This window comes from Haladaptatus marinus (assembly GCF_051194195.1).
In genome coordinates, this window is record NZ_JBLZNK010000001.1 from 112,841 (window position 1) to 221,870 (window position 109,030).

The following is a 109,030-nucleotide window of genomic DNA, read 5'->3' on the forward strand; positions in this document are numbered from 1 at the left end:
GACGGATATTCGAGAGGAACAATACACGCGGTGGCTGTCCGGCAATTTGTCGGGACCCGACCTCATGCTCACCGACAGTGGGTGGACACTGAACTTCGTCGTTCGTGACCAACTGCTCAACCTCGACCGACATCTGTCTCAGTCCGTGCTCGACCGGGTGAAAAACGGCTACTTCGGAGCGAGCGTCTCGACCGCGCTCGGACCGAATGGAAACCTGTACGCGGTGCCGTTGTATCCGGATTTCGGGATGATGCTGTACCGCAAAGACTTGGTCGAAAAGGCTGGATACGACCCGGTAGGGGAGAACTGGGCGCGGAACCCGATTACGTGACAGAAGTTTTCGCGGGTGACGAACGATGCGATGGAACAGTCCGGCGTTCCGTACGGCTTTACGTTTCAGGCCAGCCTCTATGAGGGACTTCCCTGCTGTGATTTCAACGAATTCATCTCCACGTGGGGCGGTGCGTACTTCGGCGGACGCGAATATCTCTTCGGTCCGGTCGGCGAACGGCCGATAACCGTCGCCAACCCCGCCGTCGTGGACTCGGTACGAATGATTCGGACGTTCATCTGGGGACAGGATGACCCGTCCGCGCTCGACGGCTACGCTGGGGGTATCGCACCGACCGGCGTTCTCACGTGGATCGAGGACACATCGTACAGTCCGTTCGGCGCAGGTGATGCGGTGATGCATCGGAACTGGCCGTACGCAATCAACAGCGCGGGGGCCGAAAGCGCAGCGCGGGGGCCGAAAGCGCACTCGGGACGAATCTCGGAGTGATGCCGATTCCATACGCGGTCACGGAAAAACAGTCCCAGTACGAGGTTGTCGGCGGTTCCACATCCGCACTCGGCGGGTGGCACATGGCCGTCAACCCCCATTCGACGAAGCTGGACGCCACGATACAGGTGCTCGAAGCGATGACCGACAAGCGGATTCAGCTGATGCTGTTCGAGGAGCTCGGACTGATTCCTCCTGAAATCAGCGTACTCGAATCGCGTGCGGCACGTTCCGTGCCGATAATGGGTTCGCACGTCGAAACCCTCCGCACCGCGGGAGAGAGTGCGATGCCGCGCCCGGTCACTATCGCGTGGACGCAGGAATCGACGAGAACGGCGGAACTCGTTCACACGGCGTACTCCGGGGACATGGCACCGGAACCGGCGATGCAGGAGCTACAGTCGCAACTCGAAGCGATAGAGCAGTTCAACAGGTTGTGACGTGGAGAACGGAACGAATAAACCCGACGCCCCGAATTTCCGGATATGCAGGTGGCCGCGCCCCAGTCATTCCGTCGGGTGCTTTCTTCGATGTGTACCGAACCCCATCCGGCGGCCCGTGACGCTGCAGAACGATTTTTGGCGTCGAATCCGGGTGACCCGACGACGTACCCGACTGTTTCCGGATTGGAAGACGAAGCAGTCACAATGCTGGGTGAGATGACCAGAATCGAAAATCCACACGGCTACATCGCCAGCGGTGGCACCGAAGCCAACATCCAGGCGGTTCGGGCGGCGCGAAACCTCGCGGAGACTGATACGCCGAACATCGTCGCACCCGAGAGCGCCCACTTCAGTTTCCAGAAAGCGGCGGACGTGCTCGGCGTCGAACTGCGACTCGCCGATGTGGATGCCGACAGGCGCGCCGACCCGGACGCGGTGACCGAACTGGTCGATGACGATACTGTATTGGTCGTCGGCATCGCGGGAACGACCGAATACGGGCGAGTTGACCCGATTCCGTCGCTGTCGGAAATTGCCCACGACACGGGAGCACTGCTTCACGTGGACGCGGCGTGGGGTGGATTCGTGCTTCCGTTTACCGACTACGAGTGGAATTTCGACCACGCCGAGGTGGACACGATGGGTATCGACCCACACAAGATGGGGCAGGCGGCGGTTCCGGCGGGCGGATTTTTGGCCCGCGAAAAACGCGTGTTGGACGCGCTGGCGGTCGAAACGCCGTACCTCGAATCGACCTCGCAGGCGACGCTAACCGGTACTCGAAGCGGTGCGGGCGTCGCCAGTGCGTGGGCCGCGATGGACGAACTCTGGCCGAAGGGCTACCGCGAGCAGTACGAACGTTCGCAGGCCAACGCTGAATGGATCGCCGACGCGTTCGAGTCCTGTGGCTACGACGTGGTTGACCCCGTTCTGCCGCTGGTGGCGGCGGAAGTTCCTCGGGAAACGGTCGAGGCGCTCCAGTCCCGCGGATGGCGCGTCTCACCGACCGGGTCGGGCGAACTCAGAATCGTTTGCATGCCGCACGTCACTCGCTCGATGCTGGAATCGTTCGCCGCCGACCTCGACTCGGTTTGCGACCGCACCTCGAAATAATCGCTACTGTTCCTCTGTGGGTGCGCCGAGTGCGTTCCGTTTGACGCTCTCGATACCGTTGATTGCGGCCTGCTTCGAGGAATAGCCTTCGCCACAGTCGGCGATGATGTTCCCGTTCTGGTGGATGAGTCGCCAACGCCACTCATCGGCGTGGTCTTTGTACAGTTCGAAGATGGCCTGTGTCGGTGGTCGAAGCGCCTTTACGACGGAGCCGTCTTCCTGTGTCACTGCGATAGGCCACGATTCGGGTTCCGCCGTTTCGGTCGATGTCGGCTGCCGGTCAGTGAAACGACGGACGAACTTCGCGAGAGTCGTTCCGTAGCGTTCGAGGAGTTCGAATGAAATCTCCTGTTCCAGCAGCGGCGTGCCGTCGCGGGTTATCGTCACACGCTGTCCGCGCTGGTTGCGATCACTGTCCGCCCCCTCCCATTTGCCGTCACGTCGGTACTCCACGGTGACGGTTATCGCGGAGTGGTCGGGGGTGTACTCTAGCTGCACCTCCAAGTTCGGGTAGATGCCAACGCGAAACTCTCTTTCCGATTGCACACCCACCATATGCGTCGATTCGGTATGAGTCTATTTGCCAATAGTAGTTGCCGCAGACAGATTTGCCGATGTTAAAGTTTACATCGGTCGATTACCGAGAGTTTCGTGTGCTAGAGAGTCTGGTTCCGATCGCCGACCCGATCACGAACGGTTTTGTCCTCGGGTCGTTCGGTTGGCTAGCCGACGCCGTCGAACACGCTACCGGGTGGGCCGGACTGGCACTCATCGCCATCTACTCGTTTCTCATCTCGTTCATTCTTCCGCTTCCGAGCGAGGTTGTTCTCCTCGCACCGCTCAACCTCGGAACGGGGGAAGTCGGGCGATATGCGCTCATCATCCTCGTGAGCGGCCTCGGAAAGGCCGGCGGAAGCGTGTTCGCCTTCCACATCGGGCAGGAGGCAAAGCAGTCCGGTCCGGTCATCAAGGCGCTTCGGCGCTCGAAAATCAACATCGTGGAGTGGTCGGAACGGAAGACGGTCGCACTCGCTCGAAAGTGGGGTTATCTCGGTCTGGCGATGGCGCTCTGTGTCCCGTTTTTCCCGGACACGATTTCGATTTATGCCTTCTCGATTTTGGAGGAGGATTACGCGAAGTTCGCCGCCGCGACGTTCGCCGGGAGCGTCGGCCGATTGTTGGTGACCATCGTACTGGGTGCCGGTGTTATCGCCCTGGAACTACCGTTTTAGAATTGCACATGGAACCGTTTTCGGCGTTAGTATGTCGTTTGCAGGTGCTAGACGTGGCGTGCGCCTAGATGTCCCGACAAACATCTTCTATTCGTACATTTTCGGGGGAAGAGTTTATATACTGTCACGAACCAACCGTCTGGTATGCGACGGACGGCCCACACAGTCGCCCTGCCTATGCGTGACGAGCGATAGCGCTGGGTGAATCCTTCTGGGCCGGATGCAGTCGGTTTTTCCGTGGGTGAAACCCGGCAGTTCGAGTATCGAACGAGAGCTACTGCTGTATCCAATCAACAATCCACACGAACCACGATGACGAGATACCGAAACCGGCGGGTTTTACACCCGCAGAAAAGGAGATGAGAGTATGAGCCACGACGACTATCCAACCGAGGAACCCGCGGTGGTGACCTGTGGGCTCCCCTACGCAAATGGGGATTTGCACATCGGTCATCTGCGAACCTACGTCAGCGGTGACGTGCTGTCGCGCGCGCTGAGAAAGCTCGGCCAGCAGACGGCCTTCGTCTCCGGGTCGGATATGCACGGGACGCCGGTCGCCGTCAATGCCGAGAAGGAAGGCGTCTCGCCCAGCGAGTTCGCACTTCGGCACCACGAGCAGTACGAAGCGACGTTTCCCGAGTTCAACATCGAGTTCGACAACTACGGTCATACCGACGACGAGACGAACACCGAACTCACCCGTGAGTTCGTTCGGACACTGGACGACGAGGGGTACATCTACGAGAAGGAGATCAAGGTCGCGTGGGATCCGATAGAGGACGTTCCACTCCCCGACCGCTACGTCGAAGGAACCTGTCCGTACTGCGGCGAGCACGCCCGCGGCGATGAATGTGACGAAGGCTGTGGTCGGCACCTCGAGCCCGGCGAAATCGAAGACCCGACCAGCACCGTGACGGGCAACCCGGCGGAGTACCGCGAGCGGACACACAAGTTCTTCCGCGTCTCGGAGCTCCAGGAGTACCTTCAGGAGTTTATCGACCGCCTCGAAGGAACGAGCAACGCGCAAAATCAGCCACGCGAATGGATAGAGGGCGAACTCCAGGACTGGTGTATCTCCCGCGATATGGATTGGGGTATCGACTACCCGGGTGAGGGTGGCGACGAACTCGTGCTCTACGTCTGGGTGGATGCGCCGATAGAGTACGTCTCCTCGACCAAACAGTACACCGAGCGCGTCGGTGCGGACATTTACGACTGGGAGGAAGTCTGGAAGGACGACGGTGTCTCCGAACCCGGCTCGAATTCGGAGGCTCGCCGGACATCGTCCGGCGGTGAAATCATCCACATCATCGGACGCGACATCATCCAGCATCACACTATCTTCTGGCCCGCGATGCTCCACGCCGTCGGGTACAACGAACCTCGCGCCGTCATGGCGAGTGGCTTCGTCAACCTGAACGACAAGAGCTTTTCGACCAGTCGCAACCGAGCGGTCTGGGCCGACGACTATCTGGCCGAAGGCTTCGACCCTGACCTCCTACGCTACTACCTCAGCACGACCGGCGGATTCGAACGCGACGTGAACTTCTCGTGGGAGCAGTTCCAGGAGCGCGTCAACGGCGAACTCGTCGGGACGGTCGGCAACTTCGTCTACCGAAGCCTGCTCTTCGCCGCGCGGAACTACGACGGTGCGCCGGATGCCGAGACGAGCGACGAAGTCCGCGACCGCATCGAGGAAGCCATCGAGGAGTTCACCGCGGCCGTGAACGACTACTCGCTCAAGGAGCTGGGTGACGCGGCCACTTCCCTCGCCGCGTTCGGCAACGAGTACATCCAGCGCAACGAACCGTGGAAGCTGACCGACGACGACCCCGAAAAAGCCCAGCAGGTCATCTACGACTGCGTCCAGTTGTCGAAGGCACTCGCGGTGCTGTTCGCACCGCTCCTGCCCGGCAAGGCCGAATCCCTCTGGTCGCAGTTGGACGAGGACGGCTCGGTTCATGACGCGACCATCGATGATGCCCTCGCCGCACCCCGCGGCGACTTCGGTGAACCCGACGAACTGTTCGGGAAAATCGAGGATGAGCGCGTCGAGGAACTGAACGAGAAACTGCAAGCTAGCATCGACGCGGCAACTGACGACGACGAAGACATGACTGACGACGAATCCACTTCCGACGACGAATCGACCGACGACCGCATCAGCTTCGACGAATTCCAAAATCTCGACCTACGCGTCGGCCGCATCGAATCGGCGGAGCCGATCGAGGGCGCGGATGCCCTCCTCCGACTGGAAGTCGATATCGGCAGTGAGACGCGCCAAATCGTTGCGGGACTGAAACAGCTTCACGACGTGGACGACCTCGCAGGGAAGAAAATCGTCGTGGTCGCCAATCTCGAAAAGGCAGAACTGTTCGGCGTCGAGAGCAACGGCATGGTGCTCGCGGCGGGCGAACAGGCCGACCTGTTGACGACCTACGAGGACGCCGAACCGGGCACGAAAATCAAGTAATCGGTGCTGGCCCCCTTTTTATAGGTCGTCAACGAGACCTGCAAACTCTTCCATCGGAATGATTTCCATCGTCTGCATGTCGAGGCCGTAGCGTTCGATACAGAGCGATGCCTGATACGCTGAATCCCTGTTTTTCGCGTCGATGATGAGGAGGAAATCGTACTCCCCGAGGATTGCGTAGGTCTCCTCCAGCGTCGCCTCGTGGGCCTCCAGTTCGGTTCGCACGTCTCCCCAAATCGAGGCGAGCTCCTGCACGTTCTGATAGTTCTGCTCGATGTTGACGAGGGATGCGTATTTGGACATATTTTCCCGTTTTGGAGGCGACATAATTAGTGATTGTGGCCGGGTGCACGCTTCGATGACTCGTTTTCGAGTTAACTGCGGGGTTTTTTGGCAGGTACGCACCAACCTTGGCGTATGAGAAACGCGAAAATCGTCTGCACGCTCGGGCCTGCGTCGAACTCGCAGAGCACGGTACGAGAACTGGCAGACGCAGGAATGACGGTCGCTCGGGTCAACGCAAGCCACGGGTCGCGTGACGACCGGGCGAGCCTCATCGAAACGATTCGGCGGGTAGATGAGGCGACCGAAAACCCGCTTGCTGCGATGCTAGACCTCCAAGGACCGGAAATCCGCACCGCAGAAACCGAGGAACCGATCATGCTGGAGACCGGTTCGATGGTTCGCTTCGTCGAGGGGAACGATGCAACTCCCGAAGAAGTCGGCCTGTCCGTCGCCATCACGAACGCCGAACCCGGCGATTCCGTGCTCTTGGACGACGGTCGAATCGAAACCACGGTCGAACGAGTCAATGATGACGCCGTCATCGCCCGCGTCGAAAGCGGTGGCGAACTCAGCAGTCGGAAAGGCGTCAACGTCCCCGGCGTCGAACTCGACTTGGATGTCGTCACCGAGAAAGACCGTGGTGACCTTCAGCTGGCCGCCGAAGCGGGCGTCGATTTCGTCGCGGCGAGTTTCGTCCGCGATGCGAACGACGTATTCGAGGTCAACAAAGTGCTCGAAGAAAACGGGGCGGACATCCCTATCATCGCAAAAATCGAGCGGCGCGGTGCGGTCGAAAACCTCGAAGAAATCGTTGACGCCGCCTACGGCGTGATGGTCGCTCGCGGTGACCTCGGCGTCGAATGTCCGATGGAGGACGTGCCGATGATTCAAAAGCGCATCATCCGAACCTGTCAGCGGGCGGGCGTCCCAGTCATCACCGCGACGGAGATGCTGGATTCGATGGTTCACTCGCGCAGACCCACACGTGCGGAAGCCTCCGACGTGGCGAACGCAGTTCTCGACGGGACGGACGCCGTGATGCTTTCGGGCGAGACGGCTATCGGCGACCATCCGGTTCGCGTGGTGGAGACGATGGACAGAATCGTCCGCGAAGTCGAAGAGAGCGGCGAGTACGACGAAACGCTCGAACAGCGCGTTCCGACGGGGGACGACACCCGAACCGACGCCATCGCTCGCTCGGCGCGGTATCTCGCCCGCGACATCGGCGCGAGTGCGGTGATTGCGGCCAGCGAGTCCGGTTATACCGCGCTGAAAGTGGCGAAGTTCCGTCCCGGCGTCCCCGTCGTGGCGACGACGCCGAACGACCGCGTCCGGCGAAAACTCGCTCTTTCGTGGGGTGTCAACGCTCAGTACACCGACCTCGGCCACAACGTGGAAACCATCATCGAGGACGGCGTGCAGGCCGCCCTCGACGCAGGAGTTGCGGAGAGCGGCGACACCGTTGTCGTTCTCTCGGGCATGATGAGCGAAATCGATGGCTCCGACACGGCGAACATGCTCAAAGTCCACGTCGCTGCGGAGACCATCGCAACCGGTCGCGGCGTCGTCCGGGGACAGGTTGCGGGGCAGATACTCCGCAGTTCCACTGGCGACCTCTCCGACGTTCCGGAGGGGACGATACTCGTCCTCGAACCGGACTTCGATGGGGAGTTTACCGGCGACACGTCGGCTCTCGCCGGTATCGTGGATGCTCGTCCGGGAATGACGGGCTATCCGGCACTGATCGCCCGTGAACTCGATATTCCAATGGTTAGTGGCGCACCGCTCGGCCCGGAAACCGAAAGCGGCGACGAAGTGACGATAGACGCCGAACGGGGCGTCGTCTACCACGGCGACGTTCGATCAAACAACCGTTCGTAGCCAACCTTTTGTCCGCCCATCCCTAATCGTGGCGCATGTCTGACTGGAAATACGAGATTGAGGATGTTGGTGACGACGATGACGCTCCTCGGGAGGAACCGATGGATGAACCCCTCGAACCGGGGTCTCCCTCGGCGGAAAACATCCTGTTCGTCGTTCTTGGCGCCCTGACGATGTTGTTCGTTCTTCTGCGGTTGACCGGACTGGCCTAACCCACAAACCCTTAATCGCTCGACACCAACACCCAATCATGGCATCGCCCCTCGATTCGCTCCCGCTTTTACTCATCCTCGCGGGTGCGGGGCTCGCGCTCGCGGAAGCACTCATCCCCGGTGCACATTTCATCGTCCTTGGAGTTGCGCTCCTGCTTGCCGGGTTGGTGGCGCTCGCCTTTCCGCCACTGGCAGCTCCGTTCGTCCTCGCGTTTCTCGTCCTCGCATTCGGTGGGCTCTCGCTTTACGCCTACCGCGAACTCGACCTCTACGGTGGGAAAGGAACCGGACGCACCAAAGACTCGGACTCGCTCAAAGGCACGACCGGACGAGTTACCGAGCGTGTGACTCCGTCCGAAGGACAGGTGAAACTGTCCAGTGGTGGATTCAACCCCCACTACGCGGCCCGCTCGATGGACGGCGAAATCCCGGAAGGCACCGAGGTGATGGTTATCGACCCCGGTGGCGGCAACGTCGTCACCGTCGAACCGCTCGGACATGTCGAAGACAGTATCGACCGGGAACTCGCTCGTGAACGGGCAAAGCGCGAAAAAGAGACGGAAGAGCTCTGAAACCAGATATTTTCTTACCAAATTACTGCGTATGAAATAGCAGAATACTTAACAGGTAGCTATCCCAACATTCGGACGTATGCTGCCCCTAGTACCTCTACAAACCGCCGCGGCTGGTGGGATAATAACGATAGTTGCATTGCTATTTCTGGTCCTCGCCGTCGTCACCGTTTGGTCGGCGGTCGAAATCGTGCAAGCGACCGAGAAACGCGCGCTGACCGTCTTCGGTGAGTACCGCAAACTGCTCGAACCGGGTATCAACTTTGTGCCGCCGTTCGTCAGCAAAACGTACCGCTTCGATATGCGGACACAGACGCTTGACGTGCCCCGGCAGGAAGCCATCACGCGCGACAACTCGCCCGTGACCGCGGACGCCGTCGTCTACATCAAGGTGATGAACGCGAAGAAGGCGTTCCTCGAAGTCGAGGACTACAAACGCGCCGTCTCGAACCTCGCCCAGACGACGCTCCGTGCAGTGCTCGGTGACATGGAACTCGACGACACGCTCAACAAGCGCCAGGAAATCAACGCGAAAATCCGCCGCGAACTGGACGAACCCACGGACGAGTGGGGGATCCGCGTCGAGAGCGTCGAAGTCCGTGAGGTCAACCCATCCAAAGACGTGCAGCAGGCGATGGAACAGCAGACCTCCGCGGAGCGCAAACGCCGCGCCATGATTCTCGAAGCACAGGGTGAACGCCGCAGTGCAATCGAGACGGCGGAAGGTGACAAGCAGTCCAACATCATTCGCGCACAGGGTGAGAAGCAAAGCCAAATCCTCGAAGCGCAGGGTGACGCAGTTTCGACCGTCCTTCGCGCGAAATCCGCTGAATCGATGGGTGAGCGCGCCGTCATCGAGAAGGGGATGGAAACGCTCGAAAGCATCGGACAGGGCGAATCCACGACGTTCGTCCTGCCCCAGGAACTCTCGTCGCTGGTCGGCCGGTACGGCAAACACCTGACCGGAAGCGACGTGAAAGCGGACAACCAGCAGTTGGACAGCCTCGATTTCGACTCGGAGACCCGCGAACTGCTTGGACTTGACGACATCGACGAAATCCTCGGTCAAATCGACGAGGAAGCAGAGATGGACGTGGAAGCGATGGAAAAGGAAGCACAGGCCATCAAGGAGGGCGAGGACAAAGCCCAAATCAAGAGCGCCGACGAAGTCATCGAGGAGATGGACTCCGAGATGGAAGAGGACGTCGAAGCCGAGATGGAAACCGAAGTCGAATAACGCCATCCTCGTTTTCTCGTTTGTAACTGTCTACCAAGCGAAGCTATTTTACGTTCCCCTCGCTTAGAGATGTGTAGATGGTTCAGCCCGGTAACGTGGATGAAAATAAGCGTGCAACCCTCCGCAGGTTCGCGGTTTTGGGTGCGGCCACGCCGCTGACGAAACTCGCAGACGCCGACCGAACGGGCGAGCGAAGCGAGGCTCGAGATGCGATTGCTGGGTACGTCTCCACCACGCCGGGCGCTCATTTTTCGAAGATACGCGACGACCTTCAACTCGGCACTGGGGAGACACAACACCACCTTCGGCAACTCGTTGAGGTTGGTGTCGTGGAGAGTCACCGAGACGGCGACTATCGACGATTCTTCCCCACAGGGAAGTTCTCCGCGTTCGAGCAGGTCGCGCTGAGCTATCTCCGCCGGGAGACGCCGCGCGGGATGCTCATCGAACTGCTCCGAAACCCGGATGCGACTGGCAGCGACCTCGCTACCGCGCTCGACGTTTCCCGACCGACCGTGAGCAAGTACGCCGCGGATCTGGACGAGAAAGGGTTGCTTTCGCGCGAAGACGGCTACGCGGCCCGGCATCCGGAGACGCTCATCACCCTGCTCGTTCGGTACGCCGACTCGTTCGATACGAACGCGGAGCAGTTCGCGAGCGAGGCGGCGGGGCTGATTTCGTTCGACCCCTAAGGCTCACTACCACTTACTTTCCCGTTCTCTCGAAATTCGTTTGAGTCGGTCGATGCAATCGGTAGACGTGGATTCTGGTTCCAGTTTGTGATTAACCGACAAGAGAAATACCGCATTGTTCTTGACTACTTGTCAGTCTCGATCGTGTGGATTACGCGAAAACGACCGGAGCAGAAATTATCGAAAACACAGCGAAACGGCTGGAACGACGCGCTCGACAGCCCACCGCACCGAACTGCCCGGATTCAGGCGCTGACTTTCCACGTCGTCGACGAGGAGTAGCCCCACTTTTCGACGTCCACGTCGAAATCACCGTCCGCGATGGCGGTCATGTTCGTCCCGACCTCCTTCGCAGTGAGACCGAGTTCGCTTCCGATAAGTCGAGATTTGAAATACGTCTTCGTCTCGCCGTTCTCGCGGAGGTAGCGAAGGATACGCTGTTGTTTGTCGGTGAGGGTGGTCGTGCCAGCAGTGGTCGTGCTCATATCTACATAGAGGAAGGAGACGACCTTAGTGGGTTTGGTACGAGTAGTTAACGCCACGCTCTCGTGTGATTTCGACACAGTCATGAGTGAATATAACCGCCCCCGTGCGGTGGGTTGGTACGGTTGGTTAACGCCCCGTTTCGTGACAACCGTGGCCCAGAAGCTACTTACGGCGAGAGGATGAGATGACTGCATAATGAGCGGTGGTTCCGTAGAGGTGAGTGTCGTCCTTCCAGCGTACAACGAGGAGGCGACCATCGAGAACACCGTCGAGACGACCCTCGACACGCTAGAATCGTTTTTACCCTCCGATAGCTTTGAGGTCATCGTCGCGGAAGACGGCTGTGACGACCGAACGCCGGAAATCGCAGACAGAATGGCAGAACAGGACGACCGAGTTCGCCACTTCCACAGCGACGAGCGACTGGGGCGGGGAGGAGCATTGAATCACGCGTTTGACGCCGCCGACGGGGAGACGTTAGTCTACTTCGATACGGATTTGGCGACGGACATGGGGCATCTGGAGGAACTGGTCGAAAGCGTTCGCTCCGGCGAATACGACTTTGCGACCGGTTCCCGGTGGATGCCGGAAAACGTGGCCGAGCGACCGGCGAAACGTGACGTTGCGAGTCGCGGGTTCAACGGTCTGACACGTTTATTCCTCCGTTCCGACCTGCGCGACCATCAGTGCGGGTTCAAAGCGTTCGACCGACGGGCGCTGTTCGACGTGCTGTCCGACGTGGAGGACAAACACTGGTTCTGGGACACCGAGGTGCTCGTACGTGCCCAGCGGAAGGGCTACAGAATCAAGGAGTTCTCGGTGGACTGGACGCCGAAGGGCGACACGAAAGTCGATCTCGTGCGCGACGTGTTCGGCATGGGTAGCCAGATCGGCCGCTGTTGGTGGGAGTTCTCCGTCGAACCCCGAATCACCCGCCGGGTGTCGATGGCCGTGGGGGTTTTGCTTACCGTCATCGCCGTCGCGCTGATGGGCCAGTATCTGCCGATGGAGAGCGTTCTCAAACAGATGAGCGAGGCGAATCCCGCACTCGTTGGTGCCGCGGCGCTCATCTACGTGCTTTCGTGGCCGCTCCGTGGCGTGCGCTACAAGGACATCCTCGAAGAACTCGGCTTCACCGAGACGACGCAGTTCCTCACCGGGGCGATATTCATCAGCCAAACCGGGAACCTCGTGTTCCCCGCCCGTGCCGGTGACGCAGTCCGCGCCTACGTCGTGAAGGCCCGCAGAGGGATTCCGTACCCCTCCGGATTCGCGTCGTTGGCTATCGAACGTGTGTTCGACCTGCTCACGATTACCGTGATGGCCGGAACGGTTCTGCTCGGTCTGACCGTTACGGGACAAGCCGCGGACATCGTACAGGCGATTACGGGCGCGGAACAACGAGAGGCCGCCCGAACTGCGGTGTTCGTCGCGGCGGGCGTCGGCGGGGCCGCAATCGCTGCCGTCGCCGTTATCATCGCCAGCGCCCGCTCCGACCGAAATCTCGTCCGTGAAGTCGTCACGAAGGTCAGTTCCGACTCCTATGCTGACTACATCGCCGGTCTCATCGAGCGGTTTACCGGCGACGTGCAGACCGTCGCGAGCGACCGAGCGGCCTTCCTTCGCGTCGGTGCAAGCAGCCTCGCAATCTGGACGCTCGACGTGTTGACGGCCATCCTCGTGTTGGTCGCCTTCCCCAACGTCTCGCTCGACCCGGTGACGCTGGTCGCCGTCGGCTTCTTCGCGGTGAGCGTGGGTAACCTCGCCAAAGTGCTCCCGCTCTCGCCCGGCGGTGTCGGCCTATACGAGGCGGCGTTCACCGTCTTCGTCGCCGGTCTGACGCCCATCTCGTGGCCGGTCGCGCTCGGCGCGGCGATTCTCGACCACGCGGTGAAGAACATCGTCACCCTCGTCGGCGGCGTCGGGTCGATGTTCTCGCTCAACGTCTCGCTCACGCAGGCGGTCGAGGAGGGCAGCGAGATGTCGGTCGAGTCCGAACCCGCGTCGCTCGACGACTGAGGAAAAATCGCGCTCAAAATTTCGATTATTAGTAGAATTCGGTGACGAATGGGGCGAGTGCCCCGGCGACTGCGTGTTCCAGAGCTTCTTGTCGGTCGATGATTCCGCCCGTGAGCGCACCTGCTGCACCCTGTTTTTTCGCCACGTCGGATTCGCCGAGCAGGTCGTCCATGACCGGGCCGAGCTCCTCGCCGTCCCGAATCCGGCGGGCGACGGAATCCGGCAGTTGCAAGCGTGGTCCTGCCCCGCGTCCCACCATTTCGCCGTCGGTGACCGCGGCCCACATGATGAGATAGAGACCGTCAGAACCGGGCACTTCCGCGACGCCGCCTTCCAGTCCGATTCCGATATCGTACTCCGACACGGAACGTCGCGCGCGATTTTCCGCGCCTTTGATAGTCTCCGCTTCGCCGAACGGTTGCTCCGCAACTCCCGAGTCGATAGCCACCGACTCGATACTGATTCGTTCGGGCGTCGTTTCGAGGCCGTCGAACACTGCCTCGACCGCCGATATTTTCACTGGATTTCGACTGCCGACACCGACTCGCATAGTTTCCACCTGTCGCCGATTCGATTTGTGGTTTTCTACTCAAGCGCCGCTGGATGGAGCGTCGCGGCCATCGTCTCGATTCCCTCGATGAGTCGCGGACTCGGTTGGTATAGTAGCGAATCGTCGAGTACGTGAACCGCACCGCGGTCTATCGCCGGAATCGACCAGTCACGGTTCGATACGACTTCGGGGTCGCTTCGCTCGCCGTGGCCACAGATGTGGAGGAAGACGTGCTCAGGTTGGGTCTCCTCGACCAGCGAGCGTTCGACTTCGGACGAACGCTCACCCGGCGAGGAAAACGGGTAGCGACCACCCGCGGCGCGAACCACATCCGGAATCCAGTTTCCGGCGGCGGTCGGCGGGTTCGACCACTCCTCGCAGTAGACGACTGGTCGCGGACGATCCGCAACCAGTCGTTGGACGCGCTCGATTCGGTTCCGCGCACGCCACGCGAGGTCGTTTCCGTTTCGCGGCAGTCCGACTGCCTGCCCGAGCGTAGCGAACGATTCTATCACGTCCCCGAGCGTCCGCGGTTCGACGTGGACGACTCGATAGCCGAGTTCGCGGAGGTCGTCACGAACGTCGGCCTGTAGCGGGTCGGCTGTAAGCACGATATCGGGGTCACAGGCCTCTACAGCGTCGTAGTCCGGATTCAACCAGCCGCCGACTGCCGGAGCATCGACCGAGCAGTGGTGTGTCACGCCGACGAGTTGTTCCGTCGTGCCGAGCTCACGAAGCGTTTCAGTGGCGCTCGGCGCGAGCGAGACGATACGGTCTCCTGCCATCGGTGACTTCTTGTCTGATAGCGGAGTAAATGTTTGCTCCGAATCGGAGTAAATGATACATTACTGGACGGAAATGGAGGCTTAAATATTTCGCTCGCCTGACGCAGGACGTCTATTTCACGCTCCGTGTGACTGTTTCACGAACGCGAGATGGGCTAAAAACGAATCCTTTAAGTATGTTTCGTCCTAACGGCAGGTTAAGAGTAGCGGCGTCCGGGTTTTTCAGGATTTCCCTGCCCGGTAGCCGACGCGCCCTCTTTTCGAGGGGTGTTTCACATGCCAAAAACGTCAATCAGAACGAGAACCGACGAATCCGAAGTAGAAGAGCAACGAAACGAAGGCCAAAGCTGTCCCGAATGTGGCGGCAAACTCGTCGCCGACTCCGGCCACGGCGAGACCCTCTGTGAGGACTGTGGACTGGTCGTTGACGAGGACAACGTCGACCGCGGCCCGGAGTGGCGTGCCTTCGACGCCAAGGAGAAAAACGAAAAGTCCCGCGTCGGTGCGCCGACCACGAACACGATGCACGACAAGGGACTTTCGACCAACATCGACTGGCGAAACAAGGACGCCTACGGCAACTCGCTCGGGTCGCGCCAGCGCGAGAAGATGCAGCGCCTGCGCAAGTGGAACGAACGCTTCCGAACGCGCGACAGCAAGGAGCGCAACCTCAAACAGGCGCTCGGCGAAATCGACCGGATGGCGAGCGCCCTCGGTCTGCCGGATTCGGTTCGCGAGATGGCGAGCGTCATCTACCGACGCGCGCTGAACGAAGACCTCCTGCCGGGACGTTCCATCGAAGGCGTTTCGACGGCCTGTGTCTACGCCGCGGCGCGACAGGCAGGCGTCCCGCGCAGTCTGGACGAAATCACCGACGTGAGCCGAGTCGAGAAGAGCGAAGTCGCACGAACCTACCGCTACGTCGTGCGCGAACTGAAACTCGAGGTTCGACCCGCCGACCCCGAGAGCTACGTCCCGCGATTCGCCTCCGGCCTCGACCTTTCGGATGAAGCGGAACACCGTGCCCGCGAACTCCTGAAGAACGCGAAAGAACAGGGCGTCCACAGCGGTAAATCACCCGTCGGTCTCGCCGCCGCGGCAGTGTACGCCGCCGCCCTCCTGACCAACGAGAAGACGACGCAGGCGGAAGTCAGCGAAGTCGCCGACATCAGCGAAGTCACGATTCGTAACCGCTACCACGAACTGCTCGAAGCCGAAGAAGGCACCATCGCGCTGTAATTTCCCCCGAACTGTTTGAAAAGATGTTTTGCTGTGTACCGATATGTCTACACAGCAACCGCAATGGAAACAGAGCACGAGATTCACGTCGGGAACGCCAGCGAGAGTTCGCTTCCCGACGATTCGATAGACCTCGTCGTCACCTCACCGCCGTACCCGATGATCGAAATGTGGGACGACCTATTCTCGCGGCTGAACTCGAAAATCGGGGACGCACTGGAACGCGAGGACGGCAACACCGCCTTCGAGTTGATGCACGACGAACTCGACGCCGTCTGGGCCGAGGTCGCTCGCGTGCTGAAACCCGGCGGCATCGCCGTCATTAACGTCGGCGATGCCACCCGAAAAGTCGATGGAACCTTTCAACTCTTCCCGAATCACTCGCAAGTGCTTCAGGGACTGCGAAATCGAGGGTTTTGTCCGCTTCCGGACATCCTCTGGCGAAAACCATCGAACCGTCTAACGAAGTTCATGGGGTCGGGGATGCTCCCGCCGAACGCCTACACAGCCCTCGAACACGAATACCTCCTCGTCTTCCGAAACGGCGATTCGCGCCGATTCGAACCCGGTGCCGACCGACGGTACGAGGCGGCGTACTTCTGGGAGGAGCGAAACGAGTGGTTTTCCGACCTCTGGACTGCGGTTCGCGGCGAGATACAAGAGTTAGACCACGGCGACCTGCGCGAACGGTCGGCGGCGTTTCCGTTCGAACTCCCCTATCGACTCATCTCGATGTTTTCCGTCTACGGCGACACCGTCTTCGACCCGTTCTGGGGAACTGGTACGACCTCGCTCGCGGCGATGGTCGCCGGGCGAAATTCGGTGGGCTACGAACTCGAATCGGATTTCACAGGCGTGTTCGAGGAGCGAGTCGAGACGGCGGACGACCTCTCACGTGATATCATTCGAGCCCGACTCGACGACCATCGGGAGTTCGTCCGCGAACACGACGGTTCGCTCGCGTACGACTCCAACCAGTACGATTTCCCGGTCAAAACCTCCCAAGAGCAGGAGATTCAGTTCTACGAAGTGACCGACGTAACTCGCGACGGAACGCGATTTTTAGCCACACACGAACCGTATTCCGAGTGACTATCGCTATTCGACTGCGACTTGACTCCGGGTAGCCTTTTGTCCCGCCGGGACGACCATCCGCTATGGAGTTCGACTCGTTTTCCCTGGCGGCAAGCACGGCAGTCCTCGGGGACGAACCGCGTGCCAGCGACCACGCCGATATAGTAGAGTTCCGGATGGATTTGGCGACCGACCCACTCGACCAACTCGCGAGCTACAACGGTAAACTACCCATTCTCGCCACGAATCGTGCCTCGTGGGAGGGTGGCGAGGCGACGGGCGACGAGGCTCGGTTGGATGCCCTCGAAACCGCGGCCGAACACGACGCCGTCGCCGCAATCGACCTCGAACTGGAGAGCCTTCTTTCGGGTGACGGAAGGAGGGTCGCTGATCACGCTCGCGAGCATGACACGACAGTACTCGCTTCGATTCACGATTTCGAAGAGACGCCGTCCGAAAAACGAATGCGCGAACTGCTGGAACAAGCGACAGACCATGCCGACGTGGGGAAAATGGCGGTGACCGCCAACTCGCGGTTTGACGTGCTCGATTTGCTCTCAGCGACCAACCGACTCACCGAGGACGGACGGCGAGTGGCAACCATAGCGATGGGCGAAGTCGGTCGCCATTCGCGGGCAGTCGCACCGATTTACGGGTCGAAAATCGGCTACGCCCCGCTGGATTCGGCGGACGCGACTGCGCCGGGTCAGTACGAGTTGGCGACGCTTTCGCGTCTCGTTCGTGAACTGCGAGGATGAATCCACGATGATTGACACGGCCACCAGCCGTGGGGTGGATGAGTGCGGCGCACTCACCCGCCTGTTGGTTTGACTGAGAACGGGCGACGACCTAACGATAGCAAACGGTGCAGTTTCACGAGCATCTCTTTCAGAAAATATCAAACCGATGCTATATACTATCACAATTATATGAACTTCTAGATGGCTGTTACGTCCTGTTCCTCGAATAAGTATCAGCTACGTAAGCCGTATTGCAAGGATTTAACACCGCCCGTCAACAACCCACGCAAAATGACACGAAAGCGCCCGTGGCTGGCGGCCGGTCTGGCGTTTGTCTATCCCGGTCTGGGACACGCCTACCTTCGCCAGTGGCTTCGCGCGCTTCTCTGGTTCGGATTCGCCCTCGTCACCGTGATGGTGTTCATTCCGCAGACGACGTTCGAAGCGGTCGAAACCGGCGGCTTTGCAGCGTACTCGGCGGAAATTCAGGCACTTCCACTGAGCGTCGTCATCCCGATTCTGGTCGTCCAACTGTGTAACATCTTGGACGCCTACTGGTCGGCCTTGCGCGGTAACCGTACCCCGACGACGGATGGCGACGGCAGTAGCGGAACTCGCTGTCCAAACTGCCGCCGTAACGTAGACGAGGACTTGGACTTCTGTCACTGGTGTACGAATCCGATAGACCACGAGACGACCGCACAATAGGACGGATTTTCGACTACTGTTCGATGATGCTCTCTTCGACGCTCTCGCCGAAGTGGCGCGCGCCGCCCTCCAGATAGAGCTTCAGTTCGTCGCCGACTTCGAGGTCGGTGACCGCTTTTCGACCCTCGCGCGTCGGGACTTTGATGGTCTCCGCGTTCTGCAAGAGCGTCTCGACTCGGTCGCCATCCTCCGTCTCGACTTCGACGCGGAACATCGGACGCTTCTCTATTTTCACCCGCCCGACGACTGCCTCGCGGGTCTTGCCGTCCGTATTGACGAGTTGGACTTCATCACCGCTGGTGAGTTCGGAGAGATATTTGGTTCCGCCGTCGGGGACGCGAACGTACGCGTGAACCGCCCCTGCGTTCACCCGGAAGGGTCGTGAGGCGACGTAGGGGGATTCGGCGGTTTCCGCGTGGACGAAAAAGAGGCCCCGCGACATCGACCCCACGAGCATCCCCTCGTCGTCTTCCATCAGCGACCCGGTATCGACGCAGACCCGGTCGGCGCTTCCCGTCTGCTCGATGGTCAGCACTTCGCCCCACTCCAAATCGAGCGTTTCTCGCTCCGCGGCGTCCCGAACGTCCACCGTCGCGCGAATCTCGTCCGGACTGTCGCTGTCCAGCAGAACGGCGTCGGCACCGAGTTCCAGCGTCTCGAACGCGGTTCGGGCCTCGTCGGCGCTCGTGACGCCCGCGACGAGTTCCGTCTCCTCGCCGATTCGGGCGATGAGGTTTTCCAGCGGGATGATGGTCCAATCCTCGCCGACGACGATGGTGTAGTCCGCTTCCTCGGCCGCGGCCTCGGCGAAGGCTTCGTACTCCTCGCTCAGGATTCTGATGAAGGCACCTTCCGCTTCGTCCTCGCGCCGGAGCGTTGAAAGGTCGGCAGAGCCGGAGAAATCGGAGGGAAGATCGACTGTCCCGTCTCCCTCGCCGTCCTTACCGACGATTCTGGCGTCGGGTTCGGGTACTTCTTCGTTCGACTCCACGTCGAAGATGTGTACGTCACTGTCGGAGCGGAACGCCGCGATGTTGACTTCGCCGAGCTTTCGGACGCGCTCTACATCGCGTTCGTCCACCAGAACCCAGTCTACACCGGCTTCCAATCCGGCGGTAATTCGTTTACGGCGGTGGTCCCAGTCGCCGACATCGGAATCGGCTTTCAGCCACACGGAGCGTGTCATGCTGAATCGCTCGTACGCACATGGCTTGAACGTGGCGGAATCCGCAACTTCTCACCAGTTTACTCACGCTTCGTTACCACTCCACAGTTTTTTACCATCTCGATTACCACTACCAAAATGGCTGATTTCGACGCGATTCTCTTCGACCTCGACTCCACGCTGTGTGTCTCCGACCAAGACGAGGAGGCAGTTCTCGCCGAAGCATTCGACCGTGTTTCGGTCGACCAGTACTGCACGGTCGCGGATATCATCGCTGCGGTAGACGATATTTCGACCCCGAAAACACCACATGAGTTCTACGAGTTTTGCTTCGCCGTGACTGCTCGGAAGGCGGGTATCGAAACCCATCATGCATCGGATCTCGCTACCGCGTACGAGGCGTGTCTCGATCACTCCGCAGTCTCGTTCCGTCCCGGTGCCGAGGCCGCGCTGGCGGCCGCTAGCGACGCGAATCTCGGCCTCGTGACGAACTGGGACGAAGCGACCCAGACCGTCAAACTGGACGCACTCGGAATTTCTGACGTCTTTGATACACCCGTCTTCGCCAATCCCCGCGACGGCGTTCCACCGAAACCTGACCCGACCCCTTTCGAGCGCGCCCTGTCTGAACTCGATTCGGAACCGGGAAACACGATTCACGTCGGCGATTCGCTGGGTGCCGATGTGGCCGGCGCGAACGGCCTCGATATCGATTCCGTCTGGGTTCCTTACAAGGAGCAAGTGACTGACCCTACTCCCGAGCCGACGCACATACTCCCGTCGCTCGCGGAATTCCCGAGCCTCCTCTAGAATTAGATTTTGACCGATAGCCCTGCCTCATCGAGCGCGTCTTCGGCGGACAAATCGTCGTGAACAACGCCTGAAACAGCGCGTGCGATTGCTTCCGGGTTCTCGTGTTGGAAGACGGAGCGGCCGATCGAGACGCCCGCCGCGCCCGCATCCATCGCGCCGCTAACCGCGTCGAGGGTCGCTTCGTCACCTTCGGGAGCCCCCCCTGCGATAACCACCGGAAGGCGCGTCGATTCAACGACGTGTTCGAAGCTGTCCGCGTCGCCGCTGTAGGCGGTCTTCACCACATCCGCGCCGACTTCTTCCGCGAGTCGAACCGCGTGGCCGAGACTCTCCGCGTCGTGCTCGTCTACGCCCGGTCCGCGGGCGTAGGACATGGCGAGGACGGGCATGCCGAACTTATCTGCCCTGCTGCACACCTCCGCGAGGTCGGTAATCTGGTCGGGTTCGTGGTCGCTGCCGACGTTGATGTGGAACGAAACGGCGTCGGCACCGGCGCGAATCGCTTCCTCGACGGTGCCGGTCATTCGTTTGTCGTTCGCGTCCGGGCCGATGGTCGTGGAGGCATTCAGATGGACGATGTAGCCCGCGCCGTTTTTGTTCGGATGAACCCGCGAGGCGATTCCCTTCTGCGTGAGAACAGCGTCTGCTCCCCCTCGTGTCACCGCGTCGATCGTACCTTCGATGTCTTTCAGGCCGCGTACTGCGCCCAATGTAATGCCGTGGTCCATCGGAACGATGACGAAGCGGCCGTCACGTCCGATGCGGTCGAGTCGTGCTGCAATTCCCGTGTTCATTGTGTGAATGTGTAGCAAGCTAGTGTGAAATTCATTCCGGTTGCGGTACTTCCTGTCTACCTTCTCGTGCCCCGGATTTGAGTTCCGTGGCTTTCGATTCGAGGCGCTCCCCGACGTTTTCGCCGGATGCGATGATGTCCACGAGGGCGCTTCCGACGACGACACCGTCCGCGCCCGCCGCAACGATTTCTTTCGCGTGTTCGCCTTCGCTCACGCCGAACCCGACCGCCTTCGGCAGGTCGGTTTCGGCGAGCCGCCCGAGGCTGTCGTGGGTCGCACCGCTCACGTCCGTCTGCGCCCCTGTGGTTCCCAGTCGGGCCTGCACGTAGACGAATCCCGAGGCTTGCGACAGGATTTTCGCTTCGCGTTCGTCCGTGGTCGTTGGCGCGACGATGAACACCAGGTCGAGTCCGTACTCGTCGCAGGCCTCTCGGAGGGGGTCGCTTTCCTCGACCGGTAAGTCGGGAATGATGAGTCCCGAAATCCCGGCGTCCGCGGCGGCGGACACGAAGGGTTCGACGCCCGCAGCATCGCCGTACTGGTAGATGAGATTGTAGTAGGTCATGCAGACGATCGGCACGTCCACGCCCAGTTCGGCGGCGAGGTCGAGATAGCGGTCGGGCGTCATCCCGCCATCCAGCGCGCGCTGGATGGCGGTCTGAATCGTCGGGCCGTCCGCGATGGGTTCGGAGAACGGCAGGCCGAGTTCGATAACGTCCGCGCCTCCTCGTGCGAGTGCGCGGACGTACTCCTTCGTCGCCTCCGGGTTCGGGTCGCCAGCCACGACGTAGGGAATCAGTGCAGCTTCGTCCGAAAAGACGGATTCGAGATTCATTTGAACACCTCCATGCTCGGCGCAGTGTCGATGCCGCGCTTTTCGCTCTCCTCGATGACCGTATCGAGGTCTTTGTCCCCCCGGCCGGAGACGTTGACGACGACGAGGTCGCCCAAATCGTCGGAGTCGTCCGAATTTTCTGCCTCTTCCAGATACGCAATCGCGTGGCTCGATTCCAGCGCAGGAATGATTCCCTCCAGTTTCGACAGGCGATGGAAGGCTTCGAGCGCGGCGTCGTCGCCGACGCTCACGGGAGTTACGCGACCGATGTCGGCGAGATATGCGAGTTCCGGGCCGACGCCGGAGTAGTCGAGGCCCGCGCTCACGCTGTGTGATTCGAGAATTTGTCCGTCACGGTTCTGGAGCAGTTTCGTCCGCGCACCGTGGAGTACGCCGTCTTCACCCGTCGAAAGCGAAGCGGAGTGCGGCGCGAGACCTTCCTCTTCGTCAATCGTCAGGCCGGACCCACCCGCTTCGACTGCGAAGAGCGAGACATCTTCGTCGTCCACGAAGTGATGAAACGCGCCCATCGTGTTCGAACCGCCGCCTGCGCAGGCGACGACGCTGTCGGGCAATCTGCCCGCTTGCTCTTGAACCTGCTTTCTCGCCTCCTCGCTGATGACCGCCTGGAAATCGCGCACCATCTGCGGGAAGGGATGCGGGCCGACGACGCTTCCGATGACGTAGTGGGTGTCTTCCACATTGGTCGCCCAGTCGCGCATCGTCTCGTTGATGGCCTCTTTCAGCGTTCCGGAGCCGACATCGACGGGATTCACGTCCGCGTCGTGGGTTCGCATCCGGAAGACGTTCGGTCGCTGGCGGTTGATGTCGGTTCGGCCCATGTACACCTCGCAGTCGATGTCGAGGTAGGTGGCGGCCATCGCGGTTGCGGTGCCGTGCTGGCCCGCGCCGGTTTCCGCGACGATTCGGTCTTTGCCCATGTACTTCGCCAGCAAGACCTGTCCGAGCGCGTTGTTCAGTTTGTGTGCCCCGCCGTGGAGCAGGTCTTCGCGCTTCAGAAAGATGTCGCGGCCGTATCGCTCGCTCAAGGCGTCGGCTCGTTGGAGCGGCGTCGGTCGTCCACCGAAATCACGGAGATGGCGGCGGAACTCGTCCATGAAGCCGTCTTCGTTTTCGAGCACGTATCGTTCGTAGGCCGATTGAAGTTCCTCGATGGCGGGCATAAGCACTTCCGGCACGTACTGACCGCCGTATTCGCCGAACTTTGCGTTGGTTTTCGTCTCGCTCTCGTTCATGCGGATACCAACCTCCGGGTATTCTCGGTCACGTCTCCGTCCATAATCGCACTCCCGACAAGCAGGGCATTCGCGCCCGCCTCGCGCATTCGCCGGGCATCGTCGGGCGTCGTGATTCCACTCTCCGCGACGAGGGTCACGTCATCCGGCACTTCGGGTGCGACCGACTCGAAAGTGTCGAGGTTCACTTCCAGTTTTCCGAGGTCGCGGTTGTTCACGCCGATGATGTCCGCGCCTGCGTCTACTGCCGTCTTCAATTCATCGCGCGTGTGAACCTCCACGAGCACCTGAAAACCACGGTTACGGGCGGCGACAAGCAACTCCTCGAGGTCGTCCACGAACCGGACGATGAGTAGGACGAGGTCTGCTTCGACTGCATCTAATTGGTTCTCCTCCACGATGAAATCCTTGCGGAGGACGGGCACATCGACGGCATCCCGAACCCGGTGCAGGTTTTCGGGTGATCCACCGAAATGGTTCGGTTCGGTCAGCACGGAAAGCGCAGTTGCACCGCCCTCGACCATCTCTTCGGCCAGTTCGACGGGGTCGTCGGTTCGGTTTCCGTCGGTCGTCGGACTGGTCGGCTTGACCTCGGCGATGAGTGGAAATCTCCCGCCTGTTTCCGCCCGCGCAATCGCATCGGGGAACGAACGTGCGTCCACGGACACGCGCTCGTGCGGTGTATCTCTATTTCTCGCGTCCCGAAGTATGGACTGAACCGCGGGTGCGAGTTCGTCGTTAGCGTTCATTATCGTACATCAACGGACTAGTTTGTACATAAGGCTTGTGTCCCGATGACGCGAATCTTGAAGTTTCCGAGGTGCGTTTCCCCCAGCATGGACGAGAATGCCGGTATCTACGCACAGGAATCGCCGTATTTGGAGCGATTCGTGCAGATGGGGGTTGCGAGCGGTCGCGTCTTGCGCATCACGTTTCCCCGCGAGGCGGACGCTGACGCCGAGGAAGACCATGCGGTTCTTGACAGAGTTATCGCGTATTTGGAGGGCGTGGAGGACGATTTCGAGGACGTGCAGGTCGCACTAACACTCCCGACCGACCAGCGAAACGTCCTCGAAGCGGTGCGAAAAGTACCGTACGGCGAACAGGTAAACGTCGAAACCCTGGCCCGAATGACCACCGGAATCGACCACACAGAAGAAGCAGATTTAGACCTCGTGCGAACCGCGCTGGACAGCAACCCCGCGCCACTCCTGGTTCCCGACCACCGCGTTCGTGACGGCCCAAGTTCGGCACCGCCGGAGGTGGAACAGAAACTGCGGTCGCTGGAAGGGCTTTAGTCGGATTGCAAGCGGAACGCCCAGAGTAGTATTCCCACCATTCTCGGAATATCTGCAGCGTTCTCTCCGAGTTGTGGATTCGAGGCGACGGCGAGATACAGTTCGACGCCGCCACTCAACGCCAGCGACCCCGCGATAACCACGGTTAGCGCAGTCGTCTCCCGTTCGAGTATCAACGCCGCACCTAACGGAATCCAGAGGAAGGAAAACAGCAACTCTCCCGCGAATGTCGCAGTTCGATCGTCGGCTATCGCCCCGTACCCGATGGCGACGAACACCGCCGCGAACAAGCCAAAGATGAGTGCAACGATTGCCCGCGACGTCCCCTTCGGATGATTTATTAATCCGTCATTTCACGGGTTCGAATAAAACATTTCTGATTCTCCTTGCTATCGCGGTGGGTGACTTTTTGATGACTGCCAACGTATCTCCGCACATGTACGTCCGGGACGCGAAAAACAGAGAGGAGGTCTGGCTACTCGACAACATCGAGGCGATGGGGTTAGACGAAACCGCCTTCCGGTCCCGTGACTACGTCATCGCCATCGACGAAGAGTCGGGTGAAAAGGCCGGATTCGGCCGTATTCGCATTCACAAACCGGAAGACGCTCCCGAAATCTGCGAGTTGACCAGCATCGGCGTCGTGGCGTCGTGGCGCGAACAGGGTGTCGGCGCACACGTCATCGAGCGGCTCATCGATAAAGCCGGGGACAACGAATTCGAGGCGGTGTACGCCCTCGTCGGTGTTCCCGACTATCTCGCCCAGTTCGGATTCGCCGCCATCGACACGAACGAGTTGCCCCCGAAACTGCAGGATAGACTCGACGCGAAGCGCGACAGCATCGAACCGGACGCCATTCCGATGGTGCTTTCGGTCGGCGAGTTCGAGATGCCGGACCGTCTGCGCGAACGGTTCAAAAGTGCCCGGCCACGGGAGGACACGGGGGCAGGTGAGAGCGACGCCGACGAGATGGCCGAGGAGTTTGGTATCGACCCCGACGAGGCGACCTACAAATACGACACCGGAAGGCAGTAGATTCTGTGTTGGACGTTTGCCGTCGTTTTTGGGTCGGTGTTTGTAGAGGATTTGTTTATGAGGTCTGGAGGATTTGCTCCTGCGATGATGTCGTCCCAGAAAGCCCCTGCCCGCTGAACTCGGGCGCAACCTACTGCGCTCCTCACCTCGCTTCGCTCGGTTTGCGGTGCTTACGGGTTCGTCCTTCGTCCAACGGACGGCCCCTTTCAGTCCCACCCCGCCACCGCAACCGCCCACACGCCTCCCCAACCGACTCCTTGCAGTCGCTAGCGCTCGCTTCGGTCGTCCCTCGCGCGTCCATCGCACGCGCCGGTGGACTAGAACCGACCAGCAACAGCGCGCACACACCAGAAATTCACGAAAGAGCGTTAACTCGTCCGTTCAACTGTCCTGGTGACTGAGGGCTTTCTGGCTCATTACCGTTACCACTGCTCCACCTACTCCATCGCCATTGCAGTCCGTCAACTCTTAAGGCTCAGCCCCGCAACAATCCAAACAATGTTCGACGCGGACGACCTCGAAGAAATCCGCCGGGGGAAAGACGACTGGGAGGAAGAGACACTCGGCCCGACGCTCGACCGATTCGGAGAGCGACAGGAGGAGTTCACGACCGATACGGACGGGCAGTCGGTAGACCGACTCTACACGCCGAACGACGTGGCCGATATGGAGTACGAGGAGGATCTCGGCTTCCCAGGTGAAGACCCCTACACGCGCGGGGTCTACCCCACGATGTACCGCGGACGACTGTGGACCATGCGCCAGTACGCCGGGTTCGGGACGGCGGACGAGACGAACGAACGCTATCACTACCTGCTCGACAACGGCCAGAGCGGGCTGTCGATGGCATTCGACCTGCCGACCCAGATGGGGTACACCTCCGACGACGAGATGTCGGCAGGCGAAGTCGGAAAGTCGGGCGTCGCCATCGACACGCTGGCCGACATGGAGACCGTCTTCGACGGGATTCCGCTGGATGAGGTGAGCACGTCGATGACCATCAATGCGCCCGCCTCCGTCCTGCTGGCGATGTATATTGCGGTCGGCGACGGACAGGGCGTTCCCCGCGAGCAACTCCGGGGAACGATTCAGAACGACCTGCTGAAGGAGTACATCGCGCGAAACACTTACATCTACCCGCCGGAGCCGTCGATGCGGGTTATCACGGACATCTTCGAGTTCTGTGCCGAGGAAACGCCGAAGTTCAACACCATCTCGATTTCGGGGTATCACGTCCGCGAGGCTGGCGCGACGGCGGCGCAAGAATTGGCGTTCACGCTCGGCGACGGAATCGCATACGTCGAGGCCGCACTCGACGCTGGACTGGACGTGGACGAGTTCGCACCACAGCTCTCGTTCTTCTTCAACGCGCACAACAACATTCTGGAAGAGGTGGCGAAGTTCCGTGCGGCCCGGCGAATGTGGGCGACCATCATGGAGGAGCGATTCGGCGCGGAGAACCCGAAATCGAAACAGCTCAAGTTCCACACGCAGACGGCAGGTTCTACCCTGACCGCCCAGCAAATCGACAACAACGTGGTGCGGGTCGCGTATCAGGCGCTCGCTGCGGTACTCGGCGGAACCCAGAGCCTTCATACGAACGGGAAGGACGAAGCGCTCGCGCTCCCGACCGAAAAGAGCGTGCGAACCGCGCTCCGAACCCAGCAAATCCTCGCCCACGAAAGTGGGGCCGCGGACACCATCGACCCGCTTTCGGGAAGTTACTACGTCGAAGCACTGACCGACGATTTGGAGGAAGAGGCGTTCGACCTGCTCGACACCATCGACGAGAAGGGTGGGATGCCATCGGCCATCGAGAGTCAATGGGTACAGCGCCAGATTCAGGATGTGGCATACGACCGCCAGCAGGAAGTCGAGGCGGGCGAGCGAACCATCGTCGGCGTCAACGAGTTCGAGGTGGACGAGGAGCCCGAGATGGACATCCAGGAGGTCACCGAGAAAGACGAACGCCGCCAAATCGAGAGCCTGAACGAGGTTCGAGCGGAACGTGACGACGAACGCGTCGAGGAGGTACTTTCCGCACTCCGCACTGCTGCGGAAGGCGACGACAACCTGATGCCGTACATCATCGATGCCGTGAAGGCCTACGCCACGGTCGGCGAAATCTGCAACGTTCTCCGGGACGTGTTCGGCGAATACCGCCCCGGAACTGCGGTCTAAGGGTTCTGTTACCGCACCGACTTTGTTTTTCCTCGCGGCGAAAAGTCTCACCCGTCTCCAGTACAACGACTAAATAATGACCTCGTTTGCCTCCTCTCGCGGATTCGTTCCGTTCTATCGCCGCTACACGAAGACGTGGATACACGCGCTGGCGACGGCGGGATTGACCGCGTTCGGGATGCTCACGTTCGCGCATCGAGGCTTCGCCGTCGTTGCGGTTGCAGTGTACGTCCTTCCACCAATCGTGCTCTATTTTCGCGGTGCGGACGTTTCCGGTGTCGAATCGAGTACTGATAAAATCGGGAAATCGGATACCATTCCGGATTCAAAGTCGAATCCTGACACCACTGCAAGTGTGGATACGTCCGATGAGGCAGCCGCCGCGAAGGATTCCAACGAACCTACAGAAACGACTCCAGCGAAAAAACCACACTGGACGACGGCCGATACGCCGACCGACAAAACGCTGTTCGACGCCGTCACCACGGATGTGGGTGCCTATGCGGTCGGTGAAGACGGTGTCGTGCTCGCGGACGATGAAACGTCGGACTCCGAGTGGCGGGTCCTCCTTTCGGACGGGCCGGGTGCGGGTGGGAATACCCTCCGCGGCGCGGACACGACGGAAGGCGGAGGGAGCGTCTGGTTCGCTGGCGACAGCGGCTCCCTCGGTCGTCTCGATACGGAAACCGGCCGACACACCGACTACTCCGCACCCTCCGGAATCACCGACAACTGGACGGATATCGCTGTCTCGGGAACCGACGACGCGGCGATACTGCTCGTCAACGGTTCCGGCCAGGTGTTGCGAGGTCGCTATCGGGATAGCGACCTCGCATGGGACGGATCCACGAAACCCGGAAGCGGGTCGAGCCTGTGTGCCGTGACGTTCGTGGATCGCTCAGTCGGCTACTGCTGTGATACGAACGATTCCGTATTCGAAACGACCGACGGCGGCGAGACGTTCCGGAAAATCGGCGTCGGTGGTGTGAACGGAACCCTCACGGATATCGCGGCGATCGCTCGTAGTGATTGCGCCGTTACCGACGATGACGGTGTTCTCCACGGACACGCCGATGGAAACTGGACGCCGACCCGACTGGGAGACGACCCCCTCCGGGCGCTCGCACGGGATGATGAGCAGGCAGTCGTCTGTGGAGCAAACGGAGTCGTCTACGAACGCGGAAGGGCCGATTCGACGGCGGAGTGGGAGCGGATCGTAACGACAGCGAACGAGCTTCGAGGGGTCACCATCGATTCTAATCGCGGGATAGCTGTCGGAGCGGGAGGAACGATAGTCGAGCGGGTCATGCCTAAGTCGCAGGGAAAGCCCGACGACCAGTAGACCGTCGCCAGCTCCGCTCGTCACGATTCATCGAAATTATACCCCCTGCCGATGAGTTTTGACCATGCACATCGACCATCTCGGCATCGCGACCGACGACGCGAGCGAACTGGCAGCCCTCTACGCTGACCTCTTCGACGCGCCAATCGCCCATGAGGAGGAGTTCGACGGCCTGTGCGTCGTATTCCTCGAATTCGGCGAGAGCTACTTCGAACTGCTGGAGCCGATGGAGAAGGGAACCATCTCCCGATATTTGGACAATCGCGGTGCCGGAATCCACCACGTCGCGCTCGAAACCGACGATATCGAAGGCGCGCTCGAAACCGCCCGAAAACACGATGTCGAATTGATCGATGAAGAGCCACGACTCGGCGCGTGGGGTCACGACGTGGCCTTTTTGCATCCGAAATCGACGGGCAGCGTGCTCATCGAATTCGTCGAGCACTAAAACCAGTCTTCCGCACGCCGTTCGTTCGCTGGAAGCAATCGTTCCGGTGGTTCCGCGAACCAGGCCGCACCGTTCAGCTCGCCGCCCTGAATCGCAATCGTGCCGCTTCGATACTCGGCGTCGAAGAAGACGTACAGGAGGTGAATCCGCTCTTCGTGATTTCCTTCGGAGACGACCGTCGCCCTCCGAAGCAAGAACGGTTCCGTGAGCGAACAGCGAATGTTTGTCTCTTCTTCGACCTCTCGAACCGCCGTCCCTTCGAACGTCTCACCATCCTCTCATCCGCCACCGGGCAATCCCCACGAATTCGCCCCGCGATTGAGGATCATTAGAACCCGAGGATGGTCGTCGAGGGCGCTATCCGACATCGAGTCGGTCAGCGACGGCGCATCCGCCGGAGTCCGGACGACCCACGCATATGCCCCGCCGAGATAGCCATCGCGGGCGTAGCCGAGGAGTTTCTCGAACGCTTCGGGCGGACGCCCCCACGTTTGGTTTTCGACCGGTACGTCTCCGTACTCATCTCGGAGTCGCTCCATTCGGGTTTCGACTGTCGTGCGATTTTCCTCGGTGGACATGGATTCCATCCGAGTGGCACCGGAAATATAATTCGATCGAAACGAACTCACACTATCGAGCCGAAGAACGACGCGGCAGTTCTCTATCTCACATCGCCATGTGACGTATTCATCGGAATCGCTGGGCATTGGTTTCCCGACTCAATTAGGGTATGGAAACTCTACTCGTCACCGTTGGCCCATGCCTGTACCCTCGGTTCGAGGAAACCAAAGACCGACTCTGGTGGGTCGACAAACCACCTCGCCTCCAGAACCTCTTCGTCGTCGGTCGTCGATGTTTCTGCCGTCTCCATCGCCCGTGCGTCGAACTGAACGGTCAGCACCTGCAACCGCTGGTCGCGGTTCGTCTTCGATACAATCGTTTTTCGTCGGGCGCACCAGACGCCGGTTATCTCGCATTCGATGCCCGTCTCCTCTCGAACTTCCCGGAGTGCCGTTTCCGCGTGGCTCTCTCCTGGTTCGTGGCCCCCGCCCGGAACGCCCCACGTTTCGGGGGCGTTCGGATGGCGAATGAACAGTGCCCGTCCGTCGCCATCGGTTACGAACGCGCCTGCATCGCCGAGCCAACCATCTTCGGCGAGTTCGCGGCCGTGGGCGAAAAAATCGCGGTCGTTTTCGACGGTCGTCTCGCAAATCGGAAAGTCGCCGTATCGGTTTCGCAACCGTTCGACTCGGTCGTCTATTTCAACTCGCATCCGCTCGGCCAGCGACATGGCACCGAATCAAAAAGCCACATTCACATCAGGGTATCGTTCGAAACGGAGTGAATTCCGGTAGAGCGACGGCGATATTACTTAAAGCGGAACGTCTCCAAGTTCTTCGGCGCGAAGGTTCGGATATTGTACTCGTGGTAGAGTGACGAGGAGAGGTCTTGGGTCGAACTCTCGTCACCGTGGACACAGAGCACCTTCTCTGGGCGCGGGTTCATCGTCTTCACGAAGTTCATCAATCCGGCGCGGTCGGCGTGTCCGGAGAAGCCATCGACCGTCTCGACGTCCATTTCGAGGCTGAGCGTCTTGTTTCGTCCGCCGCGTCCGTTGAGCGGGATTTCGTCCCACCCGGTTTGGATGCGCCGACCGAGCGTCCCCTGTGCCTGGTAGCCAACGAAGACCATCGTGTTGTCCGGGTCGCCGCCGAGGTGTTCGAGCCACGACATGATGGGGCCGCCGGTGACCATCCCGGAGGTGGAGAGGATGATTGCCGGGTCGCCGTCGGCGACGTCCTGTCGCTCGTCCTCGCCGCCGTCGATGTGGTTGAACTGTGGTGCGAGGAACGGATTTTCGTCGTCGTGGAAGATCCGGTCGCGGAGGTCATCACGGAGGTATTCGGGATACGTCGTGTGGATGGCCGTCGCCTCCCAAATCATCCCGTCGAGATGCACCGGCATCGTCGGAATATCGCCGTTTCGCATCGCTTCCTCGATGACGAGCATCATCTCCTGTGAGCGACCCACCGCGAACGCGGGGATGACGACCTTGCCGCCCTTCTCGTACGTTTCGTTGATGACCTCTTTGAGTCTCTCCTCCGAGTCGGCCTGGTCGGTCTGATAGTCGTTCCGACCGCCGTAGGTGGATTCGAGGACGAGCGTTTCGACGCGTGGGAAGTCGTTGACCGCGCCGTTGAACAGGCGGGTGTCCTCGTAGTGGATGTCGCCCGAGAACGCGACGTTGTAGAGTCCATCGCCGATGTGGAAGTGTGAAACGGAAGAGCCGAGAATGTGGCCCGCGTTGTGGAACGTGAGTTTCACGTCCGGCGCGATGTCGGTCACATCGCCGTATTCAAGCGGAATGGTGTGTTTAATCGCTTCTCGAACCATCTCGCTCTCGTATGGTGGAACGCGGCCTTCCTTGGCGGCCACGTCGAGGTAGTCGAGTTGGAGCAGACCCATCAGGTCGCGACTCGGTTCGGTCGTGTAAATCGGCCCGTCGTAGCCGTATTTGAACAGGAGTGGGATGAGCGCGCTGTGGTCCAAGTGAGCGTGGGTGAGCACTACCGCGTCAATGGTACTCGCACCCGCGCCGAGTGCCTCTTCGACTTGGAGGTACGGCACATCGTCGGAACCGGGCTTGTCACCGCAGTCGATGAGGATTCGCGTCTCCGGCGTTGAAAGGATGAAACTCGCGCGACCGACTTCGCGACAGCAGCCGAGTGTGGTGATGCGAACCCACTCCTCGTTGCTCATCTCTTCACGGTGAATCTGCCGCCCGACCTTCTCCAAAATGTCACGTCGGTCTTCGCGTTCCTGTTTCAGGAAGTTGCGAACGTTCGACACCGTCGATGATTCGATCGGCGGCGTGCGAACGACTTCGGGTGTCCAGCCGACTTCCTGCGTGATTTGCCGGAGCGTACTGCCGTGTTTGCCGATAACCATGCCCGGCTTTTCGGCTTCGATGACGACTTCGCCGGTATCGACGTGGAAATCGAGGTCGGTAACGCCCGCTTCGTCCGGAATGACTTCGAGGATATCCTGTCGGGCAGTGTCGGGCCGTGACAGCACGTCCGGGTCGGGACGAACCGTAATTCGCTTTCGAAGTTGGCTCGCCAGTTTTCGAATCAGGTCACCGTTCTGCGCGAACTTCTTCGGGTCGCGCGTGTAGACGACCAGTTCGGGCCCTTCGTATTTAACGTCCGACACCGAAATGTCGCTCGGCAGTTCGCTCGTAATCGTTGCTTTGAGGTCTTCGAGTTGTTGCTCTACTTTACTCATGGTGAAAACAGTCCGCTTCGTCCGTTGAGAGCGCGAATGCTGCTTGTCCGATATCTCGGGTGGTGTCGTATACGGTGCGTTCGAACACCGTAATCACTACGACTCATACAGCACAGCATAGATTGTCTCGCTTATTTTTGCGGGATTGTGATGTCGCGCACTGATGCGCATAGTGTGGTCCCGGTCTCCGAAAGCCAACTGCTCATGGGGACACAGGAAAACCCGCTTATCACATAGTAATCCATAGGATTATAAAAGCCTTCTCAATACTCTTGACTCGTCGTCTCTCGGCCCGTATCGGGTCGCCCGGATGTGAGACTGAACGGCCGACGGTACAACTAAACTCGTTCTCCGCAAGGTTCTCCTATGCAGCTTTCCCCGTCCCGCGTTGCCAGCGAATACGAATGGATGCGGAACCGAACCGAGGTCGTGACGCTCATCAATCACGTCCGAGGGGAACTCGGCGATGCATTCGATACGACCGTCGCCGGGGTCACGGATTCCGACTACCGAGAGGAAGTGGATGCCGTCTTCGCGGACGGCGACCTCGCGGTGAACGTCGCCGGATTGGTCGCCGTTCTTCGCGAATTAGACGTGGAAGACGACTACCCCGGGTTCGTCGTGGACGAACTCCTCGGCCGGGAACTCGCCGGAATGATCGCGGGCAATCAACCCCTCCGACTGTTGGGCGAAGCCACCTTCCATTTCGCGGATGTGCTCCACCACGAGGACGGGGCGGTGGCCGGTATGGACGACCTGGACGCCGCCCTCGCCGCCGGCTTTCAGACGCGACTGCCGGGGTGGAAGTGGACGGAAACGGAGAGTCCGTTTTCGGTGGAGTAGTCAAGTTGCAGGAATCAAGTTAGCCATCCGCGCTGACATCGAAATGACGCCCGCCGCGTGCCATATCGAATCCCATGTATCCTAGGGAGAGAGCGCCGATTGTCGTTACGGCGACCCACCAGAGGTCGTCTTCGGCCAAGAGATTGGCGAACAGATAGGACGACGCGAGACAGATGACGCCGATTCCGGCCAGTTGGTACCATTCGACGTTCCATGGGAGGTCAATGCTCGAAAGGACGAGAAGCAAGCCACCGACCATGCCGAGGGCAATTTGGACGAATCGATTCGGCTCAGCGAGCACGTCGAATCCGAAGACGAAAAGTAGACCGAGGTTGAGGAGGAGGAGAAATATCTCTAGCCAGCGCGCCCAACGTCGCTTCATTCCTCCAGTAGTCGGCGCTTCCATACGATTTTGTTTGTGAATTGAACCTAAATACCTTGTCCCACTGATGTTCGCATCGTAGAATCGCCCCATCTAAAAAATCGGAACACTGATACGAAAACCGCGACAGCAAACCGATATGCAACCCGCAACGCTCTGTTATCCCATTTGTGACGAACGCGTCCTGCTCATTCGCAAGAAGCGTGGACTCGGGGAGGGAAAATTCGTCGGCCCTGGGGGAAAGGTCGAGGATGGGGAAACACCCCGTGAAACCACCGTTCGAGAAGTCGAGGAGGAAATCCAGGTGTCGGTGACCGACCCGACCAAGGTCGGCGAGTTCGAGTTCGTATTCGGCGACGAACCGAAGATGTTCGTCCACGTCTTTCGAGCCGAAGAGTTTGCTGGAAAGCCACGGGAGACGCCGGAGGCAGACCCGCAGTGGTTTGACTTCGAGAACGTTCCCTACGACGAGATGTGGGAGGACGACCGCCTCTGGATGCCGTATCTGTTTTCCGGTGAGACGTTTTCGGGTCGGTTCCGATTCGATTCGGACGGGGAGGAGATGATCGCGCACGAACTGGAGACGGGTGTGGATTTTTGAGACGGTGTTCGGGGAAAGAATGACTTTGGAATGTAGGTTGGCATCACCGTGATTGACTCTTCGGAGCCATCGCTCGACCGTCTTGCGAGAATCATTTTACGTTTCGGTGCGCACCGTTCTGTTCGTTGTCCCAGTCGCCGTCGTTCACTGTTTTTCACTTCGCCCTCGTTGGCAACTGCCGACTCCAATCGTACCGCACACACCCTCCCCAACCGACTCCCTTACTCGCTGGCGCTTGTTTCGGTCGTCCACCGTCAGAGACACGCTCCGACGAGCCATTCGATCGCTCCGCTCACGAAGACCTCGCGCGATACTCGCGTGCCAGTAGACTGGGTATTTGATCACCGCGAGCACTAATCGATTACAAAAACACGAACCTCCATCCGGGACGTTCTCTCGTTCCCGCCCGAACCGATATCGAACACCGCGGGTTTATTATTCTCGTGGCTGACCTCCGAGTATGAGCAACGACCAGGAACTCGGTATCACCGAGTCGAAATCACACAGTCCTGGCGACTGGTACGCCGAAGTGGTACAGAAGGCAGGGCTCGCGGATTACGCCCCCATGGGTGGATTCATCGTCACCCGCCCTCGTGGCTACGCACTCTGGGAAGGCCTGCAAAACCACCTCGACGCGTGGTTCAAGGACACGGGCGCACAGAACGCCTACTTCCCCGCACTCATCCCCGAGAGCTACCTCGAACGCGAAAGTGACATCGTGGAAGGGTTCGACCCCGAAGTGGCGTGGGTGACCCACGGCGGGCACGAGGAACTCGAAGAGCGACTCGCCTTCCGCCCCACCAGCGAGAGCATCATCACGCCGTTCATGAGCCAGTGGGTGCGAAGTCACCGCGACCTGCCCCTGCGACTCAACCAGTGGTGTAGCGTGATTCGCTGGGAAGCCACCGATACGAAGCCGTTCTTCCGCACCAAGGAGTTCCTCTGGCAGGAGGGCCACACCGCCCACGAAACCGAAGACGAAGCGTGGGACGAGACGATGACCCGCCTTTCGCAGTATGAACGCCTCTACGAAGACGTGCTGGGGATTCCGGTCATGCGCGGTCGGAAACCCGAACACGACAAGTTCCCCGGTGCGCACACCACGACGACGGTGGAAGCCCTGATGCCCGACGGAAAATCCGTGCAGGGCGGGACGAGCCACTACCTCGGACAGGGCTTCGCGGAGGCCTACGACCTCTATTTCACCGACGAGAACGAGGACGAGCGCGTGGCCCACACCACCTCGTGGGGACTCTCGTGGCGTGCACTCGGGGCGCTCATCATGACTCACAGCGACGAGCAGGGATTCGTCTGCCCGCCCGCGCTCGCACCCGAACAGGTCGTCATCGTCCCTATCTGGCAGGATGAAAACCGCGAGGAAGTGCTCTCCTACGCCGAGGGCATCGCGGACGACCTCGAAGCCGAGGGCATCCGTGTCGAACTGGACGACCGCGACGAACGCAACCCCGGGTTCAAGTTCAACGAGTGGGAGCTGAAAGGCGTTCCCGTCCGGTTCGAAATCGGCCCGCATGAGGTCGAAGACGACGAGATTACCGTCGTCCACCGACCCGACGGCGAGAATGTCGTGGAAGACCGCGCCGGAATCGCCGACGCGATGGCTGACCACTTCACGGTCGTCTACGACAAAATGTACGAAGCGGCCGAAGAGACCCTCGAAGCCAACATCCGCGAAGCTGACTCCCGAGCGGACATCCTCGGCACCATCGGCCAACACGGCGGCTACGTGAAGGCGCCGTGGTGTGGCGACGAGGAGTGTGAGGAAGCCATCAAAGAGCCGATTTCGGCGGAAATAGTGATGGTACCCCTCGACCGCGACGAGGAGCCAATCGGTGACGAGTGTGCGATTTGTGGCGACGAAAGCGAGGAAACGGCGTACTTCGCCAAATCGTACTGAGAAGGACTTTCCTTTTGGCATCTGCTGGAATAAGAGCGCGTCTTAGATTCGGTAGACCGCTATATACGCGAAAACAGATATCGCGGCAAGTCGAACTGGTAACGCATATTTGACAATACCTGGCGAGTCGAACAACAGGAGCGTGGCTGCACCGAATAGATACAGTCCGATTCCGAACGCGAGGCCCATTTTGAACACGGAGTCGGAGTCGATTGAGCCGGTACGAGTGAAGTGAAGCATGAGTGGGGTCGCGACGAATAGGGTTGACAAGCCAACGATTGCAGAAAGTCCAATCTGGTTGATTCCGAGAGTGATACTGACGCTGTATCCTGCCGCAAGAGTCCCCAAAACCGTTTTTGTATGGTTTGACACCATTGTGTCTGAAATCATTCAATCGGTATTGTTGTCCACTATTTGAAAATAGAGAATAGTTCCTTCGTAGACAATTCGAGTATGTTCCACTATGTATCCCTCACTTGCAATACTGACAGAAATTATAAATTGTTTATACTGCCCCACGAGTCTCCTGCACCGACGAGGCCGTTTTTCCGACCACACACGGCTTCAGAACCAACAATGGATTCGAACCCGACATTCGCCGACGAGGTGCCTCATCGACGAATCGACGCCGACGAGTGGGAAAATATCTACGTCGTTGGGGACGTTCATGGCTGTCTAACCGAACTCGAATCGCTTCTCGACATGCTCTCGGTGAGCGACTGCGACCTCGTCGTGTTCGTCGGCGACCTGATTCGAAAGGGGCCGGACAGCCTCGGCGTTCTCGAACTCGTGCAAGCGAACGACAACCTGCTCTCGGTTCGGGGGAACAACGAGGAAAAACTCCTTCGCTGCGACGCCGTCCTTCCCGAATTCGGCCCGGCCGAACGCGAGTTCGTGGCTTCGCTCCCTGTAGCGATTTCGTGGGACGACGCGCTCGTCGTTCACGGCGGCGTTCACCCCCGAAAACCGCTCTTCGAACATTCGGTCGATGAGCTGCAAACGACGCGCTCCCTCCAACCGGACGGTAGCTACGACCGCCCGTTCTGGTTCGAACGATACGACGACTCGCGTCGAGTGTTCTTCGGTCATACGGTGCTCGAACGTCCCATCGAACGTGAGTCCGCGGTCGGTCTCGACACCGGGTGTGTGTACGGTGGGTCGCTCACCGCCTACGATTATCGACGCGACGAGTTCGTCGCACAGCCCTCGGTTGGACGGGGAAAAGAACGAAGCAACGATTCCATCGTTACGCCCCAGTCCCCATGAATGTGTCCTCCACAACGCATTATGTCAGAGCACGAGCTACCACCGGACGACGAGCATAGCGATAGTCAACATGGGAACGAACCGGATACCGAAGATATCGACCTCTCCACTTCGGAATATTATCTAAACCGCGAACTGAGTCAGTTGGAGTTTCAAAAGCGTGTGCTCCACGAGGCGCTTGACGAGCGAAACCCACTGCTGGAGCGGGTGAAGTTTCTCGCCATTTTCACGACGAACATGGACGAGTTCTTCCGTAAACGCGTCGGCGGGCTGAAACAGCAGATGGCCGCGAACGTAACCGAGAAGACGCCCGACGGGCGGACGCCGTCCGAACAGTGGAAAGAAATCCTCGACACCGCTCGTGAAATGTTTGCCTACCAGTCGGCGTGTTACGACGACGTGATTCACGACGCGCTCGCCGCCGCCGGTATCGACATCGTTTCCCACGACAACTGTTCGCCATCGGAGCGACAGGAACTTCGGGAGTATTTCCAGAGTTCCGTCCTTCCAACGCTGACACCGCTCACGTTCGACCCGGCCCATCCGTTTCCGTTTATTTCCAACCTCAGCTTGTCACTCGCGGTGTTGACCCGCGAAAACGAGGCTGACGAGCCGACCTTCTCCCGCGTGAAAATCCCCGGCAACCGACCGCGACTGGTGCAGGTCGGCGACGGTTCGACCTTCGTTCTGCTAGAAGAGGTCGTCGCCGCAAATCTCGATTTGCTCTTCCCGAACACCGACGTCATCGACTGCTCGACGTTTCGGGTGACACGAAACGCGGAGGTACGAAAGAACGAAGAGGTCGCGGAAGACCTCATCGACATGATCGAGGAGGTGCTTCGCGAGCGTCGATTCGCGACAGTCGTCCGCCTCGAAATCGAGGGAGATATGCCCGACAGAGTCCGTGCCTTGCTGATAGAACAGCTCGATGTGAACAAATGTGAGGTGTTCGAGCGCCCGTCACCGCTCGGGTTCAACGACTTCATGGACTTGGTCGAGCTGGATCGACCTGATTTGAAACTCGACCCGTGGACACCACAGCCACACCCACGGCTGACGCCGACCGAGGACGAACTCGACATCTTCGAGGAAATTCGGTCGAGAGACGTGCTCGTCCACCATCCGTACCACTCGTTCGACGAGACGGTACAGAAGTTCCTCGAACAGGCTGCAACCGACCCCGACGTGTTGGCTATCAAACTTTCTCTTTACCGAACCGCCAGCGACTCGAAGGTCGTCCAGAGCCTCATCGAAGCGGCACGGAACGGAAAACAGGTCGCGGTGATGGTCGAACTCAAAGCGCGGTTCGACGAGCAGAACAATTTGGAGTGGGGAAAACGCCTCGAAGAGGAAGGGATTCACGTCGCCTACGGAACCATCGGCTACAAAACGCACAGCAAGACGGCACTTGTCGTCCGCGAAGAGGGAGATGGAGTACGATTGTACTCACACATCGCGACCGGAAACTACCACTCCGAAACCGCAAAAACGTACACCGACCTCGGATTGCTCACCGCCGACCGCGAAATCGGTCAGGATCTGACAGAACTGTTCAACTTCTTCACCGGCCACACCCACCACGAGGAGTATCGAAAGCTCCTGATTGCGCCCGGCAACATGCGCGAGCGATTCACGCGGATGGTTCGCAACGAGGCGGAACTGGTCTGCGAGGGAACGAATGCTAAAATCGTCGCCAAAATGAACGCGCTCGAAGACCCGAAAATGGTCGAAGAGCTGTATCGCGCCGCGATGGCTGGCGTCGATATCGACCTGATCGTTCGGGACATCTGCCGTCTCCGCCCGGGGTTGGAGGGCATCAGCGAGACAGTGAACGTCTACAGTGTCGTCGGACGGTTCCTCGAACATTCACGTATTTACTACTTCGAAAACGACGGCAACCCACGGTACTTCATCGGGTCTGCCGATTGGATGACCCGCAACTTGGACGACCGCGTTGAGACGATTACACCCGTCACCTGCTCGGAGCTTCGTTCGGAACTCCAGACGGTTCTCGACGTACTGCGCGCCGATAATCGCAAATGTTGGGAGATGAATTCGGATGGAAGTTATCGGCAGCGCCAACCTGGGGACGACCCGATTCGAAACACACATCGAGTTCTCATGGAACGCGCTCGACGCTCGGTCGACGAATAGCGAACATCCCGAACTGTTCCAGATGTCTTTTCGTCCTGGGTTTCAAAAAGAAAAGTATATGCACTACAGTTCATAAATTTCAAACATATTTATGAGGTGTGCTGGAACAATCACTTCTGTAGACACGTGTTGAAATCTATCGCATCTAAATTCATCCAAACCACGAATCCTTAGCAAAGTTTTAGAAACCCGACTACGATTGGTTAGATATGGCCGACGTCAATCTCGACGAAAAGGACTTCAAAATCCTTCGCTGGCTCGACCGGGAGGGTGACATCGATGTGGACGAGGTAAGCGAGGAACTGGGTATCAGTACCTCGACCGTCTACTACCGACTTGATAAGTATCGAAAACAAGGAATTCTCTCGGGAACCGTCTCGAAACTCGACGCCCGCGAACTAGGTCTCGAACTCACCGCAATCACGGAGATTCGGAGCGAATACGGGCCGGGATACGAGGAAATCGGTGACGCCCTCTGTGACATCTCCGCCGTCCAGACCGTCTACTTCATGCTCGGTGACAAATCGTTCACGATAATCGCGCACCTACGAGACCACGACCATTTGCAGGATTACATCGACAGCATCATTCACACTGAAGGGGTCGAACACTCCTCGACGCAGGTCGTTTTGCAGACGTTCAAGGACGAATCGAGACTGCTGGTGAACTACGACGACGACGATTTACAGAAGCTGATCGATAGCGAATAACGGACGATATCGGCGGCGAATAACGAACGATATCGAGTGGCCGTTCGTTATTATTTCTTGGTCGATTCGAGATGCTCCTCGGACAGGTAGCAATACAACTGTGATAATCGAAATTTCTGGCTGTGAAATCAAATACATGTCCAATATATAAGGAACACATATTGACAATGATGTTCCCTTATTCCTTCAGGAGAAACCTCTTATGCATCTTTGCCATGCGGTCGCATATGACGACGCACCTCGCCGACCCAACCGACCAACGGTCGAACTGCGGTGTCGGCGTCGTAATGAACCTCGACGCCGATGCCACCGCCGACCACAAAACCGTCACCGACGGGCTTTCGCTCCTCACAAATCTCGAACACCGCGGGACGACGGGTGCGGAACCGAACACCGGAGACGGTGCCGGAATTCTCGTTCAACGACCGGACGACTTTTTCGCGGCGGAACTCGACTGCGAACTCCCCGAAACCTACGCAGTCGGACAGCTGTTTCTCCCCCGCGACGATAACGCACGACGCGCTCTCCAGCGACGAGTCGAAACCGGTCTCGAATCCGAAGGACTGTCCGTGTTTCACTGGCGCGCCGTTCCGACCGACAACGCCGACCTCGGAAAAACTGCGCTCGATTCCGAGCCCGCCGTCGTCCAGTGCTTTGTTGAACCGAGCGCCAACCAATCCGTCGAAACGTTCGACACGACGTTGTACGTCGCCCGGCGCGTCCTCGAACGTGAAATTGGAAGTCCGGAAACCGAGGACGGGAACCGGTTCTACGTCTGCTCGCTCGACCGCAAAACGCTGGTCTACAAGGGTCTGCTGACGGGTGAACAACTCTCGGACTACTACCTCGACCTCGCCGCCGACCGATTTAAATCGTCCGTCGCCATGGTTCACGCCCGCTTTTCCACCAACACGCTCGGCGCGTGGCACCTCGCACACCCCTACCGCCGAACCATCCACAACGGCGAAATCAACACCATCCAGGGGAACGTCAACTGGATGACCGCCCGTGAAACCGATCTCGAAAGCGAGCGACTCGGCGATGATATCTCCCGAATCATGCCCGTGACGCGAAGCGACCAAAGTGACACGGCCTCCTTGGACAACGTTCTCGAACTGCTCCTGCAGGACGGACGAAGCCTGCCACACGCCCTCCGGATGCTCGTTCCGGAGGCGTGGCGGTCGAGAACCGACGACGACCGACAGGCGTGGTACGATTTTCACGCCTCGTTGGTCGAACCGTGGGACGGTCCCGCGCTCGTTGCCGCAACCGACGGGGAGCGCGTCGGCGCGGTGCTCGACCGTAACGGACTGCGTCCCTGTCGCTACGACGTGACCGAAGACGACCGCCTCGTTATGGCGAGCGAAGTCGGCGCGCTCGACATCCCTGACGACGAAATCGTCGAGCGCGGCCGTCTCCAACCCGGACAACTATTTCTCGCCGACGCCGAGGCCGGTGGCGTCGTCTCCGACGAGGACGTGTTCGAGGAACTGACCGACCGAAAATATGCCGAGTGGGTCGAACGGGAACAACTGCGTCTTCCCGGCCCCGACACGTCGGAACCGGGCAGTTCCGTTCGCGCGTCCAATACGACCCCGCCGCTTCGCGCGCGACAGGCGGTGTGGGGTTACACGGACGACGAACTGACCGAACTCATCGAACCGATGGCTCGGCAGGGGAAAGACCCGGTCGGGTCGATGGGCGACGACACGCCCCTTTCGGTGCTCTCGGACTTCGACCGCCCGCTGTTCTCGTATTTCAAACAGCTGTTTGCGCAGGTGACGAACCCGCCGATAGATTACATTCGCGAGGAACTGGTAACGAGCCTCGAAACCCGACTGGGTCGTCAGCGAAATCTCCTCGGAGAGTCGCCGGCCCACGCCCGGCAACTCGTCCTCGACTCGCCGGTATTGACCGATTCGGAACTGTCGGCGGTGACGGAAACCGACCTCACGACCGAAGTGGTGGATATCACCTTCGACCCGGACATCGGCCTCGAGGTGGCCATCGAGCGTGTGCGTGCCGAAGCCCGCGATGCGGTCGAGGCGGATGTGGAAATCGTCATCCTCTCCGACCGCCAAACCGGCGACGACCGAGTTCCGATTCCCTCCCTGTTGGCGACGGGTGCGGTTCACCACCATCTCGTCCGTGAGGGTATGCGAACCCGAACCGAACTCGTGGTCGAGTCCGGTGACCCGCGAACGGTTCATCACCTCGCGACGCTCGTCGGTTACGGTGCAGGTGCGGTCAATCCGTACCTCGCCTACGAGACCATCGCGGATTTGGTGGCCGGGCCCGAGGGAGCGGAGAAATCCGAGGCCATCGACGCCTACGTCTCGGCGTTGGAGACGGGATTGTTGAAGACGATGGCGAAGATGGGAATCTCGACCGTCGAGAGCTACCGCGGTGCTCAGATTTTCGAAGCAGTAGGCCTGAACGGCGATGTCGTTGACGAATACTTCACGGGAACCGAAAACCGCACCGAGGGAATCGGTCTGGATGAAATCGAGGCCGATGTGCTCGCCCGTCACGAGACGGCGTTCGATGGCGGCGATGACCCGAAACTCGCCCGACAGGGCGAGTACGAACACCGCTCGAATGGGATTCACCACCAGTGGAACCCGAAGACCGTCGGCGCGCTCCAGCGCGCCGTCAGGCAAGGAGACGAGGGGGAATACCAAACGTTCGCCAGCGAGATAAACGATCAGAACGAGCGACTGCAAACGCTCCGCGGCCTGCTTGAGTTCGACATCGACGGGCGGGAGCCGATTCCAATCGAGGAAGTTGAACCCGTCGAGGATATCGTCCAACGCTTCTCTACGGCGGCGATGAGTCTCGGGTCGCTGTCGCCCGAAGCGCATGAAAACAACGCGATTGCGATGAGTCGAATCGGCGGCAAGTCGAACACGGGCGAGGGTGGCGAACCGCCGGAGCGATTCGACACGGAGCGCGAATGCTCCATTAAGCAGGTCGCCAGCGGTCGATTCGGCGTTACGAGTAGGTACCTCCAGTCCGCCGACGAACTGCAAATCAAGATGGCACAAGGGTCGAAACCCGGCGAAGGCGGTCACCTTCCCGGCGGGAAGGTGAACGAAGCGATAGCGCACGTCCGTCACGCCACGCCCGGTGTCGGCCTCATCTCGCCGCCGCCACAGCACGACATCTACAGTATCGAGGATTTGAAACAGCTCATCCACGACCTGAAGACGGCCAGTGACGGGTCGGACATCAACGTGAAACTCGTCTCGGAGGCCGGTATCGGGACGATTGCCGCTGGCGTCGCCAAGGCGAACGCAGACGTGGTTCACATCTCGGGTCACTCCGGCGGAACCGGCGCGAGTCCGCGAACGTCCATCAAAAACGCCGGGTTGCCGTGGGAACTCGGCCTCGCCGAGGCGAACCAGATGCTCCGTCAAACGGGGCTTCGTTCCCGCATCAAAGTCACCGTCGATGGCGGGATGAAGACGGGCCGCGACGTTGCAGTCGCGGCCCTCTTGGGTGCTGAGGAGTTCTCGTTCGGCACCGCCAGTTTGGTCACCAGTGGATGCGTGATGGCCCGTCAGTGTCACAATAACACCTGCCCGGTCGGCATCGCCACGCAGGATGAAGACCTCAGGAAGCGATTCCCCGGTGAACCCGACCACGTCATCAATTACATGACGTTCATCGCCACGGAACTGCGCGAAATCATGGCCGAACTCGGCATCCGAACCGTCGAGGAGATGGTCGGCCGTGTGGAACTGCTCCAACAACGCGAGACGACCCACTCGAAAGCCTGCCGTCTCGACCTCTCTGCTGTGCTGGCCGACCCCGTTGATGGTGGAAAAGGCGACGACAATCGAACGAAAACGCGGGAACAAGACCATGACACAGACGACCATCTCGACCATGTCCTGCTGACTGCTGCACAATCGGCCATCGAGGACGGCGAGTCGGTCGAAATCGAAGGAACGATTTCGAATCAAGACAGAACGGTCGGCGCGATGCTCTCCAGTCGAATTTCGGCAGTGTACGGCGAATCCGGACTCCCCGATGGAACCATCTCCTGTCGGTTCGAGGGCACCGCCGGGCAGAGTTTCGGCGCGTTCTGCCAGTCGGGCGTCGATCTGTTCCTGTCCGGAACCGCAAACGATTACGTCGGAAAGGGACTTTCCGGCGGTCGAATTGCCGTGCAAATCCCGAACGATTCGGGATACGATGCCGAAAACGTCGTCGTCGGCAACGTCGCCCTATACGGCGCGACCGAGGGCGAAGCGTACATCAACGGCGTCGCTGGCGAGCGGTTCGGCGTCCGCAACAGCGGCGCGAAGGCGGTCGTCGAAGGCGTCGGCGACCATGGCTGTGAGTACATGACCGGGGGCGTCGTGGCCGTTTTGGGCGACGTTGGCGAAAACTTCGCCGCCGGAATGAGCGGCGGCGTCGCCTACGTGTTAAACGACGATGGAGCGTTCGCGGAAAAGACCAACACCGACATGGTCAGCCTCGAAACCGACCTCTCGCCCCGCGATGAGCGCGTCCTCCGCCGTCTCGTGGAGAATCACGCGACATACACCGGAAGCGAACGCGCCGAGAAATTGCTGGCAGAGTGGGAGGAAGCGTTAGTCCAGTTCGTGAAAGTGATGCCCGAGGCCTACGAGCGTGCGGTGGCTGAGGAGGGTCGCGAGGATGTCCGCAACTCCCCGCCACCGAAGGCACGAGTGGACGAAAACGCGAGCGCCGTCAGAAGCGGTGCGGACTGACCGCACCGCTTCATTTCGAGCGTCGATGTATTTGACCGAGAATGCTCTCGGAGAAGATTTTTCATTCCGTACCGAGACAGTCTATTACCCTCCATGAATCAGCAAACGAATCGCATCGTCCGTGAAGAGTTCGGACGTACGGCAGCTTGGCTCTTTTTCAGTCTCCTCGGATGGAGCCTCATCCTGAACTCGACGCCCGAACTCGATATGGCGCTCCCGACGTTTCTCGGCGCGACGTTTGCAACTGCCGCCGGAATGTCGCTCGTCGTCATCACGGTTCGATTGAGAACTGGCCGGGAACTCAAAGGCGGTCGTGAATTGAAAGACCTTGTCCTCCTGACGACGCTATATCTCGTCAGTATCTATCTGCTATGGGCGCATCTGTCCGCGAACTGGACGACCGTCACATCGGTTCTCGTCATGGCTTCCGTGGCGACGGTCGTCATTCGCATCGTTCGCCCGTCCGTCTTCGGTATCCTGCCGACGAAGCACTGAGACGACTCGCTGCGGACTCAGAGGTACGCCGCGTCCCACCGGGCGGCCTTCCGCTTGTTGTCGCAGTCGTTGCACTGGATTCGCTCCATGCTGTCCATCGAGTTGTCGAACGATTCGCAGTTCGAACAGAAGTAGCCGTAGCGATTTTCGGCGTCCTCGTCGGTGAAGACGGCGAAGAAGGGTGCTTTCGACCCGCGACTGCTCTCCGCACGGTTGATGTACAGCGTTCTGTCCTCGTACTCACGGAGTTCCAACACTGCCTCTTCGGTCTCCGCGTAGACGTTCTCGGTGTACGTCTGGTCGCCGATTTCGGCGGTGCGTTCGCTGACTTTCGTGAAGCCGTGTTCCTCGTAAAACTGATTGCCTTCCTCGTTGTCGGCGAGGACGAGACCCATCAACTTCTCGACCTCCTTCTCTTTGAGTTCCTCCTGCGTGCGGCCGAGGAGTGCCGTACCGACACCCTCTCCACGATGGTCGGGGTCGACGTGTAACCAGAGGATGTTGCCCTCCGGAACGTCGGGGAGCATATCGCTCTGGGAGAACCCGACCACGTCCCCACCTTCGAGCGCGACGAGGAACAGCATCCCCCGGCTCTGGAACTCCGATTCCAAGTTCTCGTTGGAGTACCATTCCTCGACGGCGTGTTCGATGACCTCTTCGTCCACAAAATGTGAGTAGGAAGCCGAAAGCGACCGCTCGGCTACGTCTTGCATTCCGGCGATGTCCTCCGTTCTCGCTTCGCGTACCTGCATACTTGGACTACTGTGGCATGAGAGATAAACATTCTACCGGCCAGCGAAATTGCGTGCCCGCCAAACCACGGCACCGACCCCAGTTCTCCGCCTTCGGTAGCGTTTTGCGCCACCACCCGAAATCACCCCGCCATGGACAGCGCACTCGTTATCGGTGGTACCCGATTCATCGGCCGCCACCTCGTCACTGACCTACTCGACAACGGATACGACGTGACCATCTTCAACCGCGGCAATCACGACAACCCGTTCGCCGATAGCGATGGCGTCAGCCACTTCGAGGGCGACCGGACGAACGATTCCGCGCTCGAACGAGCAAAGGAGAACGTTGCCCCGGACATCGTTATCGACTGTGTGGCGTACAAACCCCGCGAGGTTCGTGCCGCAACCGAAATCTTCGCCGACGTGGACGGCTACGTCTACATCTCCAGTGGAAGTGCTTACGGGGCCGAAGTAATTCCCAAGCGCGAAAACGAGACGGAACTCTGTGATTGTACGCCCGAACAGACCACCGACGACTCCCACGACTCCTACGGCCCGCGGAAGGCGGAAGGCGACCGCGCAATCTTCGAGGCCGCGGAACGTGGCGTGAACGCGATGAGCGTCCGACCGTGTATCGTCTACGGCCCGCACGACTACACCGAGCGCCTCGACTTCTGGCTCGACCGGGTAAACCAATACGATCGACTCCTCATCCCCGGCGACGGGCAGAACCTCTGGCACCGCGCCTACGTCGAGGACGTGGCCAGTGCCCTCCGAATCGTGGCCGAGGAGGGCGAACCGGGAGAATCGTACAACGTCGGCGACCAGCAGCTCGTCACGATGGACGAGATGGTGACCCTCATCGCGGACGCGTTCGAGACCGACGTGGAACTCGTTCACGCCAGCGACCGCGAACTCTCGACCGGCGGTCTCTCGGTGGACGACTACATCCTCTATCGGGATTACCCGCACGTCCTCGATACGACCAAACTGGCGTCGCTCGGGTGGGAATCGACGCCCGTGGAGGAAGCGATGGTACGGGCGGTCGAGGAGCATCTGGAGAGCGACCGCGACGGGAGCGACCACGACCCCGGTCGTGAAAAGGAGGAGAAGGTTCTGGGCGTTCTCGATACGATATAGCCTGCGAGATTCGGTTTCCGTCCGACTTGCAGGGTATGGCTTTCTGATGTTCTTACTTTTCAGGCTCTGTGTGTCTATTGCTGACGACGACTCACGACAATACACGACCGCCACGACGAAACTAGCAGTGTGTCATTCGAATTGGTGTCGAATCGGTCGATTTGAATTCGTCGTGATTTCCCGACGACACTCTCAAAGATAGCGTGGATGTTTCTCGATGACACTCAAAATAGAGTGGACGTTATCCTGATTCCATTGACACGACTGACGTGCTCTTCGAAACGTCCTTTTCTGCATCCGCGTCCACTTCCCGCGGGAGGGTAAACTGTTTCACAGTCCCATCACGAATGAGTAGTATGTTCGATAAATCGACCTGGATTCGCCTGCCCCGAAACGTGGTGGTGGGCCACGGCGTCCTCTCGGAGACAGTGGACGCTATCTCCGAATTACACCTCCACGGGACACCGTTGATCGTCACGAGTCCGACGCCGAACGACGTGGCGGGCAAGCGGGTCGTCGCGCAGTTCGACGACGCCGGAATGGATGTCCAAACGGTCGTCATCGAGGAAGCGAGTTTCGAATCCGTCCAACGAGTTATCGAGGTGGCCCGCGAAGTGAACGCGGGCTACCTCGTCGGCGTGGGCGGCGGCAAGGCAATCGACATCGCCAAAATGGCGAGCGACGAGATCAAACGCGGTTTCGTCTCGATTCCGACGGCGGCGAGTCACGACGGCATCGTCAGCGGTCGGGGGTCGATTCCCGAAAAGGACACCCGCCACAGCGTTGCCGCGGAACCGCCGCTCGCCGTCATCGCGGACACGGAAATCCTCGCGGATGCACCGTGGCGACTCACTACGGCGGGCTGTGCCGACATCATCAGCAACTACACTGCGGTCAAGGATTGGCGACTCGCGAAACGCCTACAAAACGTCGAATATTCGGGCTACTCCGCCGCGCTCGCGGAGATGACCGCCGAGATGTTGGTGGACAACGCGGATTCCATCAAACCCGGATTGGAAGAGTCGGCGTGGGTCGTCACCAAGGCGCTCGTCTCCTCCGGCGTGGCGATGAGCATCGCCGACTCGTCACGCCCGGCAAGTGGCGCGGAGCACCTCTTTTCACACCAACTCGACCGCATCGCTCCGGGTGCGGCCCTCCACGGGCATCAGGTCGGCGTCGGTTCCATCATCACCGAATATCTCCACGGCGGAAACTGGCAGGGAATCCGAGATGCGCTGGCGACTATCGGCGCGCCGACAACTGCGGATGGGCTCGGTATCGACGACGAAACAGTCGTCGAAGCGCTTACCACGGCCCACGAAATCCGTGATAGATACACGATACTGGGCGGTGGGATGAACGAGGCTGCGGCCATCGAAGCTGTGACAGCGACCGAAGTTGTCTAATTGTTCGCACATTCTCCGCGGCAATAACTTTGAAGATAGTTCCGTGAAAGAGTCCGGGTGTGGCACTGATTATATGAGCACCATCGTGGAGATTTCGATCCCGGCCGACGAGTTCGCGCTTGGCCGTGCACTGCAAGCGGAGTCGCAGTTACAGGTCGAACTTGAGCGGATTATACCCACGGGAACCGCCGTGTTTCCCTTCTTCTGGGCATGGGGCGACAACGTTCGCCAGTTCGAGGCTGCTGTGCGTGCCGAACCCGTGATACAAGACCTCACGAGACTCGATTCCGTCTCGGATGGAACGCTGTTTCGCGCGGTTTGGAACGACGAGATTACCGGCTTCGTGCAAGGAATCGAGGAGTCCAACGCGACGGTGATGGAAGCAAACGGGACAGTGGACGGTTGGACCTTCCATCTTCGATTCCCCGGACAGGACCAGATGTCCTCGTTCCAGTCATTCTGTTGCCAGGAGGGTATTCCCGTAGAAGTCCATCGCGTTTACTCCCTCCAGGATATGGCGATTCAGCAGCTAGGAAACCTCACGCCCGCACAGCAGGAAACGCTCATCACCGCCTACGAGGAAGGATATTTCGAACGGCCACGGGATATCACGCTCGAGGAGTTGGCTGACGAACTGATGATCTCTCCGCAAGCAGTTGGCGGTCGGCTACGTCGTGGCTACGCGAACCTCATCTCCGGGTCGTTCCGGTCGTTGGATGGGTAAGTGAACAAATAGAAATCGGTGACGGTACTTAAGCGTGTTTCGTGGGAAACATGTGACCTCAACTATTTTCAGCCACTACGTTTTGTCGTGAACAGCCAGACGGGAATATATTCGTTTCAATTCCCGTTAATGGTGAAAAACGCCGATTTCGGCGCGTCTGAAACATCCGTCTCTCCCCTCGGAAGACACCGGCGAACTGCTGGCCTACGCATTCCCCTATACCGATGTATACACCAACGACCAAGCGAGGCACCCCCTCAAACGGATTCGAACCGATGACTGACGGACAGCAGTCCGTCAGCCGGAGTGTGATTTCGTGACCAACCACACGATACTCGTTGCTGACGACGAACGACCGATAGCGGACCTGTACACCCGTTGGCTCGGTGACGAGTACGACGTCTACACCGCATACGACGGCGTCGAAGCGATGGACTATGTCGATGATAACATCGATATCGCACTCCTCGACAGGGACATGCCACGTGCGAGCGGTGACAAGGTTCTCGAATCCATTCGCGACCGACAACTCGACTGTCGGGTCGGTATGATTACGGCTGTCGAACCCGATTTCGACGTTCTCGAACTGGGGTACGACGATTACGTCGTCAAGCCGATAACGTCCCCGGAACAGTTACACGACATCGTTACGACGCTGGGACGGCGAGCGACCTATTCGACCGATGTGCAGCAGTTGCTTACGCTCTCCTCGAAGCGAGCGACACTCGAAACTCGGATGAGTCAGGAGGAACTCGAACGCCGCGACGAGTACCAAGAACTCGTTTCCGAAATACAGTCGCTGGAAGCCTCGCTTTCGGACACGCTGAACGAGTTGGGTGACGATGACTTGGGAATTGAACTGGCGAACAATTACGCCGTGTCGGAATGAAATCGCAGTCGTCGCTTAGTAGAGGTCGATACTCCGGAATCGAAGGTAGCCCAGCGTGACTGGAATACAGAGCCAGACGACGAGGACGACCAGTGCGAACCACCCCTCCAGATAGAACGGGATTTTACCTGCGACAAGGGATGCGAAGATAGTCGGCTCGTTCTGATTCAGAAGGTATCTCGACCCGATTTCGTACGCTTCCACCGGGTTGAGAACCCACGTCAAAAAGTACCACTTGGGAAATGGTTTCGTCGGCATCCTTCTTTCCATCAGGTAATAGACCGCCAACGGGACGAGTTTCCACCCGAGCTGGAAGAAGAAAAACAGGCCGAATGCGCCGCCCACTGCACGTGGACGACTGGCCGTCATTGACGAGAATCCGAGAGCGATGCTCACGAACACCAGTGCAAAGAGGAGCGCTAACGCTGACTGTGCGAGGAATTCGCCTGCGGAAAAAGCCCTGTATTTGACGACCAATACGAGCCCGGAGGCACCGAACGCGGCGATGGTTGCAACCGCGACGACGCCTGCACGCCCGACGAACTTGCCGACAATCACGTCCCGGCGGGTATGTGGCAAGCCGAGCAGTAGCTTGATGCTTCCCGATTCGCGCTCGCCGACGATGGCCAGGTACGCCACGACCAGTGCCGTGAGCGGGACGACGCTGGTTGACGACCAGCTGATGAGGCTCAGCGCCTCTTCGACCGGGTAGCTCTCGTGGATCCATTTGTGCAGAAAGATGAAGCCAGCAGTGACGAACACGAACAGTGCCGTAATCGCCCAAAGCGTCTTCGAGCGAACGGCGTCCGCGAAGTCCTTGCGGGCGACGACGACCCAACTCACGGCACTGTCCTCCGACTGGTCGCTCTCGTACCGTCGGTTTTCGGGGTGATTTCACCCTGTTCGTGGAACTGCCTCGGGGTGGAGGATATCCGAGATTCGTTCATGAAAAACATTTGAACAATGTTGTAATTAGAATCTACTACTCACGGTTCAAGCATACTGTATTCGGAACGAAAAACAGCTACGCGATTATCCGAGGTCTGCGCGCTCGAATGACAGGTACCCGACAGCCAGCGGGATGACGAGCCACGCGCCGAGGATGACGAGCATGAACCATTCCTCCAAGTAGAACGGGATGCTCGCCTCGGGAGAGATGTATCGTGAGAAGTAAATCGGCCGATCGGGGAAGACGAGCCCGGCCGCACGTTGAAACGCGTACGGTGGACTGACGAGAAACACGAATTCGTAGATCTCAGGCCCGAGCGTCATCCCCAGTTTATCCTCGGCGACGTACCGAAGCATTCTGGACGGCGAAATCTGCGGCACAGTCCAGAGGACGTTGAACACGAAGAACACGCCGACCGAACTCGCCATCGCCCGCGACCGCGATCCACAGGTCGCCGACAGGCCGACTGCGATGCCGATGTACGTGATGGTAAAGAACAGCATTAGGAGAACGAATTCGCCGAACACGACAACGTCGATACTGTCCAGAAACACGACTCCGAGTGCGGCGGCGACACCGAACGCGAGCAGGAGGCCCACAGTGACGACGACCGACCGGCCGACGAATTTCCCGACGACGAGGTCGAGGCGGGTGTTCGGCAGTCCGAGCAGATATTTGATACTCCCCGATTCGCGTTCACCCGCGATGGCGAGATACGCGACGATGAGCGCGCTGAGGGGGATGATGAAGATGCCGATAAGCGAAACCAGTCGAAGCACGTCAGTCATTGCGCTTTGTGGACTTTCGCCCGCGAAGTAGACGATGATAACCAGAAGGAGGACATACAGTGAGATGAGGCTCAACAACCCTTTCGAGCGTCGAGAGTCGGTGAAGTCCTTTTTCGCAACCGAGAGCCAACTCATGCCGATACCTCCGTGGGTTTGTCGGCCGCTTCGCCATCCGACTTATCTCCCGTCGTGTAGGAGTTGAACAGTTCTTCGAGGGAGGCCTCTTCGGACTCGATATCGGTGATGTTCGTCGCGGCGTCTACACGCTTGACGACCTGTGCCTTCTTCCCGGGATTGGAAAACGACACTCGGAGCGTCGAACCTTCGACGGAAACGCCGGAAACGCCGTCGATGCTGGTCACATTCAGTTCGGATGGGACACGCTCCACAGTGAGAAGCAACTGTGAACTCGCACCGGACAGTTCGCGGAGTCCGTCGACCGTGTTCTCGGCGACGAGTTCACCGCTGTTCATGATGCCGACGCGGTCACAGACCGCCTCGATCTCGGAGAGAATGTGGCTCGAAAAGAAGACGGCAGTGCCTTGCTCGGCTTCGTTCCGGATGAGTTCGCGCATTTCGGCGATTCCATGCGGGTCGAGCCCTGAAGAGGGTTCGTCCAAGATGAGCAAGTCGGGGTCGCCGACCAGCGCGGACGCCAGCGCGAGGCGCTGAGCCATCCCCTTCGAATAGCCGCCGACCTTTCGGTCGGCGTCTTCCTGCGTGAGACCGACGCGGGAGATTAGATCCATCGGCCGTGCGTCCGCGTTTTTCGCGTCGATTGCGAATTCGAGGTGCTCACGCGCGGTGAGGCGGTCGTAGAGGTCGTATCCCTCCGGGAGGATTCCGATACGATTTCGGATGGTTCGCGGTTCTTTTTGTGCGTCGTGTCCGAGTACGCTTGCAGTTCCCGCAGTCGGGCGCATGAAATCCAACAGCATGTTGATGGTCGTGGATTTGCCTGCGCCGTTGGGGCCGAGGAAGCCGAAGATTTCGCCTTCCTCGACGGTGAGGCTGACATCGCGGACGGCAACCACGTCGCCGAATCGCTTGGTGAGGGACTTCGTTTGAATGGCGGCCATAGCGGCGATTCGTAGGCCTACTACATGTGTTTTCTCCTCATTGACAAGTTGTGACAATGGGAAGTTCTGTGTCGATGCGACGATTCGAGAAACATTTTTGAAAGTTCGTACGGGTGTGTCCGTATGCCAACCCCTTCGATTCGAACCGCAAAACCGGACGATTCGGCGACCATCCAGCGTGTCGCCCGCGAGTCGTGGCACACCGGGTACGACGACATTATCGGGCCGGAGAAGATGGACGAAACTATCGACCAGTGGTACTCGTCGGTCTTCGCGAGACCACGACCCGCTCCGACCACGAATTTTTCGTCGCGGAAGGGGACGATATCCTCGGATTCGTTCACGTCGCTCCTCGGGACGAGGATGCCGTCTTTCAGTTGCTTCGAATCTACGTTGTCTCCGACGAATGGGGGTCGGGCCTCGGTAGCCGTCTGCTTGCCCGTGTGGAAGAACGATTGCGCACCCGCGGAGCCCAGCGACTTCGACTGAGCGTCTTCGCCGACAACGAGGTTGGTGTGGGATTCTACGAATCGCGGGGGTTCGAACGCGTCGATGAGCGTGAGGCCGACGGATTCGATGTCGGCGAATACGTGTACGAAAAGGAGTTGTAAGTCCTCGTGCGCTCGTTCAGCAACCGGAACTGATTACGATGTCGTGCGGCTGTGACCTCGATTGATTCCGGGATCGTACTGAGCAAACAACCAACGGTAGCGCACGACGATATTGATATGCTATAGCATGGCGTACATTAGCATGGGGTGAATAGTAATGGCCGAAGCAGAGCGCCGCCCACAGGCAAACGAAGAAATCGTCCGACGATTCGTCGAAGAGAGTTTTGACGAGGGGGGATTCGACCTGATCGACGACCTTCTTGCCGACGACTTCGTCGCACACGAATCGGGACAACCCGAGCCGATTCGCGGCCGCGAAGAGTTCAAACGGACGGTAGAGTTGTACCGTTCCGCGTTCCCGGATCTCGAGTTCACCATCCACGACATGGTCGCCGAGGGGGATCGGGTTGCGGTTCATTGGACTGCGAGCGGAGCTCACGACGGCGAACTGATGGGCATCGAACCGACCGGAAAGCGGGTCGAAAACGAGGGGATGGAGTTCGACCGCGTCAAAGACGGCAAAATCGTCGAAGCGCACGTCGTCTGGGACGCACTTGGCATGCTTCGACAGCTTGACGCCATGCCCGACGAACGGTCGGCGTAGCCCGACCGATTTTTCCTGAAAAGCCACTCCGTGAGACGACGATAGTTCAGACGTACTTGTCCAAGAACTCCGCCGTCTTGGTGTAGGCCTCGATTCGGTTCTCCAGTTTCGAGAAGCCGTGGCCCTCGTCGGGGAAAATAAGTTTCTCGACGGGGACGGACTGTGCTCTCGCCTCCTCTACGATTTGTTCGGCCTCGCCGACCGGCACGCGCGGGTCGTTTGCACCGTGAAGGACGAGCAGCGGGGCTTCGATGTTCTGGATGTTGTTGATGGGGCTGACCGATTCCAAAAATTCACGGTCGGTTTCGAGCGAACCGTACTCGGCCTCCCGAAGTTTTCGCCGCCAGTCCCCCGTGTTTTCGAGGAACGTGACGAAGTTGGCGATGCCGACGATGTCCACCCCGGCGGCCCAGAGATCGGGGTACTCCGTCAGCGCCGCGAGCACCATGAACCCGCCGTAGGAACCGCCCATTGCGACGATTCGGTCGGCATCGACGACTCCTTGGTCGTGTAACCATTCGACGCCCGCTTTGATGTCGGCGACCGAGTCCATCCGCTTTTCCACGTCGTCCAGATGGGTGTACTTCTTGCCATAGCCCGACGACCCGCGGACGTTTGGTTCGAAGTAGGCATAGCCCCGATTCAGGAAATACTGCTTGGTCGGGCTAAACGAAGGCCGTCGCTGGGATTCCGGCCCGCCGTGGATGTCCACGATGACTGGCGTCTCGTCCGCTTTGGCATCCTCCGGCACTGAGAAGAATGCCGGAACCTTTCGTCCGTCGAAGCTCTCGAAGTGAACGAGTTTTGGCCAGACGAACGTTTCCGGTGGGATTCCGGCGGTTGATGCATCAGTCCAGCGTTCGGCCTCACCCGTCTCGGTTTCCACCACGTAGATGTTCGTGTTGTTCGTACTTCCCGTGACGGTGAGGGCGAAACGCTCCGCGTGGGGGTCAAAACTGACGCCCCCTGCAACTCCTCGGGGAAGGTTCGGCGTCGGGAACTCGCGGATGGTCGTGTCGCCGGTCAACTCACCGACCGCGAGTTCGGTGTAGCCATCCTCGTTGCGTGAGTGGATGATACGACCCGACTCCTCGTCCAGTGCGACGCCATCGACGTTCCAGTCGCCGCCCTCTTCCACGACTTCGATTTCGAGCGTATCGAGGTCGAGACGCCCGAGATACAGCGTGTCGCTCCCCTCGTCCGTAACGAGATAGAGCGCGTCCCCGTCCGGCCCCCAGTTGATACTTCCATAGCGGACGTGTCCCTCGTGTGGCGTCACATATTCGAGTTCGCCGGATTCGATGTCGAGAACGTGGAGGTCTTGGTTGAACGAGGAGTGAGCCTCGACGACCACGAGTCGGTCGTCGTCGGGACTCCAGCCAGCCAGTGACAGCCACCCGTCGCCTTCGTACACCATTTCGGCGTCGTCCCCGACCGCATCGCGATCTTGGATGTACACGTCGAAAACGGCGTTTTCACGGCGGTTCGAGGTGAACGCGAACTGCGACCCGTCTGAATTCCACCCGCCCCAGCGATGTTTCGCATCTGGCATGTTCGTGAGCGGAGTGATCGTTTCGCCGTTTCCGTCGAGTCGGAAGAACTGCTTACGTTCGTTTCCTCCCTTGTCCATCCCGAAGATGAGTTCATCGCGCTCCGGTGACCACGAGGCAAACGAGATTTGTTCGTCGTCGAACGTGAGTTGTTGGGGCCATGCTTCCGGTTCGTCCAGCTGCCACACTTGCGGTACGCCCGTCGTGTTCAGCAAAAAGCTCAGCCGTTCACCGTCCGGCCCGAAGGAAGCACTGTGTGCACTTCGGACGTTCAGATATCGCTCGAAATCGTACGTAGTCATTGACGTTTCCTTCCGATGCAGGTGTGAAAGTACTTTGGTAAGCGGTAGCTATCGGCGAGACATATCAAAAATAAAATTGATATTTCAAATTACCTTTCGTAGTACTTAAAGAACGGAGATGCAAAGCCACGGACTTTGTAGAATCGATATCTTGATCTGATATCTGATGTATGATATAATATGGATGATACATATCGGTACAATAATACTAGTTCTAAATTGATAAATCAGTTCTCATTCGACGGGGATGAGACGGATAGTATCGTCGTCACCGTGAGCGAGGCCGTTTCTAGCGTGACTGACACACCGATAGAAGAGATGCCACCGCTTCAAGAGACGGTTGATTGTGACGCACTCGAAACGCTCGTCGGTTCGTTCAACGTCAACGACGAACCTGGTCTCGGGCAGGTGCAGTTTCCGTTCCACGACTGCACGATACGCGTCGATACGACGGGGACGGTACAGGTGTACGACAACAAACGACGGTTCACTCCCGATACCTCCGGATGTTAGCGTCGTGACTGGTGAAATGGAACTGCTCTCGTTGGACGAGTTCGAAAAACAACTCAGTGAACTGATCGAGATAAGTGCTCGCAACGGAATTCGGTTCGACCGTTCATGGACGTTCCGCAGACCGGACGACGAAACTCCGGACGTGATGGTCGAAATCACCCATTTGCAAGACCACCCCGAGGATGTCTGAGGTCGGTAACGCAAGCATTCGCCTTCTGTAGCCGCCGTTACCGTCCGGTATTCGGCATATAACAAAAACCCCTGCGTGTGACCGGCAGTCGCTATGCACGTTGCACACGCACGGCAAGCAGTTGCAGTCGTTGTCGTCTGCTTGCTCGTCACCGGAAGTGGAGTCGTTGTCGACGTGAAAGGCGCTCACGCGTCGGACAAGAACCGCGAAACAGTCGGTCATGCGACGGCCAGTAGCGGCGTGACGAGTGATGACCTTCAGGTCGCGTTCGTCAACTGCTCCGCCGTTTCCGTCCGAGGGTCAGCGGAACGTGTCGCCGTCGGAACGACATGGTACGCTCCGGACGGCGTCGCCACGTCCCATTTCGAGTACGGCCCGGTGAGCGGAACCACACCCGTACTGCCACCGAATCAAGGTGAAACGGGAACCGTGGTTACCTCCGTCAAAGTGTACGACGATGGACAGGAGACACCGATTCTCAGTCGCCAGCACCCGAACGCGACAGCCTGCCAGCAGGGTATCGACCCGGAAGGTAAGAGCAACCACTAGTCTCGCATTAGCAGGGCTCGAACGGTCGTAAATGGAGATGTAACGCTGACGTTTTTCGTTTCGAATCGGGCGGTAACAGTCGGTTGAATCGCCTGCGCAATGCGTTGTATCGCGTAATCCTCGTGTCCTCATGGCGTTGGCATAATTCTCGGTTTGTCCGTCGAGGAATCGTTCACACGGAACGGACATCACTGGATACGGACTGAACGGAGTTGCTGATTTATGCGGGTAGTTGGCGTGTGGAGAGTATCAGGGGGGAGGTATGAACACGACACGAACTAGAGAACGCCCCGACCAGACACGGTCGCGCGCGTTTTCAAAGCAGGAGGTGTACGATGCGGTAAAAAATCTTCGTCGCAGATACGTTCTGTACTATCTCAATCAGGAGGGTCGTCCCGTCGAACTGGGAGAACTTGCCGAACAGATCGCAGCGTGGGAGAACAACATCGATGTAGAGACGGTATCACCCGAACAACGAAAATCGGTGTACAGTGCGCTGTACCAAACACATCTCCCGAAACTGGAAAACATAGGTATCGTCACGTACAACCGCGACTCGAAACGGGTCTCGTTCACCGACAGCGCACAGAACTTCGAACTGTACCTTGCGACCGATTCGCAGACGACGATTCCGTGGCACAAGCTGTACGTCTCCCTCTCGGGGGTCGCTGCGCTGCTCGTCGTCCTCGGTTGGGTTGGGGTAGTTCCGTTTTCCGGCTTCCAACTCGCTGTGTTCGTGCTCGCACTGTTCGGGATAACGGCGCTCGCACACTTTTACGACCGGCACTGCTGGCGAAGGCGATTCCAGGGCGCAACACCGGATCTCGCGCTGGAGTTCGACGATAGCCGCTGGTTCCAGTGAGCGGGTTTCAATGAAAGAAGACTTTTACTTTCTCGTTTCGTGACGGCAGGTATGCGCGTCGCGTTCGTCGCTGAGGTGACGGTTCAACACGAGGAAACGGGGGCGGCCCGTCGGCTTCGTCGAACCGCGGAACTCCTTGCCAACCGCGGTCACGAAGTCACGATCCTCTGTGCACAGTGGTGGGACGGTGAGCACGAAACCTTCGAACAGGCGGACGTGGCCTACCACGCAGTGACCACTGACTCCCCCGGAAAGACTCCCTCGCGACGCTTTGCTCTCACTTCCTGGTGCGCTCCGGCGCGTGAAACCGGACGTGATTCACGCCGCTGCGGTTCCGAAACACGTCGTGGCGGCGAAAACGGCGAGCAAACTCGCCCGTGCACCGCTCGTCGTGGACTGGTACGAGGCACCGCCCGCCGGGATGGGTATCGCCTCGAAATCCCTTCAGATGGCGGCGCGTGCGCCGGACGAGGTCATTACACCCTCGGAAACGGTCAAAACGCGCGTTCGGGAACTCGGCGCGAGCGGCGACGATGTGCGTGTGATTCCGAACAGCATCGATATGGATGCCATCCGCGAGGCACAGGTGGTCGATGGCGCGGATATCGTCTACTCGCGCCGACTCGACGAAGATGCAAATTTGGAGAGTCTCCTGCTCGCGCTGGCCGAACTACGGGATAAAGGCTGGCACGCGGTCGTCATCGGCGACGGCCCCGCCCGCGACCAGTACGAACGACAGGCCGCAGACCTTCGAATCGATGACCGCGTCGAATTCACCGGGTTGCAACCTCCCGAAAAGCGAATTCCCCTGTTTCGCGGCGCAAACGTCTACGTCCAGACGGCCAGAAGGGAAGCGTTCCCGACCTCCTCCGTGCGCTTGCATGCGGTTGTGCTGGCGTCGTGGAGTATCACGTCGAATCGAGCGCGCACGGACTGGTCGAACGCGAAGAACGCACGTTCCGGACGACGAGCGAACGGGAGCTTACCGACGCGCTTCGGTCAGCGGCCAACCTGCCGGAGATGACGGAAAACGATGCGTTCGAGAAGTACCACCATCGACCCGTGTTGGAGCAGTATCTCGATTGTTACCGCGACGTACAGAATTCGTTCGGATTTTTCTAACGCTTTTTCCCCGATATTGAACGTCTCAGTGTCTGAGAGTAGCAGTCAGTCTATCTTTATATAGGTGTCGTGCGTATAAATTGTATGGCCGCTATTGAGTTAAACAGTGTAACCAAACAGTTCGGAGATGTAACCGCACTCCGCGATGTCAGCCTCACCGTCGAGGAAGGCGAAATCTTCGGCTTCCTCGGCCCCAACGGCGCAGGCAAATCCACGACCATCGACATCCTGCTCGATTTCGTGCGCCCGACTGCGGGAACTGCAAGCGTACTCGGACACGACGCCCAGAGCGAAAGCTTCGAAGTCCACAAGCGAGTCGGCGTCCTGCCGGACGGCTATCACCTCTACGACCGACTGACGGGCCGACAGCACGTCGAGTTCGCCATTCGCTCGAAGGGTGCGGATGACGACCCCGATGCGATTCTCGAACGCGTCGGTATCGCGGACGCCGCCGACCGAAAGACGGGCGGGTACTCGAAGGGGATGAAACAGCGCCTCGTCCTCGGGATGGCACTCGTGGGTGAACCGGATCTGCTCATCTTGGACGAGCCGTCGACGGGGTTAGACCCGAAGGGTGCCCGCGAAATGCGCGAAATCATCACGGAAGAACGCGCCCGCGGTGCGACCGTGTTCTTCTCCAGTCACATCTTAGAACAGGTCGAAGCGGTCTGTGACCGCGTCGGCATCCTGATGGGCGGGGAACTCGTCGCCGTCGATACCATCGACGGACTGCGAAGCGCGGTCAGCACCGAGCAGACGCTGTCGATTACCACCGACAGTCCGGTTGACGAACTGACGCTCGACGCCGTCCGCGCGGTTGAGGGCGTTTCGCAAGCGACGGCAACCGATACGGCAGTCGCGGTGACGCTGGAATCTCGCTCCAAAGCGGCGGTACTGAACGCACTCGAAGCGCGAGGCGTGGGTGTCGAGGACTTCAGCACGGAAGAAGCCTCGCTGGAAGAGCTGTTCATGACCTACACGGCCGATGACTCGACCGTCGGGACGACGGAGGTGTCGGCATGAGCTGGGCCGTCGTCGCACGGAAAGATTTCCAAGATGCCCGCCTCTCGAAGACGCTTTGGGCGTTGTCGGCGCTGTTCGTCCTCTTCGCGGCCGGGATGGCGTACCTTTACGCCGAACTTCCCGGTCTCGGCGGTGAGGCAGGAGAGCTCTCGGCGCTCGGGCTGATGTTCTTCCTCGCCGCCCCAGCCACGCTCTTCGTCTCCATCACGGCAGTCGTCGTCGCGGCGAAGTCCGTCGCCGGTGAACGTGAAAGCGGGAGCATGAAACTCATGCTCTCGTACCCCCACTCGCGTAGGGACGTGGTTCTCGGGAAGGTCGTCGGTCGTGCCGTCGTCCTGGCGCTCCCCATCGTCATCGGCTTCGCAGTGGCGGCAATCGTGGTGCTTGCGAAGTACGCTACCTTCACGCCGGTCGATTACGTGGTATTCGTCCTGCTGACGGTGCTGTACGCGTTCGCCTACATCAGCCTCGTCGTCGGCTTTTCGGCGACGACCGGGTCGGGAACTCGCGCCACGGCGATGGCTATCGGGCTGTTCGTCGTCCTCGAACTACTCTGGGATGTCGTGCCCCTCGGTGCGCTCTACCTGTTGGAAGGTCGTCTCGTCCCGATTCAGGAGTACCCGAACTGGGCGTTGTTCCTGTCGGGGATGACCCCGAGTGCCGCTTACACCACAGCCATGGGTGCGGTTCTGCCGGAGTCGCCAAACGCGGTTCTCGGTATCGGGCCTGTCGGTGAGGTTCCGTTTTACCTTTCCGACTGGTTCGGACTCGTGATGCTGGTCGCCTGGGCGGTCGTCCCGGTCAGTCTGGGATATCTCAGATTCCGGGCGGCGGATCTCTGATCTAATTGTCTCATTCGATGAATATCTTTCTATTCTATCATATCGGTCATTTTCCGCATTGGATGAGTTATTTAATAATCAAATTTTTTATAAATTTTATCAACAAATAAAGAGAAAAATACGCGGCGAAACTTCCTCCGTACCGTTGGAGCGACTGCTCTTACCATTCCAGCACTGTCTGCCACCGCCACCGCGGCATCTGACAATTTCTACTGGCCGACCACGGGCCAAGTCACGTCCGGCTACTACGATAGCCGTGATTGCGGAACACGCACCCACCGTGCAGTCGACATCGACTGGGAAACCGGACAGCCGATTTACGCGGCGCAATCCGGAACGGTGGTCTACGCGGACTACGCCAGCGGCTACGGGTATCGCGTGAAAATCAATCACGACGGTGGCTACCAGACGCGGTACGCGCACTGTCAGTCCGACCTCCGGGTGAACGACGGCGATTACGTCAGCCGCGGCCAGCACATCGCAGACCTCGGCGGTAGCGGTGGCTACGAACCACATCTTCACTTGGACATCAAACGAAACGGAAGCTACGTCTACGTCCCCGGTAGCCCCGGCGACTGGGTTGACAAGGACAACCCGATTCCGGAAGACTAGCCCGGACTCGGCGACGGCGGCAGTGGTGGTACCTGTGGCCGGTGTACACGCGCGGCGACACGGGTGAAGCAGTGTATTCGATTCAGTATCTGCTGGAACACCACGGCTACAACCTCGCCCACCACGGCAGTTTCGGCCCGGAAACCGAGAGCACGGTCAAGAGCTTCCAGTCCGCACAGGGACTCACGGTCGATGGCTACGTCGGCCCGAACACATGGAGTAACCTCGTCGTTTACGTCACGAGTTCGAGCGACGACCCGTACTGGACGACCTATGCCGCCCAGCACCACCTGCGCTACGACGAAGGTTACAGTATCGCCGTGGACGGGCTACTATGGTTCGGAGACCGAAGGGGCCATCGAGAGTTTCCAGTCGAGTGCTGGCATTGCGGTTGACGGTATCGTCGGGCCGAACACGTGGCAGGCGCTCGTCGACATCGGCAACTAATCGAAAACCAGCAGTCCCGCGTCTCGCAGCTTCGTTTTTTACTGTGCAGGGTCGTGACGCTCGAACCAGTTCGTGAGCGTCCGCAATCGATGAGAGGCACGCTCGGGCGTGCCGATGTCGTGATGTTCGTCCTGATACACGACGAGTTTCGCGGGAACGTTTTCCTTTTTCAGACTCACGTAGAGTTGTTCCGCCTGCGTCGGCGGACAGCGCCAGTCGTTCTCCCCGGCGGTGACGAGCGTCGGCGTGTCGATGTTGCCAACATCGGTGAGACTCGACATGGCACGATAGGCGTCCGGTTCCTCCCACGGAAGGCCAACGTCGTTTTCGTACCACTGATGGAGGTCACCGGTTCCGAAAAGGGAGTAGAAGTCGTAGATGCCGTGTTCCGGCGTGGCGGCCGCGAACATATCCGTCCGTGTGATGACGTGAACCGTGTTGATACCGCCCTGCGAGAAACCGGTGACGAACAGTCGGTCGTCGTCCGCCCATCCTTGTTTTACACACCACTCGACGCCCGAAATGATATCGTCGCTCTCGCGCGGCCCCCACTCGCCGCGAATGACTTCGCTGAATTCCCGCCCGTAGGAGGTGCTCCCTCGGTAATTGACCCGAAGGACGATGTACCCTCTTCCCGTCCAGTAGCAGTCATCGAAGCCGAATCGTGGCGCGTCGTACGTCGCCGGGCCACCGTGAATCGCGGTGATGAGCGGCCGGGGTTCGGGATTTGCGTTGTCGAAATCGGCTGGCAGATATGCAATCGCTTCCACGGTGTCGCCATCGCTGTTTTCGAACGTAATGCGCTCACACTGGGGCGTTGCCACCGTTTCGACGAACTCCTCGTTCATCGCCGTGAGTCGAGTCAGCTCGGGGCCACCATCGCCGTGCGCAGTCGGCACCGGCATCGTGTACGCATCCGCCGGTTCGTCCGCCCCCGTGAGACAGAGCGCGACGGTCGATTCGGTCGCATCGAACGCCGTTATCGTCCGGTATTCGCTCTGCCCGTCGAACACGCGCTCCGGGTCGTCCCGATTCGCATCGAGTCGAACCAACCGAGTTCGTGCGCCGTCCCCGATGGGACAGAGGAGCGTCTCGTCACCCGTCCAATGGGGTGTGCCAACCACCGTTCGGTCGAGGGAGGCGGAAACAGACCGGTACGTCTCGCCCTCGGCGACGTACGCCTGACTTGGAACGTACCAGTTCGTCGGGTCACTGCCGACGAACGATAGCCGGCGACCGTCAGGCCCCCAGCTTGGATTCGAAGCGGAGAGTTCGCCGTCGGTGATTCGTCGCAGGTCGCTCCCATCGGGAGCAATGGTGTACACGTCCATCGCCATCGAATCGTCGGGGCGGTCGGTGCGATTGGAGACGAAGGCAATCCGTTCCGGACCCCATGCGGGCTGCAGTCCCGACAACGGTTCGTGTGCCCCGCTGCCGAAGGCGTCGTCGAGTCGGCGTTCCTCGCGAGTCGCTACATCCACGACGAACAGGTAGGTCGTGACGCTATCGAGCCATCCCTGTCCGTTGAACTTGTGTTGCAGTCGCTCGATTTCAACGGGTGCGTCGTCGGTTCGTCGGGCATCGATGTACTCCCGTTCGTCCTCGGTGGGGTCGCGGGCCGAGACGACGAGTCGGTCACCGTCCGGCCCCCAATCGAACTCACGGACGCCTTCCTCACGCTCCGTCAGCTGGCGGGCGTCGCCGCCGCGTTCGAAGTCGAACGCCCACACCTGGGATTTCGGCTCATCGGGAGCGTCATCCTCGTATCCTACTTGGAGAGACACGTCTCGCTCTCGGGCGGCAGTGAACGCGAGTTTCGTTCCGTCCGGAGACCATTTCGGCGACCCGACGCCGGGCGTGCGCGTCAGTCGGTATGGGTCATCGCTTCCGTCGGTGGGTGTGACGAACAGCGACTGCTGTGATTCGTCGGCTTCTTCGTTGAATTCGGTGACGACGAATGCGACGCGTTTTTCGTCCGGGGAAAGCGAACACGTGGAAACGCTCCGGTAGTCATACCGGTCGTCCAATTCGAGGGCGCGAACGTCCATATCGAAGGTGTCATTCCACGTCCATGTCACTCTATGGTTCGCCGAAAGTATCGGGGGATTCGACGGCTTCGACGGCACGAATCGCGGCGACGTTCGCTTCTACGTCGTGAACGCGGACGATGTCTGCACCGCGCTCCGCGGCGATCGTGGTTCCGGCGACCGTCGCGGAACCGCGTTCGCCCGCCTCCTGTCCGATGAGCTCGAACATCGATTTGTGCGAGTGGCCGATGAGGACGGGACAATCGAGTCCGTGGAACTCGCCCGTCCGACCGAGCAGTTCGAAACTCTCGGCGGCGTGCTTGCCGAATCCGAGTCCGGGGTCGACGATGATTTGGCTCCTGTCGAGTCCGGCTTTTTCCGCGAGGAGAACGCGCTCTTCCAGTTCCGCGATAACGTCCTCCACCACGTCGTCGAATTCGACGACGTGTTCGGGAACCACGGGCGCGTCGAGGCTATGCATCACCACGAGAGGCGCGTCATACTCGGCGGCGACGAACCGCATTTCAGGGTCGGCGAGGCCCGATACGTCGTTGATGATGTCTCCACCCGCTTCGAGTGCCGCGCGGGCGACCGCCGCTTTTCTCGTGTCCACCGAAATCATCGCATCCAAATCGCTGATTTCCTCGATAACCGGAACGATCCGTTCGATTTCCTCCTCGTTCGAGATTTCGTCCGCTCCGGGTCGGGTGCTTTCGCCGCCAACATCGATGATGTCCGCCCCCGATTCGACCATCTCTTTCGCGCGTTCGACGGCGTCCTCGTGGACTTCGTACTGACCCCCGTCGTGGAAACTGTCCGGCGTGACGTTGAGGATGCCCATCACCGCCGTCCGACCTTCCCACGGGTAGCCGTGCTCGCACTCTCCCTTTTGAATGCCGAGGGTGTCCCGGAGTTCATCCGCGAACACCGACAAGCCGTAATGTTCTCCGTCCAACGTTTCGGCGAGTCGTTTGTACTGAGCTAGCGTCCCCATGAGCAACACGTCGATGTTCTCGTCATCGCGGTCGCTCAGGCCCGACTGGGCACATTCGCCGCCGAGGCGCAACATTTCCTCTTTGATGTACTGGGCTTGTCGAACCTGTACGCGCGTTTTCAGCACGCGGTGAACTGCTTTTCCTCGCATTCTCCAGACCCCGTGTTCCGCGACGTCCGTTCCTTCCAGCGCCTCTTGTGCTTCCTCCAGATTGCCGATTCGTTTCGGAATTTCGCCCCGCGTCCATCGCGTTCGTGCCTCCGCCACCGCGAACAGCGACCCCGTGACGAGAACTAAATCGTCCGTTTCGGCCTCCGCGAGGGCGTTTTCCAGCGCGCTCTCGACCGAACTCACTCGTGCAACCTCGCCCGCACCGTGCGTTTCGAACGCGCGTGCGAGGACTTCTTCGTCCTCCGCGCGGTCGAGATTCGGGTGGCAAGCGACGGCACGGTTCGGTACCGGAAGCGCGTCCACCATCGCCTGCACATCCTTGTCGTGCATCGCGCCGAACACGAGGTGGAACTCGTCGTAGTCGAACTCCGAGATGGTTTCGGCGAGTGCTTCACACGCTCCCGGATTGTGCGCCCCGTCGAGAACGACGAGTGGGTCAGTTCCCATCACTTCGAACCGGCCAGGCCAGAATCCCTTTCGCAACCCTCGGGCGAGTTCGTTCTCGCTCACGTCGGCGACCTGCTGGGCTAGTACCGCTGCGATGCCGGCGTTTTGGGCCTGATACTCGCCGAGCAGTGGAATCGCGGTTTCGACCTCCCAGTCCGCCCCCGACAGGGAAATCGCGGCCTCGGTGTGGTTCGTTCGGCCCTCGTAGGTGGCTTGCACGTCGCTTTCGGCGTCCCTTCCGTCCCCGACCAAAATAACGTCGCCCGCTTGCTCCCGAATCGCGTCGAGGGCGTCCCCTGTCGCACCGGTGACCAACGGCGCGTCGGCTGGCGCAACGTGTGCCTTATCACGGGCGATTTCCTCGACCGTCTCGCCGATGATTCCCGTGTGTTCGAGCGTCACGCTCGTCACCGCAGCGGCAATCGGGTCGACGACGCTCGTCGCGTCGTAGCGCCCGCCGATGCCGACTTCGAGGATGGCGACATCGACTTCCTCGCGGCCGAAATACCACAGCGCCATCGCGGTCATCGTTTCGAAGAACGTCGGAGAGTTGCCGTCTACCGCCCGGTCGGTGACGTAATCGTGGGCGTCCTCCACGAATTCGATCATCGTGGATTTCGTGATTTTTCGGCCATCGACCGTGATGCGCTCGCGAACGTCGTCGAAATGCGGCGACGTGTAGAGGCCGACCGTCAATCCTGCCTCTCTGAGCGCTTGCTCTGCCATTCTGGCGGTACTCCCTTTTCCGTTCGACCCCGCTACCTGTACGAACTGCACGCCGTCGTGGGGGTCGCCGAGGTGTGCGAGGAGGTCTGCGGTGGAGTCCGTCCCCGGTTTCGGGCGGAATCGCCGCAAGTCGAAAAGAAAGTTCGCCGCCTCGTGGTAGTCCATATCAGTGACGACAGAAGCAGTCCGCTTTAGGTTGTCGAAGTCGAGAAACTGCCCTTCGTCAACAGTCTGGGTTCCGTCAATCGGTCAGTACTCGTATTCGCGTTCGGTTCGTCTGCGCTCTCGCCGAACTTCTTCGTCGCTCACGTCCTCGTCCACGAGGCGTTTCATCCGGCGTTCGAACTCGGCCTCGCCGATTTCGCCCGTCACGTACCGTTCTTTCAACTCGTCCATCCGGTCTTCGGTCGTCGGTTCGACGCGTTCCGACAGACCGAGCGAACTGGCATGCGGGTGGAGTCGCTCCGCCCGCCGGACGAGTCCGGCGAGGCGGTCGTTCCGCGGCATTGAAACGTTTCGCGCGGCGGCCACGACCAATCCGATGAACAGCAGTCCCGCAACGAGTGCGTCCAACAGAAACGCCACGATGTACACAGCGGCGGCGTCGAGGAAGACCAGAAGTAGGGGGGTGTTGGCGTACTCCGGGTTGCCGAGCGCGGAGAGCGCGGCCAGCAGTCCGAGCGCGGCGATACCGACGAGCAAAACCAGCGAAAGCACGAACCCAGCGAGCAGGGCCTTGACTTTGGAATCACCGAGCAGTCCCATCGTCGGGACGTTTGTCGGGAGCGCACTTTAACCCGTTCTCCGCGGCGTGAGTGGCCACGACGACTTTGCCCGTACGCGTCGAGACGGGTAGGTGATGCCCTATCAACAGTGCAACGGAGCGGACTGCTATTTCGAGGAGAAGGGGGAAGGAACGCCACTCGTCTTTCTTCCGGGGGTAACGACCGGCATCCGATTTTTCACGCCGCAGTTGTCCGGCCTCTCGGATGACTTCCGAACGATTGCGCTCGACTACCGGGGTCACGGTCGGTCGGAAAAGACGGAAACGGGACACACCGTCCCGCAGTACGCCCGCGACCTGCGGGCGTTTCTCGACGGACAGAACCTCGACGACGTGGTTCTCGTCGGCTGGTCGATGGGCGCGCTCGTCGCGTGGGAGTATTTCGATCAGTTCGGGACGGACGGGATTCGCGGACTCGTCGTCGTGGATATGTCGGCCTCGCCGTTCCAGTGGGACGATTTCGAACACGGAAACACCAACCTCGACCGACTTACCGAGACGCTTGAACTGGTGCAAACCGACCACCTCGGTCTCGTCGAAGCTCTCATCCAGCAGACGTTTAAAACGCCCCCTTCGGCGGAGATGAGACGATTGGTCTTCGATGAAGTCTCGCGCACGCCGCCGCCGATCAAGAGCGCGATTCTGTTCGATTACTCGGTACGAGACTACCGCGACGTGCTCCCCGACATCGACGTTCCGACGCTCGCCTGCGCTGGCGCCGACGAGAAATGGCGAACCGTCGCCGCCGTGGAGGACGTGACAGACCGGATTCCGGATACCGAGTTCGAACTGTTCGAGGACAGCGGCCACGTTCCCACGTTGGAAGAACCGGACGAGTTCAACCGTGCGATTGCTGATTTCGTGGCTGGATTGTAGAAGACGAGCGATAGCGGCGGGCGACGCGAACGATGAGGGTGTCGTTACGGTTCCTCAGTTAGGGAGGTGTCACAGTAGTGGCAGTCGGTTCGGGCAGCAGGGTTCCGAGCGCCGCAGGCGGGACAGCTGCGCTTCGGCTCCGACGGCGTCCCCTGAAAGAAGCCACTCAAGTCGGCCAGTTTGAGAACTGCGAGAAAGACGAGTATCCCGATGATCCAGCCGAACGGCCCCATATAAAAGAACATCACGAGAAAGGCGATGACGACGAGCCAGACCGCCAGATAGACGCCATGTTCCGCTCGGAGATTCATAGAAGATCGTTAACAGCTTCGGTAATAAGCTTTCTTCCGAGCGTTCGACGCTCCTTCGCTAGCGCTCAATCGTGTCTAAAGCACCGTCGTTCCGCTACGCTCCACGACGTGCTTCCGACATTCTTCGTTAACACTCAGTCATGCCGGAAGCACCGACTCCCCGTGAACACCATCGCCATGTCGTGCTCGTTCGCGGCCTCGATTACGTCGTCGTCGTTGACCGACCCGCCGGGTTGGATGACGGCCTCGATTCCGGCTTCCGCGGCCTCTTCGATGGCGTCCGGGAACGGGAAGAAGGCGTCACTCGCCATCACTGCACCCTCGGCGTCCTTGCCCTCCGCATCGCGTTCGGCCTTCATCTTTGCAATCTCGACTGCATCCACGCGGCTGACCTGTCCCGCGCCGACGCCGACCGTCTCGGTGCCCTTGGCGAACAGGATGGCGTTGGACTTGACGTGCTTGATGGTCTGCCACGCAAAGAGCATGGAATCGAGTTGGTCGTCCGTTGGAACCCGGTCGGTGACGATTTTGAGGTCGTGCCGAGTCGGGGCCTGCATGTCGCGTTCCTGCACGAGACGCCCGCCGACGAGGTCTTTTTCGGTGTGCGTTTCGGTGATGTCGCCGAGTTCGACGACATCGAGTACGCGCAAGTTCTTTTTCTCGCGGAGGGTCGCTAGTGCGTCGCCGGTGTAGCTCGGCGCGACGACGACTTCCTTGAACGAATCCACGATTTGCTCCGCCGTTGCGTCGTCACATTCGCGGTTCAGTGCGACGATGCCGCCGAACGCGCTTTTCGCGTCGGTTCGGAGCGCGCGGTCGTAGGCCTCGGCGAGCGAATCGGCCGTGGCACAGCCAGCGGGGTTGGTGTGTTTGATGACCGCGCAGGCGGGGCGGTCGAACTCCTTGATGAGGTTCAGCGCGCCGTCGGCGTCGTTGTAGTTGTTGTACGACAGCGCTTTCGCGCCCTCGTTCAACTGCTCCGCGTGGACGACGCTCGCTTCCTCGCAGGTCGCGTCGGCGTACAGTGCGGCGTCCTGATGCGGGTTTTCGCCATATCGTAAATCCGCAGCTCTATCCATGGTTTCGACTTTGCGGGCCGGAAGCGCGTCGTCCTCGTCGTTCTCCACGTGAACCATGTTCGACTCGAAATCGATTTCGACCTCTCCCTCCGCAAACCAGCGCACTGCGCGCGGATAGGCTTTGAACTCGCCCTGATAGAGGACGCGCTCTTTGAGGCTCTCCTTCGTGTCTCCCTCGTAGACCGGAATCGGTTCCTGTGTGACGATTGGACCGCTATCGACCCGCTTGGGGTCGACCTTACCTTCCTCGTCTGCCGCCTCCGTAACGACATGAACGGTGCATCCGGTGAGGCTCACACCCGTGTCGAGCGCGTCGCCCCACGCGTCCATACCGGGGAACGAGGGGAGCAAGGAGGGATGGACGTTGAGCGTCGTCGGCGTCTCGTCCAAAAACTCCTCGGTCAGGATTCGCATGTACCCGTCGAGACAGACAAGGTCGAACTCGTAGTCGGCCAATGCGTCGAGCACTCTTTTCTCGTGCGCTTCGCGGGCTTCGTCGTCGCCCAGTTCGACGACTTCGGTCGGAATGCCACGCTTCTCGGCTTCGTCCAAAACCGGCGCGCCCGCGCTGTTCGTCAGGACGACCGCCAGTTCCGCCCCGCCCGGCGCGAGATCGGCGATGTGCATGAGGTTTCGACCACGGTTCCCGGCCATACCCGCAATCTGTGTCATGGTCAGAAGACCAACCGGCGTCGGCAAAGTAGTTGCGGTCTATCCCCGAAAAATATGCGTGTTTGTGAATATTTCTTCGAGACTATCGCTTATTTGCATCCGTAATATGCACATCTGTGCGTCACCGTACCGATACGCTTTTGCCGAACGCCCCGGCAGGCACAGGTATGGATTCCCTTTCCGCCGTTTCGCCGCTCGATGGGCGATACGCCGGTCGAACCGCACCGCTCCGCGAGTACGCGAGCGAGGCCGCACTCATGCGCGCCCGCGTGCAAGTCGAAGTCGAATATCTCATCGCGCTGGCTGACCTCGACGCGACGCCGTTCGAAATCGCGGCCGACGACCGCGACACCCTCCGCGCCCTGCACGAGGAGTTCGATGAGGACGATGCGAGCATCGTCAAGGCGCTCGAAACCGAGGGTTACGCCGGATATTCCGCGACGAAGCACGACGTGAAGGCGGTCGAGTATTTCATCCGCCACTCGCTTCCCGACGAGTTGGAGGGTCTTTCCTCGTGGATTCACTTCGCGCTGACCAGTGAGGACGTGAACAACCTCGCCCATCGTCTACTGGTCAAACCCGCCGTCGAGAACGTCCTGCTTCCAGAACTCGCCACCGTCCGCGACGAACTCACGGAGATGGCACAGGAATACCGTGACGTTCCCATGCTCGCCCGAACCCACGGGCAACCGGCGACCCCGACCACGTTCGGCAAGGAAATGGCCGTCTACGCCGCCCGACTCGGTCGCGCGATAGGACGAATCGACGGTGCCGTCGAATCTATTTCGGGCAAACTCGCAGGTGCGAGTGGCACGTACGCCGCCCACGTCGCCGCGTATCCCGACGTGGACTGGCGCGCGTTCTCGCGGGAGTTCGTGGAGACTCTCGGACTCGAACACACCGCGCTCGCCACGCAGGTCAATCCCTGTGACGACCTCGCCGAACTGTTCGACGCGCTTCGTGGGGCGAACAACGTCCTGCTCGATGTAGACCACGATGCGTGGCTCTACGTCAGCGACCGCTATCTGGGACAGGTGGCGACGGAAAGCGAAACCGGCAGTTCGACCATGCCGCACAAGGTGAACCCCATCGACTTCGAGAACAGCGAGGGCAACCTTTCGAAGGCCAACTCCGACCTTACGTTTTTGGGCGACTATATCACCACGTCGCGCCTCCAGCGCGACCTCTCAGATTCAACCGTCAAGCGAAACATCGGTGCCGCCTTCTCCTACTGCCTCCTCGGCTACACGAAAGCGCAAGACGGCCTCGGGAAGGTCGTTCCAAACGAGGAAGTCATGCGCGAGGAACTCGAATCCACGCCGGAAATCATCGGCGAGGCGGTGCAGACGATTCTCCGTCGAGAAGGTCACGAGGACGCCTACGAGCGTGTGAAGGACTTGACTCGCGGAAAACACGTCACGCTGGCCGACTTCCGTGACCTCTTCGACGAGTTGGACGTTGACGAGGACGTTCGTGACGAACTTCACGCACTCACGCCAGCAGGCTACACGGGACTCGCGAGCGACCTCGTGGACGACTGCAATTGAACATCCGTACTTATCGTTAAGCCGCTCGATGGCGTTTCGGGTTCTATGCCGAAACGGACGCATCGCCGAGTGCTATCGGCCACCGCAGCGGCCGTCGCACTCGCGTATTGGTTCTTCGCTCGACCGTGGCACCTCCGCTGGGGAGCGACCGATGAGGAGGTCGATAGGCCGCTTCCGGGTGACGGCATCATTCACTCTCCCCGTGTGCAGGCTACTCACGCCATCAGCATCGACGCGCCGGTCGAAGACGTGTGGCCGTGGTTGGTGCAACTCGGACAGGAACGTGGTGGATTCTACAGTTACGACTGGTTGGAAAACCTCGTGGGTGCGGACATCCACAATGCCGACCGGATTCTGCCCAAACACCAGACCCTCGAAGTCGGTGACACCGTCCGTCTCGCGCCGGAGGACTATCCGGCACAGTCGCCCGACTCCGCTCCCGTCGTCGCCATTCTCGACCCCGGTCGGGCAATCGTACTTCGTCCACCGGGCGACACACCACGGTGGACATGGACGTTCGTTCTTCGCCCGGTCGATGAGAACACGACTCGGTTCATCGTCCGGATGCGGTCGGGTGACCGAACCCTTGGCGGTGCGTTGATAGACCACCTCTTCTGGGAGCCGGCCCACTTCGTGATGGAGCGTAAGATGCTCTTGGGAATTAAAGAACGGTCCGAGCAATCGCCTCCGCGAAAATAAAGGCGTCCGTCGTTGGTTTCAGCGGTAGTAGTCACGCTTGCTGTAGACGTAAACCAGCAGTCGGGTCTGGGCACGTCTTCGTCGCCATGTCCGGCGAGTGGCATCCGTCGCTGACTCCGAAACGACCGCGCCTCTTCGCGTTGACGCCCGGCGGCGAAGTCGTTTGGTCGCTTTCTGCCGGAACTATCTCTGCAACGCCCGTCGTGGGTGACGGTGTCGTCTTTTCGAAGACTGGCCTCTTTGTCGAGAAAAGTCACAAGGGAGGGTACGTCAAGGGCAAATTCGACGCGAGAATAACCCCTCACGACGCGAGGGAGGGTGGCCTCTCGTGGCTCAGACGCCTCGACGGTTTCGGGAACTGGTACATCCAACCGGTGCTCGCTGACGGCGTGCTCTACGTGCCGCTTCACGACGAGATTCGCGTCGAAAGCCGACTTCTCGCCCTCGATGCGAAGACGGGCGAGACGCTGTGGAATCTCGCTCTTGATGCCCCAACGACCCATCTGGCAGTCGCCGGGAACACGCTGTACGTAACCTCCTACGATGGAATTTTGCACGCCTTCGAGTAGCTTAGTCGGCTTTCCGATTGTCGTGCGAAACGTCCGATTTCGCCTCTCTGCCACGTGCCACGATTTGACTTGAAACTATCACTTCCATCGATATTTATCTTCACTGCTGTCCAATAGATGCAGTATGGGAAATGATAATATACTCACGAACGCGATCATCGGGGCTGTCGTAACTCTCGTTACGTCCTTCGTTCCGTTTTCGCCCGTTCTCGGCGGGGCCGTCGCGGCCTACCTCAGCGATGCCGACTCCGGCGATGGCGTCCGAATCGGTGCCATCTCCGGCGCGATAGCGACGATTCCGATGATTTTCGTCGGATTCCTGTTCGCGAGCATCTTCCTCTTCGGGAACGCGCCGGGTGGATTCACCGTCTTCCTCATCGTACTCGGTGTGATTGGCATACTCTACACCGCCGGACTGAGTGCGCTCGGCGGCTACATCGGCGCGTACATGACGGATACTAAACGAGGAATCGACGTAACGTCTCAGTGACGGCGTCTCCCGCCGCTGTCACCTCGTTTTCGTTCACGTACTCCCGCGGTCCGTGTGCAACTGCACCGTCTTCATCGGAGAGTACGCCCGGACCGAACACGACCGTTGGCGCGATTTGCGCAAAATAGGATGCCTCTGTCGCCGCGCCGAACGGTCGTACCTCGCCGCCGGAGGCGTCTTGGAGCGTTCGCACGAGTTCCGAATCCGCGGCTGTCTCGAACGCTTCCAGAAACGGCGTGTCCCGTTCGGCGAGCGAAACGTCCACTCCAACTCCTTCGGGCGCGGACTCCCGAAGATGCGTTTCGAGCGATCCTCGAAACTCCGCCGCACCTTCCGGCGGAACGCTCCGTCGGTCGATGACGAACGAACATTCCGCGGGAATCTGGTTCGTCGCGGTTCCACCGTCGATGGTCGTCGGGGTCAGCGTCGGCGACCCGAGTTCCGGATGTGGGGCGCGGGTGTCGAACGTTTCCAGCGCGGCCAGCACAGGTGCGAGGCCAGCGATGGCGTTGACACCTGCCTCGGGTTGTGCGGCGTGGGCGTTCTCTCCCCGAAGCGTCACTGTTCCCTGGAATCGCCCTCTTCCCGCGTTACAGACGTCGAGCCCAGTCGGCTCGCCGACGATGACGGCATCCGCATCGATGGAAAGTGCCGCCGCTCCCGTCGAATCGGTTTCTTCGTCCGGCGTGATTGCGAGCGTCACCTGTCCTCGCTCGGGTTCGACGGCGAGGAAAGCAGCAAGAAATGCGGCGAGCGGCCCCTTCGCGTCACAGGACCCACGGCCTCGGATTCGGTCGCCATCACGCGAAAACGGAACGTGTGGTGGAACCGTGTCGATGTGCGTGTTCAACACGACGTGGGGGCCGTCTTCCGGCCCGTCCCGCTCCGCGATGACGTTTCCGGCGTCGTCTACCGTAGCGGCCACATCCGCCGATTCGAGCGTTTCCGCGAGCAAATCGCGCATCTCAGTGACCGACTCGTGTGATGGGATCTGTACCGCCCGCTCCAGAAATTCGATCGTGTCGAATCCGGTCATGCTTCCAAGTCGAGTCGGCCCGCCGTGGAGATTCGCACTCTTCCCTCGAACTCGGTTTCGACCGGGCCGGAGAGCGTGGCGTACCGCTCGCCGAGCGCGACTTCGAGGTCGCCGCCCGGTGGTGACACGGATATCTCCCGTTCCTCGGTTATCCCGAGTCGTCGGGCAACCGCCGCGATTGCGACCGCCCCGGTTCCACAGGATTGGGTTTCGCCTTCGACGCCGCGCTCGAACGTCCGCTGGTCGAACCCACCGTCGCGCTGTGACGCGAAGGTGACGTTTGCGCCCTCGGGGAACATTTCTGCATGGCGAATCGGCGGCGCGTCCCGTTCGATATCGACTGACTCCACGTCGTCCACGAAGATGACGGCGTGGGGGACGCCAGTGTTCACTGCCGTCACTTCGTAGCCGCCGATTTCCTTCTGTACGAGCGGTTCGTCCTGCGCGAGCGGAACCCCGTCCGGCGAGAAGTCGGGCGCTCCCATCTCGATGGTCGCGCCCTCGTCGTCGATGCTCGCGTAGCGCGTTCCGGCGAGAGTATCAATCATGACCTCGTCGGCGTCCGCTTGTTCTGCGGCCCACACTGCGGCACAGCGCGCGCCGTTACCACACATCTCCGCCGTGCTTCCGTCGGGTTGCACGAGCGTCATAACGACCCGCGGTGGCCGGTAGTTCGGTTCGAGCGCGAGGAAGAGGACGCCGTCCGCGCCGATTCCGTCGGCGCGGTCGCAGGCTTCGCGCGCGAAGCCTGCGCGATTCGGGACGCAGACGCTCGCGTCCACGATGACGAAATCGTTGCCGGTGCCGTGGAACTTCTCGAAGGAGACGTTCATTCCCAGGTCACCTCCTGCTCGGTCGCAGTCACGTCGGCAATCGTTTCGCGTCGGTTGACGACTGCGCTGCGGTCGCCGTCCACGACGACAGCCGCCGGTCGCGGACGGGAGTTGTACTGGCTTGCCATCTCGTAGCCGTAGGCACCTGCGTTGCCGATTGCCAGCAAATCGTCGCGCTCCGGGTCGGCAATCGTGTGTTCGCCGAAGGTGTCCGAACTCTCGCAGATGGGTCCTGCGATGGTCGTCTCGATTTCGGGGCCGTCCCTGGCGAGATTCCGGACGTGGTGGTAGGCGTCGTAGAGTGCGGGTCGGGCGAGCGTCGTCATCCCGGCATCGACCCCGAGAACGGTTATGTCCGGGGTTTCCTTGACCGTGTTTACTCGCGTCAGGAGGACGCCAGCATCCGCGACGAGATAGCGACCCGGCTCGACCACGAGCGTTGCATCGAGGTCACCGAGCGCTTCCCGAGTCGCCTCCGCGACCGAATCGAGGTCGAGCGGTGATTCGTCGGGATGGTACGGAACGCCGAAACCGCCGCCGACATCGACGAATTCGAGCGACAGGTCGATGTCGCGTGCCAGCTCGCCCATCCGTGAGACGAGTTCGCGGTGATTGCTCAAATCGTCGCCGGAAATCCCGCTCCCTGCGTGGGCGTGAATCCCCACGACATCGAATCCGTCCGCAGCGGATTCGAGCAGTTCCGCGGCGCGGTCGTACGGGATGCCGAACTTCGCGTCCGCGCCGGTTCGAACCTTCTCGTGGTGTCCGGCACCGACGCCAGGGTTGACCCGAAGGCAGAGTCGCCCGTCGTAGCCGCGTTCCGCGAGTCGGTCGACGGTGTTCTCCGCACCGACCGTAATCGTCAAGCCGGGATGTTCGTCCGCGAGTTCAACCGCTCTGTCGAGGTCTTCCGCAGGCGGGTTGACCGCGGTGTAGTGGACTCGTTCGCCCTCGAATCCAGCGGCGAACGCGCGCTCGGTTTCGCCTGCCGATGCACATTCGACGCTCGACCCTTCGGATTCCAGCGTTCGGAGAACTGCCTGCGAGGTGTTTGCCTTCGCCGCGTAGTGAACGTCGGCGTTTCCGAACGCCGACGCAAATCGCTGGTAGTTCTCACGCACGCGACCGAGGTCGGTGACGTACAGGGGCGTTCCGTGCTCCTCGGCGAGCGATTCGAGTCGCCCGGACGGCCAATCCGCCAGTCGCCGTACGTCGCGGTTGTCGGTTTCGTTTCCCTCGTCACTCGATTCGCTCGTCACGCTCATCGCAGGGCCTCCTCACGCTCGACCTGTTCCAGCGTGTCGTCTTCCACATCGAGGGCGACGACGGCGGGCTTGTACGCCCCGCCGTCGAACAGGTCGTGGTCGCCGAGTCTGGACTCCACGAATCGGGTGAAGGCACGGCGGTTCGCGGGGAGATGGCCGTACAAAATTTCCTCGTCAACGAGGTCGTAGACCGGAATTCGCGGCGTGAGAAGCGTGTTTTCGCCGACGATGCTTCCCTCGCCGACGACGAACCCAGAGGTGACGCGACAGCCAGCGCCGAGGGTTACATCGTCCTCCACGATGACGGGAGTGTTTTCGACAGGTTCGAGGACACCGCCGATGAGAGTGTTCGCGCCCAACTTCACGTTCGCGCCGATTTGGGCGCAGGAACCGACCGTGTTGCAGGAATCAACCAGCGTTCCGTCGCCGACAGACGCGCCGACGTTGACGAAACTCGGACTCATCATGATGCAGTTCGACCCGATGTGTGCCCCTCGCCGGAGGACGGTTCCGTCGGGGGTATTTCGGGTTCCGCGTTCCGGAAGGTCGTCGGTTTCCCGGAGCGGAAGCACGTCGTAGTAAGTCACGTCGCCGTACTCTCGGCCTTCGGTGTTCCGGAGGCCGAAGTTCAGCAGGATGCCCTGCTTCACCCATTCGTTCGCTTCCCACGCGCCGCCGTGCTTCTCGGCGGCGCGAATCTCGCCCGCTTCCAGCGCGTCGAGGAACGCGTCGAGGGTTTCGTACGCGTCCCCGGCGTTTTCTGCATTCAATTCATCCGATTCGTATCGCTGCCACAACTGTCGTATATCGTTTCTCATTCTGCTACTACCTCGCTAAAATCGTACCAACCCGGCGTTCGCCCGGCCAGCCACACCGCCGCATCGAGTGCGCCGTCAGCGAACACCGCCCTGCTTCCCGCGCGATGGGTCAGTCGCAGTTCCTCGTGGTCGTTCGCCAGTAGGATTTCGTGTTCACCTCGGATTCCACCCGCCCGTCGCGCGTGGACGCCGATTTCGCTGGATTCGCGCAGCGCATCTCCCTCGCGACCATGCACACGCCCGCCGAATTCTCCGGCGGACTCGATTCGGTCGAGAATCGCGTTCGCCGTGCCGCTCGGGGCGTCGCGCTTGTGTCGGTGGTGGGATTCGGTGACTTCCACGTCGTAGCCCGGCAAATCGCTTACCGCACTCTCGACTGCTCGGAGTAACGCCTGAATCCCCCGCGAAAAGTTGCTCGCGAGGAGGACGGAAACCCGCTCGCTCGCTTCGCGGAGGACGGCCTCGCCGTCCTCCGCGAACCCGGTCGTCCCGACGACGCAGGCGACGTTCGCCTCCGCACAGTCGGCGACGAATTCCTGACTCGCTTCGGGGACGGAAAAGTCAACGAGCACTTCGGGGTCGTACTCGCGGAGTACGACCTCGAACTCGTTCGCGGGTTCGACGGGGAGTCCGTCGATTTCTCCCGACAGTTCACGGCTCACGCCCGCAACGACGCGGACGTCGTCGCGGGCGGCCGCCTGCTCGATGACCCGTCGTCCCATTCGACCGGTCGCGCCGGAGACGAGGACACGCGTCGCGGAGGAGGATTCCCGCGTCATACGGGTTCCTCCAAGCTATCGAGAACTCCGGCCAGTTCCTCGCGGTTTTCCTCGGAGAGGGGGGAGAGGGGCGAGCGGAGTCCGCTCGGCCCGTAGCCCCGGAGTTCCATCGCCGTCTTCACCGGAATCGGGTTCGTCTCCGAGAACAGCGCGCGGAACAGCGGTCCGAGTTCGTACTGGAGTGCCTGTGCCCGGTCGTACTCTCCGTCGAGCGCCGATTCGACCAACTCGCAGGTTCGCTCGGGTTCGACGTTCGCCGACACGCTGATGGTGCCGGTCGCGCCGAGCGAGAGCATCGGAAGCGTCAGCGCGTCGTCGCCTGACAGCACCGAAAACGCCTCGTCTCGGGTTCGCTCGATGATTTCGCTTATCTGCCCGAGGTCGCCGCTCGCGGCCTTGTAGCCCGCGATGTTTTCGTGCTCCGCCAGCGAAACCGTCGTCTCCACGTCGATGTTTCGGCCCGTCCGGGACGGGACGTTGTAGACGATTTGCGGGAGGTCAACCTCGTCCGCGATGGTTCGGTAGTGTCGTTCCATCCCGGTCGGTTCGGGCTTGTTGTAGTACGGGGAGATGAGCAGGAGTGCGTCGGCACCGGCGTCTTCGGCGCGCCGGGAGAGTTCGAGTGCTTCGTGCGTGGAGTTGCTTCCGGTTCCGGCGATGATCGGAATATCGACGCCTTCGACCACTGCCTCCACGACTTCGGCGTGTTCGTCGTGGGTCAGGGTCGCGCTCTCACCGGTCGACCCGACGGGAACGAGGCCGTGGACGCCGGCGCGTTCGAGGCGCTGGGCGTCGCTACGGAGTTGGTCGTAATCGATGCTGTCGCCCGCAAAGGGCGTGGTCATCGCGGGGTAGACCCCACGGAACGGTTGGTTTGTCATTGGTTTTGAGTCGGAAATCGGTGGTCGCGCGGTGCAAAACGAAGATGGCAAACGACGGGTGTGCCAATCCCGCCGAGAACCGGTTACGCCGCGCGTTTTTTGCGTTTTCCGACTGTGCCGTCGCTTGTCCCATACGCAAACAGGGGATGAGCGACAGCACATGGCATATACAACAGGGCTGTTTCCGTGGGAACTTATGCCTTACGCCGTAGGCAGAGTCTGCGGCGGTCGTCGATTTCTGCTGTTTCATCGGGAAAGTACCAAAAGAGGAATTCGAAACTATCGGTTGGCCGGTCGTCCCCTTCGCCACCCTCTGCTACCGATTTCGATTGAACGAATCCGTCTATATTCGTTCCGCTTCGGAGATATATTTATTAATCATGTGCACATTTGTCAGATAATGAATTGGAACCTGATTGGACGGTGCGGTGTACGATACACGCTCGTCTACGCCGGTTTGACCGTCGCCCTTGTTTACGCCGCAACTGGGTCAGGTATGGCGATTCTCTCCATGTTCGGCCTCGGGTTAGTCGTCTTGTTGTTCGCGCTCGGCGGAACCGGCACCGTGCGGATGGGAACGGCGATGACCAACGCGGATTCGATGGGTATCGGGAGCACCGTCGTTGATCCGAACGATTTACACGCAACGCAGCTGGACAGCGATATCAAGTTTCTCTTCTACGGCGTCGGATTGCTGCTGTTCGCGGCGCTCGCACTCGTTCTTCACGGGTGAATGAAATCCGGCGGTCTTATCACGTCTCCGGAAATATCCACGGTCGATGCTCGTCCTCGGAGACGCACACGCCGCCGACCCCGAAAACCGGCGCGCGCTCTTTGCGGCCTACCGCGAAGCAGACCAAGACGTGACTCTGCAACTCGGTGACTTGATGTACTACGATTTGCCGAAACCGACGTGGTTCATCGCGGGCAACAACGAGGATTTCGATACGATTTCGGCGCTGCGAAACGGTCTCGTGTCGAACTCCGAGGTTCGGAACGCCAACCTGTTGGCGAGCACCGCCGTCGAACTCGAAGGACTCAGAATCGCCGGGTTGTCGGGGAACTACGCCCCGACGCAGTATGACCGCCCCCGCGCGAACCTCGTCGGCGAGCGACGCCGTCATTTCACGTACGAGGACATCGAGCGCGCGACAGCGTTGGAATCAGTCGATGTGTTGATGACTCACGAAGCACCACACGGGTTGCCCGTTTCCGAGGATTATGAGGTGGGGTGTCAGTACATCGACGACCTCCTCACCGTGCTCGACCCCGACCTCTGTCTCATCGGCCACCATCACCAACACTCGGAGACGACCATCGGTACCACTCGTGTCGTCAGTTTGGCACCAACGTGGGAACGGTATTACATACTTGATCCCGACTCCCTCTCGCTCACGTGGGTGGATATGAAAGAACACTGAAAACGGGAAAGCAGGAACCTCTTTATGCGAGTAGTTATCACACCAAGGTATGACCGAGATTCACCCCGCCCAGCGCGTCACGGTCTTGGCCGACGCGCAAAACCTCTATCATACGGCTCAAAGCGTTTATACCCGTAATATCGACTACTCATCTCTTCTCTCGAAAGCCACACAAAACCGTGAGTTGACACGCGCTATCGCGTACGTCATTCAAGCCGACAGTCCCGACGAGGATCGCTTTTTCGATGCGCTCACCGAAATCGGATTTGAGACGAAAATAAAGGCGATAAAAACGTTCGGCGACGGGTCGAAAAAGGCGGATTGGGACGTTGGCATCTGTCTCGACGCGATTACGCTCGCACCGAAAGTCGATACCGTCGTCCTCTGTACGGGAGACGGGGACTTCGCGCAACTCGCCACACACCTGCGTCACGAAGGTGTGCGCGTGGAAGTAATGGGATTTCAAGAATCGTCCGCCGAAGAACTCATCGATGCTGCCGACGCGTTCGTCGATATGAGCGAACGGACCGATACGTTTCTGCTTTAGACCGGACGGCCGTCTTCTGCCGTTCCGTACATCAGCGCGCCTGCTGCGAGCGCGACCGTGGCTAGACCTGCGAGTGCGTTCCCGACGAGCGACCCTGCCATCGACGTGATGGCGAAAATCAGGATGCTCCCGGCCAGCAGAAGCGCGACTCCAAGTAGTTCTTTGGTGTTCATACGCGCCCTTCGGTCTCATTCCTAATAAATCACTCTCAAATCGATAGACTGCGCCATGGTGACGAATGACATTGTTATGTAATGGCATGACAATCTAGGATGTCGAAGGGCTTTCACCCCACCGCTACAAAACCGGGGCAATGACCGAAGCCGAAACCGAAACTGTGGAGGCCGACGACCTGCCCGCGCTCCGCATCACCGCGGATTATCAGTTCGGAGCGGGCGCTGGCAGCGCGCTGTTTCCGACCAACGAGGAGTTGGAGATTCGCCGCTCGTCGTCCGGACGCCCACAGCAGGTTCACGCGGATGGCACCCGACTCGTCACCTACGCGACCGACGGACGATTTACGCTCGGACTCGCCGGTGGTCTTCGACTCGCCGACGCCCTCGACTCCCCGGCAGGTCGCGTTGTCGTCGGCGACGAGAGTGAACCGTTCGTCCGCGACGGTAAGAACGTCTTCGCCAAGTTCGTTGACGAAGTCGATAGCGACGTTCGTGCTGGCGACGAAGTGCTCGTTACACACGGAAACGGCGACCTGCTCGCGGTGGGCCGTGCCGAACTCGACGCCGATGCCATGCTGGATTTCGAGACCGGAATGGCGGTAAAAGTGCGCGACGGTGCGAGCGACTAGGACACTGTCTCGCCCGAATTCATGAATCGACTTGAACCCATCGGCGTTCTAGCTATTGGGCTCGAAACGATGATCGGCTCGATTGCCACGACACAGGGGATTTCTATCGCCGTCCTTCCCGCTGTTTTCGTTATGTTGGCAGGGATGATCGTGGTTGCAGTTGGTCTGTACCACCCATAACATCGCCTACGCCGAAATCGCGGTACGAGCTCGGATTCGCAGTCCGATCTCAATCCAGCGAACAATATCATTCATCATATATTCCAAAAATATTTACAGTATGGATGTGGACTGCTCTCAATGCGCATCCTTCGAGTTTTCTTACTCTCCCTTCTCGTCGTCTCCGCCGGTTGCGCCGGATATCTCTCGGAAACCGATTCGACCGCCGAGACGGAAACGGTAGCAGCGTCCGACCTTCCGCCGGGAGTCAGCAGCCAATGGGTTCACGACCCGGGTCGGCTGGTCGAGGCACACGAATCATCCCTCGATGACGCGAACTATAGAGCTCGAACGAGCGTGACGGCGAACGCCTCCGAAATTGGTGGCTTCTGGTCGCGAACGAACCGTTCGGCACACGTCGGTACCGGCATCGCGGTGATACGCGGACGCGAGAACGGTACGTCGATGCGCGCCTATCGAACTGACCACCATCCCACGCGTCAGAGAGCGGTTAACCGCGATTTTCACCCGTGCGGACTTCATCGTGACCGGAACGGTGGTTCGAAACGGGACACAGTACGTCCGCCTCGAAGCGACTGAGGCGACCATTCCGAACACGAAACAGTTCTCGGCGACTGCGCTGGTCACGAGCGACGGACACGTCCGCGAACTCTCCGGGTCGTCCGTCGTGAACGCGAACGATGTGAGCGACACGGCCACGAGAATCGGCTTCGCCTACGAGTTTCGGCGCGTTGCGTCGTCACCGGTGCGCCCGACATGGGTTCGGAACGTCCCACGACTCTCGCTCCACCGAGTTGCCGACGGCGAAGGAATCGCGATACATAACGCCGGTGAGAGACCGGTCCCGGCCGGAACCGGATTTTCCATCAGAGCGACGAACTGGAACGTGACGGACGGAGAACCCGTGTTCCGTGGAACCGCTCGCCTCGGCCAATCGCTACAACCGGGCAAGACGCAGTATCTCCACGCTGCACGGGTCAGCGGGGAAGTCGGATTCTTCGCCGCCCAGCAAGAAACAACGCGGGTGAACTCGGCCGTTTTCCTTTCGAACCGGACGATAACGGTCGACGGAAGGACGGAGAACACTCGCTTCCTGCTCGTCATCGAGCTCGACGGGAACCGTCGGTAACGCGCCGCGGTTGCGTCACGTTTTTGCCTCTCCGTTCCGACGATTCGGGTATGTTTGGAGGAGGCGGCGGCGGACTCAACCCCCGAAAGATGCAACAGATGATGAAACAAATGGGCATCGACGTGGACGATGTCGATGCGGAAGAGGTCGTCATCCGGACGGCTGACGGCGAGGAACTCGTCTTCAGCGACCCCGAAGTGACCCGGATGGACGCCCGCGGTCAGCAGACCTATCAAATCGTCGGCGACGCCGAGACGCGCGAAGCATCCGGCGCGAGTGGTGCGGTCGAAGCTGGCGGTTCGGACTCGTCCCCGAGCGAGATTCCAGACGCCGACGTGGAAATCGTCGCCCAGCGAACGGGTGCGAGCGAGGACAAAGTCCGCGAGGCACTCGAAGCGGTTGATGGCGACCTCGCGGCGGCGGTCGAGCGACTGGAGTGACGATACTGCTCGTTCACGGCGACCGAGAGTATCTCCGTGACCCCGGCGAGGAACTTCAGACCGACCTCGGCGTCCTCACCGTTCCCGAGGACGTACAACCGGGCGACACGCTGACGACTCACCTCGACGAAGATTTTACGGTTCGCAGACTTCGCGGACCCGACCTCTTTCACCATTTCGAGCGAACCGGCGCGCCGATGCTCCCGCGAGACATCGGACTCATCGTCGGCGAGACGGGTGTTTCGGCAGGCGACCGAGTGTTGGACGCCGGAACTGGAACCGGCGTTCTGGCGGGCTATCTCGGCCGAATCGGCGCGGACGTTGTCACGTTCGAACGCAAATCGGAGTTCGCGGACGTCGCCCGCGAGAACATCGAGATGGCTGGCGTGGCCGACCGAGTCGATGTTCGAACCGGCGACATTACCGACGAGGTGGACGATCTCGGCGAATTCGACGTGCTCACGCTTGACACGCCCGATGCGGCGAAAGTCGTCACGCACACACCCGACCTGCTCACGGACGGCGGGTCGCTCGGTGTGTACGCCCCGTTCGTGGAGAGCGCCCGCAATATCGAGATGGCCGCGCACGAGGCCACCCTCGACAACATCAGAACGATGGAAACCCTCCAGCGCGAGATGGATTTCGACGACCGCGGCACGCGCCCCACGACAACCGGCGTCGGTCACACCGGCTATCTGACGTTCGCGCGGAAGACGTAACCTCGGTTTCGATTTTTCTGTCCTCTTTCAGCCAGCGAGTGCAGTGAGCGATAGGCAGACGACACAACCGCTAGAGACCAGCATTGGACACACCCGCCAGAAATCAGCCAGTCACACAACCGCCTGTTTCGTGCATTTTCATAGCCACTAGAAATCGTCACTTTCCACAACCGCTTTCAGCCAGCACACTCTCCGCGAGCGAGGAGCGATAGCGACGAGTGAGCGGGCCGACGACTGAGCGGAGTGGAACGAAGCGAAGAAGGAGTGCTTTTGGTCGAGCTTTTACAGGGAGACGGACAGAGCCAGCGCGATTCACGCTGGCTCTGTCTCTCGACTGTGGTAAAAGGTCGTGGTTAGTGGTCGTCTTCGCGCCACTTGTGCTCGCACTCGGTGCAGACGAAGAATCGGGTTTCGCTCTCGTCGGCGGAGCGAATCTGTTGCATGTACCAGTAGGCCTCGTCGTTGTCACAGTTCGGACACTGCGCGCTCGTCGTCGGCAGGCCGTTGGTTCCGCCGCCGCTCTCGATTATCTCGCTGACTTCTTGGTCTTCGGTGACGGTGTACTCGCTGGCGTCACCTTTCGGTTTCTCGTAGCCGCAACTTCCGCATACCCAAAGACCGTTGTCGGCTTTCATCATGGAACCGCACTCGTCACAGAACTCCATTGTTGTCCCGGGATAGCCGACGCGCCCATTTAAACGGCGTGCTTCTCAGCCCTCGCCTTCCGACTGGTACGGTTCGCCCACGGCCTCCCGCGGCAGGACGTTGTTGATTTCCGCATCGATGTCTTCGACGGATTCGTACATCTCCTGTTCGGTCTGAGCAACGAGTTCGCCGAGGTTTTCCTCCCCTTCCGCGAACTGAACCGTTACGTCGTCCAGTATCTCCGTGGCCTCGTCACGCGACACCGGATAGGGCAGCCGTTGGAGTTCGGACTCCAGATGACTGAAGTTGACCGTACGTGCCATGAGAACATGGAACAACGCGAACCGCCTTAGGTGTTATTACGGCCGCCAACACAATGGTCTTCAGCATCGGGTGAGTATTTCGAAGCGAATGTTCGGTACCGACAGACGAGTGTTAGCGCTGGCGCTGGCGCGGATGGCAGACGCCGTCGGCAACTCGTTCCTCATCGTCGTACTTCCAGTGTATATCGCGAGCGGTTCGGTCTCCGGTTCCACGTTCGGTCTGGAGGAGGCGATGGTCACCGGAATTGTCCTCTCCCTGTTCGGATTTCTCAACAGCTTCACGCAGCCGTTCGCCGGGAGAATTTCCGACCGAACCGGAAAGCGGAAACTGTTCATTCTGCTCGGGTTGGCGATTCTGGCGCTGACGAACGTCACCTACGCCTTCGCCGGCAGTTATGTTTCCCTCATGTTGATTCGCGGGCTACAAGGCGTCGGTGTCGCCTTCACGATTCCCTGCACCATCGCACTGGTCAACGAACTCGCCACGGCCGACAATCGCGGTGGGAACATGGGTATCTTCAACACCTTCCGCCTGTTGGGATTCGGCCTCGGTCCGATTGCGGCCGGCTCGGTCGTAGACGGTGGTTCATACACGTTCGCTGGCGTCCAGTTGACCGGCTTCGATGCCGCCTTTTACTTCGCGGCGAGCGGCGCGTTCGTCAGTTATCTGCTCGTCACCCTGCTGGTGAGCGACCCGGAACGAACCGAAGCCAGCGCTGGCGAGGAGTTCGACCTTTCGCTCCGTGATTCGACGAGTGGACTCGACCCGGTCTTCACCCTTGGCCTCACGACGCTGTTTTTGGCCATCAGCATCGCCCTATTGGCGACTATCGAACCGACCATCAACGAGCGACTGAATCAAGGAAAAACGTGGTTTGGCCTCCAGTTCGCGGCGTTCGTCCTCGCGCAGGTTGCGCTTCAGGCACCCGTCGGCCGCGCGAGCGATCGATTCGGACGACGCCCGTTCATAATCGTTGGAATGGTGATTTTGGTTCCGGCGACGCTGATTCAGGGATTCGTCGACACCTCGATGCAGATGCTCGTTGCCCGCCTCCTACAGGGTGTTGCGGGTGCGCTGGTGTTCGCTCCCGCGCTGGCACTTGCGGGTGACCTTGCGCGTGAGGGGCAGTCCGGAACTCAACTGTCCATCCTGACAATGGCGTTCGGACTGGGAACCGCAATCGGCCCGCTTGCGTCCGGATTCTTGGTTCGATATGGGTTCGAAATGCCGTTCGAATTCGGAGCGACCTTGGCCGCGCTCGGCGCGGTTCTCGTCTACACGCAAGTCGAAGAAACGGTGCCGGTGGGTTCAGACGCGGAGTCGCGTCCCACGCCACAGGATTAACGGGGGTTAGTTGAACTCCGGTTCCCGCTCATCCAGGAACGCGGCCATCCCCTCGCGTTGGTCGTGCGTCCCGAACAGCGAACTCCAGAGGCGGCGTTCGTATCGCAGCCCCGCCGACTGCATTCCTTCGTGTGCCTGATTCAGCGCCTCCTTCGCGGCTTGGAGGGCGAACGCCGGGCGTTCCGCGAGGTCGCTCGCCATCTCCGCGACGTGGTCGTCGATTTGGTCGTGTGCGACGACCTCGCCGACCAATCCCATTGCACGGGCATCCTGTGCGTCGATTCGCTCGCCGAAGAAGATGAGCCGACGAGCCAGTTCGTCGCCAACCAAGCGCGAGAGCCGCTGGGTGCCGCCCCATCCCGGAATGATGCCGAGGTCGATTTCGGTCTGGCCGATGATGGCGTTCTCGCTGGCGACGCGGAAATCACAGGCGAGAGATAGTTCGCACCCGCCGCCGAAGGCGTAGCCGTTCATCGCCGCGATGACGGGCGCTGGGAACTGTTCTAGCATGTCGGTCACTTCGTGGCCCAGTTCCGCGTACTCCTGTGCCTCCGCCACTGAGAGGTCTTGCATGTGGCTGATGTCGGCCCCCGCGATGAAGGCTTTCTCGCCAGCGCCGGTCAGAACGAGTGCGCGGGCACCCTCGGATTCGGCCGCGGAAATGGCGTCACGGAGCACGTGGAGCGTTTCGACGTTCAGCGCGTTGAGTCGGTCGGGGCGGTCAACCGTCAGCGTGGCTACGTCGTCGTTGAAATCGAGTCGTACCGTGTCCCATTCGGGCATGGGTTGGGTATCTCGTGGAACTCGGTTAATCGTTCCGAAGATGTGGGTCGTGAAGGGCAGGCAGTCGGATTGCCGTCGTACCGATTCCGATGAATCGTCCGATTGACTGTGGAGTAACGACTGATTGGGTCATTTCTGCGACTGCTGATGCAAGGCGCAAACACGCCCGAACGCGCTCGATCGCTCGTGGCTTCGCCACTCGATCCCTCTGCGTTCGCCCGTATCCAGCCAATACCGCAGGGCGGGCAGGCCGTGGCCTGCCCGCCCAACCCAAATTCGACCAGCCGTTTTTTCGGGATTGGCTTTCGAAATCCGATAGCAAAATCGACCAGTCACTTGGCGGAACCTGGTGGGAACGGGCGAACGACTGCAAGGAGTGAGTGACGAGTGAGGGGTCATCTCTGCCAAGCAACTGCAAACGTCACGTCACAACCACTGTATTTGTCACATGAGTGATGTCCTTCAAATTCGTTCCAAAACTGGCCACCTACACCATGCGAAACTCATCCGAACTGAAACTACTGCCAAAACTGCTCCGGAACTGGGAAATAACACGCCCTCATATCCACCCCACAATGACGCTGTCCGAGGAGGCCCGCGAGCGACTCGCCGACCTGGTCGAACTGCAACCGACGAAAAACAGTGAGTTACAAGACCGCTGGGGGTTGGAAAGCGGGAGCGAAGTGCATCAGTATCTGGAGAGCGAACTGAAGGAGTACTACTACCGCGACGAAAACAGCTATATCTGCGCGACGACTGAAGCCAACGACCTGGTGGACGTGGAACCCGGAATGGTCGCCGACGAGGATGGGGACGGCCCCAGCATCGTCCGCGTGCCCGAACTCCAGCAACAGGTGTTCGCCGTTCTTGCAGACCCGGACGATCGCTCCGAGAGCGTCGTCTCGGTGCTCCACAAACTCCGCGACGAGTTCGACATCGACCCTGACGTGGACGACGTGCGCTCCGCACTTCAGAGTTTGAAGCGAAAGGGCGTCGTCGAAGTCGTCTATCGAACCGTCCCGACGTTCAAACTCGCCGTCTCGCGCGACGACATCACCGTCGAAGCGTCCGGCTAAATACCGACGGAACGTCCGGCTACCCCGGCCTATATCGCTCCCGACGCGAATCGAGCAGTCGCCGAATCGACTTTCCGGGGCCACCCTCGATTGGCCACCCTTTCTGACGCCAGGCAGGTGGTTCGGGTTCGAACTCGGAACAGCGCCCGGAGCACTCCCCGGCCGTCTGCGAACACGATTTCGCCGAACAGTGCGGAAGCATCATCTCGTTTTCGTGTCGAAGCTCGAAGTATCGACAGTCGGGTCGCATGGTTCGGGTGTACGACCGCCAGCCGCGTTCGTAGGCCCGTTCGGCTATTTCGAGCCGTTTCCGGTGCTTCGTCGCTCTATCGACGTACTCGAAGCGAGCCGCCGACTGGTCGTACTTCCCTCCGTTCGGTCGCTCCAAAATTCGGGTTCCTGGCGCGTCAACGTTGAGACTTCGGGGGAACCACGCCACGTCGGTGTCCTCCGCATCGTACCCACCGAAATCGTCGTCCTCGCTCCCTCCGAACGTCAGAATCCCCGCTTCAACGGGGAGCGATTCCAGCAGTGCGGGCTCGACTCGGTCACCCGTCGTGCGCGTGGCGACCCACACCTCGTCGGCCAGTGCGAGGGCAACGTCGCGTTCCATCTGCGGGCGTAAACTGCGAGCCGCACTGGCGTCCAAATCAGGTTTGTTCTCGATGGCGACGATGCGCCGAATCCAGTCGGGATACTCCCAGCGTCGCCTGATTTCGAGTCTTCGCCCTCGTTTTCGAACGTCCAAAATTCCTCGGTCGTCAGCCTCGTGAATCGTCTCCCGCACGTACCGCCACGGATATCCGGGGTCAGGAAGGGCGTCCTGATACCACTCCCACTCCTCGGGCGCGTGTCGAATCACGTGCAGTTGGTCGCTATCGAGTCGCTCCTGCCCGAACTGCGAACGCCGAGCGAACTCGTCGGCGTCTACCTCCACGACGACCGTATCCCAGCGCCTACGTTTCGTGCCGAGTTGTCGGGAGACGAGTACCGGGCGTTCACGGCCCTCCGGTGGCCAACATCGTTCTGCCCACCGACAGGTTCGCAGTTCGAACTTGAACTCCGGTTCGGCCATACCGACTCCTCGTCCCCCGTGTTGGTAAGCGATTCGACCGATTCATAACAGAAAATATTTGTTTCTCTGCGTGAAGATTCACGCTACGCTCGTCACGCGACGGGTGAACGCGGTTTTACCGCCACACTACTCTGATAGTTATGGATATCTGACATATACTCACCGCTCTGGTGGTCGTCTCGCTTTTCGCAGGTACTGCCGTCGCAGGCACTGCCGGAAGCGCGACGAGCGCCGACCAGAACCCTGCTGTACTGCCCCCGTTGCTCTTCCAGCAAGAAGGCGATAGCAACGCAACAGTCACATTCAATCGCTCCATCTACGAGATTCAACGGGGCGAGACGGCCACGATGAACGTCAGCCTCAGTGGTCTCGACGCCATGACCGTCCAAATCGGTGGCGGACAGGCTTCGTACAAACTGGACGCGACCGTCACCGACGGTAACGGCGACGGTCAGGTCGTCTTGCAGTTCGACACGTCGAAAGCCGGAAGCGGCGACGGGTCGGCATTGACCACGCAAGGCGACGCCGACTCCCTCTCGGTCAAAAACGAGACGAAAGTAGGTGCGCTGGAGCCGTTCATGTACGGTCTCACCGTCTACTCGGGAACCGGCGAGAACGTTCCGACAATCGCCTACGGCGGTATCAACGTCCAAGGCGACGGCACGGCGAGTCAGACTACCACAACGACTACGACGACCGAACAGGACAGTTCGTCCGAAGGGACGACGACCACGGCTACGGAAACAACTGAATCCGACGGCTAACCCGGTTTCGGCATCGGTCTCGCGGTGACTGCCCTCGCGGGAGTCGCACTGCTGGCGCGTCGTCGATAACGTCCGAAAAATCGTTTTTTCAGCGGTCGTCATTCCCGTCGAGGAACTCGTGTGCATCCCGAAGGATGTCCCGTGGACCGTCCTGCGTGATGGTGTTTATCGCTTGGTCGTAATCACGCCACTGCAAGTCGCGGTGTTCGTTCGAGAGTTCCGCGCTGGCTTCGTACGATTTGGCGATGAACAGATGCACCGTCTTGTGAATTGTCGTGCCGTTGGCTTCGAAGACGTAGCTGTAATCGTCTCGAAAGCCGTCGAGGAGGCGAAAATCGTCGATTCCCGCCTCCTCTTTCACTTCTCTAATTGCCGTTTGCTGTAGCTCTTCATCGCCCTCCACGCCGCCTTTGGGGAACTCCCAATCGCCCGGACGGCTTTTGAGGAGGAGGTATTCCCTTCGACCACGGGTATCCCGAAAGAGGATCGCACCCGCGCTCGTAGCTTTGACTGCCATTGCGCTCATCTATGCGGTTCGCCATTAAAGGAATGTCGAACCAGTACAGTTCTTCTCGCGTGTCTTCTGCACACCATCTCGAACATCACGACATGTTGGGGAAAATCGGACAGCGAACCGAAACATCCGCTCGAACGAGAAGCAGGAATTTTACGTACTGTGATTCTCTATACTCTACAGAGCCAGCCATGACCTTCATCACAAAAATACTGCTCCAGAGCGGGAACCGGCCCGTACTGGACAAAGTCGTGTCGGAGATTCGCTCGACAGCGGAACGAAAAGGTGCGGATTTGCGAGGGCCGCATTCGGAACCGCCGGAGCGAATCCGCGTTCCACAGTACAAAACGCTCTCCGGTGACGAGGGACGACAGTTCAAAAGTTGGGACTACACTGTGTACACACGAAAGGTGGAAATTGTCGGGCACAACGCCGTCTCCCGGCAGGTCGCCGAGATGGATTTTCCGCCGGGAATCCGTGTCGAAGTCGAACTCGAACAGGTTCAGGGCATGGGGAAAGCATAACGCCGATTCTTTTCACTCCGTCTAATTCCCAGTAAAAACGAGAGAGCGTCTCATACCTAGTTGTTGTTCACAAGTTGTCCACCGTACTCACGAGGTTGAACCGCTCGTTGAAGATGCTGGCATCGGATTACCGAGTTCCCACGTCCTTCGCTTCTCGGTCATCGTCCAACGGTGCGCAAAAAGAGTGTCTCGTGTTTGACCCGCTCAGGCTATCCCACTGCCGCCATCTATCGGTTCGAGGAACGTAGCGTGCCCTTCGTGGTCGCTCGCGTCGAACTCATCCACGCGGAGTCGGACACGATTGTCCAGCGCGTCCTGCGGTGCTCCTTCGACGTGGAGTACAGTGTCACCGACGCGAGCGCGGGCAGTGCCATTTCTGTAGTCCGTGAGGAACACCTCGATCTCTTCCCCGGTTTCGAACTCGGGTTGATTCGTGCGGAACGTCCAGCCTGCGAGATATTTTTCCAAGATGCTCATACTCGTGCCACCTCCTCGGAACGGCGGTCGGAAACGTATTCCAGTCCAAATCCGGACAGTGCGGCGAGGAAGAACACGCCGAACAGGAACCAGCCGTGGAAGACGAACGGCCAGACTTCGGCGGGGTTGACGACCATCGATTGCGTGAACCAGTCGTACTCACCCGGTAGCTTCTGGATTTCGGTGAACCCGACGAGGACACCGCCCCCCCACGGGAAGATGTAACCCATCGCGGAGGAGTTTGCGTCGAGGATGTTCGCACGGCGGTAGCCATTGATGTTGAACTTCTGACCGATACGGGCGATGTACGGTGCGATGGCGATTTCCGCGGCGGTATTGATGGTAATCATCGCGTTGACGCCCGCCGTTCCCAGCACCATGGTCGTCTCCGCGCGTCGAACCGAGGTTGCGACCCGATTCAACAGGAAGTCCTGTATCGCCTCGAACCCGCCGCCGCGAATCATGATTTGTGCACCTGACACGATGAGCAGGGTAAGGACGATAAGCGGGAAGAACCCGGCGGCACCGTCGTAGATGCTTCCAGTGACGCCGACATCCCCCGCACTCTGGACGATTTCGACGAACGGGAGAACGCTCGCAAGTCCAGCCAATGGCGCGTCCGGCGGCGCATTGAACAACAGCATGGCGCTCACCGGGGCGAGTCCGAAGAGGAGGTTGAACGTCACTGCGACGATGAGTCCCCACGAGATTGCTTCCACGATGTGTCGCCCGCTAATGGCGGTGACGATAACGACGAGCATCGAGATGAGGTGAACGAGACCGAGAGCCTGCACTTCCCCGGCAAAGACGTTCTGTCCCCCGGAAACGTCGATTCCGCTTATCATGTTTCCAGCAACGACGTACCCGATAAATGCCAACACTGCGGCGACGATGGCGTACTTAAACCGCGAAGCGACGACGCCGCCGATGTCGGAATCCTGCGTGACGGCGCTGACGATGGTCGTGTCGCTGACCGGTGCGAGGTTGTCGCCGAACACCGCCCCGGAGAGGATTGCGCCGAACATCAGCACTGGACTCGCACCGAAGGCGACCCCAGCGGGGAAAAACAGGGCAGAGAACGCAACGGTCGTTCCGTACCCAGTTCCAATTCCCGTCGCCAGCAGTGCGGCGAGAATGAACGTAATGGCGGGGAAAAGGGTGGCACCGATGCTCAGGAAGTCAGCGGCCCAAACCAGACCGTCAACGAACCCACCGACTTGGAGGGTGTTGGCGAACATTCCTGCCCAGAGCCACGCGACAATGGCCGTCGCGGCGACTCGCTGGGTCATCCCTTCGAAAATCGTGTTTGCGTAGCTCTTCCAGTTTCCTCTGACGAAGAACATGCCGACGATGAGCGACAGCAACATCCCGGCAACGAGACCGGTCGTGTCGCCGATGCGGAACAGCGCGCTTTGGAACACCGCCCACACGATGAACAATACGATGGGCACCGTGCTCATCCACTTTCCACCGTAGAACTCGATTTGCGGTCCGCTTCGAGCCTGTTCTGCTTGCATTAGTTCTTCTTCTACTTCGTCACCCGGTTCATCCTGCCTATCATCTGACGAACCCATCTAACTCACCTCTATCACTGTGAGCCAAGAGTGTCCGGTATTATAAATCATAGTTAATATATAATGATACGTCCGTGGAATATGTGGAAATTCCAACAATATGTATGGATTTTTCACACCTATTTCAATGATACTGACACCCCGTTGGCCTGGGTCGTATTCAGCGGACGACAGGTGCGAAGGTCGCCACCGGAAGGTGCAACGCCTGCCCACTCGTGAGGGTTTAAGCCAGCACCGGTCGTCACCCTTGGCATGAGTCAGCAGACCCACCGCGACCGACTGGTCGAACTCCGACGGGACTTACACCGCCATCCGGAGCCTGCGTGGCGCGAGTTTTACACCACCTGCCGAATCGTGGACGAACTCGAAACGATCGGGGTAGACGAACTCTACGTCGGCCCCGAAGTCCTCGCCGAGGAGGAACGAATGTCCGTTCCCGACGAGGACGAACTCGGCCGTTGGTACGAGCAGGCCCGACAGGATGGTGCCCGCGAGGACATTCTCGAACGATTGGGGGGCGGTCGAACCGGCGCGATTGCCGTGCTCGACCGCGGCGAGGGGCCGACCGTCGCCCTGCGCGTGGACATCGACGGTCTCCTCCGCGAGGAATCCACCGACGACGACCACGCTCCGGCGAGCGAAGGCTTTCGCTCCGAGCACACGGGCGCGATGCACGCGTGCGGGCACGACGCCCACGCAACCATTGGAATCGGTGTGCTGGAAGCCATCAAGGACAGCGGCTTCGAAGGCACGCTCAAGGTACTTTTCCAACCCGGCGAGGAGATGGTTGCCGGCGGCAAACCGATGGCCAAGAGCGGTCACTTGGACGACGTGGACTACCTGCTCGCGGTTCACATCGGTCTCGACCACCCGACCGGCGAGGTCGTCGCGGGTGTCGATGGCTTCCTCGCGGTAAACCACTTCCACGCCGAGTTCACGGGCGAACCGGCCCACGCGGGCGGCAAACCGAACGACGGTGAGAACGCGATTCAGGCCATGGCGACCGCGATTCAGAACCTCTACGCAATCCCACGCCACGAGGATGGTGCGACGCGAATCAACGCCGGACAGGTCGGCGGGGGAACGGCCACGAACATCATCCCCGAACACGCCTACATCGAGGGCGAAGTGCGCGGCGAAACGACGCAGCTCAAAGACTACATGAAAGAGCGTGCGGATCGCGTCCTCGAACACGCCGCTGGGATGCACGGCTGTTCGGTCGAAACGAGTTCGGAAGGCGAAGCCCCGAGTGCGGAGAGCGATGAAGAACTGGTCGAAATCGTCCACGGCGTTTCGACGGACACCTGCGGCGTCGAGAACCCGATCCGCCGTGATACGCTCGGCGGGAGCGAAGACGCGACGTATCTCATGCAGGAGGTACAACAAAACGGCGGCCTCGCCGCCTACGTCGGCGTCGGCACCGACCACCCCGGCGGCCACCACACCTCGACCTTCGACGTGGACGAGGATAGCCTTCCAATCGCAGTCGATTTGTTGTCCTCCTCGGTTCGAGAAATCGCTAGTAAACGTCCCTGAGCGAGGGCGTGATTTGTAGTCGGCATCCGCATCGTTCGTCCCAGCATTTTCACCCTCGTTACGAAGAGTACACAATATGTTCCGGAAATCACCTGCAACAACACCATCGGAAAGGCCACGACAGTCCTCAAGCTCACACTCAACACTGATTCCACGTAGGCGTAATCTCCTTTGGCGAGAAACCCGACTAGCCAACTATGGGGGGAACTGAAACGACTCGACGAGGGTTCCTTCGGGGAGTCGCAGGGGGGACGGCGATCGCGTCCACGGCGGAAATCGGTTCGGCACAGGGACAACAGACGGTCGAGATGACTGACAGCCTCGTCTTCGACCCGGATTCGGTTACGATCGCGCCGGGGACGACCGTCGTTTGGCAGAACGTCGGTTCTGTCGGACACTCCGTCACGGCATACGAGGACGAGATTCCGGGGGACGCCGAGTACTTCGCGAGCGGTGATTTCGACGGCGAACAGGCAGCGCGAGACGCATATCCGGAGGGCGAAATCGGCGGGGGAGAACAGTACGAACACACCTTCGACGTGGAAGGGACGTACGAATATTTCTGCATCCCACACGAGTCCGCGGGGATGGTCGGAACCATCGAAGTCGGTGCGGGTGGTGGTGGTAGCGGCGGTGGTGGCGGCGCACTCCCGTCGGTTCCGAACAGCGCGAGGACGCTGGGGATTGCGACGGTGTCGGCGCTGGCCACGGTGCTGGCGCTCGCCTACTTCTTCCTCAAGTACGGCGGTGACTACGGGTTGGACTGAGTATCGAAATATTCTCACTGTGGAAGTTTTGGACTTCCAACTGCTTCAAAGGAATACGGCAATTTTTATTAGCCTCTGTCGCAACGCTCTGGATACACCGAACAGTATTGCAGTGTCGGAGGTCTACAGTATGAACGGAAACATCAACAGCAGTGACGACGGTAGCGTTATGGTACGCACAGCACAACAGAGTCAGTACACCTGCCACGCGGACGATGAAAAACTCAGCACGGCAGTAATTATGGCACTCGCAGAAGTGGCGGGAGGAGACCCCGCCAAAATCGGGATGCCGCTATACGATGCTATCGATCCGGACGCACTTGACAATCTTTTCAGCGATAAACACGACGGAACCCCCCGAATGGGTGGCAAGGTCGTCTTCGACATCCTCCACTATCAGGTGACGGTTCACAGCTACGGTCAAATAGTCATCGAAGAACTCGACTGAGTTGAATCACGAGAAAACTGCTCCTTTTTCGTTCGCCACACCGACTCCGTGTTTTTCTCAGCGGGAAGTATGCTAGGCAATGACTTACCAGGGTTGTGGATGCAGTACGATCTTTCGTCGCGCTGAACTAAAACGAAGACGACGTCGCAACTCGACTCAGTTCCCTTCCTGATTCAGTATTTCGGTGCCGCGCCGGTCGTCGCGTACACATCGTCCATCAGGTCATCACGAACTTCTTGCCACGACGGCAAACCTCGCGGGTCGGTCGGGTAGTGGTCGTAGTGGTCGATGATATCGTCGGCCAACTTCTTCGTCTTGTACAAATCGTAGATCAGTCGCCAGTGGTCGCGGGCGTCGATGGCGGTTTGGAGTTTGAGCTTCCACCCGATGTTCGCACTGCCGGAGTAGAGCGCCTCGGAGAGTTTTTCCGTCGGGAGCGCACCGAGCATCCCCATCAAGTCATCCACTTCCACGGCAGTGGTGTAGATGTTGTAGATGTCGAGTCCCGCATAGCGCGCGCCGAAATGCTCCATGACGCGCTGGTTGTACTGCCACAGAGCTTGCTCGCTGACGTCGCCGGATTCGAAGGCTTCGATGGCCTGTTCGCCCGCATACTTCCCCGCGTAGGCCGCTCCCGCGATGCCGCCACCAGTCGTCGGATTGACGTGCCCTGCGGCGTCGCCAACCGCAATGAAACCGGGCGCGACGGCGGAGTCGTAGGGGCGTCGAGTCGGTAGCGCCGCACCGAGTTTGTCCTCGACGGTCGCCCCCTTGAACTCGGGTCGATTGCGCAAGTCGCGTTTCAGGTCTTCGACCAGCTTCATCGGCTTTTCGTTCATCTGGAAACCGAGTCCGGCGTTGATTTCCGTACTGGTGCGCGGGAAGTACCAGAGGTAGCCCGCGGCACGGTCGGTCGGTTTGAATACGAGCGCGTCGTCCCATTCGACCGGTTCTTCGACGTGGACGATTTCACGATAGGCAGAACAGAACTGCGAGTAGGTGACGTTCGTGTCGAACGTCGCATTCGAAAAGTCGGTTTTGTCCTGCAGGAGCGAGAGCGCCCCGGCCGCGTCGATGAGCAGTTCGGATTCGTATTCGACGACTTCACAGTCGTGTTTGCCGCGAACGCCGGTGACGCGGCCATCATCGTCCTGCGTCACGTCTTGGACGACGGTGTCGTAATGGAACTGCGCACCCGCGTCCTTTGCACCTTTGATGATTCGTCGCCCGTACTCCCAGCGGTCGATGACGGCGAGTTCGCCCGGAACCGGGATTTCGAGGACGGTGTCCTCTTTCGGAATCTCGAACCGGCCGTGGTCTACGTCCGTGTTCGTAAATGCGGGCTGAATCTTCTCCTTCGGAATCGCCTCGGGGAAGGCGTCCGCGCCTTTCAGCGCGTCCCCGCAAGCGATATGTCCCGCTTCTTCCTCCGTCTTCCGCTCCACGATGACGACGTCGTAGCCCTCGCGTGCAACAGTCGCCGCGGCGTAACACCCCGAGGTTCCTGCGCCGACGACGACCATATCGTACTGCTCGGTCATGCGTTTCGCTACGAGAGGGAAGCGAGAAAACTCTTTATCCCCTTTTGTGTCCTTTCGAAAACGACGTAAAATGCGAGCGGGCGTGGATAAAGAGTTTTGTCAAGCTTGTTCGTACTCCCGGAACATGAACGAATACACCGTCGAGTTCGTCGGGACGGGCGAAACTATCGAGGTTTCCGGCAAGGAGACCATTCTCAAGGCCTGCATCGAGGCCGGAATCGCACAGGAGTATTCCTGCCGGGTCGGCATGTGTCTCGCGTGCTCCGCGGAAATCGTAGAAGGAGAGGTCACACAACCGGCGGCCCGCGGCCTGACCGAGGAAGAGGCGGAAAACTACGCACTCACCTGTATGGCTCGTCCACAAAGCGACCTGAAACTCGACCGCGGCAAATATCCGCCGAGCATCGAATCCGACACGGAAGCGATGGATTCGAACGCGGCAACGGCGGACGACGACTGACTAACCGCGACGATTACCGATTTCTGTTGAACCACTCGCTGGCGAAATCGACCAGTTCTCGCTGACTCATCCTCACGGTTTCTGCATTGCCAACTTGTCTCCGAGTGATTGCTTCAGGACGCTTTTTTTCGAACGCCTCGCCAACCTGGTCGAAATCGCTATCATCGATGTCGAGTCCCTCAACTGATATCCACTTTCGGTCGCCGTCTTCCAACACCGGCGCGCCGTCCGTGACGATTTCTTTCTCGTAGTCGCCACGATGTTCGGCGAGGTGGAGCGAGGTGTTCGAATCGTAACCTGCACCCAACAAGAGGACGGTTCCGTCCCTGTCGTACACGTCGGCGAGCGGTGAGGGTTCGCCCAGTCCGAAATCGTACTCGTGGTCGGTGACGGCGGATTCCGCATCCGAACCCCACGCCGCGAAGGAGTAGTGTGGATGCCGACTTCGAACGACATCGGGGTAGTTTCGGAACGTCTCCGGAATCGCACCCATGCCGCGCGTCGGCGTTATTTCGGGGCGGTAGGGCGTCATCGTCGCTCGGATTTCATCCTTCCAGTTCTCGGGGACTGGTGGGTTTTGCCAACTCTCCGGGTTCGAGTGGCCCGACGTGTGGGTCGGCATCACGAGCGTTCCGTTCTCGGTAATAACTGACTGGAGTGCATCGACCACTGCTGGCGCACCGCCACTGACCCATCCCAAGGCGGAGAGCGACGAGTGAACCAGGACAGTATCACCCGCCGACACGCCGATATTTCGCAGGTCCGTTTCCAGTTTTTCGGTCGTTATCGGTACGTCAGTCCGTTCGATGGTATCCTGTTCGCTCATGGAGGGCGTTCCAACGAAAATCGCTCCTCCGTCGTCGCATATAAATTTCCTGAAAGACGACCGACAGCATCGACTTTCTCCACGTCGAGTTTTCCGTCGGTCGTCACCGAGTCGTCGATGTGAACCCATTCAACTTCGCCGAGGACCATCGTTGATGCGCCGATATCCACCATCTCGTACAACGAGCACTCGAACGCGACTGGCGTCTCCGCGACGCGCGGTGCGTCCACCGTCGTTGATTCCGCGCGGGCGAGTCCCGCGTGATCGAACTCGCTTTCCCCGTGGGGGAGCGTCGCGCTCGTTTGGTTCATCGCTTCCGCCAGCGGTTCGGTAACGATGTTGACGACGAACTCCTCGGTTTCGCGGATGTTTGTTGGGGTGTCCTTTAGCCCGTCCTGGCCGTCAACCGGTGCGAACATTACGACCGGTGGTGCGACGCTCACGACGTTGAAAAAGCTGTACGGCGCGAGGTTGTCCACGCCGACCGGACCCCGACTGCTGACCCACGCAATCGGTCGCGGAACGACAGCCCCTGCTAACGTTCGATAGAGCGACTGCACTTCCGTTGGGTCGATTTCCATGCAGGATGATGGCAGCGGGAAGGCAAGGCCGTTCCGGGTGCAGTCGACTCTGCCGGTTGATAATCCAAAAAATGAGATTATCGAACAAATTATCGCAGACGGGAGCGCTATGGATCATATAATTTAATAGTTAATTTATGCTGATATGAACTTCCTCGGTGGACAAACGATACGAACTCGGTCATCGTTACCCCTTGATTTATTATTTGTCAGGCATTGTTATTTGAACTATAGTAAATTACCTATGAGAAGTTGGACAATTTGTATCCAACACGGGTAGCAGCTTGACGATGCGTCGTCTGATCGTCCGGCATCGTGCCGGATATCGCCCGACGCGCTGTCAGATATGGACTACCTCTCTACGGGTACGCACTCGCATGGAGTGAAACTCAACAATGGAACACAAAATCAAAAGTGTCCTGCTGGTAGCAGTACTACTGACTTCGGCTGTGGCTGGCGTTGCAGTCGCCACGGACGACGGTAACGTGACCGGGGTTAGCGATACCGTCGAGCAATCTGACAACGAGAGCGACTGGAGTGACGGCGACTCCGACAGCGGTGGAAACGAAGATAACAGCACCGACAGCGAGACCGGCGACGACACCAAAACCGGCGAGGACTGCGCAGACGAGGAGATGAAAGCGAGCATCACTTTCGACAAGCAGTCCAGCGACGGCGAATCAGTGACGGTGCAGGAAGTCACGCTGAAAGAAAAGGGCTACATCGTCATCTACAACCAGGATGGCAACGTGGTCGGGCAGTCCGAGCACCTCGAAGCCGGAACGCACGAGGACGTCGATGTCATGCTGAACCAGAAGTACTGTGAAGACACGAAGCTGAAGGCAGTGCTCTACGCGGACAGCAACGGTGACGACGACAGCGACTGGAGCGACGGCGACTCCGATAGCGGCGACGACAGCGATGACAGCGACATGCCCGCGATAAACGGCGACAAAGTCGTCTCGGACTGGGCGTGCATCTGCATCGAATAACACCATACCCATTCGGCGACCGGTTCCTTTTCTTCACACGATTCGACGTACGACTCGTCATTCAGACAGCCGAATCAAACATTAGGACGGACGATTATTTTCCTGTATGAGCGTCACCACGACGGCCCTGTCGGTTATCGATGTCGTCCGCGAGCGAAACATCACGTTCCTCGCGGCGAGTTTCGCGTACTACGCCTTCGTGTCGATCTTCCCGCTTGCCCTTCTCGCACTCACTGTCGGGTCGCTTATCGGCGGGCAGGAGTTCGCAAATGCGCTCGTTCAGCAGGCACAAGGACTGCTCTCCAACCAAGGTGCACGGTTCCTCGAAAACGCGATCGGAAACTCGTCGGCTCGAACCAGCGCCTCGCTTCTGAGCGCCGTCGTCCTGCTTTGGAGCGCGCTCAAACTGTTCCGAGGACTCCTCCTCGCGTTCGAAGAGGTGTACCAACACGACCCCGACGCCGGTATCGTCGAGCAATTGAAAAAGGGACTCGTCACGCTGGTCGCGGTCGCCGTGGGAATCGCGTTGATGATTGCTATCGGTGCCGTGATTCGGTCGGCCGCGTTGGAGGAGATTCCGCTCATCGATTTCGCCGGAACACTTGCCCTCCTGCTGGGACTCGTGCTCGTTTTCCTCCCGCTGTACTACGTGCTCCCGCCGGTCAATATGACTCTTCGAGAGGCCATCCCGGGAACGGTTTTCGCTGCCGTCGGCTGGATTATCCTCCAAGGTGGTTTTCAGGCGTACGCAGGTGCGGCGAGCAAGGCACCCGTTTACGGGGCGCTCGCGGGTGTCATCCTCTTCCTCACGTGGCTCTACTTCGCGGGCGTCCTCCTGCTCGTCGGTGCCGTGGTGAACGTCGTCGTCGCCGGGCGGAGTGCGGCGCTCGTGAGCTGATGGCCGCCACACAATAGTGGGGGTTCGGTGTACTTCTCGCTGCAACGATGGCTGAAGATAACCGCGACCGAGAACGAGAGGTTCAACGGGAGCGCAAGCGAGAAATCGAAGCCGAACTCGACCGCGTGGACGAGGAGATGGACGCGGCGGACCTGGAACAATCGGACACGGAAGGGCTTCCGGAGTTCGGAAGCAGAACCGATGAGCGTCTCGACGACCGCCACGTCGAAGTCAACGAAGAGACCGATTGCGCCTGATTCCGATCGCAACCGCTTCTGCTCCTCTCGACAACTACTGCACCGCACAGTTGTTCGGCCCGAGTTCGAGCTCGAAGGCGGTTTCCTCCTCGACAGATTTTCGCCCGAGATTCACCGCGACGATGTCTTCGTAGTTGGCTGGCCGAGGCGGGAGTGTCCCCGCCACCTGTTCCACGAACTCGCCACGGTCAAGCGATAGGAGGGGAGTCGATTCGCGCACCGTCGCCAGTCGCGCGGTGAAGGTGTCGTCGTCTCCCCGTGACGTTTCGGAATGGACGTGTCCCGGCGCGATGACCGTCTCGTCCGGAAGCAAGAGCACGCGCTCGTGAAGCGTTTCGTACAGTTTGCTCGCGAGTTCGGTTGCTCCCTCCGACCCCGATTCGAGGTCGGGACGGCCGATACCATCCAAAAACAGTGTGTCGGCGCTGAACAGCGTGTTTCCGAGTCGGAAGAGCATCATTTCGCTCGTGTGTCCCGGCGCATGGATGGCAGTCATCGTCGCCTCGCCGATTTCGAGTTCGTCGCCGTCCGTCACGAACGTCGCGTCGAATTCGAGACCGCGATTTTGCGCACCCTCGGGCAGAACTACCTCCGCGTCGGTCGCGTCCGCGACATCGCGGAGGCCGCTCACATGGTCTGCGTGGACGTGCGTGTCGATGGCGTAGTCGAGTTCCGCGTCCAACTTCCGGGCGTCCGCAACGTAGCGGTCGGCGAACGCCCGGAGCGGGTCGATAACGAATGCCTCCTCGCCGGAGATGACGAGATACGATAGACAACCGCTCGACGGGCGTTCGTACTGCAAGATGGTCGTCTCGCCGTGCTCTCCGCCTTCGATTTCGCGGGCGACGTACACCCGTGCCCATCCGTTCATGCCGTCAGCGAGATTCTTCGCGTCGATGCCGACCTCGCGGAGTAGTGCTGCGACCTGCTCGCTCGCTTCGCCGCGGGGACACACCGCGACGACGGGTTCTTCGAAGTCGAGCGAGTCGGTGAGGCCGGGGATTTCGTCCCGAACCTTCGCGCTCATGAACTCGGCGTAGGACGTCTGCACCGTCCGTGGCGCGTCGATGTGCCACGTCTCGAACTCGTCGCGGTTGCGAACGTCGAGAATCGTGAGCGAATCACCTCGTTGCAGCCGGTCGTACAACCCTCGGGCGGACAGGGCGGTTTCCATACCTGACGTACGCGGTTCGAGAGCAAAAACGATGGCCCGTTCGACCGTATCACTCGGTCGTCTAATCGGCACATCATCGCCGCCGAAACGTTATGCCTCGTGTCGTTGACCCACGAGTATGAACGTTGATGATTTCGTCGATTCGATTCGGACAGCCAAATCGACCGAACTCGACCGTCTCGGCTCCCAACAACTGCTCGTCGCGCTTACGGGTGCCGACCTCGACCCCGAGGTCGTACTCACGGCGGTGGCGGGAAGCGAGCACACCGCGGCCGAGACGTTTTCGGAGTGGGCAACGGACTCAGAACGGAAACTCTTCGGCCGACTAGCGACGCAGGAACGAGACCACTACGAGCGCGTCGCGGCAGAGTTGGACACGTTCGAACCGGATGGAGTCGACCCGATGCACGAACGTCTCCGCGAACTGGACGACGACGTCTCCCGTGCTGGCGGCCTCGTCGGCCGCTCGCTCGTTGGCGATAAGACCCTGCTGCAAGTCGTGAACTACTTCGTCAACAAGGCCGACGAGCGCCGAGCGGACCTCTTCCGCGACTTGCGCACGGACACGAAGGGGAACGTCGAAGACGGCGTTTCCTTACTCGCTGATACCTGTGAGGGCGAAGCGGACTGGGACTATGCACGAGAAATCGCGGAAGAGATCGTTCAAATTGCGTACGACGACTACGCCGACACCTTGACCGGAATGGGACTCGACCCGAAGCCGATTTGCTGACGAGGCTGTGCGAATCGGTCACACAATCGTAGAACCGTTAACCACCAGCCGTGCGTATGTCACAGTATGACACTCGTTCGCCGGGAGTTTCTGGCGACCGTCGCCGTCGGGGGACTGGCGACGGTCGCTGGCTGTTTCGGTGCCCAATCGTCTCTGACTGCGGGGCAGGAGACGACCGAGGCACGAACGGCCGAAACGGACAGAAACGATGCCAGCAGAACTGGCTTGCCACTCGCGGACGGAACGCTTTCGGTTCAGTACGGGTTCGAAAACCTCCGGCAGGAGGTCGTCTCCGGTGGGCCACCGAAGGACGGGATTCCGTCCATCGACGAACCAAACTTTTCCAGCGCCACGGAAGCGAACCGTCGTCTCAGGGAAGACAGCATCGTGTTCGGCGTCGTCCGCGATACCGAGGTGAAAGCCTATCCACAGCGGATTCTCGTCTGGCACGAAATCGCGAACGACACCCTCGCCGGAACGCCCGTCACGATTTCCTACTGTCCCCTCACGGGAACCGCGATGGGGTTCGAACGAGGCGAAACGACGTTCGGCGTCTCGGGCCGACTGCTCAACGACAACCTCGTGATGTACGACCGGGACACCGACAGCAGGTGGCCCCAGATGCTCGGAACCGCGATTTCCGGCCAGTACGAAGGGCGCTCGCTCCGTGAGTTCCGACTCGTCTGGACGACGTGGAGTCGTTGGCGGAATGCCCATCCCGAAACCCGCGTTCTCTCGGAAGATACCGGCTCGATTCGTGATTACGACCGCGACCCCTACGGCTCGTACACGCCGCTCGACGGCTACTATGCGGGCGGCACCCCGTTGTTTCCGCCGCTGCAAACCGACGACCGTTTGCCGACCAAAAGCGTCGGCATCGGAACGCGCACGTCGGATGGCGCCACCACGTTCAGAAAAGAAACGCTCAGGAAACGAGGACTCATGGCGGGGGAAATCGCAGAAACGGCCCTCTTAGCAGTGTACGACCCACGACTCGATACGGCGTACGTCTATCGTAATCCAAACGACGAAGCGTTCGAATTTCGCGACGGGCGCGTCGTCGGGCCGGACGGCCAGACGCACGCGCCAGCAGTCCTCCCGCTCCCCCACCAGTACGCTTTCGACGCGATGTGGTTCGCGTGGGCCGGTTTCTATCCAAGGACTGGTCTCCATGACTGAGACGATCGGCGGTAATCGACCGAACACAATGCTCGCGCGGACTGGCTTCGCCGTCCGCGCGACGCTCCATCGAACGGACACGCGAATCGTCCTCGTCGGTGTATCGCTCGGCTACCTGCTGGCCTACCTTTTCGCCATCGGCCACCTGTCGGCGGGCGATGGCGATTTCGGTCTCCTCCTCGTCTCCGATCCGGCTTCGCGGGCGTTTCAGCCGATGGGAACGCTTCTGTGGGAACCGATTGCTCGACTAGATGCCGGAGTCGCGACGGTTTTCGTTTCGCCGCTGAATCTCCTGCTCGGACTCGTGCTGGCCCTTCTGGTGGGAGTGAATATCGCGGTCAGCTTTCTCGCGTGGCGACAACCCGAGGCTTGTGGCATCGCCGGGTCATCGGGGGTTCTCGCGGGCGTTCCGGCACTTCTCTCGGGGGCGGCCTGCTGCGCCCCGGTTGTTCTCATCGTCCTCGGTGTACAGGCATCAGGTATCCTGTTGACGGCCTTCTCGGCACTCGTGCCGATTGCGTTGGCACTGCTCGTCGGTAGTTTGCTCTGGGTCGGGCGGACGGTTGACCCGGCGTATCTGCAATAGCGTCGGGGACAATCGCTTATCCTATCGTTAAACCCGGTATCAAAATTGGATTTCAGTCTCGCAACGAGTTGTCACACAGTTGCGGGTCTGAAATTCTCGAATCGTCTCCCTCATCCATTCACCGCCGAAGAGCCAAGAATCCGTCGAGAGGGACGGTCAGTCGCGTTCCTCGATGCGATTGCGAAGGTACGCACCGACGCCCGCAAGTCCACCGACTGCGGTAAGGAATCCGAATCCCGGTTGCCCGTCCGTGGTGGTCGTGGTGGTTCCCATCCCACCGCCTGCTGACTCCGTCGTGGTGGTTCCCGATGTTTGCGGCGTCGCCGTGGATGTCGATGTGGTCATCGTTTCCGTCACTGTCCCCGTGTTTCCAGTTGTTGTCCCGGTACCTTCCGTCGTCGTTCCGCTCGCCGTTGTTCCGCTCGCCGTCGTCGTTTCTCCGGTTGTCGTCTTCGCCGTCGTTTCTTGGTCTGTCGTGGTCATTCCTTCGTTCGTCGTGGTCGTCTCCTCGTCCGTCGTCTCAGTGGTCTGTGTCGTCGTCGTCTCACTCAGTTCGTCCGCCCCGAGCACGTGGAAGTCGGCATACTCGGTGTACACCCAGTCGATGGTCGACCGCAGCGGGAACGTGGCAGTGTACACCCGCCCGTCAGCGACGATGGGCGTCCCGGCGGCGGGTCCGGTATCATCGAAATCCCACGCTCCGAAGGAGTGGCTCCACTTGGATTCGCCGGTCGCCGCGTCGATGGCGAGAACGAGCGCATCCCCAGTATCCGGGTCGGGATCCGTTCGCCCACCGACGTAGAGCGCGTCGTTCGCGGCCGTCACATCGCTCGCGAGTTCCGCATCTGTCTCGTACGCCCACGCTCCCTCGCCCGTTTTCGCGTCGAGTGCGTGTACCGCGTTGTCGAGTCGATAGAAAACGCGTCCGTCAGCGACCGTGAGCTGAGCACCCCACCAGTAGTCGTCGATTTCGAGCGAATGTGTCCACAGAATCGACCCGTCGTCGGCCGACCGCGCCCGGATGTCGGTTCCCGTATCCCTGTCGGTTTTGATGCTGTACACTCGCCCATCGGCAACCGTCTGTAACTGGTCTTCGTCTTCAGATACGTCCCACAGGACTGAGCCGTCATCGGCGGAAAGCGCGACGCGATCGCCGTAGAAGAGGGTTCCATCGGCATAGCAAATGCCCCCGCCGACATCTGCGGTTTGCCAGACCACGTCGCCGGTCTCCGGGTCGATTTTGTAGGCGTCTCCCATCACCTTGCAGTACAATCCGCCGTCGGCGACCAACGCCCCGCCGAACCCCGCGGACGCCGCCTTGTGCCACTTCGTCTCACCGGTCTCGCTGTCGAGCGCGAAGAATCCGGTCGAGTCGGCGTCTTCGGCACCGTAGGTATCGAAATAAAGCGTTCCATCCCCGAGCGTGGGCGTCTCCGGGCGAGAAATACCGTCCCGTTTCCAGAGTTCGTTGCCCGCCAGGTCGTAGGCGGCGACGTACCCCTCACTGGTCGAGGGAGTGTGGGATGTCGTCACGGCCAGATAGACTCTCTCCTCGCCGACCACGGGTTCGCTACCGAACATTCCGCCGCCCATGTCGAACGACCAGTTGGTCGTCACGTTCGAACCGGGACCATTATCGGTGGTCGCCCCGGTTCGTCCGGCGTTTCCGCGGCGCATCGGCCACTTACTGCCGGATTCGTCAGTATCGGTCGTGCTGAGTGCGAATCCGGTTCCGACTGTTGCCGTCGCGCCGAGGATACCTACTGTTTTAAGGAAATCTCGCCGATATGTCCCGTCCATGCAAATTCCGGATGTATTGCCATGGAATAAGCTTTATGCCAAAATAATCCTAAAAACCCCTTTCGAAAATTGATATTATAATAATATGTTCACTAAGAAGTACTGAAAATGGAAAAGTTGCCAGTCGATGGGCGAAACACGGATGTGATCACATTTGCCGTTTGTCACACGTCCGTAATTCACTGTTCGAATACGGATGTTCGAACGGTCGGCTGTCTTGTTCTTCTCCAGTTTGCTCATCCGACAAATCGCTCGAAACGGGGAGTTCCCGGTTCGACTATGTTTCGTCGAACAAGTCGAATCGAGGATTCGCTGGCTCGATTAGTCTATGCCGAATCGAACAGCGCAAATCCAAGATTTGCTGGCCTGACGAAGCTACGCTTCGTCAAATAACGTCTGGCCTTCGACCATGTTCTCCGCCACCACGTCCATGTCGAGCGTGATACCGAGCCCCGGTTTTTCCGGAATCTCGATGTAACCGTTCTCGATAACGTCCTCGTTCACGAGGTCTTCCCACCAGCCGAGCTGGTAGGAGTGGTACTCCACCGCCAGCGAGTTCGGAATTGCGGTACCGACGTGGGCGCTGGCCATCGTCGCCACCGGTGAGGAGACGTTGTGCATGGCGACCGGGACGTAGTACTGGTTCGCGACGTCCGCGATTTTCCGAGTTTCGCGCATGCCGCCGACTTTAGGGAGATCGGGCGCGATGATGTCCACGGCGAGGTTTTCGATGAGACGTCGTTCCTCGGTGACACGATAGCGATTTTCACCGACCGTAATTGGCGTCGAGGTGGATTTCGTCACCTCTTCCTGTACTTCCAGGTTCTCCGGTGGCACTGGGTCTTCGAGCCACCACACGTCGTAGTCCTCGATGGATTTCGCGAGTCGTTT

At 59.8% G+C, this 109,030-nt stretch carries 118 protein-coding genes and 3 pseudogenes (2 of these 121 cut by a window edge); 75 read left to right on the plus strand and 46 right to left on the minus strand.

Annotated features, from left to right (window positions below):
- The 4 genes in view from ACN2TU_RS00575 to mfnA are tightly spaced (at most 45 nt apart) and all read left to right on the plus strand, a layout consistent with a single transcriptional unit that may run on beyond the window.
- On the plus strand, positions 1-331 hold the 3' portion of the coding sequence (locus ACN2TU_RS00575) for a twin-arginine translocation signal domain-containing protein (RefSeq protein WP_435151692.1). Its footprint begins 236 nt before the window's first position; only the last 331 of its 567 coding nucleotides appear in the window; its start codon lies beyond the left edge, outside the window; its stop codon occupies positions 329-331.
- A 30-nt stretch (positions 332-361) separates the two neighbouring features.
- Entirely contained in the window at positions 362-781 is a 420-nt protein-coding gene (locus tag ACN2TU_RS00580; protein ID WP_435151695.1) for a type 2 periplasmic-binding domain-containing protein, read from the plus strand.
- Entirely contained in the window at positions 781-1,221 is a 441-nt protein-coding gene (locus ACN2TU_RS00585) for a type 2 periplasmic-binding domain-containing protein (protein WP_435151697.1), read from the plus strand. Before ACN2TU_RS00580 ends, ACN2TU_RS00585 begins: the two co-directional genes overlap by 1 nt.
- 45 nt (positions 1,222-1,266) lie before the next feature.
- On the plus strand, positions 1,267-2,337 hold the full coding sequence (mfnA, locus tag ACN2TU_RS00590) for a tyrosine decarboxylase MfnA (protein ID WP_435151700.1): 1,071 nt from the start codon (positions 1,267-1,269) through the stop codon (positions 2,335-2,337).
- 3 nt (positions 2,338-2,340) lie between these two features.
- On the opposite strand, the gene ACN2TU_RS00595 is transcribed toward mfnA, so the two are convergent.
- On the minus strand, positions 2,341-2,883 hold the full coding sequence (locus ACN2TU_RS00595) for an HVO_2922 family protein (RefSeq protein ID WP_435151703.1): 543 nt from the start codon (positions 2,881-2,883) through the stop codon (positions 2,341-2,343).
- 128 nt (positions 2,884-3,011) lie between these two features.
- On the opposite strand from ACN2TU_RS00595, the gene ACN2TU_RS00600 reads away from it, so the two are divergent.
- The gene (locus ACN2TU_RS00600) at positions 3,012-3,569 is read left to right on the plus strand and encodes a YqaA family protein (protein WP_435152424.1); all 558 of its coding nucleotides are present in this window, start codon (positions 3,012-3,014) and stop codon (positions 3,567-3,569) included.
- Between the two features lie 367 nt (positions 3,570-3,936).
- A complete protein-coding gene (metG, locus tag ACN2TU_RS00605) occupies positions 3,937-6,042 on the plus strand; it encodes a methionine--tRNA ligase (protein WP_435151706.1) in 2,106 nt (701 codons plus the stop codon).
- A gap of 18 nt (positions 6,043-6,060) precedes the next feature.
- Here metG and ACN2TU_RS00610 read toward each other — a convergent pair whose 3' ends face one another.
- Positions 6,061-6,345, minus strand: a complete 285-nt coding sequence (locus ACN2TU_RS00610; protein ID WP_435151709.1) for a GYD domain-containing protein — start codon at positions 6,343-6,345, stop codon at positions 6,061-6,063.
- A 114-nt stretch (positions 6,346-6,459) separates the two neighbouring features.
- Here ACN2TU_RS00610 and pyk point away from each other — a divergent pair, with 114 nt between their 5' ends.
- The 5 genes from pyk to ACN2TU_RS00635 all read left to right on the plus strand — a co-directional run bounded on the left by pyk (position 6,460) and on the right by ACN2TU_RS00635 (position 10,921).
- Positions 6,460-8,208 carry a pyruvate kinase gene (pyk, locus tag ACN2TU_RS00615; RefSeq protein WP_435151711.1) on the plus strand — a complete coding sequence of 583 codons (1,749 nt, stop codon included), beginning with the start codon at positions 6,460-6,462 and terminating at the stop codon, positions 8,206-8,208.
- Positions 8,209-8,243: 35 nt separating this feature from the next.
- Positions 8,244-8,420 (plus strand): DUF7312 domain-containing protein, encoded by a 177-nt coding sequence (locus tag ACN2TU_RS00620; protein WP_435151714.1) that lies wholly within the window; start codon positions 8,244-8,246, stop codon positions 8,418-8,420.
- A gap of 38 nt (positions 8,421-8,458) precedes the next feature.
- On the plus strand, positions 8,459-8,992 hold the full coding sequence (locus ACN2TU_RS00625) for an NfeD family protein (protein WP_435151717.1): 534 nt from the start codon (positions 8,459-8,461) through the stop codon (positions 8,990-8,992).
- Positions 8,993-9,071: 79 nt separating this feature from the next.
- Positions 9,072-10,229, plus strand: coding sequence for an SPFH domain-containing protein (locus ACN2TU_RS00630; protein WP_435151720.1), 1,158 nt, complete (start codon positions 9,072-9,074; stop codon positions 10,227-10,229).
- 77 nt (positions 10,230-10,306) lie between these two features.
- Positions 10,307-10,921 (plus strand): winged helix-turn-helix transcriptional regulator, encoded by a 615-nt coding sequence (locus ACN2TU_RS00635; protein ID WP_435151723.1) that lies wholly within the window; start codon positions 10,307-10,309, stop codon positions 10,919-10,921.
- Between the two features lie 245 nt (positions 10,922-11,166).
- Here ACN2TU_RS00635 and ACN2TU_RS00640 read toward each other — a convergent pair whose 3' ends face one another.
- Positions 11,167-11,406, minus strand: coding sequence for a DUF7123 family protein (locus ACN2TU_RS00640; protein WP_266075281.1), 240 nt, complete (start codon positions 11,404-11,406; stop codon positions 11,167-11,169).
- Between the two features lie 196 nt (positions 11,407-11,602).
- Here ACN2TU_RS00640 and ACN2TU_RS00645 point away from each other — a divergent pair, with 196 nt between their 5' ends.
- Positions 11,603-13,426, plus strand: coding sequence for a flippase-like domain-containing protein (locus ACN2TU_RS00645; RefSeq protein WP_435151727.1), 1,824 nt, complete (start codon positions 11,603-11,605; stop codon positions 13,424-13,426).
- Positions 13,427-13,454: 28 nt separating this feature from the next.
- On the opposite strand, the gene yjjX is transcribed toward ACN2TU_RS00645, so the two are convergent.
- Both yjjX and ACN2TU_RS00655 read right to left on the minus strand, forming a co-directional pair.
- Positions 13,455-13,976 (minus strand): inosine/xanthosine triphosphatase, encoded by a 522-nt coding sequence (yjjX, locus tag ACN2TU_RS00650; protein ID WP_435151730.1) that lies wholly within the window; start codon positions 13,974-13,976, stop codon positions 13,455-13,457.
- 35 nt (positions 13,977-14,011) lie between these two features.
- On the minus strand, positions 14,012-14,761 hold the full coding sequence (locus ACN2TU_RS00655; protein WP_435151733.1) for a cobalamin-binding protein: 750 nt from the start codon (positions 14,759-14,761) through the stop codon (positions 14,012-14,014).
- 276 nt (positions 14,762-15,037) lie between these two features.
- Here ACN2TU_RS00655 and ACN2TU_RS00660 point away from each other — a divergent pair, with 276 nt between their 5' ends.
- The 4 genes from ACN2TU_RS00660 (at position 15,038) to ACN2TU_RS00675 (ending at position 18,522) form a co-directional block, all read left to right on the plus strand.
- Complete coding sequence (locus ACN2TU_RS00660) at positions 15,038-16,000, plus strand: transcription initiation factor IIB (protein WP_435151735.1); 963 nt, start codon at positions 15,038-15,040, stop codon at positions 15,998-16,000.
- A gap of 63 nt (positions 16,001-16,063) precedes the next feature.
- Entirely contained in the window at positions 16,064-17,092 is a 1,029-nt protein-coding gene (locus ACN2TU_RS00665) for a DNA-methyltransferase (protein WP_435151738.1), read from the plus strand.
- A gap of 65 nt (positions 17,093-17,157) precedes the next feature.
- Positions 17,158-17,832: a type I 3-dehydroquinate dehydratase gene (locus tag ACN2TU_RS00670; protein ID WP_435151741.1), complete on the plus strand. Its 675-nt coding sequence runs from the start codon at positions 17,158-17,160 to the stop codon at positions 17,830-17,832.
- Between the two features lie 273 nt (positions 17,833-18,105).
- Positions 18,106-18,522, plus strand: a complete 417-nt coding sequence (locus tag ACN2TU_RS00675) for a DUF7575 domain-containing protein (RefSeq protein WP_435151744.1) — start codon at positions 18,106-18,108, stop codon at positions 18,520-18,522.
- Positions 18,523-18,535: 13 nt separating this feature from the next.
- On the opposite strand, the gene ACN2TU_RS00680 is transcribed toward ACN2TU_RS00675, so the two are convergent.
- A complete protein-coding gene (locus ACN2TU_RS00680) occupies positions 18,536-19,708 on the minus strand; it encodes a 3-dehydroquinate synthase II (protein ID WP_435151746.1) in 1,173 nt (390 codons plus the stop codon).
- 117 nt (positions 19,709-19,825) lie between these two features.
- Here ACN2TU_RS00680 and ACN2TU_RS00685 point away from each other — a divergent pair, with 117 nt between their 5' ends.
- Entirely contained in the window at positions 19,826-20,497 is a 672-nt protein-coding gene (locus tag ACN2TU_RS00685) for an HAD family hydrolase (protein WP_435151749.1), read from the plus strand.
- A gap of 2 nt (positions 20,498-20,499) precedes the next feature.
- Here the strand turns inward: ACN2TU_RS00685 and ACN2TU_RS00690 are convergent, their stop codons facing one another.
- The 4 genes from ACN2TU_RS00690 to trpC are packed head-to-tail and all read right to left on the minus strand — an operon-like array spanning position 20,500 to position 24,134.
- The gene (locus ACN2TU_RS00690; protein WP_435151751.1) at positions 20,500-21,294 is read right to left on the minus strand and encodes a 2-amino-3,7-dideoxy-D-threo-hept-6-ulosonate synthase; all 795 of its coding nucleotides are present in this window, start codon (positions 21,292-21,294) and stop codon (positions 20,500-20,502) included.
- Between the two features lie 31 nt (positions 21,295-21,325).
- Positions 21,326-22,129 carry a tryptophan synthase subunit alpha gene (trpA, locus tag ACN2TU_RS00695; RefSeq protein ID WP_435151754.1) on the minus strand — a complete coding sequence of 268 codons (804 nt, stop codon included), beginning with the start codon at positions 22,127-22,129 and terminating at the stop codon, positions 21,326-21,328.
- On the minus strand, positions 22,126-23,385 hold the full coding sequence (gene trpB, locus ACN2TU_RS00700) for a tryptophan synthase subunit beta (protein ID WP_435151756.1): 1,260 nt from the start codon (positions 23,383-23,385) through the stop codon (positions 22,126-22,128). The genes trpA and trpB overlap by 4 nt, the downstream gene beginning before the upstream one ends.
- Positions 23,382-24,134: an indole-3-glycerol phosphate synthase gene (gene trpC / locus ACN2TU_RS00705; protein ID WP_435151759.1), complete on the minus strand. Its 753-nt coding sequence runs from the start codon at positions 24,132-24,134 to the stop codon at positions 23,382-23,384. Before trpC ends, trpB begins: the two co-directional genes overlap by 4 nt.
- A gap of 87 nt (positions 24,135-24,221) precedes the next feature.
- Between trpC and ACN2TU_RS00710 the strand changes: the two genes are divergently transcribed.
- Positions 24,222-24,683: an MGMT family protein gene (locus ACN2TU_RS00710; RefSeq protein ID WP_435151763.1), complete on the plus strand. Its 462-nt coding sequence runs from the start codon at positions 24,222-24,224 to the stop codon at positions 24,681-24,683.
- On the opposite strand, the gene ACN2TU_RS00715 is transcribed toward ACN2TU_RS00710, so the two are convergent.
- A complete protein-coding gene (locus tag ACN2TU_RS00715; protein ID WP_435151765.1) occupies positions 24,680-24,961 on the minus strand; it encodes a hypothetical protein in 282 nt (93 codons plus the stop codon). The genes ACN2TU_RS00710 and ACN2TU_RS00715 overlap by 4 nt on opposite strands.
- A gap of 158 nt (positions 24,962-25,119) precedes the next feature.
- Here ACN2TU_RS00715 and ACN2TU_RS00720 point away from each other — a divergent pair, with 158 nt between their 5' ends.
- From ACN2TU_RS00720 to mce, 4 genes are all read left to right on the plus strand, one after another.
- On the plus strand, positions 25,120-25,719 hold the full coding sequence (locus tag ACN2TU_RS00720; RefSeq protein ID WP_435152426.1) for a GNAT family N-acetyltransferase: 600 nt from the start codon (positions 25,120-25,122) through the stop codon (positions 25,717-25,719).
- 498 nt (positions 25,720-26,217) lie between these two features.
- Positions 26,218-27,900 (plus strand): acyl-CoA mutase large subunit family protein, encoded by a 1,683-nt coding sequence (locus ACN2TU_RS00725; protein WP_435151768.1) that lies wholly within the window; start codon positions 26,218-26,220, stop codon positions 27,898-27,900.
- Positions 27,901-27,976: 76 nt separating this feature from the next.
- Complete coding sequence (locus ACN2TU_RS00730) at positions 27,977-29,242, plus strand: WD40/YVTN/BNR-like repeat-containing protein (RefSeq protein WP_435151771.1); 1,266 nt, start codon at positions 27,977-27,979, stop codon at positions 29,240-29,242.
- Positions 29,243-29,306: 64 nt separating this feature from the next.
- Positions 29,307-29,690: a methylmalonyl-CoA epimerase gene (gene mce / locus ACN2TU_RS00735; protein WP_435151773.1), complete on the plus strand. Its 384-nt coding sequence runs from the start codon at positions 29,307-29,309 to the stop codon at positions 29,688-29,690.
- Here mce and ACN2TU_RS00740 read toward each other — a convergent pair.
- The 4 genes and pseudogenes from ACN2TU_RS00740 to ACN2TU_RS00755 form a co-directional block, all read right to left on the minus strand.
- A pseudogene (locus ACN2TU_RS00740) lies at positions 29,687-29,956 on the minus strand (NUDIX domain-containing protein); the annotation flags it as partial. The gene mce and the pseudogene ACN2TU_RS00740 overlap by 4 nt on opposite strands.
- 12 nt (positions 29,957-29,968) lie before the next feature.
- Entirely contained in the window at positions 29,969-30,268 is a 300-nt protein-coding gene (locus ACN2TU_RS00745; protein ID WP_435151776.1) for a hypothetical protein, read from the minus strand.
- Between the two features lie 161 nt (positions 30,269-30,429).
- Entirely contained in the window at positions 30,430-30,981 is a 552-nt protein-coding gene (locus ACN2TU_RS00750) for an NUDIX hydrolase (protein ID WP_435151778.1), read from the minus strand.
- A 77-nt stretch (positions 30,982-31,058) separates the two neighbouring features.
- The gene (locus ACN2TU_RS00755) at positions 31,059-32,975 is read right to left on the minus strand and encodes a beta-CASP ribonuclease aCPSF1 (protein WP_435151781.1); all 1,917 of its coding nucleotides are present in this window, start codon (positions 32,973-32,975) and stop codon (positions 31,059-31,061) included.
- 366 nt (positions 32,976-33,341) lie between these two features.
- Here ACN2TU_RS00755 and ACN2TU_RS00760 point away from each other — a divergent pair, with 366 nt between their 5' ends.
- The gene (locus ACN2TU_RS00760) at positions 33,342-33,818 is read left to right on the plus strand and encodes a DUF7984 family protein (RefSeq protein WP_435151784.1); all 477 of its coding nucleotides are present in this window, start codon (positions 33,342-33,344) and stop codon (positions 33,816-33,818) included.
- Positions 33,819-33,837: 19 nt separating this feature from the next.
- Here the strand turns inward: ACN2TU_RS00760 and ACN2TU_RS00765 are convergent, their stop codons facing one another.
- Positions 33,838-34,224 (minus strand): DUF7994 family protein, encoded by a 387-nt coding sequence (locus ACN2TU_RS00765; RefSeq protein WP_435151787.1) that lies wholly within the window; start codon positions 34,222-34,224, stop codon positions 33,838-33,840.
- 115 nt (positions 34,225-34,339) lie between these two features.
- Between ACN2TU_RS00765 and ACN2TU_RS00770 the strand changes: the two genes are divergently transcribed.
- The 7 genes from ACN2TU_RS00770 to ACN2TU_RS00800 all read left to right on the plus strand — a co-directional run bounded on the left by ACN2TU_RS00770 (position 34,340) and on the right by ACN2TU_RS00800 (position 46,080).
- Positions 34,340-34,801 carry an 8-oxo-dGTP diphosphatase gene (locus ACN2TU_RS00770; protein WP_435151790.1) on the plus strand — a complete coding sequence of 154 codons (462 nt, stop codon included), beginning with the start codon at positions 34,340-34,342 and terminating at the stop codon, positions 34,799-34,801.
- A 460-nt stretch (positions 34,802-35,261) separates the two neighbouring features.
- Positions 35,262-36,716, plus strand: a complete 1,455-nt coding sequence (proS, locus tag ACN2TU_RS00775; protein ID WP_435151793.1) for a proline--tRNA ligase — start codon at positions 35,262-35,264, stop codon at positions 36,714-36,716.
- Positions 36,717-37,292: 576 nt separating this feature from the next.
- Complete coding sequence (locus ACN2TU_RS00780) at positions 37,293-37,982, plus strand: metallophosphoesterase family protein (protein ID WP_435151796.1); 690 nt, start codon at positions 37,293-37,295, stop codon at positions 37,980-37,982.
- A 21-nt stretch (positions 37,983-38,003) separates the two neighbouring features.
- The gene (ppk1, locus tag ACN2TU_RS00785) at positions 38,004-40,136 is read left to right on the plus strand and encodes a polyphosphate kinase 1 (RefSeq protein WP_435151798.1); all 2,133 of its coding nucleotides are present in this window, start codon (positions 38,004-38,006) and stop codon (positions 40,134-40,136) included.
- A 209-nt stretch (positions 40,137-40,345) separates the two neighbouring features.
- Positions 40,346-40,846 carry an Lrp/AsnC family transcriptional regulator gene (locus tag ACN2TU_RS00790; RefSeq protein WP_435151800.1) on the plus strand — a complete coding sequence of 167 codons (501 nt, stop codon included), beginning with the start codon at positions 40,346-40,348 and terminating at the stop codon, positions 40,844-40,846.
- A gap of 227 nt (positions 40,847-41,073) precedes the next feature.
- On the plus strand, positions 41,074-45,585 hold the full coding sequence (gene gltB, locus ACN2TU_RS00795; RefSeq protein WP_435151803.1) for a glutamate synthase large subunit: 4,512 nt from the start codon (positions 41,074-41,076) through the stop codon (positions 45,583-45,585).
- A gap of 93 nt (positions 45,586-45,678) precedes the next feature.
- On the plus strand, positions 45,679-46,080 hold the full coding sequence (locus ACN2TU_RS00800) for a hypothetical protein (RefSeq protein WP_435151806.1): 402 nt from the start codon (positions 45,679-45,681) through the stop codon (positions 46,078-46,080).
- Between the two features lie 17 nt (positions 46,081-46,097).
- Here the strand turns inward: ACN2TU_RS00800 and ACN2TU_RS00805 are convergent, their stop codons facing one another.
- The gene (locus ACN2TU_RS00805) at positions 46,098-46,832 is read right to left on the minus strand and encodes a GNAT family N-acetyltransferase (protein ID WP_435151809.1); all 735 of its coding nucleotides are present in this window, start codon (positions 46,830-46,832) and stop codon (positions 46,098-46,100) included.
- Between the two features lie 132 nt (positions 46,833-46,964).
- Between ACN2TU_RS00805 and ACN2TU_RS00810 the strand changes: the two genes are divergently transcribed.
- From ACN2TU_RS00810 to ACN2TU_RS00825, 4 genes are all read left to right on the plus strand, one after another.
- Positions 46,965-47,954, plus strand: coding sequence for an NAD-dependent epimerase/dehydratase family protein (locus ACN2TU_RS00810; RefSeq protein WP_435151811.1), 990 nt, complete (start codon positions 46,965-46,967; stop codon positions 47,952-47,954).
- A 356-nt stretch (positions 47,955-48,310) separates the two neighbouring features.
- Complete coding sequence (locus ACN2TU_RS00815) at positions 48,311-49,360, plus strand: NAD(P)-dependent glycerol-1-phosphate dehydrogenase (RefSeq protein ID WP_435151814.1); 1,050 nt, start codon at positions 48,311-48,313, stop codon at positions 49,358-49,360.
- A 73-nt stretch (positions 49,361-49,433) separates the two neighbouring features.
- Positions 49,434-50,084 (plus strand): helix-turn-helix domain-containing protein, encoded by a 651-nt coding sequence (locus ACN2TU_RS00820; RefSeq protein WP_435151817.1) that lies wholly within the window; start codon positions 49,434-49,436, stop codon positions 50,082-50,084.
- A gap of 316 nt (positions 50,085-50,400) precedes the next feature.
- Positions 50,401-50,973 carry a HalX domain-containing protein gene (locus ACN2TU_RS00825; protein WP_435151820.1) on the plus strand — a complete coding sequence of 191 codons (573 nt, stop codon included), beginning with the start codon at positions 50,401-50,403 and terminating at the stop codon, positions 50,971-50,973.
- Positions 50,974-50,988: 15 nt separating this feature from the next.
- Here ACN2TU_RS00825 and ACN2TU_RS00830 read toward each other — a convergent pair whose 3' ends face one another.
- The 3 genes from ACN2TU_RS00830 to ACN2TU_RS00840 all read right to left on the minus strand — a co-directional run bounded on the left by ACN2TU_RS00830 (position 50,989) and on the right by ACN2TU_RS00840 (position 53,789).
- Positions 50,989-51,816, minus strand: coding sequence for an ABC transporter permease subunit (locus tag ACN2TU_RS00830; protein ID WP_435151823.1), 828 nt, complete (start codon positions 51,814-51,816; stop codon positions 50,989-50,991).
- A 189-nt stretch (positions 51,817-52,005) separates the two neighbouring features.
- Positions 52,006-52,845: an ABC transporter permease subunit gene (locus ACN2TU_RS00835; RefSeq protein WP_435151826.1), complete on the minus strand. Its 840-nt coding sequence runs from the start codon at positions 52,843-52,845 to the stop codon at positions 52,006-52,008.
- Entirely contained in the window at positions 52,842-53,789 is a 948-nt protein-coding gene (locus ACN2TU_RS00840) for an ABC transporter ATP-binding protein (protein WP_435151828.1), read from the minus strand. The genes ACN2TU_RS00835 and ACN2TU_RS00840 overlap by 4 nt, the downstream gene beginning before the upstream one ends.
- A 254-nt stretch (positions 53,790-54,043) precedes the next feature.
- Here ACN2TU_RS00840 and ACN2TU_RS00845 point away from each other — a divergent pair, with 254 nt between their 5' ends.
- Positions 54,044-54,400 (plus strand): GNAT family N-acetyltransferase, encoded by a 357-nt coding sequence (locus ACN2TU_RS00845; RefSeq protein WP_435151830.1) that lies wholly within the window; start codon positions 54,044-54,046, stop codon positions 54,398-54,400.
- 157 nt (positions 54,401-54,557) lie between these two features.
- Positions 54,558-55,004, plus strand: coding sequence for an ester cyclase (locus tag ACN2TU_RS00850; protein ID WP_435151833.1), 447 nt, complete (start codon positions 54,558-54,560; stop codon positions 55,002-55,004).
- Between the two features lie 46 nt (positions 55,005-55,050).
- Here ACN2TU_RS00850 and ACN2TU_RS00855 read toward each other — a convergent pair whose 3' ends face one another.
- Positions 55,051-56,856, minus strand: a complete 1,806-nt coding sequence (locus ACN2TU_RS00855) for a S9 family peptidase (protein WP_435151836.1) — start codon at positions 56,854-56,856, stop codon at positions 55,051-55,053.
- Positions 56,857-57,075: 219 nt separating this feature from the next.
- Between ACN2TU_RS00855 and ACN2TU_RS00860 the strand changes: the two genes are divergently transcribed.
- From ACN2TU_RS00860 to ACN2TU_RS00905, 10 genes and pseudogenes are all read left to right on the plus strand, one after another.
- A complete protein-coding gene (locus ACN2TU_RS00860) occupies positions 57,076-57,369 on the plus strand; it encodes a HalOD1 output domain-containing protein (protein WP_435151839.1) in 294 nt (97 codons plus the stop codon).
- 4 nt (positions 57,370-57,373) lie between these two features.
- The gene (locus ACN2TU_RS00865; RefSeq protein ID WP_435151841.1) at positions 57,374-57,559 is read left to right on the plus strand and encodes a hypothetical protein; all 186 of its coding nucleotides are present in this window, start codon (positions 57,374-57,376) and stop codon (positions 57,557-57,559) included.
- 93 nt (positions 57,560-57,652) lie between these two features.
- On the plus strand, positions 57,653-58,108 hold the full coding sequence (locus ACN2TU_RS00870; RefSeq protein WP_435151843.1) for a hypothetical protein: 456 nt from the start codon (positions 57,653-57,655) through the stop codon (positions 58,106-58,108).
- A 262-nt stretch (positions 58,109-58,370) separates the two neighbouring features.
- Complete coding sequence (locus ACN2TU_RS00875; protein ID WP_435151845.1) at positions 58,371-58,970, plus strand: DUF7344 domain-containing protein; 600 nt, start codon at positions 58,371-58,373, stop codon at positions 58,968-58,970.
- 51 nt (positions 58,971-59,021) lie between these two features.
- Positions 59,022-60,092 (plus strand): annotated as a pseudogene (locus ACN2TU_RS00880) (glycosyltransferase family 4 protein).
- An 84-nt stretch (positions 60,093-60,176) separates the two neighbouring features.
- On the plus strand, positions 60,177-61,115 hold the full coding sequence (locus ACN2TU_RS00885) for an ABC transporter ATP-binding protein (RefSeq protein ID WP_435151848.1): 939 nt from the start codon (positions 60,177-60,179) through the stop codon (positions 61,113-61,115).
- Positions 61,112-61,957: an ABC transporter permease gene (locus ACN2TU_RS00890; protein WP_435151851.1), complete on the plus strand. Its 846-nt coding sequence runs from the start codon at positions 61,112-61,114 to the stop codon at positions 61,955-61,957. The genes ACN2TU_RS00885 and ACN2TU_RS00890 overlap by 4 nt, the downstream gene beginning before the upstream one ends.
- Positions 61,958-62,131: 174 nt before the next feature.
- A complete protein-coding gene (locus ACN2TU_RS00895) occupies positions 62,132-62,569 on the plus strand; it encodes a M23 family metallopeptidase (RefSeq protein WP_435152428.1) in 438 nt (145 codons plus the stop codon).
- A gap of 41 nt (positions 62,570-62,610) precedes the next feature.
- Positions 62,611-62,964, plus strand: a complete 354-nt coding sequence (locus ACN2TU_RS00900; RefSeq protein ID WP_435151854.1) for a peptidoglycan-binding domain-containing protein — start codon at positions 62,611-62,613, stop codon at positions 62,962-62,964.
- The gene (locus ACN2TU_RS00905; protein ID WP_435152431.1) at positions 62,927-63,016 is read left to right on the plus strand and encodes a peptidoglycan-binding domain-containing protein; all 90 of its coding nucleotides are present in this window, start codon (positions 62,927-62,929) and stop codon (positions 63,014-63,016) included. The genes ACN2TU_RS00900 and ACN2TU_RS00905 overlap by 38 nt, the downstream gene beginning before the upstream one ends.
- Positions 63,017-63,054: 38 nt before the next feature.
- Here the strand turns inward: ACN2TU_RS00905 and ACN2TU_RS00910 are convergent, their stop codons facing one another.
- From ACN2TU_RS00910 to ACN2TU_RS00920, 3 genes are all read right to left on the minus strand, one after another.
- The gene (locus ACN2TU_RS00910) at positions 63,055-65,064 is read right to left on the minus strand and encodes a S9 family peptidase (RefSeq protein WP_435151856.1); all 2,010 of its coding nucleotides are present in this window, start codon (positions 65,062-65,064) and stop codon (positions 63,055-63,057) included.
- A gap of 31 nt (positions 65,065-65,095) precedes the next feature.
- Positions 65,096-67,546 (minus strand): dihydropteroate synthase, encoded by a 2,451-nt coding sequence (gene folP, locus ACN2TU_RS00915; RefSeq protein WP_435151860.1) that lies wholly within the window; start codon positions 67,544-67,546, stop codon positions 65,096-65,098.
- 84 nt (positions 67,547-67,630) lie between these two features.
- A complete protein-coding gene (locus ACN2TU_RS00920) occupies positions 67,631-68,146 on the minus strand; it encodes an SHOCT domain-containing protein (RefSeq protein WP_435151863.1) in 516 nt (171 codons plus the stop codon).
- A 94-nt stretch (positions 68,147-68,240) separates the two neighbouring features.
- Here ACN2TU_RS00920 and ACN2TU_RS00925 point away from each other — a divergent pair, with 94 nt between their 5' ends.
- Complete coding sequence (locus ACN2TU_RS00925; protein WP_435151866.1) at positions 68,241-69,041, plus strand: alpha/beta fold hydrolase; 801 nt, start codon at positions 68,241-68,243, stop codon at positions 69,039-69,041.
- A 44-nt stretch (positions 69,042-69,085) separates the two neighbouring features.
- On the opposite strand, the gene ACN2TU_RS00930 is transcribed toward ACN2TU_RS00925, so the two are convergent.
- The gene (locus tag ACN2TU_RS00930; RefSeq protein WP_435151869.1) at positions 69,086-69,352 is read right to left on the minus strand and encodes a zinc-ribbon domain-containing protein; all 267 of its coding nucleotides are present in this window, start codon (positions 69,350-69,352) and stop codon (positions 69,086-69,088) included.
- Between the two features lie 134 nt (positions 69,353-69,486).
- Positions 69,487-71,103: a bifunctional phosphoribosylaminoimidazolecarboxamide formyltransferase/IMP cyclohydrolase gene (gene purH / locus ACN2TU_RS00935; RefSeq protein ID WP_435151871.1), complete on the minus strand. Its 1,617-nt coding sequence runs from the start codon at positions 71,101-71,103 to the stop codon at positions 69,487-69,489.
- A 167-nt stretch (positions 71,104-71,270) separates the two neighbouring features.
- Here purH and purB point away from each other — a divergent pair, with 167 nt between their 5' ends.
- The 4 genes from purB (at position 71,271) to ACN2TU_RS00955 (ending at position 74,408) form a co-directional block, all read left to right on the plus strand.
- Entirely contained in the window at positions 71,271-72,650 is a 1,380-nt protein-coding gene (gene purB / locus ACN2TU_RS00940; protein ID WP_435151874.1) for an adenylosuccinate lyase, read from the plus strand.
- Positions 72,651-72,695: 45 nt separating this feature from the next.
- Complete coding sequence (locus ACN2TU_RS00945) at positions 72,696-73,349, plus strand: SRPBCC family protein (RefSeq protein ID WP_435151877.1); 654 nt, start codon at positions 72,696-72,698, stop codon at positions 73,347-73,349.
- 86 nt (positions 73,350-73,435) lie between these two features.
- Positions 73,436-73,918: an outer membrane protein assembly factor BamB family protein gene (locus ACN2TU_RS00950; RefSeq protein ID WP_435151880.1), complete on the plus strand. Its 483-nt coding sequence runs from the start codon at positions 73,436-73,438 to the stop codon at positions 73,916-73,918.
- Between the two features lie 124 nt (positions 73,919-74,042).
- Complete coding sequence (locus ACN2TU_RS00955; RefSeq protein WP_435151883.1) at positions 74,043-74,408, plus strand: DUF5518 domain-containing protein; 366 nt, start codon at positions 74,043-74,045, stop codon at positions 74,406-74,408.
- Here the strand turns inward: ACN2TU_RS00955 and ACN2TU_RS00960 are convergent.
- From ACN2TU_RS00960 to dapA, 6 genes are read right to left on the minus strand one after another with little or no spacing between them, the layout of a single operon-like run.
- On the minus strand, positions 74,377-75,444 hold the full coding sequence (locus ACN2TU_RS00960) for a M20 family metallopeptidase (RefSeq protein ID WP_435151886.1): 1,068 nt from the start codon (positions 75,442-75,444) through the stop codon (positions 74,377-74,379). The genes ACN2TU_RS00955 and ACN2TU_RS00960 overlap by 32 nt on opposite strands.
- Positions 75,441-76,277, minus strand: coding sequence for a diaminopimelate epimerase (gene dapF, locus ACN2TU_RS00965; RefSeq protein ID WP_435151889.1), 837 nt, complete (start codon positions 76,275-76,277; stop codon positions 75,441-75,443). Before dapF ends, ACN2TU_RS00960 begins: the two co-directional genes overlap by 4 nt.
- Positions 76,274-77,542 carry a diaminopimelate decarboxylase gene (gene lysA, locus ACN2TU_RS00970; RefSeq protein ID WP_435151891.1) on the minus strand — a complete coding sequence of 423 codons (1,269 nt, stop codon included), beginning with the start codon at positions 77,540-77,542 and terminating at the stop codon, positions 76,274-76,276. The genes dapF and lysA overlap by 4 nt, the downstream gene beginning before the upstream one ends.
- The gene (locus ACN2TU_RS00975; RefSeq protein ID WP_435151894.1) at positions 77,539-78,360 is read right to left on the minus strand and encodes a 2,3,4,5-tetrahydropyridine-2,6-dicarboxylate N-succinyltransferase; all 822 of its coding nucleotides are present in this window, start codon (positions 78,358-78,360) and stop codon (positions 77,539-77,541) included. Before ACN2TU_RS00975 ends, lysA begins: the two co-directional genes overlap by 4 nt.
- Positions 78,357-79,139 (minus strand): 4-hydroxy-tetrahydrodipicolinate reductase, encoded by a 783-nt coding sequence (gene dapB, locus ACN2TU_RS00980; RefSeq protein WP_435151897.1) that lies wholly within the window; start codon positions 79,137-79,139, stop codon positions 78,357-78,359. The genes ACN2TU_RS00975 and dapB overlap by 4 nt, the downstream gene beginning before the upstream one ends.
- Positions 79,136-80,020, minus strand: coding sequence for a 4-hydroxy-tetrahydrodipicolinate synthase (gene dapA, locus ACN2TU_RS00985; RefSeq protein ID WP_435151900.1), 885 nt, complete (start codon positions 80,018-80,020; stop codon positions 79,136-79,138). Before dapA ends, dapB begins: the two co-directional genes overlap by 4 nt.
- Before the next feature lie 400 nt (positions 80,021-80,420).
- Here dapA and ACN2TU_RS00990 point away from each other — a divergent pair, with 400 nt between their 5' ends.
- From ACN2TU_RS00990 to ACN2TU_RS01000, 3 genes are read left to right on the plus strand one after another with little or no spacing between them, the layout of a single operon-like run.
- Positions 80,421-80,753, plus strand: a complete 333-nt coding sequence (locus ACN2TU_RS00990; protein ID WP_435151902.1) for a DUF8070 family membrane protein — start codon at positions 80,421-80,423, stop codon at positions 80,751-80,753.
- A gap of 46 nt (positions 80,754-80,799) precedes the next feature.
- On the plus strand, positions 80,800-81,441 hold the full coding sequence (locus tag ACN2TU_RS00995; protein WP_435151905.1) for a metallophosphoesterase family protein: 642 nt from the start codon (positions 80,800-80,802) through the stop codon (positions 81,439-81,441).
- A gap of 49 nt (positions 81,442-81,490) precedes the next feature.
- Positions 81,491-81,988 carry a LabA-like NYN domain-containing protein gene (locus ACN2TU_RS01000; protein ID WP_435151908.1) on the plus strand — a complete coding sequence of 166 codons (498 nt, stop codon included), beginning with the start codon at positions 81,491-81,493 and terminating at the stop codon, positions 81,986-81,988.
- Here ACN2TU_RS01000 and ACN2TU_RS01005 read toward each other — a convergent pair.
- On the minus strand, positions 81,985-82,161 hold the full coding sequence (locus tag ACN2TU_RS01005; RefSeq protein WP_435151911.1) for a hypothetical protein: 177 nt from the start codon (positions 82,159-82,161) through the stop codon (positions 81,985-81,987). The two genes, ACN2TU_RS01000 and ACN2TU_RS01005, sit on opposite strands and share 4 nt — an antisense overlap.
- A gap of 140 nt (positions 82,162-82,301) precedes the next feature.
- Here ACN2TU_RS01005 and ACN2TU_RS01010 point away from each other — a divergent pair, with 140 nt between their 5' ends.
- The 5 genes from ACN2TU_RS01010 to ACN2TU_RS01030 all read left to right on the plus strand — a co-directional run bounded on the left by ACN2TU_RS01010 (position 82,302) and on the right by ACN2TU_RS01030 (position 85,261).
- Positions 82,302-82,793 (plus strand): PUA domain-containing protein, encoded by a 492-nt coding sequence (locus ACN2TU_RS01010; RefSeq protein ID WP_435151913.1) that lies wholly within the window; start codon positions 82,302-82,304, stop codon positions 82,791-82,793.
- Positions 82,794-83,093: 300 nt separating this feature from the next.
- Positions 83,094-83,552: a hypothetical protein gene (locus ACN2TU_RS01015; RefSeq protein ID WP_435151916.1), complete on the plus strand. Its 459-nt coding sequence runs from the start codon at positions 83,094-83,096 to the stop codon at positions 83,550-83,552.
- Positions 83,497-84,102: a hypothetical protein gene (locus ACN2TU_RS01020; RefSeq protein ID WP_435151919.1), complete on the plus strand. Its 606-nt coding sequence runs from the start codon at positions 83,497-83,499 to the stop codon at positions 84,100-84,102. The genes ACN2TU_RS01015 and ACN2TU_RS01020 overlap by 56 nt, the downstream gene beginning before the upstream one ends.
- A gap of 50 nt (positions 84,103-84,152) precedes the next feature.
- Positions 84,153-84,542, plus strand: coding sequence for a nascent polypeptide-associated complex protein (locus ACN2TU_RS01025; RefSeq protein WP_435151922.1), 390 nt, complete (start codon positions 84,153-84,155; stop codon positions 84,540-84,542).
- Positions 84,539-85,261, plus strand: a complete 723-nt coding sequence (locus tag ACN2TU_RS01030; RefSeq protein ID WP_435151924.1) for a methyltransferase domain-containing protein — start codon at positions 84,539-84,541, stop codon at positions 85,259-85,261. The genes ACN2TU_RS01025 and ACN2TU_RS01030 overlap by 4 nt, the downstream gene beginning before the upstream one ends.
- A gap of 353 nt (positions 85,262-85,614) precedes the next feature.
- On the opposite strand, the gene ACN2TU_RS01035 is transcribed toward ACN2TU_RS01030, so the two are convergent.
- Together ACN2TU_RS01035 and ACN2TU_RS01040 are read right to left on the minus strand one after the other, a co-directional pair.
- Positions 85,615-85,926, minus strand: a complete 312-nt coding sequence (locus tag ACN2TU_RS01035) for a transcription factor S (RefSeq protein ID WP_435151927.1) — start codon at positions 85,924-85,926, stop codon at positions 85,615-85,617.
- 45 nt (positions 85,927-85,971) lie between these two features.
- Positions 85,972-86,229 (minus strand): DUF5789 family protein, encoded by a 258-nt coding sequence (locus ACN2TU_RS01040; RefSeq protein WP_435151929.1) that lies wholly within the window; start codon positions 86,227-86,229, stop codon positions 85,972-85,974.
- 88 nt (positions 86,230-86,317) lie between these two features.
- Between ACN2TU_RS01040 and ACN2TU_RS01045 the strand changes: the two genes are divergently transcribed.
- The gene (locus ACN2TU_RS01045) at positions 86,318-87,574 is read left to right on the plus strand and encodes an MFS transporter (RefSeq protein ID WP_435151932.1); all 1,257 of its coding nucleotides are present in this window, start codon (positions 86,318-86,320) and stop codon (positions 87,572-87,574) included.
- A gap of 6 nt (positions 87,575-87,580) precedes the next feature.
- On the opposite strand, the gene ACN2TU_RS01050 is transcribed toward ACN2TU_RS01045, so the two are convergent.
- Positions 87,581-88,357: an enoyl-CoA hydratase/isomerase family protein gene (locus ACN2TU_RS01050; protein WP_435151935.1), complete on the minus strand. Its 777-nt coding sequence runs from the start codon at positions 88,355-88,357 to the stop codon at positions 87,581-87,583.
- Between the two features lie 89 nt (positions 88,358-88,446).
- On the opposite strand from ACN2TU_RS01050, the gene ACN2TU_RS01055 reads away from it, so the two are divergent.
- Complete coding sequence (locus tag ACN2TU_RS01055; RefSeq protein WP_435151938.1) at positions 88,447-88,737, plus strand: hypothetical protein; 291 nt, start codon at positions 88,447-88,449, stop codon at positions 88,735-88,737.
- Between the two features lie 195 nt (positions 88,738-88,932).
- Positions 88,933-89,433: a DUF5797 family protein gene (locus ACN2TU_RS01060; protein ID WP_435151941.1), complete on the plus strand. Its 501-nt coding sequence runs from the start codon at positions 88,933-88,935 to the stop codon at positions 89,431-89,433.
- 19 nt (positions 89,434-89,452) lie between these two features.
- On the opposite strand, the gene ACN2TU_RS01065 is transcribed toward ACN2TU_RS01060, so the two are convergent.
- Positions 89,453-90,508: a DUF5787 family protein gene (locus ACN2TU_RS01065; protein ID WP_435151943.1), complete on the minus strand. Its 1,056-nt coding sequence runs from the start codon at positions 90,506-90,508 to the stop codon at positions 89,453-89,455.
- Between the two features lie 170 nt (positions 90,509-90,678).
- Here ACN2TU_RS01065 and ACN2TU_RS01070 point away from each other — a divergent pair, with 170 nt between their 5' ends.
- Both ACN2TU_RS01070 and ACN2TU_RS26925 read left to right on the plus strand, forming a co-directional pair.
- Positions 90,679-91,272: a DUF7827 domain-containing protein gene (locus tag ACN2TU_RS01070; RefSeq protein WP_472850198.1), complete on the plus strand. Its 594-nt coding sequence runs from the start codon at positions 90,679-90,681 to the stop codon at positions 91,270-91,272.
- A 6-nt stretch (positions 91,273-91,278) separates the two neighbouring features.
- Positions 91,279-91,341 (plus strand): annotated as a pseudogene (locus ACN2TU_RS26925) (PGF-CTERM sorting domain-containing protein); the annotation flags it as partial.
- Between the two features lie 19 nt (positions 91,342-91,360).
- Here ACN2TU_RS26925 and ACN2TU_RS01075 read toward each other — a convergent pair.
- The gene (locus tag ACN2TU_RS01075) at positions 91,361-91,789 is read right to left on the minus strand and encodes a bis(5'-nucleosyl)-tetraphosphatase (protein WP_435151946.1); all 429 of its coding nucleotides are present in this window, start codon (positions 91,787-91,789) and stop codon (positions 91,361-91,363) included.
- Positions 91,790-91,977: 188 nt separating this feature from the next.
- Between ACN2TU_RS01075 and ACN2TU_RS01080 the strand changes: the two genes are divergently transcribed.
- Positions 91,978-92,310, plus strand: coding sequence for a 30S ribosomal protein S10 (locus ACN2TU_RS01080; protein ID WP_435151949.1), 333 nt, complete (start codon positions 91,978-91,980; stop codon positions 92,308-92,310).
- Between the two features lie 204 nt (positions 92,311-92,514).
- On the opposite strand, the gene ACN2TU_RS01085 is transcribed toward ACN2TU_RS01080, so the two are convergent.
- Both ACN2TU_RS01085 and ACN2TU_RS01090 read right to left on the minus strand, forming a co-directional pair.
- A complete protein-coding gene (locus ACN2TU_RS01085) occupies positions 92,515-92,787 on the minus strand; it encodes a DUF7513 family protein (protein WP_435151951.1) in 273 nt (90 codons plus the stop codon).
- Complete coding sequence (locus tag ACN2TU_RS01090; RefSeq protein WP_435151953.1) at positions 92,784-94,361, minus strand: Na+/H+ antiporter NhaC family protein; 1,578 nt, start codon at positions 94,359-94,361, stop codon at positions 92,784-92,786. The genes ACN2TU_RS01085 and ACN2TU_RS01090 overlap by 4 nt, the downstream gene beginning before the upstream one ends.
- A gap of 252 nt (positions 94,362-94,613) precedes the next feature.
- Between ACN2TU_RS01090 and ACN2TU_RS01095 the strand changes: the two genes are divergently transcribed.
- The 3 genes from ACN2TU_RS01095 to ACN2TU_RS01105 all read left to right on the plus strand — a co-directional run bounded on the left by ACN2TU_RS01095 (position 94,614) and on the right by ACN2TU_RS01105 (position 97,112).
- Positions 94,614-95,897, plus strand: coding sequence for an amidohydrolase (locus ACN2TU_RS01095; protein ID WP_435151956.1), 1,284 nt, complete (start codon positions 94,614-94,616; stop codon positions 95,895-95,897).
- Between the two features lie 197 nt (positions 95,898-96,094).
- On the plus strand, positions 96,095-96,664 hold the full coding sequence (locus ACN2TU_RS01100; protein WP_435151958.1) for a plastocyanin/azurin family copper-binding protein: 570 nt from the start codon (positions 96,095-96,097) through the stop codon (positions 96,662-96,664).
- Positions 96,665-96,794: 130 nt separating this feature from the next.
- Positions 96,795-97,112 (plus strand): HalOD1 output domain-containing protein, encoded by a 318-nt coding sequence (locus ACN2TU_RS01105; protein ID WP_435151961.1) that lies wholly within the window; start codon positions 96,795-96,797, stop codon positions 97,110-97,112.
- A 173-nt stretch (positions 97,113-97,285) separates the two neighbouring features.
- Here the strand turns inward: ACN2TU_RS01105 and ACN2TU_RS01110 are convergent, their stop codons facing one another.
- Entirely contained in the window at positions 97,286-98,653 is a 1,368-nt protein-coding gene (locus ACN2TU_RS01110) for a geranylgeranyl reductase family protein (protein ID WP_435151964.1), read from the minus strand.
- A gap of 124 nt (positions 98,654-98,777) precedes the next feature.
- Here ACN2TU_RS01110 and ACN2TU_RS01115 point away from each other — a divergent pair, with 124 nt between their 5' ends.
- Positions 98,778-99,113, plus strand: a complete 336-nt coding sequence (locus tag ACN2TU_RS01115; protein WP_435151967.1) for a 2Fe-2S iron-sulfur cluster-binding protein — start codon at positions 98,778-98,780, stop codon at positions 99,111-99,113.
- A 13-nt stretch (positions 99,114-99,126) separates the two neighbouring features.
- Here ACN2TU_RS01115 and ACN2TU_RS01120 read toward each other — a convergent pair whose 3' ends face one another.
- Positions 99,127-99,939 (minus strand): AAC(3) family N-acetyltransferase, encoded by an 813-nt coding sequence (locus ACN2TU_RS01120; protein ID WP_435151970.1) that lies wholly within the window; start codon positions 99,937-99,939, stop codon positions 99,127-99,129.
- Positions 99,936-100,520: a flavin reductase family protein gene (locus ACN2TU_RS01125; RefSeq protein WP_435151973.1), complete on the minus strand. Its 585-nt coding sequence runs from the start codon at positions 100,518-100,520 to the stop codon at positions 99,936-99,938. The genes ACN2TU_RS01120 and ACN2TU_RS01125 overlap by 4 nt, the downstream gene beginning before the upstream one ends.
- A 395-nt stretch (positions 100,521-100,915) precedes the next feature.
- Here ACN2TU_RS01125 and ACN2TU_RS01130 point away from each other — a divergent pair, with 395 nt between their 5' ends.
- The 3 genes from ACN2TU_RS01130 (at position 100,916) to ACN2TU_RS01140 (ending at position 102,667) form a co-directional block, all read left to right on the plus strand.
- A complete protein-coding gene (locus ACN2TU_RS01130) occupies positions 100,916-101,512 on the plus strand; it encodes a DUF7282 domain-containing protein (RefSeq protein ID WP_435151976.1) in 597 nt (198 codons plus the stop codon).
- Between the two features lie 106 nt (positions 101,513-101,618).
- Positions 101,619-102,410 carry a YihY/virulence factor BrkB family protein gene (locus ACN2TU_RS01135; protein WP_435151979.1) on the plus strand — a complete coding sequence of 264 codons (792 nt, stop codon included), beginning with the start codon at positions 101,619-101,621 and terminating at the stop codon, positions 102,408-102,410.
- Positions 102,411-102,457: 47 nt separating this feature from the next.
- Complete coding sequence (locus ACN2TU_RS01140; protein ID WP_435151981.1) at positions 102,458-102,667, plus strand: hypothetical protein; 210 nt, start codon at positions 102,458-102,460, stop codon at positions 102,665-102,667.
- A gap of 34 nt (positions 102,668-102,701) precedes the next feature.
- On the opposite strand, the gene ACN2TU_RS01145 is transcribed toward ACN2TU_RS01140, so the two are convergent.
- Complete coding sequence (locus ACN2TU_RS01145; protein WP_435151983.1) at positions 102,702-103,841, minus strand: MBL fold metallo-hydrolase; 1,140 nt, start codon at positions 103,839-103,841, stop codon at positions 102,702-102,704.
- Positions 103,842-103,959: 118 nt separating this feature from the next.
- Here ACN2TU_RS01145 and ACN2TU_RS01150 point away from each other — a divergent pair, with 118 nt between their 5' ends.
- From ACN2TU_RS01150 to ACN2TU_RS01160, 3 genes are all read left to right on the plus strand, one after another.
- On the plus strand, positions 103,960-104,574 hold the full coding sequence (locus ACN2TU_RS01150; protein ID WP_435151985.1) for a rubrerythrin family protein: 615 nt from the start codon (positions 103,960-103,962) through the stop codon (positions 104,572-104,574).
- Between the two features lie 66 nt (positions 104,575-104,640).
- Positions 104,641-105,753, plus strand: coding sequence for a DUF3179 domain-containing protein (locus tag ACN2TU_RS01155; RefSeq protein WP_435151988.1), 1,113 nt, complete (start codon positions 104,641-104,643; stop codon positions 105,751-105,753).
- On the plus strand, positions 105,746-106,339 hold the full coding sequence (locus tag ACN2TU_RS01160) for a hypothetical protein (protein WP_435151990.1): 594 nt from the start codon (positions 105,746-105,748) through the stop codon (positions 106,337-106,339). The genes ACN2TU_RS01155 and ACN2TU_RS01160 overlap by 8 nt, the downstream gene beginning before the upstream one ends.
- A 156-nt stretch (positions 106,340-106,495) precedes the next feature.
- On the opposite strand, the gene ACN2TU_RS01165 is transcribed toward ACN2TU_RS01160, so the two are convergent.
- Positions 106,496-108,139 (minus strand): outer membrane protein assembly factor BamB family protein, encoded by a 1,644-nt coding sequence (locus ACN2TU_RS01165; RefSeq protein WP_435151993.1) that lies wholly within the window; start codon positions 108,137-108,139, stop codon positions 106,496-106,498.
- Between the two features lie 375 nt (positions 108,140-108,514).
- Positions 108,515-109,030: the 3' portion of a mandelate racemase/muconate lactonizing enzyme family protein gene (locus ACN2TU_RS01170; protein ID WP_435151996.1), read on the minus strand. 723 nt of this gene lie beyond the right edge of the window; the window shows 516 of its 1,239 coding nt (coding positions 724-1,239); its start codon lies beyond the right edge, outside the window; its stop codon occupies positions 108,515-108,517.

What these genes read in the sequence shown, in the direction of transcription:
- ACN2TU_RS00580 (WP_435151695.1), top strand. Translation starts at nt 362, where the DNA reads ATGGAACAGTCCGGCGTTCCGTACGGCTTTACGTTTCAGGCCAGCCTC.
- ACN2TU_RS00585 (WP_435151697.1), top strand. Translation starts at nt 781, where the DNA reads ATGCCGATTCCATACGCGGTCACGGAAAAACAGTCCCAGTACGAGGTT.
- mfnA (WP_435151700.1), top strand. Translation starts at nt 1,267, where the DNA reads ATGCAGGTGGCCGCGCCCCAGTCATTCCGTCGGGTGCTTTCTTCGATG.
- metG (WP_435151706.1), top strand. Translation starts at nt 3,937, where the DNA reads ATGAGCCACGACGACTATCCAACCGAGGAACCCGCGGTGGTGACCTGT.
- ACN2TU_RS00610 (WP_435151709.1), bottom strand. Translation starts at nt 6,345, where the DNA reads ATGTCCAAATACGCATCCCTCGTCAACATCGAGCAGAACTATCAGAAC.
- pyk (WP_435151711.1), top strand. Translation starts at nt 6,460, where the DNA reads ATGAGAAACGCGAAAATCGTCTGCACGCTCGGGCCTGCGTCGAACTCG.
- ACN2TU_RS00620 (WP_435151714.1), top strand. Translation starts at nt 8,244, where the DNA reads ATGTCTGACTGGAAATACGAGATTGAGGATGTTGGTGACGACGATGAC.
- ACN2TU_RS00625 (WP_435151717.1), top strand. Translation starts at nt 8,459, where the DNA reads ATGGCATCGCCCCTCGATTCGCTCCCGCTTTTACTCATCCTCGCGGGT.
- ACN2TU_RS00630 (WP_435151720.1), top strand. Translation starts at nt 9,072, where the DNA reads ATGCTGCCCCTAGTACCTCTACAAACCGCCGCGGCTGGTGGGATAATA.
- ACN2TU_RS00635 (WP_435151723.1), top strand. Translation starts at nt 10,307, where the DNA reads ATGGTTCAGCCCGGTAACGTGGATGAAAATAAGCGTGCAACCCTCCGC.
- ACN2TU_RS00640 (WP_266075281.1), bottom strand. Translation starts at nt 11,406, where the DNA reads ATGAGCACGACCACTGCTGGCACGACCACCCTCACCGACAAACAACAG.
- ACN2TU_RS00645 (WP_435151727.1), top strand. Translation starts at nt 11,603, where the DNA reads ATGAGCGGTGGTTCCGTAGAGGTGAGTGTCGTCCTTCCAGCGTACAAC.
- yjjX (WP_435151730.1), bottom strand. Translation starts at nt 13,976, where the DNA reads ATGCGAGTCGGTGTCGGCAGTCGAAATCCAGTGAAAATATCGGCGGTC.
- ACN2TU_RS00655 (WP_435151733.1), bottom strand. Translation starts at nt 14,761, where the DNA reads ATGGCAGGAGACCGTATCGTCTCGCTCGCGCCGAGCGCCACTGAAACG.
- ACN2TU_RS00660 (WP_435151735.1), top strand. Translation starts at nt 15,038, where the DNA reads ATGCCAAAAACGTCAATCAGAACGAGAACCGACGAATCCGAAGTAGAA.
- ACN2TU_RS00665 (WP_435151738.1), top strand. Translation starts at nt 16,064, where the DNA reads ATGGAAACAGAGCACGAGATTCACGTCGGGAACGCCAGCGAGAGTTCG.
- ACN2TU_RS00670 (WP_435151741.1), top strand. Translation starts at nt 17,158, where the DNA reads ATGGAGTTCGACTCGTTTTCCCTGGCGGCAAGCACGGCAGTCCTCGGG.
- ACN2TU_RS00675 (WP_435151744.1), top strand. Translation starts at nt 18,106, where the DNA reads ATGACACGAAAGCGCCCGTGGCTGGCGGCCGGTCTGGCGTTTGTCTAT.
- ACN2TU_RS00680 (WP_435151746.1), bottom strand. Translation starts at nt 19,708, where the DNA reads ATGACACGCTCCGTGTGGCTGAAAGCCGATTCCGATGTCGGCGACTGG.
- ACN2TU_RS00685 (WP_435151749.1), top strand. Translation starts at nt 19,826, where the DNA reads ATGGCTGATTTCGACGCGATTCTCTTCGACCTCGACTCCACGCTGTGT.
- ACN2TU_RS00690 (WP_435151751.1), bottom strand. Translation starts at nt 21,294, where the DNA reads ATGAACACGGGAATTGCAGCACGACTCGACCGCATCGGACGTGACGGC.
- trpA (WP_435151754.1), bottom strand. Translation starts at nt 22,129, where the DNA reads ATGAATCTCGAATCCGTCTTTTCGGACGAAGCTGCACTGATTCCCTAC.
- trpB (WP_435151756.1), bottom strand. Translation starts at nt 23,385, where the DNA reads ATGAACGAGAGCGAGACGAAAACCAACGCAAAGTTCGGCGAATACGGC.
- trpC (WP_435151759.1), bottom strand. Translation starts at nt 24,134, where the DNA reads ATGAACGCTAACGACGAACTCGCACCCGCGGTTCAGTCCATACTTCGG.
- ACN2TU_RS00710 (WP_435151763.1), top strand. Translation starts at nt 24,222, where the DNA reads ATGGACGAGAATGCCGGTATCTACGCACAGGAATCGCCGTATTTGGAG.
- ACN2TU_RS00720 (WP_435152426.1), top strand. Translation starts at nt 25,120, where the DNA reads ATGTACGTCCGGGACGCGAAAAACAGAGAGGAGGTCTGGCTACTCGAC.
- ACN2TU_RS00725 (WP_435151768.1), top strand. Translation starts at nt 26,218, where the DNA reads ATGTTCGACGCGGACGACCTCGAAGAAATCCGCCGGGGGAAAGACGAC.
- ACN2TU_RS00730 (WP_435151771.1), top strand. Translation starts at nt 27,977, where the DNA reads ATGACCTCGTTTGCCTCCTCTCGCGGATTCGTTCCGTTCTATCGCCGC.
- mce (WP_435151773.1), top strand. Translation starts at nt 29,307, where the DNA reads ATGCACATCGACCATCTCGGCATCGCGACCGACGACGCGAGCGAACTG.
- ACN2TU_RS00745 (WP_435151776.1), bottom strand. Translation starts at nt 30,268, where the DNA reads ATGTCCACCGAGGAAAATCGCACGACAGTCGAAACCCGAATGGAGCGA.
- ACN2TU_RS00750 (WP_435151778.1), bottom strand. Translation starts at nt 30,981, where the DNA reads ATGTCGCTGGCCGAGCGGATGCGAGTTGAAATAGACGACCGAGTCGAA.
- ACN2TU_RS00755 (WP_435151781.1), bottom strand. Translation starts at nt 32,975, where the DNA reads ATGAGTAAAGTAGAGCAACAACTCGAAGACCTCAAAGCAACGATTACG.
- ACN2TU_RS00760 (WP_435151784.1), top strand. Translation starts at nt 33,342, where the DNA reads ATGCAGCTTTCCCCGTCCCGCGTTGCCAGCGAATACGAATGGATGCGG.
- ACN2TU_RS00765 (WP_435151787.1), bottom strand. Translation starts at nt 34,224, where the DNA reads ATGGAAGCGCCGACTACTGGAGGAATGAAGCGACGTTGGGCGCGCTGG.
- ACN2TU_RS00770 (WP_435151790.1), top strand. Translation starts at nt 34,340, where the DNA reads ATGCAACCCGCAACGCTCTGTTATCCCATTTGTGACGAACGCGTCCTG.
- proS (WP_435151793.1), top strand. Translation starts at nt 35,262, where the DNA reads ATGAGCAACGACCAGGAACTCGGTATCACCGAGTCGAAATCACACAGT.
- ACN2TU_RS00780 (WP_435151796.1), top strand. Translation starts at nt 37,293, where the DNA reads ATGGATTCGAACCCGACATTCGCCGACGAGGTGCCTCATCGACGAATC.
- ppk1 (WP_435151798.1), top strand. Translation starts at nt 38,004, where the DNA reads ATGTCAGAGCACGAGCTACCACCGGACGACGAGCATAGCGATAGTCAA.
- ACN2TU_RS00790 (WP_435151800.1), top strand. Translation starts at nt 40,346, where the DNA reads ATGGCCGACGTCAATCTCGACGAAAAGGACTTCAAAATCCTTCGCTGG.
- gltB (WP_435151803.1), top strand. Translation starts at nt 41,074, where the DNA reads ATGACGACGCACCTCGCCGACCCAACCGACCAACGGTCGAACTGCGGT.
- ACN2TU_RS00800 (WP_435151806.1), top strand. Translation starts at nt 45,679, where the DNA reads ATGAATCAGCAAACGAATCGCATCGTCCGTGAAGAGTTCGGACGTACG.
- ACN2TU_RS00805 (WP_435151809.1), bottom strand. Translation starts at nt 46,832, where the DNA reads ATGCAGGTACGCGAAGCGAGAACGGAGGACATCGCCGGAATGCAAGAC.
- ACN2TU_RS00810 (WP_435151811.1), top strand. Translation starts at nt 46,965, where the DNA reads ATGGACAGCGCACTCGTTATCGGTGGTACCCGATTCATCGGCCGCCAC.
- ACN2TU_RS00815 (WP_435151814.1), top strand. Translation starts at nt 48,311, where the DNA reads ATGTTCGATAAATCGACCTGGATTCGCCTGCCCCGAAACGTGGTGGTG.
- ACN2TU_RS00820 (WP_435151817.1), top strand. Translation starts at nt 49,434, where the DNA reads ATGAGCACCATCGTGGAGATTTCGATCCCGGCCGACGAGTTCGCGCTT.
- ACN2TU_RS00835 (WP_435151826.1), bottom strand. Translation starts at nt 52,845, where the DNA reads ATGAGTTGGCTCTCGGTTGCGAAAAAGGACTTCACCGACTCTCGACGC.
- ACN2TU_RS00840 (WP_435151828.1), bottom strand. Translation starts at nt 53,789, where the DNA reads ATGGCCGCCATTCAAACGAAGTCCCTCACCAAGCGATTCGGCGACGTG.
- ACN2TU_RS00850 (WP_435151833.1), top strand. Translation starts at nt 54,558, where the DNA reads ATGGCCGAAGCAGAGCGCCGCCCACAGGCAAACGAAGAAATCGTCCGA.
- ACN2TU_RS00855 (WP_435151836.1), bottom strand. Translation starts at nt 56,856, where the DNA reads ATGACTACGTACGATTTCGAGCGATATCTGAACGTCCGAAGTGCACAC.
- ACN2TU_RS00870 (WP_435151843.1), top strand. Translation starts at nt 57,653, where the DNA reads ATGCACGTTGCACACGCACGGCAAGCAGTTGCAGTCGTTGTCGTCTGC.
- ACN2TU_RS00875 (WP_435151845.1), top strand. Translation starts at nt 58,371, where the DNA reads ATGAACACGACACGAACTAGAGAACGCCCCGACCAGACACGGTCGCGC.
- ACN2TU_RS00885 (WP_435151848.1), top strand. Translation starts at nt 60,177, where the DNA reads ATGGCCGCTATTGAGTTAAACAGTGTAACCAAACAGTTCGGAGATGTA.
- ACN2TU_RS00890 (WP_435151851.1), top strand. Translation starts at nt 61,112, where the DNA reads ATGAGCTGGGCCGTCGTCGCACGGAAAGATTTCCAAGATGCCCGCCTC.
- ACN2TU_RS00910 (WP_435151856.1), bottom strand. Translation starts at nt 65,064, where the DNA reads ATGGACGTTCGCGCCCTCGAATTGGACGACCGGTATGACTACCGGAGC.
- folP (WP_435151860.1), bottom strand. Translation starts at nt 67,546, where the DNA reads ATGGACTACCACGAGGCGGCGAACTTTCTTTTCGACTTGCGGCGATTC.
- ACN2TU_RS00920 (WP_435151863.1), bottom strand. Translation starts at nt 68,146, where the DNA reads ATGGGACTGCTCGGTGATTCCAAAGTCAAGGCCCTGCTCGCTGGGTTC.
- ACN2TU_RS00925 (WP_435151866.1), top strand. Translation starts at nt 68,241, where the DNA reads ATGCCCTATCAACAGTGCAACGGAGCGGACTGCTATTTCGAGGAGAAG.
- ACN2TU_RS00930 (WP_435151869.1), bottom strand. Translation starts at nt 69,352, where the DNA reads ATGAATCTCCGAGCGGAACATGGCGTCTATCTGGCGGTCTGGCTCGTC.
- purH (WP_435151871.1), bottom strand. Translation starts at nt 71,103, where the DNA reads ATGACACAGATTGCGGGTATGGCCGGGAACCGTGGTCGAAACCTCATG.
- purB (WP_435151874.1), top strand. Translation starts at nt 71,271, where the DNA reads ATGGATTCCCTTTCCGCCGTTTCGCCGCTCGATGGGCGATACGCCGGT.
- ACN2TU_RS00945 (WP_435151877.1), top strand. Translation starts at nt 72,696, where the DNA reads ATGCCGAAACGGACGCATCGCCGAGTGCTATCGGCCACCGCAGCGGCC.
- ACN2TU_RS00950 (WP_435151880.1), top strand. Translation starts at nt 73,436, where the DNA reads ATGTCCGGCGAGTGGCATCCGTCGCTGACTCCGAAACGACCGCGCCTC.
- ACN2TU_RS00955 (WP_435151883.1), top strand. Translation starts at nt 74,043, where the DNA reads ATGGGAAATGATAATATACTCACGAACGCGATCATCGGGGCTGTCGTA.
- ACN2TU_RS00960 (WP_435151886.1), bottom strand. Translation starts at nt 75,444, where the DNA reads ATGACCGGATTCGACACGATCGAATTTCTGGAGCGGGCGGTACAGATC.
- dapF (WP_435151889.1), bottom strand. Translation starts at nt 76,277, where the DNA reads ATGAACGTCTCCTTCGAGAAGTTCCACGGCACCGGCAACGATTTCGTC.
- lysA (WP_435151891.1), bottom strand. Translation starts at nt 77,542, where the DNA reads ATGAGCGTGACGAGCGAATCGAGTGACGAGGGAAACGAAACCGACAAC.
- ACN2TU_RS00975 (WP_435151894.1), bottom strand. Translation starts at nt 78,360, where the DNA reads ATGAGAAACGATATACGACAGTTGTGGCAGCGATACGAATCGGATGAA.
- dapB (WP_435151897.1), bottom strand. Translation starts at nt 79,139, where the DNA reads ATGACGCGGGAATCCTCCTCCGCGACGCGTGTCCTCGTCTCCGGCGCG.
- dapA (WP_435151900.1), bottom strand. Translation starts at nt 80,020, where the DNA reads ATGACAAACCAACCGTTCCGTGGGGTCTACCCCGCGATGACCACGCCC.
- ACN2TU_RS00990 (WP_435151902.1), top strand. Translation starts at nt 80,421, where the DNA reads ATGAATTGGAACCTGATTGGACGGTGCGGTGTACGATACACGCTCGTC.
- ACN2TU_RS00995 (WP_435151905.1), top strand. Translation starts at nt 80,800, where the DNA reads ATGCTCGTCCTCGGAGACGCACACGCCGCCGACCCCGAAAACCGGCGC.
- ACN2TU_RS01000 (WP_435151908.1), top strand. Translation starts at nt 81,491, where the DNA reads ATGACCGAGATTCACCCCGCCCAGCGCGTCACGGTCTTGGCCGACGCG.
- ACN2TU_RS01005 (WP_435151911.1), bottom strand. Translation starts at nt 82,161, where the DNA reads ATGAACACCAAAGAACTACTTGGAGTCGCGCTTCTGCTGGCCGGGAGC.
- ACN2TU_RS01010 (WP_435151913.1), top strand. Translation starts at nt 82,302, where the DNA reads ATGACCGAAGCCGAAACCGAAACTGTGGAGGCCGACGACCTGCCCGCG.
- ACN2TU_RS01015 (WP_435151916.1), top strand. Translation starts at nt 83,094, where the DNA reads ATGCGCATCCTTCGAGTTTTCTTACTCTCCCTTCTCGTCGTCTCCGCC.
- ACN2TU_RS01025 (WP_435151922.1), top strand. Translation starts at nt 84,153, where the DNA reads ATGTTTGGAGGAGGCGGCGGCGGACTCAACCCCCGAAAGATGCAACAG.
- ACN2TU_RS01035 (WP_435151927.1), bottom strand. Translation starts at nt 85,926, where the DNA reads ATGGAGTTCTGTGACGAGTGCGGTTCCATGATGAAAGCCGACAACGGT.
- ACN2TU_RS01040 (WP_435151929.1), bottom strand. Translation starts at nt 86,229, where the DNA reads ATGGCACGTACGGTCAACTTCAGTCATCTGGAGTCCGAACTCCAACGG.
- ACN2TU_RS01045 (WP_435151932.1), top strand. Translation starts at nt 86,318, where the DNA reads ATGTTCGGTACCGACAGACGAGTGTTAGCGCTGGCGCTGGCGCGGATG.
- ACN2TU_RS01050 (WP_435151935.1), bottom strand. Translation starts at nt 88,357, where the DNA reads ATGCCCGAATGGGACACGGTACGACTCGATTTCAACGACGACGTAGCC.
- ACN2TU_RS01055 (WP_435151938.1), top strand. Translation starts at nt 88,447, where the DNA reads ATGAATCGTCCGATTGACTGTGGAGTAACGACTGATTGGGTCATTTCT.
- ACN2TU_RS01060 (WP_435151941.1), top strand. Translation starts at nt 88,933, where the DNA reads ATGACGCTGTCCGAGGAGGCCCGCGAGCGACTCGCCGACCTGGTCGAA.
- ACN2TU_RS01065 (WP_435151943.1), bottom strand. Translation starts at nt 90,508, where the DNA reads ATGGCCGAACCGGAGTTCAAGTTCGAACTGCGAACCTGTCGGTGGGCA.
- ACN2TU_RS01075 (WP_435151946.1), bottom strand. Translation starts at nt 91,789, where the DNA reads ATGGCAGTCAAAGCTACGAGCGCGGGTGCGATCCTCTTTCGGGATACC.
- ACN2TU_RS01080 (WP_435151949.1), top strand. Translation starts at nt 91,978, where the DNA reads ATGACCTTCATCACAAAAATACTGCTCCAGAGCGGGAACCGGCCCGTA.
- ACN2TU_RS01085 (WP_435151951.1), bottom strand. Translation starts at nt 92,787, where the DNA reads ATGAGCATCTTGGAAAAATATCTCGCAGGCTGGACGTTCCGCACGAAT.
- ACN2TU_RS01090 (WP_435151953.1), bottom strand. Translation starts at nt 94,361, where the DNA reads ATGGGTTCGTCAGATGATAGGCAGGATGAACCGGGTGACGAAGTAGAA.
- ACN2TU_RS01095 (WP_435151956.1), top strand. Translation starts at nt 94,614, where the DNA reads ATGAGTCAGCAGACCCACCGCGACCGACTGGTCGAACTCCGACGGGAC.
- ACN2TU_RS01100 (WP_435151958.1), top strand. Translation starts at nt 96,095, where the DNA reads ATGGGGGGAACTGAAACGACTCGACGAGGGTTCCTTCGGGGAGTCGCA.
- ACN2TU_RS01105 (WP_435151961.1), top strand. Translation starts at nt 96,795, where the DNA reads ATGAACGGAAACATCAACAGCAGTGACGACGGTAGCGTTATGGTACGC.
- ACN2TU_RS01110 (WP_435151964.1), bottom strand. Translation starts at nt 98,653, where the DNA reads ATGACCGAGCAGTACGATATGGTCGTCGTCGGCGCAGGAACCTCGGGG.
- ACN2TU_RS01115 (WP_435151967.1), top strand. Translation starts at nt 98,778, where the DNA reads ATGAACGAATACACCGTCGAGTTCGTCGGGACGGGCGAAACTATCGAG.
- ACN2TU_RS01120 (WP_435151970.1), bottom strand. Translation starts at nt 99,939, where the DNA reads ATGAGCGAACAGGATACCATCGAACGGACTGACGTACCGATAACGACC.
- ACN2TU_RS01125 (WP_435151973.1), bottom strand. Translation starts at nt 100,520, where the DNA reads ATGGAAATCGACCCAACGGAAGTGCAGTCGCTCTATCGAACGTTAGCA.
- ACN2TU_RS01130 (WP_435151976.1), top strand. Translation starts at nt 100,916, where the DNA reads ATGGAACACAAAATCAAAAGTGTCCTGCTGGTAGCAGTACTACTGACT.
- ACN2TU_RS01135 (WP_435151979.1), top strand. Translation starts at nt 101,619, where the DNA reads ATGAGCGTCACCACGACGGCCCTGTCGGTTATCGATGTCGTCCGCGAG.
- ACN2TU_RS01140 (WP_435151981.1), top strand. Translation starts at nt 102,458, where the DNA reads ATGGCTGAAGATAACCGCGACCGAGAACGAGAGGTTCAACGGGAGCGC.
- ACN2TU_RS01145 (WP_435151983.1), bottom strand. Translation starts at nt 103,841, where the DNA reads ATGGAAACCGCCCTGTCCGCCCGAGGGTTGTACGACCGGCTGCAACGA.
- ACN2TU_RS01150 (WP_435151985.1), top strand. Translation starts at nt 103,960, where the DNA reads ATGAACGTTGATGATTTCGTCGATTCGATTCGGACAGCCAAATCGACC.
- ACN2TU_RS01155 (WP_435151988.1), top strand. Translation starts at nt 104,641, where the DNA reads ATGACACTCGTTCGCCGGGAGTTTCTGGCGACCGTCGCCGTCGGGGGA.
- ACN2TU_RS01160 (WP_435151990.1), top strand. Translation starts at nt 105,746, where the DNA reads ATGACTGAGACGATCGGCGGTAATCGACCGAACACAATGCTCGCGCGG.
- ACN2TU_RS01165 (WP_435151993.1), bottom strand. Translation starts at nt 108,139, where the DNA reads ATGGACGGGACATATCGGCGAGATTTCCTTAAAACAGTAGGTATCCTC.